This is a genomic window from Brevibacillus sp. LEMMJ03 (assembly GCF_007197875.1).
GTDB classification, from domain to species: Bacteria; Bacillota; Bacilli; order Brevibacillales; family Brevibacillaceae; genus Brevibacillus; species Brevibacillus thermoruber.
Map to the genome: position 1 here is coordinate 111,333 of NZ_VKJN01000006.1, position 115,343 is coordinate 226,675.

A 115,343-nucleotide genomic window follows, 5' to 3' on the forward strand; every position below is an offset into this window, starting at 1 on the left:
CCGTTTGTCGAAGCGAAAACGCTGAACATCGTCTGCAACATCTGCAATCCGGACGGCACTCCCTACGAACGCGACCCGCGCGGCATCGCCCTGAAGGCGGAGGCCTACCTGAAGCAGACCGGCCTGGCCACCGACGCCTACTTCGGCCCGGAATCGGAGTTCTTCCTGTTTGACAGCGTCCGCTACGCTTCCGGACCGTCCGGCTCCTTTTTCCACATCGACTCCGAGGAAGCGTTCTGGAACACCGGCAAGGAAGGGCAGAACCTGGGCTACAAGGTACGCAACAAGGGCGGCTACTTCCCCGTGCAGCCGACCGACACGCAGATGGACATCCGCAATGAGATGTGCACACTGATGACCCAAGCCGGCCTGAAAGTGGAGCGCCATCACCACGAGGTGGCCACCGCCGGCCAAGGGGAAATCAACTTCCGCTTTGACACCCTGACGCGCACGGCCGACAACCTGCTGCTGTTCAAGTACATCGTCCGCAACGTGGCGGCCAAGCACGGCAAAACGGCCACCTTCATGCCGAAGCCGATCGTCGGCGACAACGGCAGCGGCATGCACGTGCACCAAAGCCTGTTTGACGGCGAACGACCGCTCTTCTACGAAAAAGGCGGCTACGCCAATCTGAGCCAAATGGCGCTCTACTACATCGGCGGCATCCTGTATCACGCGCCGGCCCTGATCGCGCTGACCAATCCGAGCACCAACTCGTTCAAACGGCTGGTGCCCGGCTACGAAGCGCCGGTCAACCTGGTCTTCTCCAAAGGGAACCGCTCCGCCGCCATCCGCATTCCGGTGGCTGCCGTGACGCCGAAAGCGGCTCGCATCGAGTTCCGCACCCCGGACTCCACGGCGAATCCGTACCTGGCCTTCGCCGCCATGCTGATGGCCGGCCTGGACGGGATCAAGCGCAGGCTGGACCCGCGCGAACTGGGCTACGGGCCGGTTGACCGCAACATCTACGACCTCTCCGATGCGGAGAAACAGGAGATCAAGAGCGCACCCGGCTCGCTGGAAGAAGCGCTGAACGCGCTGGAACGCGACCACGACTTCCTGCTGGAAGGCGGTGTCTTCACCCGCGACGTGATCGAAAGCTGGATCGCCCTCAAGCGCGGCGAAATCCAACAGGTGGAACGCACCGTCAATCCGAAGGAATACGAACTGTACTATGATCTGTAAGCCGGGGCCCGCACGGCGAACCGGTTCCTCTTCGATCCGGAACCGCGAAAAACCGAATCTGCCGCGAGAAACGAAAAGACCGAGGCACAGTCCCTCGGTCTTTTCGCGTCAAAAAAGCGTCATGCGAACGGCCAACGGTTTCAGCCGCTTCGTTACAGCGAACGCAGCCGCTCCGCCAGTTCGCCCGGCGTCCGGGGCAGGCCGCGGCCGAGCCGTTCTTTCACATGGCCGGGGATGGCTTCCCACAGCTCCAGTACGGCGGGCGGTTTCATCCGCAAGTCGGCCAGGATGTCCCGGCAGGCAAAGACCCGCTCCGGCTCCCCGGCCAGCACAAGCCGCCCCGCGTCCATCACAAACACCCAGTCCGCCCAGGCAAACGCGAAATCCAGGTCATGCGTCGCCATCACAATCGTGGTGCCTGCCGCATGGATGCGCTCCAGCTCGCGGACAAAGGCCTCCGTCTGCCACGGGTCCAGGTAGGACGTCGGCTCATCCAGCAAAAGCAGTTCCGGCTCCATCACCATCACGCCGGCCAGTGCCACCCGCCGCTTCTGGCCGAGACTCAGATGGTGCACCGGGGTGTCGGCCCACTCGCTCATCCCGAACGCCTCCAGTGTCCGCCGCACTTTTTCCTTGATCTCGTCTTCCGGCAGATGGAGGTTGCACAGCCCGTACGACAGGTCCTCGGCGACGGTGGCGGCGATCAACTGCTGTTCCGGGTCCTGAAACACAAGGCCCACGTTTCGTTTGAGCGCCTGCAGTTCCGCCCGGCGAGCGCTGATCGGGACGCCTTTCCACAGGACTTGTCCCTTTTGCGGGCGAAAAATGCCGTTCGCATGCAGAAACAGCGTCGACTTGCCGCAGCCGTTGCGGCCGAGCAGCGCGCATCTCCGGCCGGCGGGCACGGCCAGCGTCACGCCGTTCAGCGCCGGCTGGCGGGCGCCCGGGTAGGTGTAATGCACGTCGGCAAACTCAAGCACATGCGTTGTCACGTCTCATCCTCCGATCCACCATTCCCATGCCGCCAGCAGCACGCATCCGGCCAGCGCCTCCCGCTCGTGCCGTTTGGAGCGGACATGTGCCGACAGGCCGACGACGCGAAAGTCCTCCGTGAAGCCTCTCGCCATCATGCCCAGGTACACCTGCCGATACCGGAGCATCGCTCTTCCGAACAACCGGGTAACCAACCTGCCGGTGTCGCGGAGCGCCGCGCGAACTCCCTGATAACCGCCCCTCGCTATTTGCGCGGTCCGCAGCCAGGCTGCCGTTTCCAGAAACACAAACACGAAGCGGTACATGATCATCACGAGATCGGTCAGCACCGCCGGCAGGCCGATGCGGCGCAGCACCTGGAGCAGCTCGGCAAACGGCACGGTAAAGAGCACGAAATAAAAGCACGACAGTGCCGCGAGGGAGCGGCACAAGAGGGTCGCCGCCCGCGCGACGCCGTCCGTTGTCACATAGGCCACCCAGCCTCCCCACTGCCAGGCGGCCAGGACATTCGCGCCGCTGCCCCACCCCGTTACAGGCGCCACTTCCACCAACAGGGCCGGCATTCCCGCCGCCAAAAACGACAGCGCGAGAACGAGGCCGACCAGGTAGACGCGACAGGGGATGCGGGCGTAGCCGACGATCCAGACGCTGATCCAGACAAAGGCGGCGAGCTGCACGGGCGGATGGCTGGCCAGGACGATCAGCATCAGCGCCAGGGCAAACAGCAGCTTGCGCCCGGGTGACAGGCGGCGCAGCCGGTTGGCGTAGGCGAGCGCATCCAACTGCCCGATCATTGTTCCTTGCTGTTGTTCAACCGGCCTCGGTACAGGCCGATTGCGTATCCGATAAATCCGGCGCCCAGCGCGGCCTGCACGGCGAACAGCAGGCTCTCCGTCTCGCCGCCCGGCGGCTCCAGCAGCGGCTGGAACCACGGCTCATAGCCGGGGGCCACTTCTTTGATCGCTTCTTCCGCCGCGCCGTCCGCCCCGCCAAACTCCGAATCTTTCACCAATACCAGCGGCAGCGCGGCCAGCACCGCCACCAGCAGCAAAAGCACCCAGTTGGACCAGCGTTTCATTTACATCCCCTCCCGTTTGAGCAGCGGCAGCTGCATCAGCTCTTTTGCGTTGTACGACTGCAGCCAGTTCCAGACGAGCACCGTCAGCAGCCCCTCGCTTACGGCCAGCGGAACCTGCGTCAGCGCGAAGATGCCGGCAAATTTGGCGAACGAGGCGGCGACACCGCCGGAAGCGGCCGGAAACGCCAGCGCCAACTGCAGCGACGTCACCACGTACGTGCTCAGGTCGGCCAGGGCCGCCGACAGGAAGACAGCCAGCCGCTGGCCGCCGTTGGCCCGAAGCACCAGCCGATACACTCCGTAGGCGACAAACGGCCCGACCACCGCCATGGAAAACGCGTTGGCGCCCAGCGTGGTCAAGCCTCCGTGGGCGAGCAGCAGGGCCTGGAACAGCAGCACCAGGGTGCCCAGCACCGACATGACCAGCGGGCCGAACAGGATGGCTCCCAGGCCCGTCCCGGTCGGGTGGGAACTGCTCCCGGTCACGGACGGAATTTTCAGCGCAGACAGGACAAAGGTAAACGCCCCCGCCACGCCCAACAACAGCTTCAATTCGGGGTTATCCTGGACCAGCCGCTTGATGGAGCTCAGGCCCAGCAGGAAAAAGGGCAGAAACACGGCCCACCAGAACAGCGACCAGCCCACCGGCAAAAAGCCTTCCATGATGTGCATGGCGTATCCGGTCTCGGGTTCATTCAGCAAAACGTACAGGACAAATCCGGTCACAAGCAATCCGCTCATCAGCGAACGCGAACGGCTCATTCAGCATCCTCTCCCTATCTGGTTCGACATCGAACGTCCAAGAAAAAAACTCATCCGGCCGGATGAGCTTTGCGCAATGTCAATAGACGACTACTCCCGAAACGAAACAGTCGTACTGCCTGGGCTCACCTCTCCTTTCCTCGAAGGCTTTTGGGTGCGGCAGCTAGGTAGGTCTCCTGGCTTCCAGATCATCACGCTCTTTTGCCTTCCCCGTCCGGTGACCGGCGAGTGGCCTGTCAAAAGAGAATTCCCTGGTTACAGTGGCGGGACCGCTCGGGATTTTCACCCGATTCCCTGTTACCCCTTATATGCATAAGGGCACCTAGCTCCGTTGTATTCCGTTTTCCATCATTTTCTTGGACGTTTGCGTCCATTATATACGAACCCCCGCGAAAGCAAAAGGGGAGAATCGCTTTTGCCCTGAGGTGCGCTATCGCGCGTCCACGCCCACCGCGTCGCTGATGCGGGCAAACCCGTCCTGCTTCAATAGCTGCACCAGCCGTTTGTTGATCTGGCGGGCGATGCCCGGCCCGCGGTAGATCATCCCCGTGTACACCTGCACCAGGCTGGCGCCGGCGCGAATCTTGCGGTAGGCGTCGTCGCCGGTGAAAATGCCGCCCACTCCGACGATCGGCACCTTGTCCCCCACTTCCTGGTAAATTTCTCTTACCCAGGCGGTGGACCGCTCCTCCAGCGGCTTTCCGCTCAAGCCGCCCGCCTCCTCGGCGTAGGGATGGCTCTCCACCCCATCGCGGGACAGCGTCGTGTTGGTGGCGATGATGCCGGCCGCCCCCTCGGCCACCGCGGTCCTGACCACGTCACTCATCTGCTCGTCCGCCATGTCGGGCGACACCTTCACCAGGATCGGCTTCGCCTTGACGCCGCGCATCTCCAGTTCGGACGCCTTGGCCTTCACTTCGCGGATGATGGCCCGCAGGCTTTCCGACTCCTGCAAATCGCGCAGGTTGGGCGTGTTGGGGGAGCTGACGTTGATCACAAAGTAATGGCCGTACGGATAGAGCAGGTCCAGGCACTTGCTGTAATCGGCCGCCGCTTCCTCATTGGGCGTCAGCTTGTTCTTGCCGATGTTGATGCCGATCGGGATGTCGGCATAGGCGTAGTCCACCAGGTTTTGCGAGGCGGTGTAGGCGCCGTAGTTGTTGAAACCCATGCGGTTGATCACCGCCTGCTGCTCCGGCAGGCGGAACAGCCGCGGCTGCGGATTGCCCGGCTGTCCCTGCGGCGTGATCGTGCCCACTTCCACGAACCCGAAGCCCAGCGAAGCCAGCGCGTGGTAGACTTCGGCGTTTTTGTCAAATCCGGCGGCCAGTCCGACCGGATTGGGAAAGCGGATGCCCCAGAGCTTTGTCTCCAAACGTTCGTCGCGGAACTGGTACACCATCTTCAGGATGCTTTTGCCCGGTGCGGAGTTTTCCACTGACCGGAGCACGTGTATGGTCTTCTCGTGCGCCTCTTCCGCGTCCATCTGAAACAGGAACTTTTTGACCAGTTGATACATCGCTGCACTCCTCACTCGTTCTACTGCCTAGTAGCATACCATATTTGCAAAAGGGTACGCACTACGAGAGAAGTACCCTTTCCCTCCGGTTACGGAAAACCTTCTGCCAATATCTAGGGAAGACACTGGTCCATCCGCAGCAGGCGGCTATTCCGTCACAACTCCTCCTGCCTGCCGGCAGCCGGCGCCTTTAGCAACTATTATCCTCATTCCCTATGCCTGTATTCTCTCAAACCCGATCTCCCGGCAAAAAAAACTGCCCGCCCCGATCGGCAGGGCAGGCAGTTGGTCACGGTTGTGCTGTGTCGGCTGGGATCGTCCCGGCCCGGTCAGTTTTTCACCAGCAGCACGTCGTCGATGGAGACGTACGGCAGGTTGTGCGCTTCGGCGACGGCCTTGTAGGTCACTTTGCCGTCGATCACGTTGACCCCTTTGGCCAGCGCGCGGTTCTCCAGGATCGCTTGGCGGTAGCCCTTGTTGGCCAACTGAACGGCGTAGGGCACGGTCACGTTGGTCAGGGCCAGCGTGGAAGTGCGCGCCACCGCGCCCGGCATGTTGGCGACCGCGTAGTGGATCACGCCGTGTTTTTCGTAGGTCGGGTTGTCGTGGGTGGTGATGCGGTCGATCGTTTCGATGGATCCGCCCTGGTCGATGGCCACGTCGACGATCACGGAGCCCGGCGCCATCGTTTTGACCATCTCTTCCGTCACCAGGCGAGGCGCACGGGCGCCCGGGATGAGCACGGCGCCGACGAGCAGGTCCGCCTTTTTCACCGCGTTGGCGATGTTGAACGAGTTGGACATCAGCGTTTGCACGCGGCCTTGGAACAGGTCTTCCAGTTGGCGCAGGCGATCGGCGTTCACGTCGATGATGGTGACGTTGGCGCCCAGGCCGACCGCCATTTTGGCCGCGTTGGTGCCGACGATGCCGCCGCCGATGATGACCACTTCACCCTTCTGCACACCAGGCACGCCGCCGAGCAGCACGCCCTTGCCGCCGTACGGCTTCTCCAGGAACTGCGCGCCGATTTGCACGGACATGCGGCCGGCCACTTCGGACATCGGCATCAGGAGAGGCAGTGCGCCGTTGTCCAATTGGATGGTTTCGTACGCGATCGCCACCACTTTTTTCTCCATCAGGGCGCGGGTCAGTTCCGGTTCCGGCGCCAGGTGCAGGTAGGTAAACAGGATCAGGCCTTCGCGGAAGTAGCCGTATTCGGACGGAAGCGGTTCTTTTACTTTCATCACCATATCGGCTGCCCAGGCTTCCGCCGCCGTCGCGACGATCTGCGCCCCAACCGCCGTGTAATCGTCATTGGTAAAGCCGCTGCCCAGGCCGGCACCGTTTTCGATGCGAACCGTGTGGCCGTTTTGCACCAGTGCAGCCACGCCGGCAGGCGTAATGGCTACGCGATTTTCGTTGTTCTTGATCTCTTTGGGAATCCCTACAATCATGGTAGTATGTCCTCCTTCGCAACGCCGATTAACGAGTGTACTACCATTGTACAGCGTTTTCAGGACGCGTTTCCTTGGGGATTCCCTTAATCTTTTCGCCTCTCTGTTTGTGTGTTTTCACAAACGAACTAGCGTTCCCGGTCCAACTTGTCCATTTTCAGTTCCAGATACAACGCGGCGCGCTGGTTCATGTCCTCCAGGTCGACCCGCAGAATCTCCTCGATGCGGCGCAGGCGGTACCCGAGGGTGTTGATGTGGATGTGCAGCCGCTGGGCGGTGACGTTCGCCCGGCCGGCAGCGTCCAGGTACGTCTCCAGCGTCTCCATCAGCGCGGTCTGGTTTTCCCGGTCATACGCCTTGAGCCGGGCCAGCCGGTCGTTTTCGTAGCCCTGCTCCTCGTCCCACTCCTTCAGCTTCAGCAGGTAGCGGTAGATGCCCAGTTCGTGGTACCCGTGGATCCCTTCCGTTTCGCGCGGAAACAGCCGCTTTACCCGGACCGCGTGGAGCGCTTCCCGGTAGCTTTTCACGATGTCGGGGTAGGCCTTGTAGACGCAGCCGTAGCCGGCCGTCACCTGGCCTTCGCGGACGTGGGCCACCAGCTTGCCGAGCGAGTCGGCCAGAAACTGCTCCGTTTTGCGCAGCAGCTCGTCTTTTCCCTCCTTGCCCGAACCGAAAAGGCCGATCAGCAGCACGATCTGTCCGCCATCCACCACCCACAGCAGCTTGTCGCGCATCAGCAGCGGGTAGAGGTACTGCTCCAGCCCCGTTCCGGCCGCCTCGATGACGCAGATGAGGTAGGAGGAAGGCAGCCTCATCTGCAGACTTTCCGCTTTTTGCCGAATCAGCGTGTCGCTGGTGTGATTGCCCAGCAACAGCTCCCAGAGAAACTCCTTGCGCCGCCGCTCCTCCGCCTTCCGCTTTCCCTGCCGCTGCACCAGCCGGGTCACCGCGGCCCGCGCCGCCTGTCGCAAAATTTCGTCGTCTTCCTCGGTCAGGGGGCGGTTTACTTCCTGGGCCCAGATGTATCCCAGCACGTCGCTGCCGCGGCGAATCGCGATCGCCACCCGCTTGCCAAGCCCCACCTCGTCTTTTGCCGGAATGTGCACGGGGTCGTCCTTTGTCAACAGCTCCTGAAACACCCCGTCCTTCCACAACCGGGTCAGCACGTGTTCCGGCACCCGCCGGCCCATGATCGTCGACCAGCGGGCCTGGTCGGTGCTTTCCCCGTGGGAGCTGTAGGCGATCAGCCTGTGGTCGGCATCTTCGATCGTGATCGGATTTTGCAGGAGATCCCCGATGATGTCCGCCAGTTCTTCGATATCCGCATGTTGGTACTGCTGAAAGTAATCAGGTTGAACAGACACGGTTCCACCTCTTTGCCGGCCATGTGTACGTGTTTCTATTATACCGGAAAGGCGGAAGGGGGCGGAACAAAAGAAAGCGGGTCACCGCTTTGCCTGCCTGGCAGCGATGACCTGCTTGACGTCATCCGTGAACAGCCTGGCCGATCCCGCCCCGAACCGCCTCCCAGAGCGTTTCGGACAGCGTCGGATGAGGCGCGATCACGTTCTCCGCCGCCTCGGCTGTCATTTCCGTGTGCAGCAGCAGCGCAGCCTGGCCGATCAATTCGGTTGCCCGCGGCCCCACCAGGGAAATCCCCACGATTTCATGATAGCGGGGTTCGATCATGACCTTTGCCTTGCCGGCTGTCTCCTGCAAGATCTGCGCCCTGCCGTTGGCCGCAAAGGGAAACTCGCCGACCAGGATCTCCCCGTAGGCTTCCCGCGCCTGCCGCTCTGTCAGTCCGACAGAGGCCACTTCCGGCGAGGTGTAGATGCAGCGCGGCACCGCGCGGTAATGGACGGTGCGGTCCCCTCCGCAGATGTTGACGGCGCTCACCTCTCCTTCATGAAACGCCACGTGGGCGAGCTGGATCCCCCCGATCGCATCGCCCGCCGCGAAAATGTGCGGCAGGTTGGTCTGCATCCGCTCGTTCACCTCGATCCCGCGCGAAGTGACGCGCACCCCGATCCGTTCCAATCCCAGACCGGCCACCCGGGGCCTGCGTCCGATGGCCACGAGAACGGCATCTGCGGCGACCTCGATCAGGCCCGCCGGTGTGCGTACCCGCGCAGTTCTCGTCGTGTGATCCAGCGCTTCCACACGGCTGCCCAGATGGACGGTGACCCCCGATTGCTTCAATCCCCGCTCCAGGACGGCGGCAATGTCTGCGTCTTCGCCGGGCAGCAGTTGGTCTGCCATCTCGACGACGATCACTTTGCTCCCCATCCGCCCGTACAGCGAAGCGAATTCACAGCCGATCACGCCGCCGCCCACGATCAGAAGCACGGGCGGGGCCGCGTCAAGCGACATGGCGTGACCGCTGTGCAGGATCCACTCGCCATCGAACGGCGCAAACGGCAGGGCGACGGGCTCCGCGCCGCTGGCGATGAGAAAGCGGTCCGCTTCCAGCCGCTGTTCGCCGTCCGTCCGCTCAATGCGCAGCCGGTGCTCGTCGATGAATGCCGCCTTCCCGCGTATGACCTGCACCTGGTTTTTCTTCATCAAGTGATGAACCCCGCTGGTCAGCCTGCGCACAATGCCCTGCTTGTACGCCTGCACGTTTTTCCAGTTGACGCGGGCCGCTTCCGCCGGCACGTCGATGCCGAAGCGGCCGGCGCGCTGAACATGCTGGTACATCTCTGCCGACTCCAGCAGCGCTTTGGTCGGCATGCAGCCTTCGTTCAGACAGGTGCCGCCCAGTTCCTTTTCCTCGATCAGGAACACCCGTTTCCCCAGGCGTGCGGCGGTGATGGCCGCCACGTACCCTGCCGGGCCTCCGCCAATAATCGCAACGTTTTGCATGTGGGTGTCCTCCCTAGAGCAGCAGGCTGTACGGCTCTTCGAGATAGCGCTTCACCGCCGCCAGGAATGCCGCTGCCGGAGCGCCGTCCAGCACCCGATGATCAAAGGTCAGCGAAAGCGGCAGCATGCTTCGCCGCACAAGTTCGTCGCCGACGAAGACAGGCGTATCCCTCACGGCCCCGACACCGAGAATACCCGTCTCCGGAGGGTTGAGGATCGGGGTAAAGGTTTCCACGCCGTATCCGCCCAGATTGGTGATGGTGAAGGTGGAGCCTTTCATCTCATCCGGCGCGAGCTGGTTTTGGCGGGCGCGAACCCCCAGCGACTTGATCTCCCTGGACAGTTCGGCAAGCGACAGCTTCCCGGCCCGCCTGATGACCGGCACCACCAGTCCTTTTTCCAGGGCGACGGCGATGCCCAGATGAACCTCCTCGTACCGCTCGATGCGATCGCCGAGAAACGCGCTGTTCATCTCCTTGCGGCGTGACAGGGCCAGCACCGCCGCCCTGGCGATCAAATCGGTGACGGTCAGCTTCACCCCGTAGCGGTCCTGCAGTTCGCCCGACACCTGTTCCTTCATCCGCAGCAAGTCCGTCACATCGGCATGCGCCGTCATGGTGAGCTGGGCGCTCTGCATCAGGCTGTTTTGCATCCGCTCGGCAATCACCCTGCGCATTCCCGTCACCGGGATGTGTTCGGCACCCGTTTCACCAATTGGCCCCTCGTCCGCCGCTGCCTGCCCGGCCGGCGCGTTTCCTTCGTTCTCCCTCGCCGCCAGCGCCGCCTCGATATCTTCCTTGGTAATGCGTCCCTGCGGACCCGATCCGGCGATGTTCGTGTAGTCCAGCCCGGCCTCTTCCGCCATTTTGCGGGCCACGGGCGAAATCTTGACGCCCTCCCGCGACCGGGCCGGTGCTCCTGTCGCGGCTGTCGCAGACGTCGTCGGCTCCGCAGCCGCCAGCGACGCGGCCGATTCCACCTGCGCAGCGGCCGACACCGCCGCGGGCACTGCCGCTGCCGTCTCGTTCGGTTGGCCTACCACGCCCAGCACCGTGCCGTAGGGAACGACGCCTCCCTCGGCAACGTCAATGCGCAGCAGGACGCCATCGGCCGGTGCTTCCACTTCCATTTCGATTTTTTCCGAGCTGATCTCGACGATGCCCTCTCCCTTTTTCACGGCATCGCCCGCCCGTTTTTTCCAGGCGATGACGGTTCCCTCCACCATCGCCATGCCCAGTTTGGGCATGATCACTTCATGAGCCAAGCCGATCTCTCCTCTCCCTGCTTCAAAGTCACCCAGAAACGAGCCGGGAGCCCCCGGCGCGGCTGCCGCGCCGAACCGGACGCTCCCGGGCGATCAGTTCCTTGCCGGTCCCGCTCTCTCCGGTGATCAGGACGGCCAGCGGGCTCCGCCACCATTCCGCAGCGATTACGACACTGCCGCGATGGAAGCGTCTCCGATCAGTTCCGAGACGGCCTCCACCACTTTTTGGGGCGAAGGCAGATACAATTCCTCCAGGACCGGCGAGAACGGCACCGGGGTATGCGGCGCGGTGATCCGCTTGATCGGCGCATCCAGTGTATCGAACCCCTTGTCCGCCACCAAGGCCGCGATATCGGTCGCAATGCTGCATCGCGGATTGGCTTCGTCGATCACGATCAGGCGATTGGTCTTGGCGACCGACGCGAGGATGGTGTCTTCGTCCAGCGGCGAGAGCGTGCGCGGGTCCACCACCTCTGCCTCGACGCCTTTTTTGGCCAGTCGCTCGGCCGCCTGCAGCGCCGTCTGGACCTGCTTGCCGATGGCCACGATCGTCACGTCGCTGCCGGCCCGTTTGATGTCCGCCTTGCCGAGCGGGAGGGTGTAATACTCTTCCGGCACGTCACCGGTGGTGTTGTACAACGTCTTGTCTTCAAAGAAAATCACCGGGTCGTTGTCCGCGATGGAAGCGAGCAGCAGCCCTTTGGCGTCGTACGGGGTGGACGGGACGACCACCTTGATGCCCGGAATGTGGGTAAACATCGCGTACAGGCTTTGGGAGTGCTGGGCGGCGGCGCCAAAGCCCGCGCCGTGCATGGTCCGAATCGTGACGGGCACCTGCGCCTTGCCGCCGAACATGTAGCGGAACTTGGCCCCCTGGTTCATCACCATGTCGAGACAGCTGCCGATAAAGTCGTTGAACATCAGTTCCGCGATCGGACGCAGGCCGGTCGCCGCGGCTCCCATGGCCGCTCCGATAAAGCCGGCTTCCGTAATCGGCGTGTCCAGCACCCGCTCACGGCCAAACTCCTGCACCAGTCCCTTGGTCACGCCGAGCACGCCTCCCCAGGCTTCGTCATCCTGCAGATGGTCCACCTGCGCGCCTCCGGCCACGTCTTCACCGAGCAGGATGACGTTTTCGTCAGCCCGCATGGCCAGCTTCATCGCTTCGTTGATGGCGGCAGAAAAGCTGATTTTTCTCGTCATGATTTCATCCTCCTTCCTTAGTAGGACACATACACGTCGGTCAGGAGTTCGCTCGCATCCGGATACGGGCTTTCCTCCGCGAACCGGATCGCCTCCTGCACGGCCGCTTCCACGTCGCGCTCGATGCCGCTGATCTCGTCGGCGGTCAGCGTCTGCGTGGCGAGAAGGTGCCTGCGGAACAGGGCGATGGCATCCCGTTCGTTGAGATGTTCGGCCTTCTCTTCCTCCGTTTTGTACTTTTGGGCGTCTCCTTCGAAATGGCCGTAATTGCGGTAGGTGATGCACTCGATCAGCGTGGGACCTTCGCCTCTGCGGGCGCGGGCAATCGCTTCTCCCGCCGCGCGGTAAACGGCCAGCACGTCCTTGCCGTCGACGACCACGCCGGGCATGTTGTAACCGCTTGCACGATCGGCAATACGGGTACAGCTCGAGGCGTACGTGAATGGGGTTGCCTCCGCATACCCGTTGTTTTCCGCCACGAAGACGACCGGCAGCTTCCAGATGGCGGCCAGGTTCAGGCCTTCATGGAAGGTTCCCTGATTGTTGGCTCCGTCGCCGAAGAAACACACGCTGACCGCGCCGCTCTTTTTCACCTTGGCCGTCAGCGCCGCGCCGCAGGCGAGCGGGAATCCTCCTCCCACGATTCCGTTGGCGCCGAGCATGCCTTTGTCCAGATCGGCGATGTGCATCGACCCGCCTTTCCCTTTGCACAGACCGGTGGCTTTGCCGTACAGCTCCGCCATCATGCCGTTCAGGTCGCATTCCTTGGCGATGCAGTGACCGTGGCCGCGGTGCGTGCTGGTGATGCTGTCCTGCTGGTTCAAGTGGGCGCCAACCCCTACCGCGATCGCTTCCTCTCCCGCGTACAGATGAACGAAGCCCGGCAGTTTGCCCTGCCCGAACAGCAGGTGAACCGCATCTTCGAACTGCCGGATCTCCACCATCTTCCGGTACATCCATCTCGCCTGTTCGCTGGACAATACCTGTTCTTCCGCTTGTGTCGCTTTCATCGCTTACGCCTCCCATCGTGATTTCCTGGCAGCGAAACCGCTCGTGCCTCCTGACTGATTGCAACCCCCGTGCCAGCCGGAAGGTCGCGCAAAAAGCGAGCGGCGGCGCGGATTTTCCTCTGCGCCGCCGCTCCCCGCTTCCGCACCGAGCGGCACCGGATGGGACACGTTCCCAAATCGTCCCGTTTTGTCTCATGCGCGGTGTGCGTGCGGACACAAAAAAACGCCGGTTCATGTCAAACCGACGCTGCCGTTTCGCGCCCTCAGCGCGGCAAGCGACCGCTTCGCGTCTGCTTCCAGCGAGGCGGGGCAGGCGTTCATCTCCTCCAGCGTCCCCAGCCCGGCCAGCACGTCCCGCACCCGACCGGCAAATGCGCCCGCTCCCCCGCTCATGCCCAGCTCGCTCAGGCTGGCCATCCGCTCCGGCACCACGCGGGGAAAGGCACCTGCCGGCGCGCCTTCCCCGGCCATCCGGTAAAAGTCTCGCGCCGCCTCGCCGTATGTGCGGCCGCTCCCTTCCGTCAGGACAAACGCCTGCACGACGACCGCGCGCGTGAGACGCCGCTGGGCAATCCCGCAGAATTTGAAGCCGTCGATGCTGAGATCGTAGGAACCGGGACAGTAGGCTCCCTCCACTTCTCCTGTTTGCACCCGCTTTCCCGTCGTGCCAAGGGCCTCTCGAATCAAGGCCGCCATGCGCTCGAAATGCGGTTCGGGGGTTAAATCATGGGCGGGAGCGGGCATGACCAACGACAGGTTCACGACCCCGCCGTCGAGCGGAACCGCCGCTCCGCCCGAGTGCCTGACGGCCGTCTGGCACCCCCGCTCCCGCAGCAGCCGGACTGCCAGAGCCGCATTCGGCAGCTTCGCGTCCCGCGCTCCCAGCACCATCGCCCGCCGATGCCTCCAGAGATGGACGAGTGGCGGCACCGGTTCTGTTTCCCGCGCCGCCAGCCGGGCGTAGGCTTCGTCTATGCTGAACGGAACCAGAACGTCCCCGGATTGGATGGATGCGGCCGTATTGAGCATGCGGATGACCGGCATTGGATTCATTGGGTTCCTCCTTGCAGCTACAACTGATACTTTTTCAGCTTCCGGTAAAACGTGCTGCGGGGGATACCCAGCATCTCCGCCGCCGCTGAAGCGCTCCCGTTGCTCTTTTCCAGCGCCCGGACGATCACGTTCTTCTCCAACTGCTCCCGAAACGTGAGCGGGGGGCGCGGGGAAGGGGGCGTCGCTGCGGATTGCGGGGGCAGACCCGGTGAACATTCCGGCTGAACCGCCTCCGACAGAAAACGCTTCCATTCTTCACGTGGCGAAACCCTCATCCGTTCCAGCACGTTGAACAGTTCCCGGATATTCCCCGGCCAGTCATAGGCAAGCAGCTCCTCCATCACGTCTACCGGCAGTTCAAGCGCAAAGCCGTTCTGGCCGCAATAGTGACGGATGAGAAACGGGATATCCTCTTTTCGTTCCCGCAGCGGCGGAACCGTGACCGGCAGCACGTGCAGCCGGTAATACAAATCCTCCCGAAACGTTCCTTCCTTCACCAGTTGACGCAGATTGCGGTGGGTGGCGGCGATGACGCGGACGTTCACCGGGATCTCCTCCGCGCTCCCGATCGGGGTGACCTTCCGTTCCTGCAGCACCCGCAACAGCGCCACCTGCATCGCGTGCGGAATCTCGCCGATCTCATCCAAAAACAGCGTGCCGCCGTCCGCCTGAGCCAGCTTCCCTCTGTAGCCGCGGCGCCGGGCTCCGGTAAAAGCGCCCTCTTCGTACCCGAACAATTCGCTTTCCATCAGCTCGCGCGGCACCGCTCCGCAGTTCACCGCCACAAACGGCCCCTCCGCCCGCGGACTGCTGTCGTGAATCGCCCGGGCGATCAATTCCTTCCCCGTTCCGCTTTCTCCATAGATCACGACGTTGCCGTCCGATGGGGCAATCCGTTCGACTTCGCGCAGGGTGAACTGAAAGGTGCGGCTCGTGCCTGCCTCTCCGCGAAACCGAACCCGGGAGACGGCACGGCCGGTCGCATGCGGACGGACCCGGGTCTCGCTGCGGATCAGTTCGATCCGGTATCCGATCAGCCCTCCGTGCCGCAGCGAGAACAGGGGGATCTGAAAGCCTTCCCGAAAGCCGGCTTCCCGCACATGATCGCGGGGCGCTTCCGCCCAGCCTCGCACCGCCTGCCGGACGCCGCGGCTGGCGTACACCACCCGCTGATCCTGATTGCAGACGACCCAGAGGCGCTCCCCTTCGTCCGGCTCCTCCACCGCCAACCGCATCAGTTCCAGTTCATCCCGCTGCCTCTCTTTCATCCACTCCTGCTCGATCAAGCAGGCCAGCGAGGAGACCGTGGCCATCATCTGGGGATGGCTGCGGGCCAACGGAGCGGAGACATCCACCACCCCGATCAAGGTTCCGTTTCCGTCCCGGATCGGTGCCGCCGAACAGCTCCAGGAGTGAGACGCGACCGAATAGTGCTCCGTACCGTTGATCATGATCGGCTCGCCCGCCATGAGCGCCGTGCCGATCGCATTGGTGCCCACCTCGTCCTCCGTCCAGCGAACGCCTTCCCGAAAATTGATCGCGTGCGCCTCCCGAAGCGTTCGCTGTTCTCCCTGCATACTGAGCACGTAGCCTTCCGGATCGATCACCAGGGCAATCATGCCGACATCGCGAATAAACGGAGACAGCCGGCTGATCTGCGGCAAGGTCAGCTCCAGGAGGCGGCGGCCTTTTTCCTTTTGCAGCTCCCAGGCTTCTCCCTCCAGGATCATCCTCCCTTTTCCCTCGTACGGATTGACTTTCCCGTTCTTGCAGCGATGCCACGATTCCGAGATTCGTTTGTTGAGTCGCGCCGAGTCCAATACACCTTCTTGAACAAAACGTTTCCACATGCGCAGCGAAACGCTTTCCTCAATCATGCATCCTCCACCCTCCGCTCCCCGAATCTATCCCGCTGTCCTTAACATTATATTGAATTTTCAGTTTTTTCAAGAAGATATAAAACCAGACATGGGGTGAGAACCGATCGCGGACGCCTCAAAAACGGCCGTCCTTCCCTGCGGAAAAGGCGGCCGTGTCCCCTTACAGCAATCGCGAAATCGCATCCAGCACCTGTTCTTTTTGAAACGGCTTGACGAGAAAGTCCCGCGCGCCCGACTTCATCGCTTCCAGCACTTTTTGACGGTGGCCGATCGCGGAGCAGATCAGCACCCGTGCCTCCCTGTCGTACGCCAGAATCTCGCGCATCGCGTCTATGCCCTGCATCTCGGGCATGCTGATGTCCATGGTGACGATGTCCGGTTTCAGCTCCTTGTACTTGGCGATCGCTTCCATCCCGTTGGCGGCTTCCCCGCACACCTCATGCTCGCCGGCCACCATGTCGGCCAGCATCCGTCTCATAAACGCCGCATCGTCCACAATCAACAAACGGGCCACGCACCTTTTCCCCCTTGAACGGTCTCGCACTTTCTCTTTTAACTTTTACAGAAAACGCAGGACTTGTCCACGAAAGAAATTGGCTGTTTTTGTCGAACGGCCCGTCATGTCCCTTATCGGCCGGTGGTAAAGCCGATCGGCCGCTCCGCATCTCCCGCAGAGGCGAGCGGGCTGCCCGGTTTCGGATGGGGCGTGGTCTCGCCGATCTCCGGCAGCTCCACCTGCGTGACCTCGTCCGGGATGTCCACCTGGGGAATTTCCACAATGTCCTTTTCCATGAGGATCCTCCTTTACCCAACGTATTGCCGGTGTCATCGGCGTTCCCCGTTATCGTTCCCCGAGCGGCCGCGGCCCATTCCCCGCCGCATGTTCCGCGGACGGTTGGACATACTTTGAAAGGCAGGCAGCCTCTTCTTGCCTCGATGCGACGAATCTTACACGAATCTTATCGGAGGAGATGCAACGATGCAGCACAATCAATACTCGCCCTACGCCCGCCCAGAGCAGGCGCCGTTTTTTCCCCTGCCGCAGCCTTCCCCCGAAGGGACACGGCAGGCGTACATCAGCCATCCCGCCTACTCTGAACAGATGACGGCCTACCACAATCAGGTTTCTCCCGCCGCTCTTGCCTTCCACGGGCAAATTCCCCCGCAGGCGATCCAGTCGCTCGGCTCATACCCGAGTACCGCTCCCGCCCAAGGGGGGCAGGCGTACGTCAACGTCAACCCGCTTCCCTACAACGAAAAGACGACGGCCTTCAACAACCAGGTATCCCCTGCCGCTCTCGTCTTCCAGGGGCACATCTCCCCCGAAGCGCTGCAGTCGCTGAACCAGTACCACAACCCTTACGCCGCTCCGTACTCGCCCGTTCCGCTGGCTCCTCACGCCGCACATGCGACGGAAAACCAGAACGCGCTGCACCGGGGCCATCGCTTCTAGCCCATAGGCCGAACGTATCGCCAAGCCCGCGCCATTTTGCGCCGGGCTTTCTTCTTTTTTCCAAAGGAAGGATTTTTGGCCTGTACTGTAGAAGTGTGTTCAATTACGTTTGTTTTTTCAGGAGGAACGAGTCATGCCCAAACTGCAGCCGTTTTCCGCCCTGTTCGTGGGCCTGGTCATCGCCCTGCTCCTCTTGATCACCAGCCAGTTTATGACCAGCATGACACACCTGCAGCAGTTCAACGAAACCGGCAGTTCCAAGAACAAGCTGCGGGTGGCGCTCCTTTTGGAAGGGCCCACGTACGATCAGGGCTGGAACAGCAGCGCGCTGGAGAGCCTGACGGAATTGAAGAAAACGTACGGGTTTTCCCTGGAAGTCGCCAGCAATCTGAAGCCGGACCAGCTTACAGCCGTGACGCAGCAGTACGCCTCCAACGGCTTCGATCTGATCTTCGGTCACGGCGTCATTTTTTCCGAGCCGTTTACCAAGGTCGCTCCCTTCTACCCGGAGACGCGTTTTGTCTCCTTCAACGGGGAAGCGGTCCATCCCAACCAGACGACGATTCGCTACGATATGAAACCGGCCGGCTTTCTCGTCGGGAAACTGGCCGCCACCATGACCAAGACCCGCAAGGTCGGCTATATCATGACGGACAAACCGACCGAGTACGATCAATGGGAAGGCTTCCAGGAGGGGGTCAAGAAAACAAGCCCGCGCACGCAGGTGATCGTCGAGAAAGTGCCTGATTTCAACGACGTGGCGGGTGCCACCCGGGCCGCCCGGAGCATGATTGCCAAAGGCGTGGACGTGATCTACACGACCGGCGACAGCTACAATCTGGCGGTCATCACGGAAGCGCAGCGGGCCGACATCTACGCCATCGGCTACATCGCCGACCAGCGCTACATCGCCCCCAACCACGTGCTCGCCTCGCTGATTCAGGACGTCCGGCAGTGCTACCGAACCATCATGGCCCAGTACACCGCCGGCAAACTTCCCGCCGGAAAGGTCACCTACGGCCTCGCCGAGGGCGTAAACCGTTTCAGCCCGTTTGGCCCGATGGTGCCGCCGGAGATACGCGACGAGATGCAGCAGGAATTTGAACGCCTTACTCATCATCGCCAGCAATAGGTGGAGGATAGTCTACATGTCTCCGTTTCGAAACTTGGGGTTTCAGAAAAAAATGATGCTCAGTTACCTTGTCATGATGCTTCTGATCGGCTGTGTCACCACGCTGTTCAGCTACCAGATGACCAAAGTCACCACGGACGAGACACACCTGACGCAGAACGTGCTGCCGCAGGCGAGCGGCCTGCTTGACGTCAAAAACCAGTTGTACATGAAAACGTACGCGCTGAAAATGTACACCATCACCCGGGAGCCGTCCTATCTGGACGAGTACTACACCAATCTGATCGACACGTCCCGCTTCGAATCCATCCCCAAGACGGACGCCAACAGCGACCTGTTTGCCATCATCGAATCGATCAGCGAACTGGATTTTCTGTTCTTGAACAAAATCAACCCGCTGCTGAAAGCCAACAACGTGGAGGCGGTCAGCTACGTCCTCTCCCAGGAAGTGCAGCCGCGCATCGACAAGCTGGAAAAGCAGCTCACCTTTTCGCTCAACCGGCTGGAATTCCAGACGAACAAGGAGTTTCAGCGGACCAACGAGAGCCTGAAAGTCTCCCTGATCCTCACCTATTCAGTCTCCGTGGCCGCCATCCTGTTCGGACTGTTCTGCACGTTCTACTTCCGCAAAGAGCTGCTCCGGCCGATCCAATCGCTGATCCGGCAGGTGCGCGAAGTGTCCAAAGGCACGTTCGGGCAGCAGATCATCTACAGCACCCGGGATGAGTTTTACGAGCTGGCGCAGGAGTTCAACCGGATGTCGAGCAACATCGCCCGCCTGTTTCAGCAGGATGAAGCCCGCCGCCTGGTCCTGGAAGAGGAGAAAAACGTGCGCGAGCAGATCCTGAACTCGCTGCCGGTCGGGGTGATCACCCGCCACTATCACTCCGCCTGGGTGCACATCAATCAAAAGGCGAACGAGCTGGTTCAACTGGACAAGAACTACTTCCCGCAGACCGACGATCCCACCGTCTGGGAACAATCGCCGGACACGGACGAGGCGCCGTGGTTCGAAAACCGGAAGATCACCCTGTACAAGCAGGACGGCAGTTCGTTCACCGCGCTGGTCTCCTACGTGCCGCTTCGGAACCAGTACAACCGGGAAGCGGGGTGGATGGTCACCTTTACCGACATCACGGAACAGGAAAAGGTGCAGGAGTACCTGCACCAGTCGGAAAAGCTGGCCATGGTCGGCCAGTTGGCGGCCGGCGCCGCCCACGAAATCCGCAACCCGTTGACCGTCATCTACGGCTTTATTCAACTGCTCCAGCAGCGCCTCCCCGACGAGGAGCGCGACCGCCACTACCTGCCGCTCATCCTGCAGGAGATCGAGCGGGTCAACCGGATCGTGACGGAACTGCTGATGCTCTCCAAGCCGTCACAGCCCAACTACCGGGAAGTGGCGCTGGCCCAGGTACTGGATTCGATTCTCCCGCTGATGAAGGCGGAAGCGACGCTGCACGGCATCGAAATTGTCGACCTCTGCGACAAGGAGACCCGCATGCCGGTGGACGTGGAGCAGTTGAAACAGATCTTGCTCAACCTGATGAAAAACAGCATCGAAGCGATGCGGCAGGGCGGCGTCCTCACCGTGGAAAGCAGGGTGGACGAGACCCATGTGAACATCCACATCCGCGACACCGGCGAAGGCATCCCGCCGGAGCATCTGGGCCGGATTTTCGATCCGTTCTTCTCGCTCAAGGAGGACGGCACCGGCCTGGGGCTGCCGATTACCCGGCGCATGGTGGAAAACCACGGAGGCGACATGCGCATTTTCAGCAAAGTGGGAGAAGGGACGGAAATCGTCATCTCCCTCCCGATCCGGCCGCGCGCCCTGCAGGGCAGCGCTTAATCCCGGGCGACGCCGTCCAGCCAGGCAAACATCCGCCGGGTGTACGTCTCCATCCGCTCTCCCTGGAACAGGTGGCTGGCTCCTTCCACCAGCCACAGCTCGCAGGGTTTGCCGTATCGCCGCAGCGCGTCCGCCAGGCGAAGGGCGTGCTCCACCCCCACGTTTTGGTCCTCTGTCCCGTGAATGATCAGCACCGGGCAGGCGATCTCCGCCGCCCGGTAGACGGGCGACCGCCAGCGGTACGCCTCCGGCTGCTTGCGCGGGTGGCCAACGACGCGGCGGAGCATGCGCCGCAGGTCGACCCGCTCCTCGTAGGTGAGAAACAGGTCGCTGACCCCTCCCCACACCACCGCCGAGCGGAGCCCGGGACACTCGATCGCCGCCAGCAGCGCCATGATCCCGCCGCGGGAAAACCCGTAGACGCTGATCCGCTCCCGGTCCACGCCCGGCATCGCGTGCAGCAGCTCGTAGGCGGCGAACACATCGTGCCGGTCCTCCCCGCCGAACTCGTCCCGTCCCTCGCCTCCTTCGCTTCCGCGGTAGTGCGGAGCCAGCACCACGTAGCCGAACGACGCCATCTGGCTGATCCGCTCCGGCCTCACCCTGCCGACGCCCTTGATGCCGCCGCGGCAGTACAGCAGCGCCGGAAGTTCCGCCGCTTCTGCATCGGGAACAGCCAGAAGCGCTTTGACGCGCAATCCCTGGCTGAGATAGGTGACGGTGTACAGCCGGACGCCCGGCTGGACGGACGGTTCGGGCTGCACCTCCAAAAACGGCGCGCACGCCATTTTGTCTCCTGTTTCCACACTGACTCCTCCTCGTCCTGATGACGTTCGTTTTGCATAAGATGCCCCGCTTTGCCTCCCTCGCCTGCCGGGCATGGCGAAAATGCAAAAAGGGAAGAAGGAACGGTGTCCGGTCCTTCTTCCCGATATGTCAAACCCGTATCAACAAGGCTTTAATAGCCGCGTTTGGCGTTCTTTTTGTTGATGGTAGCAAGGTTCTCTTCGCTGTGCTTCAGCCAACGCTTCAGTTTGTCCTCGAAGGAAGCAGAACTGTCCCGTCTTGTGTTTCCTCCGCGGTCTCCTCCGCGATGGCCACCGCCGCGGCGCTCGTCGCGTTCGCTGCGCTCCGGCGCAGGCAGTGCAGCGCGAACCGAAAGCGAGATTTTGCCTGCATCATCAATGGAGAGTACTTTTACCTTCACCTGATCTCCCACGGAAAAGTGATCGTTAATGTCCTTTACAAAACCGTTTGCTACTTGGGAAATGTGGACCAGCCCCTGCTCGGTTTCGCTGACTGCTACGAACATCCCAAACGGTTTAATCGCTGTCACTTTTCCCTCGATGATGCTTCCCACTTGTACTGCCATTCAGTTTGCACTCCTTTTATCATTTCCCAAAAGTGTAAGAGAACCTCTACCAGAAGCCTCATTTCATAAGTATAGCAGAGAAAATCAAATACTGAAAAGCCTATTCTTTGCCGCAGCACACCGGCCGGCAGAGGTGAAAAACGATAGAGTGAAGGGCGCTTGGGCCCGTGTCCGGCTCGTGATTTCCCCCGTAATAGGATGGATGAGCCGCTCATCTTTTATCACGCCGTTTTTGTCCGGGCCGCACCCTCGCGAGAACGATCAGCAGCAGCATCATGCACGCGCCGCTGGCATCCAGCACCACGTCGGCCACCTGCCCCGTCCTGTCCGGCGTAAAGGTTTGATGCCACTCGTCCAGCACCGCAACCGCCAGCGTCAAGAACGCGCTCCACGGCAGGGCGACCGCAAACGGTGCGAAGCGGCGCAGCACGCGGTACCCGATCAGGGCGAGCAGGGCAAAGGTGGCAAAATGCGTTCCTTTGCGGAGGAAAAATTCGATAAACCCGTCGGTGCCGCTCTCCTCCACGCTGATCTTCTGTTTCCCGTAGCGGAACGACACGTCCTTCAGACGTTCGCCCACCGCTTGTTCGTCGATGAAGCGGGAGATGGTTCCGCGCATGTCCTGTTGGTAGTAAGGCTGGGACGACGAAACGTACAAGCCGGCCAATATGGCGACCAGCAGCAGCACGTCCAGCAGCCGTACGAATGTCTTCACGCTCTTCTTCCTTTCGCGGGGAATGTTCCGCTTCCATTGTACCAGAAACCCGCGCGGCGCACGCCGCGGAATGTCACGGATGGGCGTCGCGCGCCGTCACCGGCAGCGGCTGAAAATCCTCCTCGGTCAGCTCGTGCCTGTCCCGTACGGGGACGGCCTCCTCCGCACGCTTCGCCAATCGTTCTTTTTCCTGCCGTTTTTGCTCCCGCGCATCCCGGCGGCGGACCTGTTCATTTTCCCACCAGGCATGCAGCCGGCGGCGCAGTTCCGCAAGCGACACCCCGGCGCGGCCAGCCAGCCTCTGCTCGGCGGCGTGCTGCATCGCCGGCACGAGGACGAGAACGGCGTAGGCGGCCAGGAGCAGGCCCGCCAAGAGAGCGGCGGCAAACGAGGCGTGAAGGCCGGCCCCTTCCGTCCACCCAGCCGCCAGCGGCAGACAGGCGGCGGCCGTCGCCGCCAGAACGCACACCAGCGGACGGAGCGCCCGGCCTGTCCCAGCCCGAATCCCGTCGAGGACGGACGGAGCGCCGCCGCCCGCGCGGAACAGTTCGTCCAGATGGATCAGCGCCTGCTGCGTCATCACGGCGCAGGCGGCAGCGATGCCGTACACGCCCATCAGGTTGAGCGGCCGATCCAGCCAGAGCAGCCCGATCGTCACCCCTCCGGCCAAAACGGGCAGCAAGGCGAGCGCCACCACCCCGTCCCGCAGCCGCCGGTGCAAAAGCAGGCTGAACAGGAGCACCGCGGCCGCCGCCCCGGCGACCGCCAGCACCCGTCCGGCCGTGTCCGTTTCGTCGGCTTCCGCTTCTTCCAGCTTGCGCCATTCATTTGCATTGAGGATGGCGTAGCCCTCCGGAATGGTGATCTTCTCCTCCATGCTGCGCGGAATCCCGAACGACAAGCCCTCGATCCACTCCGGCATGGAGACGGCGCTGCTCAGCTTGAACACGTACATGCCGTCGACGCGGCGGTAGACGGGCGGTTCTTCGGCAATCGTCCACTCCGTCAGGTCGCCCAGACGGACGGCTCCCTGCGTCGTGCGGATCAAGATGTGTTTCACCTGGTCGGGGTGCTCCATCCACTTGTCAGGAAAGCGGGCGGTTACCGGCACCGCCCCGGTGTTTCCATGCAGGGTTCCGGCCTGCTGCTTTCCGAGATAGGCGGCCAACTGCCGCTTGATCTCCTCTTCCGTCACGCGGTAGCGGACGAGCATCTCCGGTTTGGGGCGGATGGCGATATACGTCCCCGTGCCGCCTTCGCCGAGGCGCTCGTCGGTGATGAGCTCCCGCCCGTCATCATCCGTCCACCTCAGCTCCTGCAAGTAGGCGACCATCTGCCCGGCGATCTCCCGGGCGGTGTGCAGGGACGGCCCTTTTACGGTAAACTCCAGTCTCGTCTTCTGGTCCTCCGAGAGCACCAGGGCAAACGGATCGGTGCCGGGGATCTCCCGCAGCCGTTTGTCCAGCTCTTTTTCCAGTTCCGTCCGCGTCCGGGTCCAGCGGCTCTTGTCGGCCAGTTTCAGATGAAAGGTAAGCCGCTCCCGACTGGCTGTCGTGTACAGGTCGCGCACCTCCTCCAGTCCGCGAAGACGCTCTTCCGCCTTCCGGGCGGCCCGAATCGCCTCATCCAGCGTGCTGCCCCTGACCATCTCCAGCGACAGCGTCTTCTCCTGCCCTTCGGTTTTCCCGTACGGTTCCGTCAGGACAAACGCATGCAGCAGCACGACGGCCGACAGCGAGAGCGCCACGGTGATCCCGTACGGCAGAAAGCCCTGGTCGACGGAGCGCTCCCAACGGTTCTTCAGGAAGCGGCCCACTCTGCCGCCCATCAGGCTGCCCGCCGAAAGCCGCCCCTCTGCGGTCCGTCCGCCCGCCGCGCCGTCCGGCAGCCATCGAGCGGCCTGCACCGGCACGATAAACCCGTACACCAGCAGCATGGACAGCGTCCCCAGCAGGAGAACCGGCAGCGCGTCATACAGGAGAGGCAGGTCGGCCGCTTTGAGAAAGTCGGTCACCATCAGCGCGCTCCAGCCGGCGGCACAGACGACGACGGCCAACAGCAGCGGCTTCATCAGGGACCGGGCCTCGCGCAGGCAGAGCAGCGGCGACAGTCGCCCCGCTCCGGCCAGCCGATGGATCAGTGCCGCTCCCGCCCCGATGTACAGCAGGGCGAAGACGGCTGCCGGGCCGAGCGAGGTCAACGTCAGCGGCATACCGCTCAGCCACATGCCGCCCAACAGCGCTCCCACCGCCAGACACGCCGCGTACAGCGTCAGCAGGGCGGCCGCCGCGCTGCGGAGCGAAACGCCGAGCATCAGTGCCGCGCCCAACGCGGCCATGGCCACAAGCCAGCCGATGTCGCGCAGCGCAGCCGTCAGCGCCTGTGACCGGTCTTCCACCGGATCCAGCGTGTACCTGCCCGCTGCCTGTTCGTTCCACTCGGCCACGGCCTGCTCCACTTCGGCCCTGACGGCGGGAACCTGCGCCGCTTCCGTCGCGAACACGCTGATCCCCACCGCCGGTTCGCCGCGATAGACCGTGACCTCCTCCCCTTTGCTCCCCCGCAAATCGCGCACCTCGGCCAGTTCTTTCAGCGGCACGTATCCCTTCTCCGTGGCGATCAGCTTTTGGCCCAGCTCCTGGGGGCCCGACAGTTGGCCTGTCCACTGGAAAGAGGTCCGCTCACCGCCTGTTCCGACCGCGCCCACCTGCTCGTCCGCGCCGACGCCGCGCAGCTGCCCCAGCACATCCCCCGGCGTCAGGCCGTAGGTCAGCAGCATGGAGGGGCGAAACACCAGCTCCACCTCTTCCCGGACGCTTTGGTCCTCCACCTCCACGCGGGCCACGCCAGGGATGGCGGCCAGTTTGTCGTACACCGCGTAGCGGGCCGCGTCGGCCAGCGTCTGCACGTCCGCACCGTGCAGCAGGTAACGGCCGATCTGTCTGTCGGCCAGGTTGGCCTGGCTGAGACGCCAGCCGTTTACCGGCAGCCGTGCTGCCGCCTCCTGCAATTTGCGCTCCAGCCGCTCTTTGTAGCCGCTGTCCGGCAGCCCCGGCGTCTTCACCGTGAGCGTCGCCCCTCCCATCCGGGATTCGGAGCTGATGTGCACCCCGGCGTCCAGTTCGCGGACGGCATCCTCCACGGGCCGGGTCACGGACTCGTCCACCGCTTCCGCCGACAGACCGGGCGCCTCCAGGGTGATGACGTACTCCGGCAGGGGGCGGTCGGGAAGCAGCGCGACGTCCATCCTGGCAAGGGCGCCGACGGCCAGCAGGCAGCAGACGAGCGCCAGCAGCCGGGCCAGCGCCGGCCACGTCGAAGCGAATGTGCGGTTACTCATCGGCCACCTTCACCACCTCACCGTCCGCCACGTAGGAGATCCCGGAGCTGACAATCTGGTCGCCCGGCTCCAGCCCTTCCAGGACTTCGTAATAGGGACCGTACACATTGCCCACCTTGACGGGCGTTTTCTTGACGGTGTTGTCCTTGATCGCCATGACGTAATAGGACTCTTCGGAGATGCCGACACCACTCGCGGGCACCAGCACTCCCCCGTTCGGCTTCACCTGGTAGCGGCAGGTGACGGTCATGCCTCCTTTCCAGACGCGCTCCTGGCCGCTGATCGTCACCTCCACCGGATAGGTCCCTGTCCCGGAATCGATCACCGGCGCCACGAAGCTGACCGTCCCCTCCGTCTCCGTGCCGTCCGGCGCCTGCACCGTCACCGTTTTGCCCACGGCAAAGCTGCCGATCTGCTCGCCGGTCACCTGCAGCTTGACCAGCCAGCGGGAGGTGTCCACCAGGCGCATCACCTCGCTGCCCGGCCCCGTCTGCTCCGACTCCGCCTGCGATATCGACGCCACCACGCCGGCAAACGGCGCTTTCAACACGGCATCCGCCGCCTCCTGCCGGGCCCGCATCAACTGTACACTGGCCTGCTGCACTTCGGCGTTGGCCGCTTCCACGTCCAGCTTGTCCGCTCCCTTCAGCAGATTGTCGTAGCGGATCTGCTGCTCCTCCAGGTCCAGCTTCGCCTGTCGTTCGCGGAGAGCCAGGCTGTCCAGCTCGTCTTTGGAAATGGCGCCGTTGGCGTAGAGCAGCTTTCCGCGCGCGTGCTCCTCCGCCGCCTGGGCAGCCGTCTGCCTGGCCTTTTCGAGCTGTATCTTCTGCGCCTCCACCTCGTGCTGCGCCGGTCCCTGCAAGGCCTTCGCCCGGCGAATGGCGGCGCTGGCCACCTGCCCCTGGGCCGCGTTCACCTCCTGCTGCCACACGGACGTGTCGAGCGCGGCCAGCGTCTCGCCCTGCTTGACCACGCTGCCCTTTTTCACAAAAATGGTGGCAATCCGGCCCGATCGGCCAAACGAAAGCGGCAGTTCCTTGAGCGGCGCCACCACTCCGGCGATCTCCTGGGTCAGGCCGTCCTGCTGTTCGACCGTGTAGGCTTTGACCGTCTTCACCTTGATCACGCCCTCTTCTTCCAGGCGCTTCAGGCTTTCCACGCTTTCCTCCAGTTTTTCGCACCCGGCAATCAGCAGGGCAGCGAGGGAAAGCCCTATCCATTTTTTCATTCCATCAACCCCCACCCCGGACTCGATATGCCGAAACATGAACAGAAAATGGCACATTATATTTTACAGAAAGGCTCTTACTTGCGCCACTTTTCTGTCGATTTTTACGATTTTTACTCTCGTCCGCCGCCGCGCTCTGGTATCATGGTGGAAAAGGCGGAATTCCCCCTGCTTTTCAGCCGATCGCCGCTTCTGGTAAGATGGAGGTAGTCCGCTTTTGTCAGCGCTTTCATGCGTCGCTTTTTCTCAATATTTCGAATGGTGGGAGTGAGCTTCATGGCAAAGATCTACTCGTCCTATGCGGAAATCGTGGAAGACATCCACGACGGCGCCACCCTGCTGGTCGGCGGTTTCGGTCTGGTGGGCATCCCGGAGAACCTGATCATCGCGCTTCGCGACAAGGGCGTGAAGAACCTGACGGTCGTCTCCAACAACTGCGGCGTCGACGACTGGGGGCTTGGTCTTCTGCTCAAGGAGAAGCAGATCAAGAAAATGGTCTCGTCCTACGTGGGGGAAAACAAGGAGTTTGAGCGGCAGTTCCTCTCGGGAGAACTGGAAGTGGAACTGACGCCGCAGGGGACGCTGGCCGAACGCATCCGGGCCGGCGGGGCCGGCATTCCCGCATTCTACACGCCTGCCGGCGTCGGCACCCCGATCGCCGAAGGGAGGGAAACCCGCGTGTTTAACGGCAAGGAGTACCTGCTGGAACACGCCATCACCGGCGACTTCGCCCTGATCAAGGCATGGAAAGCGGATAAGATGGGCAACCTCGTCTACCGCAAAACGGCCCGCAACTTCAATCCGATGATGGCCGCGGCCGGAAAAATCACCATCGCCGAAGTGGAAGAGATCGTCGAAACAGGTGAGCTGGACCCCGATCAGATTCACACCCCCAGCATCTACGTGCAGCGTTTGATCCAGGCCCCGTCGTTTGAAAAACGGATCGAACGGCGCACGGTGCGGCAGTAATTCCACCAAAAGGAGGATGCAGTGATGGCTCTTACGCGTGAACAGATTGCGATGCGCGCCGCCCAGGAAATCCAGGACGGCTTTTATGTGAACCTGGGGATCGGCATGCCCACCCTCGTCGCCAACTACATTCCGGAAGGGAAAACGGTCGTGCTCCAGTCGGAAAACGGCCTGCTCGGCATCGGTCCCTACCCGACGGAAGACGAAATCGACCCCGACCTGATCAACGCTGGCAAGGAAACGGTCACCGCCATCCCCGGCGCCGCCTACTTCTCCAGCGCGGAGTCGTTCGCCATGATCCGCGGCGGCCACATCGACCTGGCCATCCTCGGCGCGATGGAAGTCTCCGCCGCAGGCGACCTGGCCAACTGGATGATCCCCGGCAAAATGGTCAAGGGCATGGGCGGCGCAATGGACCTGGTCCACGGGGCGAAGCGGATCGTCGTCATCATGGAGCACGTCAACAAGCACGGCGAACCGAAAATTTTGAACGAGTGCTCCCTGCCGCTGACCGGCAAACGGGTGGTCAACCGAATCATCACCGACCGCGCCGTGCTGGACGTCACCCCGGAAGGGCTGGTGCTGACAGAGGTGGCGGAAGGCTACACCGCCGACGACATCCAGGCCTGCACGCAGCCGAAGCTGATTGTCTCCCCCGACTTGAAAACGATCACGCCGTGAAGAACACCCATGTGAGAACCAACCGGACCCGTCCCTTCCCGCGGACGGGTCCGATTTTCTGTTCGGAGCGGGTTCGCTGCCCGTCCGGGAAACCGTATATAATACGAGGTGTGAACAATCTTGACGGAGAGGTGATGCGTTATGTCCAATACGCTCGGCTGCCTCGTCCTGCACGGCTTTGCCGGCGACATCCGGGACGTGCTGCCGCTGGCGCAGGCGCTGCGGGAAGCGGGCTACCATGTGGAGTGCCCCACCCTGGAAGGACACGGCGCGGATCGGCGGCGGCTGGCCCAAAGCACCCGGCACGACTGGCTGCGCTCCGCCGAAGAAGCGTACAAACGGCTGGCCATGCGGGCCGACCCGATCGTCGTCATCGGCTTTTCCATGGGCGGCCTGCTCGCCTTTCACGTCGCCAGCCGCCATCCCGTCCGCCTGTTGGTTACGATCAACACCCCGTACCATTACTGGGAGGTGCGGCAGGCCCTTCGCAATCTGCGCGAGGATTTTGCCACCCACTCCCGCCGCTACGTCAACAGCCTGGTGAAAATCCCGCTGCGCAGCATGCTGCAGTTTCGCCGCCTGCTGGCGGAGACCAAGCCGCTTTTGCCGAACATCCGCGTCCCGTACGTGCTGCTGCAGTCCAGGCGGGACGATACCGTGCGGCCGTCAAGCGCGGAGCATCTGGCCAAAAGCGTCGCCGCCGAAGCCGGCGCCCGCATCACCTGGTACGACAACTCCGGCCACATGCTGCTGCACAGTCCGGACCGGGACGACGCGATCGCCCGCATCCTGGACGCCATTCGCGAACACAGTCCGGCGTCAAGGAACAGCGCGGGCGGCGAATCCGAGTAAGCGCCCCTGCTCGAAGGCCGGAAGAAACGTGACGAACAGAATGGCAGTCCAACCGGTTGCGATTCAGTCCAACACCTTGTTATCTCTGGCCGCATGCGCCTGCCCCGCCCGCCCGGACCAGGCGGCCGCCATCGCCAGCAGGAAGCCGGCGGTTCCCGCGTACAGCCCGTTCAGGCCGAACCAGCCGTCTGCCCAAAACGCGAGCAGCGGTCCCGCGGCGGCGCCGAGATCGGTCACCACCGAGTAACACGTCAGCAGCGAAGCGCCGTTGGCCTGCCGGGACGCTTCGTCTGCCGCCAGCGTGTCCATCACCGTGGTCAGAACCGTGCCGGTAAGCTGTATCCCCATGAGCACGCCCAACCAGATCGCAAAGGGCAGCGGCGCGGCTGTGAGGCCGAACAGCACCGCAGCGGCCAGCACCGCCCCGACCAGCATCCGCCGCCGCCCGCAGCGGTCCGACCACCTGCCGAACCACGGCGCCGCCCACGGTTCCCAGACCCAGCGGGCTCCCTGCACCACTCCGGCCACGACGGCCGAGCCCACCACCATCCCTCCGATCACCGTGAACGGCTGCCGAAGGTCGATCAAGCGGCTCAGCGTGGAAGCCAGCATGCCTTGGTAGCACATGGCGACAAACATCCCCGAGGCCATGGTCAGCGCCACGCTCCCCGTCCATCGGAGCGACGGCCGCACGGCTGCGGGGGACGCATCGCCGCTCCGTCTGGTAAAGGATGAGGGGATGAAGACGTAGACGAGGACGAACGCCACCAGCGACACCCCCGCCAGCAAAAAGGACGTCGTCCGCAAGCCCAACCAGGCGACCAGCAGGGGGCCGGCCAGCATGCCGCCCAGGCTGCCCAGCCGGTACAGCCCGTTGTACAGCCCCATGAAATGGCCGCGATTCCCTTCGTCGGAGACGCTGACGATCAACGAATAGGCGCCCAACCGCAAGAAGGTCCAGGCCGCTCCCCAGAGGCAGCGCATCAAAAGCCACAGCCAAAACCCCTGCAGCCCGTACGAGGCCGTCGTCACGAACGCCAGGAGCACGGCGATCGTCAACCCCGACCGGCCGCCGGTGCGCTCATACCATTTGCCGATAAACGGTCCCAGCGGCACCCGCACCAGCCGGTTGACCGAGAGCAGCACCCCCACTTCCCAGAGCGCGTCCAGTCCCGCCTCCCGCCAATAGAGCGGCAGCGCCACGTACAGCATGGAATCGCCGAGCAGGCACATGGCCGTCACGAGAGCCAGTGTGATAACCTGTGTCTTGCCGTTTTTGCCTCTCATCGCAATCTCCTTTGCCGGATCGAATCTATATGCTTTACACTACAAAGGAGATTCCCAAAAATCCAATACATGTTAGCATCAAACTCATAAGCAATGGTTATGAATGGAGGGAGATGATGAACCTTCACTCGCTGCGGATCTTCGTGAAAGTGGCGGCGCGGGGCAGCGTGACCGCCGCGGCCGATGCGCTATCCATCAGCCAGCCGGCCGTGACCGCGCACATCCGCAAACTGGAACGGGACCTGGACATCAAGCTGCTCGCGCCGCAGGGGCGGGGCATTGCGCTCACCCCCGAAGGACGTTTTCTGTATGAGAAAGCCCGGCGGATTTTTGACTGGGAACGGGAGATCGAGTCGCAGTTGGAGGAGATCAAACAGGGCAAGCGGGGAAAGCTGCGGGTGGCGTCCACCTTTCTCCCCTCCCATTACCTCCTGCCCAAATGGCTGGCCGACTACAAACAGCAGTACCCGCAGGCGGACGTGGAAATCCGCGCCGGAAACTCGCAGCAGTCGCTGGAACGTCTGCTCCGCTGTCAGGCCGACCTGGCCGTGGTCACCAACGAGTCGTGGGACGAACACCTGCCCATCCGGCGGCGGCACATAACGGATGTGGCATTCTGGTTTATCGTCCCGGCCGGTCATCCGTTTGCCGGCCGGACGGTTTCGTTGGAGGCGCTGATGCGGGAGCCGTTTTTGCTGCGGGAAAAGGGCAGTTCCACGCGGGAACGGCTGTTTTCCCTCTGCCGGGAGCACGGCGTCTCCCCGCCGAAAGTGGGCCTTGAGTACCACGGCCTGATCGAATCGATCCAATCCGTCAAGGCGGGGTACGGCACGATGCTGGCACCGGAACCGGCCGTCCGCGAACTGGTGGAAAGAGGCGAAGTGGGGCGGGTGTTCGTCGACGGCGTGGCGATCAAACGGCCGGTCTACGTCTGCACCCGCGAGGAGGATGGCGGCCTGCGCCCCTCCGCCGCCCGGTTTCTGGAGATGATCCTGCCGCCCTGCATGCAGGCGTGGAGATGAGAGGCGGGGGCCGCCGCCGTTCCAATCGGCAGACAGGGTTGATGGATTTCCTGTCATTGTTACAATGGAAATAGCAGGAAATGACTCGTCACGACAAACATACCTGCTTGATTGGGGGATTCCGATGGAACATTACGCGTTGTTTGTGCTCATGTCCGTCCTGCTGATCGTCCTGCCCGGTCCCGATACCGGCGTGGTGACGCAAAATACCGTTTTCCACGGGCGAGCAGGCGGGATGAAAACGGTTCTGGGCAGCACGTCGGGACTGCTGATTCACACCCTGGCCGTGGTCTGCGGCATATCCGCGATCCTGGTGAAGTCCGCTTTTCTCTTTTCCGTCATCAAGTACGTCGGGGCCGTCTACCTTCTCTACCTGGGGCTTGTGTCGCTGTGGTCGCTGCGGAATCAGGAAACCGCGGCTGTTGACCGGCCATATGCCAAACATCAAAGCAAATCCCCCTTTCTGCAGGGGTTTTTGACCAATGTGCTCAATCCGAAAGTGGCCGTCTTCTTCCTGACGTTCCTTCCACAGTTTGTAAAGCCCGGCAGCTACGCGTTTCTGCAATTCTTCGCCTTGGGCTTGACCTACACGCTGCTCACGGTCGCGTGGTTTTTCCTGTATGTCCAGTTCATTGACCGGATTCGCGCCTGGATGAAAAAAGCGTCCACGCAGCGGGCGATTCAAGGGATCACCGGCCTTGCGCTGGTGGCGTTCGGCATCACGCTGGCCCTGGAAAAGCGCCCGTAAGACCGCGGGCCGCTCCGCCTTCCTCCATTTCCGGAAATGACCCTGCAAAAGCGAAGAGCCCTTCCCGAACGGAAGGGCTCCACCTTACGGAAACACGATTGTCTTGTTGCCGTAGACCAGCACCCGGTCCTCCAGGTGCCAGTTGACGGCGCGCGCCAGCACGGTCCGCTCCACCTGACGCCCCAACTGTTTCAGCGCCTCCACGTCTTCCTCGTGCGTCACCCGCTGCACATCCTGCTCGATGATCGGGCCGGCGTCCAGCTCCTCGGTGACGTAGTGGGCGGTGGCGCCGATCAGCTTGACGCCGCGGCGGTAGGCCTGCTCGTACGGCTTGGCCCCGACGAAGGCAGGCAGGAACGAGTGGTGGATATTGATGATCCGCATCGGATACTCCTGCAAAAAGCGGGGCGACAGAATCTGCATGTAGCGGGCCAGGACGATCACGTCCACGCCGCCGCCCAGCGCGGCCAACTGCTCCTCTTCCGCCTCCGCCTTGCGCTCCTTCGTCACCGGGATATGGCGGTACGGAATCCCGAACGACTCCACGGTCTCCCGCATGTCGGGATGGTTGCTCACCACGATCTCGATATCGGCGTGCAGAGCGCCCGACTTCCAGAGCCACAGCAGTTCCAACAGGCAGTGGTCCTCTTTGGAGACGAAGATGGCCATTTTCTTCCGCTTCTTCGCCTCCACCAGCGACCAATCCATGCCGAAGCTCTCCGCCACCGGCCGGAACGCGTCCTTGATCGCCTCGTAGCGCTCCTCCAGATTGACCACGTCAAATTCAATCCGCATGAAAAAGCGGCCCGTTTCCGGATCGGTCGTGTACTGGTCGGACTGAACGATGTTGGCCCCCTGTTCAAACAGGAAGCTGGACACGGCCGCCACAATCCCGGCCTGGTCCGGACACGATATCAGCATGCGCGCCCGGTCCTTGTTCTTCTGCCGGTACGCCTGCCATTCTCTCTCTGACAAACGATGCATGGATGTCTCTCCTCCAAAAATGGACGTCAAAATAATCTTGCCATTATATCATCATATCATCCATTTTTGTCGTTTCCATCCCCATCTTTCGCCTGGAGAGGGCGGCCGTGCAATAAAGTTTTTTTGTCCGATCAAACCCGTCGTTTCCGGTTCCGGAAATGAACCGGCTCCGGCGCGTGGTTCCTCCCGACCGGGACGAGAGCATCCTTACAGGGTCAGCACGACACGGCCGTTGATCTGTCCCTTTTCCATCCGTTCAAAGACTTCGTTGATCTTTTCCAGCGGCTGCGTCTCGATGATAGCGCTTACTTTTCCGCGAGCAGCGAAGTCAAGCGCCTCCTGCATGTCCTTGCGGGTCCCGACAATGGAGCCTTTCACCGAAACGCCGTTCAGCACGGTGTCAAAAATCGGGACAGGCAGCTCGTCGTTGGGCAGTCCCACCACGACCAGCGATCCGCCGCGCCGCACCGAACGGTACGCCTGTTCAAACGCCTTGCGGGTGACAGCGACGCTGATGGCCGCGTGCGCTCCTCCGATTTTTTCGGTAATCTCCGCGACCGGATCGGTCTTGGCCCCGTTTACCGTCAGATCGGCCCCCAGTTCTTTGGCCAGCGTCAGCTTCTCATCATTGATGTCGACGGCCGCCACGTTGTACCCCATCGCTTTTGCATACTGGAGCGCCAGATGCCCCAGACCGCCGATGCCGTAGATGGCCACCCATTCCCCCGGCTTGATGTCGGCCACTTTCAGCGCCTTGTACGTCGTCACGCCGGCGCACAGGATCGGGGCGGCCTCCACGTCGCTCAGGCCGTCGGGGATCCGGGCCACATACGCGGCAGGCGCCTTGCAGTATTCCGCATACCCGCCGTCGACGGAGTATCCGCCGTTCAACTGCTTCTTGCACAGCGTCTCCCATCCCGTCAGACAGTACTCGCATTCGCCGCACGCGGAATACAGCCAGGGAATCCCGACGCGGTCTCCCGGCTTCAGCGAGGTTACCCCTTCCCCTACCTTCTCCACGACCCCGACTCCTTCGTGGCCGGGGATCAGCGGCAGCTTCGGTTTGACCGGCCAGTCTCCGTGCGCCGCATGCAGGTCGGTGTGGCACACCCCGCACGCCTTGATCCGGACCAGCACCTCGCCGAACCCGATCTCGGGAATCGGCACTTCCTTTACCTCCAGCTTTTCGTGAAAGTGATTGACAACGGCTGCTTTCATCTGTTCTCCTCCTTTGAAACATGGGTATGTGACTGCACCGATCCATTTCAGCAAAAAGCGTACCAAGCAAAAATGATCAAATGTTCCAACAATTCCATCATATCCATCACCGCCGGGACAATTTTTCGGCCCATCTGCCGAAAAAACGGCCCCCGGGCCGATAATTTGTCCTTGGGAAGCGGGCCGCCCCCGTTTACAATAGAACCTAACAGGAGGTGTTCCCATGCAAATCTCCAAATTCATGACGCCGGAAATTATCTTTGGCAACCAGTCGATCAGTCAAATCGGCGAAAGTCTGATCCGGCTGGGGGCAAAAAACGTGTTTCTCGTCAGCGACCCGGGCGTGGTGAACGCCGGGTGGGCGGAGCAGGCGATCCGCTACCTGAAGCAGAGCAGGCTGGAGTACCACCTCTGGACGAACGTCACCTCCAACCCGAAAGACGAAGAGGTGCACGCCGGCGTGGCCGAATACCTTCGCCACGAGTGCAACGCGATTGCCGGCATCGGCGGCGGAAGCGCCATGGACGCAGCCAAGGCGATTGCCCTGCTCGCGGCGAACGGAGGCAGCATCCTTGAGTACGAAGGCGTAGACAAAATCACGCGTCCCCTGCCGCCGATGGTCATGGTTCCGACGACGGCCGGTTCCGGCTCGGAAGTGTCGCAATTTTCGATCATCGTAGATTCCAAGCGCAAGGTCAAGATGACCATCATCTCCAAATCGCTGATTCCCGACATCGCCATTATCGACCCGCAGACGCTGATGACCATGGACAAGCGGCTGACGGCCAACACGGGAATGGACGCGCTGACGCACGCGATCGAGTCGTACGTCTCGCTGGCCGCCACTCCGCTGACGGAAGTCCTGTCGCTGCAGGCGATGCGGCTGATCGCCCGGTACCTGCGCCCGTCCGCGGCCAGTCAGTGCAATGCCGAGGCGAAGCAGGGCATGGCGATGGCCAGTCTGCAGGCGGGTCTCGCCTTTTCCAACGCGATCCTGGGAGCCGTCCACGCGATGTCCCACCAGTTGGGCGGGCTGCTGGATCTGCCGCACGGGGAGGTCAACGCCGTTTTGCTGCCCTACGTGCTGGAATACAACTTCCTCGCCGCCCCGGAGAAGTACAAAAAGATGGCGGAAGCCCTGGGAGAAAACGTCTCCGGATTAAGCCTGTCCGACGCCTCCCGCCTGGCGATGAAAGCGGTCAAAGAGCTGGCGAGCGATCTCGACATCCCGGACCACCTGTCCACGCTGGGGCTGCAGCCGGAGCACATCCCGGTGTTGAGCCGCAACGCCGTCCGCGACGTCTGCATGGCCACCAACCCCCGCGACATGACGGAAGAAGACGTCCACATGCTGTTTTGCAATGCACTGTAGGAGGACGACATGCATCACAAACAAGAAATCCTGGAGAAATTGACCGGCATCCAATCCTCGCGAAAAAGCTACTACCACGAACTGAACCTCGTCGTGGACGAAATGAAGAAAAAGAACAGTCAGTTGGAAGTCATCAACCGCTTGACGAAAATCAAGATCGATGCGGACTGGAGCGAAGTCAGCGCCTATCTCGCGGAGCAGTTGTCCCGGCTGATCCCGTTTGACCTGTTCGCGCTCACGCTTGTCGAGGGAACGGCCCTCTCCGCCTATCTCGCGGAACGAAACGGGGCGGATTGGCGGTTTCGCACCCTGACCCAACCGTTGAAACGGGGAGAGTCCGTCTCCACGAGCGAGCTGGACCGCCTGTTTCAGACCGAACACCCCGGCTGTCACGTCACCTCCGTCGCGCTGCAAAGCCGGCTGAACAAAACATTCGGCTTTATCACCCTGCTCCATCGGGAACAGCCGCTGGACGACGGAGAGCACCTCCTCCTCTTTCAGCAAATTGCCGAACACGTCGGGGTGTCCGTGGAAAACATCCTCCTGTTTAAAGACGTGAGCGAGAAAGTACAGATCGAAGCCCGGCTGATCCAATCAGCCAAGCTGGCCGCCATCGGCGAAATGGCCGCCGGGGTGGCGCACGAACTGAACAGTCCGCTTACCGCCATTTTGGGGAACGTCCAGCTTTTGCTGAGGGAGACGCACACCGAGCCGCAGCGGCAGATGCTGCAGGACGTGTTCCAGTGCAGCGTCCGCTGCAAGAAGATCATTCAAAACCTGCTGACCTTTTCCCGGCAGGAGGAGTACCAGTTTGAGCGTCTTTTCATCAACGACCTGGTCGACGTCGTGCTCGGCCTGATCGGCTACCAGCTCACCGTGTCGGGCATCTCCATCACGAAGCGGCTGGCGGAGGAGCCGCTGGCGGTCCGGGGAAGCCGGCACCAGATCGAGCAGATCATCATCAATTTGCTGTTGAACGCCCGCGACGCGCTGCACGGCGTATCCACCCCCGAGATCGTCATCGAAACCTTTCGCCAGGAAACGGACGACGGCGTCTACGTCGGCATGTCCGTCCGCGACAACGGCGCCGGCATTGAAGCGGAGCATCTGCCGCAGATCTTCCATCCCTTCTTTACGACCAAGGAACAAACAAAGGGAACCGGACTGGGCCTGTCCGTCAGTCTGGGGATCGCCGAGTCGCACGGCGGAACGCTGACCGCGGAGAGCGTGCGGGGGGAGTACAGCACGTTTACGCTCTTGCTGCCCATTTACACAAGCGAGGAGAGTGCCGATGAATCCCAAACAGGTGCTTGTCGTTGACGACGAAGTGGAGGTTACGTCCTTTTTCTCCTATTTTCTCAAAGCCAAGCAGTGCGACGTGACTGTCGCCCACTCGGGAAAAGCGGTCCGGCATCTGCTGGCCGGTGATTCCTTCCCGTTTCACCTGGCGCTGATCGATTTGAAGCTGCCCGACGCCAACGGATTGGAGCTGCTCTCCGCCATCAAGGCGCGACAGCCCGCCTGCGAGGTCATCATCATGACCGGCTACAGCACGATCAAGTCGGCGGTGACCGCCATCCAATCGGGAGCGCGGGACTATTTGGAAAAGCCGTTTGACGATCTGGACAGCCTGGAACAGGTGATCTTCTCCGTCTGGGACGAGCCCGGCGGCCTTCCCGACGAACTGGCCGAGACGGCTGCCCGCTTCGGCATCATCTATGCGGCCGGCAGCCCGATGGCCAAAGTCCTGTCCGTCGCGGACAAGCTGGCGAAAAAGGCGATCAACGTGCTGATCGAGGGCGAAACGGGCACCGGCAAGGAGCTGATGGCCCGCTTTCTGCACGGGGTCAGCGCCCGTTCGCAGCATCCGTTCGTCGGGATCAACTGCGGCGCGATCCCGGAGTCTCTCTTGGAAAGCGAACTGTTCGGCCATGAAAAAGGGGCGTTCACCGGTGCGGTCAAAGAGCGCAAAGGCATCTTCGAACTGGCGAACAACGGGACGCTGTTTCTCGACGAGATCGGGGAAGCGCCCCCGCTCATCCAGGTGAAGCTGCTGCGGGTTATCGAGACGGGCGAGTACATGCGGGTGGGCGGCGAGCAGACGCTGAAGAGCAACGTCCGGTTTATCGCCGCCACCAACCGGAACCTGGAACGGGAGGCGGCATCGTCCCGGTTTCGCGCCGACCTGCTGTACCGCCTGGAAGGAGTGAAGCTGACCATTCCCCCCCTGCGCGAGAGGCCGAACGACATTCCGGCGATTGTGCACGCCTTCCTGGAAAAGAAGTTTGGCGGCGCCTGCCGGGTCGATCCGGAGGCGATGACGCTCCTGCAGCACTATGAATGGCCGGGCAACGTCCGCCAGCTCATCAACGTGGTCAACCAGGCGGTCGCCATCCACGACTGCGCCGTCCTGAAGCCGGAACACCTGCCGCAGCCGATCGTGTACGGCGCGGGCGGCCCCCGGGAAAAAACGGCCGGACCGCCTGCCGTTCAACATGCCATCGAACAGGAAGCGGTCCGTTTTGTACAGAATGTCGTCGGGCGAATCGGCTCGGTGGACGACATTGACTTTGCCCAATTGCTGGGCAGAATCAGGAGGCTGGAGACGGAAGTAGGCCGCCAGGTGATTGCAAAAGGGCTGGCCGAAACCAACGGAGACCGGGAGCTGTTAAGCAGGAAGCTGGGCATCTCCAAACGAACGCTTCGCTACATCCTGAACGAAAAGGACTAGCGCTGCGCTTCGCCGCCTCCCGCAAAGAGAGGCCTCCCCCGAGGACATCGTCCTCCCGCGTGCCGGTCCGTCTAGCGGTTGGCGATGCCGTACAGGAGCATGTCCACGGTGAGGGCGATCTGTTCCTCGTCGGAGCGCTTGGCGTATTCCTCCGGCTCCGTCACGTGCTTGAACAGAATCAGCCCGACCAGCGAAGAAAGCACCATGCGAAACACCGCCTCCGTCGGCAGCGGGCGCAGTTCGCCTGCTTCCTTGCGCTCCTCGATCAGTTTCGCCGCCAGCCGCTTCACCTCCTGAAATACCGTGGAGAGCATCGCTTCGCGGATTTCCTCGTGGAAAAACGCCTCCTGCAGGAGAATCCGGACGTGCTTTTCATTGGCCCCAATCAATTCCAGCCGGTTCCGGTACAGCTCGGTGAGCACCTCGGCCAGCGGCTTTTTCGCCTGCTCCTGAAAAATGACCCGCACGTCCTTCAAAATGAACGGGGCGGCAAACTTGACCAGCACCGGGGCCACCACGGCCAGCAGGAGGTCTTTTTTGGACTTGTAGTGGCGGAAGATCGTACCCTCCGCCACCCCCGCCTCCTTGGCGATTTCGGCCGTCGAGCTGGCGTGAAACCCTTTGGCGGCAAACAGCTTGAGCGACGCCTGCAGGATGCGGCGCTGCTTCTCCGTCATTTCGCTCTCGTCTTTCAATTCCTCGACAAACTGCATCAGGCTTTCTTCAAACAATGATCGGCTCATATCCTCGCAAACGCTCCTCCATCCGAGCTTCACATGCGCCGTGTCACTCGATCTTCTTGCGGAACCGCAGCATGGCGACCGCCAGGATCAGCAGGAAAAACGCTGCCATTCCCAGCGCGTCCCGCCACAGGGCGGACAGGTCCACCCCTTTTAAAAAGATGCCCCTGAGGATTTCCAAAAAATACGTCAAGGGGACAATCCCGCCTAACCATTGTATCACGAGCGGCATCGTTTCGCGCGGGAACATGAACCCGGACAGCAGCACGCTGGGCAGTATGAAGGCAAACGCGATCTGCATCGCCTGCAGTTGGGTACGGGCCACCGTGGAGATGAAAATGCCGAGCGTCAGCGTGGTGACCAAAAACAGCACCGACAGGGCGATCAGGAGCGGCACGCTGCCTTTCACCGGAACGCCGAACCACCAGCTTCCCAAAAGCAGGACGAGACAGAAGGAGAAGAAGCCGATGCAGACGTAGGGCGTGATTTTGCCGAGCAAAAGCTCCAGCGGCCGGATCGGGGTGACGATCAACTGCTCCATCGTTCCCCGCTCTTTTTCCCGCAACAGCGAAAACGCGGTCAGGATCATCGTCACGTTCTGCATGATCAGGCCGATCAGGCCGGGAATGTTGAACACGATACTCTCCATGTTGGGATTGAACAGCACGCGCGTGTCCAGCTCCACGCTCGGTTCGAAGCGGCCCATCCCCTCTTTTTCCATCCGCTCCTGCACCAGGGTGATGGCCCGGTTCTGCACGATCAACTGCGCGTTGGACAAGGCGGTCCGGGCGATGTTGGGATCGGAGCCGTCGATCAGCATCTGCACCCCTGCCGGTTCGCCGCGGTCGCGCTTGCGGGCGTAGTCGGGCGGGATGACCAAGGCCACGTCCGCGCTGCCGTCGTCCAGCATCGCTTCGATCTGCGCATACCCGCCGACGTGGGCGACCACCTGAAACACCCGCGTGTTTTCAAAGTTGGCCGCCAGTTCCCGGCTGTAGGGCGAGGGGCTTTGATCCCACACGACCGTCTTGATGTCGTTGACGTCCGTATTGACGGCATAGCCGAACAAAAACAGCATCATCAGCGGCATCGCCAGCGCGATGGCGAGGCTGGGCCGATCCCGCTTGATCTGGATCACTTCCTTTTTCACCACCGACCAGTACCGCGCCCAGGAAAACCGCTTCATCGACGTTCCTCCCCTCTGCCCGCGGCCTGCCGGGCTTCCTCCTCCTTGACCAGGGTGACAAAGACGTCCTCCAGGTTGTTTGCGCCCATCCGTTCGATCAGCTCCTGCGGGGTTCCCTGGGCCAGCAGGTTGCCGAAGAAAATGAAGCCGATCCAGTCGCAGGTCTGCGCTTCGTCCATGTAGTGGGTGGTGACCAGCACGGTCATCCCCTGCTTCGCCAGGTCGTGGATCACCTCCCAGAAGATGCGGCGGGAGACCGGATCGACGCCCGCGGTCGGTTCGTCCAGAATCAGCAGCTCCGGCTGGTGCAGCAGGGCGCAGGACAGGGCCAGCCGCTGCTTCCAGCCTCCGGAGAGGGAGCCGGCCAACTGCCGCTCCCGCCCGGTCAGCCCGGCCATTTCAATCAGCTCCGCTTTGCGCCGCCTGCGCTCCTCTCTGCCCAGACGGTACACCCCGGCGTAGAAGTCGAGGTTTTCCTCCACCGTGAGATCTTCGTACAGGCTGAACTTTTGCGACATGTAGCCGATGCGCTGCTTGATCTCCTCGCTCTGCGTCATCACGTCGTAGCCGAGCACCGTTCCCCGTCCGGACGTGGGGCTCAACAGGCCGCAGAGCATCCGGATCGTGGTCGACTTGCCCGAGCCGTTGGGGCCGAGAAAGCCGTAGATGGAGCCGGTGGGAACGGACAGCGTCAGGCTGTTGACGGCGACGCGGTCCTGAAAGCGCTTGGTCAACTGCTCGCATTGGATGGCGTAGTTCATTGCGCCCCCTCCTTGCCGGGCAGCAGCACATCGGCGGGCATGCCCGGTTTCAGCTTGTCGAGCCCTTCGCTGATGCGGATCGTCACGGCAAACACCAGCTTGGTCCGCTCATCCGGGGTCTGCACGTTTTTCGGGGTAAACTCCGCCTTGTCGGCAACTGCGCTGATCACGCCGCGAAACGTCTCGCCCGGATAGGCGTCCACCTGTATGCCCACCGTTTCGCCCGGACGCACGCGGCCCAGCTCCGCTTCCGGGATGTACACCTTCAGCTCCAGATGGTCGGCCTTCCTCATCGTAAACAGCGTCGCTCCCGGTTTTGCCACTTCCCCTTGGGTCACGGAGGAACGCAGCACGACGCCGTCCTCCGGCGCGGTGATCACCGCCTTCTCCAACTGCAGCCGGGCCAGCTCCAGCCGCGCCTGGGCCTGCTCCTTGGCTGCCAGCAGGGCGCGAATCGCGTAATCGGTGCTCCCCTCTTTCAATTGGTCAAGCTCGGCCTGCGCACCCGCCCGCTGCGCCTGCGCCGTGCCGGTCTGGGCGAGGGCGGCGGCGACGTCTTCCCGGGCGGCGGCGTACTGGGACCGGGCCGCCTCCAGTTGAGCGGCCAACTGGTTTACCTGTGTCCGGGCCTGATTGACCTCCTCCTGCTTCGCTTCGTACTCCTGTTTCGCAATGGCTCCCCGCTCGTACAACTGGGCCGCTTCCCGCAAGCGGTTCTCCTGGTAGGCGAGCGTCCGCTTCGCCCCTTCCAGCTGCGAAGCGACCTGGTCCATCTGTTCTTTGGCCCGGTCCAGTCCGGCTTCTGCCTGCTTTCGGCGCGCCTCCGCCAGCCGGATGGCGGCGTCCGCCTGGTCTACGGCGGCGATGCCTCTGCGGATGGTCGAGTCGCGGCTGCCCGCCTGGGCTTCTTCCAGCCGCGCCTGGGCCTGGGCCAGCGCCGCCTCCGCTTCGCGCACGCCTGCCTGATAGCTGCGCTTGTCGATCTCCGCCAGCACCTGCCCCTTTTTCACGACGGCGCCGTCGTCCACCTTGACGGCCGTCACCAATCCCCCCACTTCGGCGACGACGGGCAGTTCCACCGCTTCAATCGTGCCGGAGAGCGGCCATTCGCGCGGCTGAAACCAGGTGCACCCCGGCAGCGCCGCGAGCGATCCGGCCAGACAGATCAACAGGAAACGACGATACATAAGACCACCTCGACTAAATGATTGATGTGAGTACTCACTCATTATTGCTGCCAAAAATACTATCCGGTGCCTGGTGGATGCGTAATCCACTCTGATGATGCGAATGAGTGAGTGATTACTCACTTTCACTTTCTTCGTTCACATTATATGCCTGCTCCCGGCCCCATGTAAAGACGCTCGAAAAAAATCCCCCCGTTCGGAGGAGAGCCGCACACCGCCTGTTCAGCCGTCCTCCAGCCGGCACTCGACCTCCCGCCCCACGTACGTCCCTACCTGTTCGCCCTGACAGATCCGCGTCATCGCGCCGGGGGTGTCGAAGTTGAAAACGTGCAGGGGCAGCCGCTGATCGCGGGCCAAAATCATCGCCGATTGGTCCATGACCCGCAGATTCCGTCTGACGACCTCATCGAAGGAAATCGAGGCGAAGCGGCGGGCGGAGGGGTCCTGGCGCGGATCGCCCGTAAACACGCCGTCCACGCCGTGTTTTGCCACCAGCAGGGCATCGGCGCCCACTTCCAGCGCCCGCTGTACCGCCGGATAGTCGGTTGTGACGTAGGGCTGTCCGTTGCCTGCGGCGAAGATCACCAGATACCCTTTTTCCAAATGGTGAACGGCGCGCAGGCGAATGTACGGTTCGGCCACCGTGTTGATCGGCACGGCGGTCATGACCCGGATCTCCCGGTCTGTCTTGGCTTTGAGCACGCCCCGCAGCATCAGGCTGTTGATCACCGTCGCCAGCGTGCCGATGCTGTCCGCCTCGGCCCGGTCGATGCCCCAGACGTCCGCCATGCTGCCGCGAAAAATATTGCCGCCCCCGATGACGACCGCCACTTCCACGCCCAGCTTCGTCAACGCGAGCAGTTCGTCCGCCATGTACTCCAACTGCCCGTGGCTGAATCCGAATCCGCTTTCTCCTGCGATGGCACCGCCGCTCAGTTTGACCAGCACCCGCTTGTACCGCATGGTTTTCTCCTCCTTTTCCCGTCCCCGTTGGCGCGGACAGATCTTCTTCGGCAGAGCAACCGTCAAAACCGTCAAAAAAGGACGAAAGCGGCAGCGGCTTTCGTCCTTTTGGCAAAAAAGAGGCGGACACGCAACGAGACGCATGTGTTACCATTACCTGCATCCCCCTCTTCTGACAGGTTGCTCCAAAACCCTTCCATATTTTATGCAAAAACATCGGGATAGTCAAACACATTACGCTGGCCGGCGGCGATTTTCGCCAGCAGGTCGTCCGCCGTCTCGCAGGCGAAGCGGTGGTCCTCCGCGCTGATCGCTCCTTCGGCCAGCGCCTCGTCCAGTTCGTCCTGGTCCAGCAGGAAGACCGCTCCATCCGGCAGCACAACAATGTCGAGATAGAGATCGTCGTAGTACAAAAACCCCCGCTCGTCCCTGCCGTGTTCCCTGCAGATGTCGATGTACCACTGCACCGTGTGTCCCCGTTCGTCCAGCATTCTGGTGACGGCGTAGGCTTCGCCGTCGGGAAAGTACTGCAGGTAGCAGTAGCCGTTGTCGCCGACCCGCAGCTCGCGTCCGTCAACGGTCATGAACGCCGGTTCCGTCACTTCATCCAGCGTCAGCCGTACCGCGTAGCCCGTAAAGGCCTCCGACTCCACCCGTTTCTCCGTATACCCCATCTTCTTCACACGCCGCCAGCCGGGGCGGTCCGCCCGTTTTCGCTTCATGGGACATCCTCCTGTTCCACGTCTCCTCCCACTTACTGTAGCACGATTTCCCGTTTTTGTAACCGAAGCGGCACCCCCGATCGCGCAAGAAAACGAGCAGGCCGCCCGCTCCGGCATGCCTGCTCGTCAACGTTTGTTCCCGTATTAACACTCGCTTGCGTCTCGGGCCAGCTTGCTGTGACGTCTGCCGTACGCCAGGTAGACCACGGATCCGGCAACCAGCCAGATCAGGAAACCGATCTTGGTCCCGCCAGGCAGACTGTAGATCAGGTAGCTACAAAACAGGATCGCCAGGATCGGCACCAGCGGCACCAACGGCACGCGGAACGCGCGCCGCAGGCCGGGATTGGTCCTGCGCAGCACCAGCACGCCGGCAGAGACGACGATAAAGGCAAACAGCGTACCGATGTTGGTCAGTTCGGCCAGCTTGTGCAGCGGCAACAGACCGCTGAACAGGGCGACGAGGCCGCCCACGATCAACGTGCTTTGACGGGGAACCTGCCGCTTTTCATTGACGCGGGAAAAGATGGCAGGCAGCAAACCGTCGCGGCTCATGGCAAAAAACAGCCGGGTTTGCCCGTACATCATCACCAGCAGCACGGTGGTAATTCCCGTGATCGCGCCCAGGGAGATGAAGCCGGCCACCCAATCCTGATGCACGAACTCCAAAGCAAAGGAAACCGGGTTCTTCACGTTCAACAGCTCGAACGGCACGATGCCGGTCAGCACCAGCGAGACCGCAATGTACAGAACCGTGCAGATCAGCAGGGAGGTGATGATGCCGATCGGCATGTTGCGCTGGGGATTCCGCACCTCCTCTGCTGCGGTGGAGACGGCATCGAAGCCGATGAAGGCAAAAAAGACCGTCGCCGCTCCCGTGGCCACTCCCGCGAAGCCGTACGGCATGAACGGCGTCCAATTGTCCGGCTTCACGTAACCGATCCCCACGGCCAAAAACAGCAGGATGACCACCACTTTGATAAACACCATCACGTTGTTGAATTTCGCCGACTCGCGTGTGCCCATCATGAGCAGGGCGGTGATGACGGCGGTGATCAGTACGGCGGGCAGGTCGATGATCGTGCCCTTTGCCGGATCGTACGCGCTGGTCAGTGCGGTGGGCAAATGAATGCCGAAACCGGCCAGCAATCCCTGCGCGTATCCGGACCAGCCGCTCGCGACGGCGGCGGACGCTACGCCGTACTCCAATATCAGATCCCATCCGAGAATCCAGGCGACCAGTTCGCCAAAAGCGGCATAGCTGTACGTGTATGCGCTTCCCGAAACGGGCACGGTGGAGGCAAACTCAGCATAACAAAGCGCGGCAAACACGCAGGCCAATCCAGCCAGGACAAAGGAGAGCACCAACGCGGGACCGGCGTATTTCGCGGCGGCCACACCCGTCAGTACAAAGACGCCGGTGCCGATAATGGCCCCGATGCCCAGCATGGTGAGATCAAATGCCCCCAGTGCCTTGCGCAGCGAGCCGTGCTTGCTTTCCGTCTGCTCCAGCATCTGGGAGATCGATTTTTTGCGAAAGAATTGACGCAAGATGTCCATTTCGTATAACCCCCGATGTTTGTGTTCTCATTCACGTATGGTGTGCCTGCCGCCAAAGAACCGGTGAGCCGTACCGGGAACGCCTCTCATTATACATTGTCATATTTATCAGAACAATATTGTAATTAGGATTATATTTTTGTTATCGTTAAAAGATATTTTATCCAAAAACAAAAAACGGTCGCTGACAGACCGATTTTTTCCTTATTATCCAGTTTATTGCGCAACCGGTGTTCTCGTCTGCCCGCAGCGCTGCCCCCTCTTGAATCGGCAACGTTCCGGGCGCCTATTCATAGATTGCAGACGATGCTGCACGTATATACAGGAAATAGTTTCTAGGCAAACAAAACAATCCGGCTTCCCTCTGGAAACCGGATTGTTCTCTTTTCTTTCGATTCTATTGATGTCGGCCGTCGGTTTCGACAGGCACCGCAACCCCGCCCGCCAGCAGATACAGGTAGCTCTCCGCCACCTTGCGCGTCTTGAGAATCTGCTCCACGGCGCGGACGTAGAGGCGGATTTGCTCTTCATACCGCCGTTTCATCTCGTCGATAACCGCAGGGGACGGCTCTGCGGCGATCCGGTCCGTCTTGAAATCGATCAGGACCAACCGGCCGTCCGCCTCCTCCAGCAGGCAGTCGATCACCCCTTGGACGATGACGTGCTCGTCGCCCGCCTCGCCGATCTCCGGGTCCACCTCATGGGCGGGCAGCGCCATCGTAAAGGGCAGTTCGCGATGGACCTTGGCCGCCTGTTTCATGCGCGCTCCCAACGGGGAAGCGAAAAAGCGGGCAAGGTCGCGGGCGTTTACCGCCTCCGCCTGCTCCTCGGTCAGAAAGCGGCGCAGCACCAGCGAAGCGATCTGCTGCCGGATGTCCTGCTCGTCCAGCGGCCGGCCCAGGTCGAGCTGCTGCAGGACCAGGTGGGTTACCGTCCCCAGTTCGGCGCTGGTCAGGCGATGGCGTGCGTCCTCGGCGAGAAAGCGCGGTTTCTCCGCAATCGCTGGCAGCAGATAGGGAAAGCCGCCGCCCGTCTTGGCCCGCCGCTTCAGTTCGCTGACCGTCCACTTGGCGGCCACCCGGGACGCGGCCGAATGGGGATCGCTCCATCCCAGCCGGCGTTCGATGAGCGTGCGCAGCGTTTCGTCGGCCGGGCGCTCGGCGATCGGTTCGCGCCGGGTCAGCCGCTCCCAGACGGACTGGCCCTCCGCCTGACCGTCCGATTCCGCCTGCAGCCGATCCGCCAGGTAAAAATGAAACGACCAGCAGGAATCGTCCGGCACCGTGCGGACCGACACCGGTTCGCCGCCGCGCTCGCGCGGGTAGTCCCTGAGCGGCGAAGCCTGCGGGTGCCTGAGCAGCGCGCGGCCCACCCAGTCGAGGTAGCCCTTGGCCTGAATCAGGTCTTCGTCGTGCAGCCGTTCGCCGTCTCCCTGTCGTCCCCAGGCGGTTACGCTTTTCCCCAAATCCTTGGCGGTGCCCACCAGCACCAGCTTTTCCCGCGCCCGGGTCAGGGCGACGTACAGCACCCGCATCTCTTCGGCCAGCATTTCCCGCCGCATCTGCTGCCGGATGCCCAGCGCCGCCAGGCTGGGGTAGCGGACCTGCAGCTCCGGCTCCACCGCCATCGGACCAAAGCCGAGGTCCTTGTGCAGGAGAAACGGGCTTTTCACATCCATGGTGTTAAACATCTTGCCCATCCCGGCGACAAAGACGACGGGAAACTCCAGTCCCTTGCTCTTGTGGATCGTCATGATTCGCACGACGTCCTCGCTCTCGCCGATGGTTCGGGCCTCGCCCATGTCGCTGCCCGCCTCCCGCAGCCTGTCGACAAAGCGCAGAAAGCGGAACAGTCCCCGGTACGAGCCCGCTTCGTACTGCCGGGCGCGGTCGTACAGCGCGCGCAGGTTGGCCTGCCGCTGCTGGCCGTTTTCCAGGGCGGCGACGTAGTCCAGGTAGCCGGTCTCCCTGTAGAGCGCGGCGATCAGTTCGGCCAGCGGTTCCCGCCGCGCCTGCGTCCGCCACCGCTTCAGGCGGCGAAAAAAGCGGTGCAGTTTTTCTTCCCACCCGCACGTCGCCGGCTGTTCTTCGACGTAGCGGTGCACCGCCTGATAAAACGGCCCCGCCGGATAGCGGATGCGGATGTGGGCCAGCTCCTCCTCGCGCAGCCCGACGAGCGGAGAGCGCAGCACGGCGGCCAGCGGAATATCCTGCAGCGGGTTGTCGATCACGCGCAGAAGCGAGAGCATCACTTCCACTTCGGTCGCGTCAAAGTACCCCTCGCTCTGCTCCGCGTAGACGGGAATGCCGGCGGCCCGCAGCTCTTCCATCATCGCCTCGCCCCAGCCGGAGACAGCCCGCAGCAGGATCACGATGTCCCGGTACGCCAGGGGGCGCAGCCCGCCCTCTTTTTTGTCGTAGACCAACAGCGGCGCCTCCCCCTCGCCCGGCTCCATCCAGCGGCGAATCCGCCTGGCGATCAGCCGCGCTTCCAACTGGGCCGTGCTCGCCTCTTCAGCCGCCTCACCCGCAGGGGGCAGGCCCGTCTCCTCTGCTTCGGCCTGATCCCCCGGATCTTCGGGGGCGGCCCGGTCGATCAGATGAACCTCCGGCCGCAGCCGCTCCGGTTCCGATTCCGGGTAGGCGGCCCGGCAGATGAGTTCGGCGGAACGGTCGTAGTCAATCTCTCCCACCCCCGGCGACATAATCTGCCGGAACAGGAAGTTGACCGCGTCCACCACCTCCCGCCGGCTGCGGAAGTTGGCGGCCAGGTCGATCCGTTCGCCGGGACTTTCGCCGCCCGATCCGTTTTCGTCCGCCTCCGTCGCATACGTCAGGTACTTGTCGAGAAACAGCTTCGGCTCGGCCAGCCGGAAGCGGTAAATGCTCTGCTTCACGTCGCCTACCATAAACCGGTTGGCCGCCCCGTGTGTCTCGGCGTCGCGGGAGACCATCCGCAGGATCGTCTCCTGCACCAGATTGATGTCCTGGTACTCGTCCACCAGCACCTCGGCAAACTGGTCGCGCAGTTGGCGGGAGACCGCGGAAGGAACCGTCCGGCCGTCCTCCGTCCGCTCCGTCAGCACCTGCAGCGCGAGATGTTCCAGGTCGCTGAAATCGACCAGCGAACGGGCCCGCTTTTCCCGCTGAAACGCCGCTTCAAACTCGCAGACGAGCCGGGCGAGCGTCCGCATGTGCGGAGCGAGCCGGCGCACATCCTCCAGATACCGCTCGGCCGGCATGGCAAAATACTGTTCCGTCAGCTCGCCCAGCGCCTTTTTCACCTCGTTGCGCAGATCCTGCACCTGCTCTTTGACCTCGGGAGCCGCCTCCTTGACCGACGGCAGCCTCCCGAACGATACGGCGCGCACCGCCGACTCCGCCGCTTCCCATCCCTGACGGCAGGCGGCGCCGGCCCGGGCGAGCGCGTCCGCCTCCGCCTCCAGCAGCGGCACGTAGGCCTGGGGGCCGTCCGGTGCGGCGGCGAGGACGGCCGCCCTCCGGATTTTGCCCTCCAACGCCCGCAGTTCCAACGCCAGTGACTGCAGGACGCTTTTGGTCCAGGCCAAGCTGTCCAATCCGCCGGGATCGGCCGCTTCAAACATCCCGGCCGCCTCGTCCAGCCAGCGCTTGGGCTCGGGATGGCTGCGGGAAAACTCGTACAGCCTGACCAGGAGCGTCGCGAGCGGCGTGTCGTCCTGGCCGTCCAGGATCAGATCGGCCAGCGCCTGAAACTCCGCGTCCCGCTCGTACCACGCCTCCATCTGCTCGTCCAGCACGTCCTGGCGCAGCAGTTCGGCTTCCATCTGGTCAGCGATGCGGAAATCCGGGTCCAGCTCCACCAGGTAGTAATACTGGCGCAGGAGCGAAAGACAGAAGGAGTGAAGCGTGGTGATCGTCGCCCGCTGCAGCAGCGCCAGTTGACGCCGCAGGTGGGCGGAGTGGGGCTGCGCCTTCAGCGCCTTGCGCAGGGCGTCGCCGATGCGGTGCCGCATCTCTGCGGCGGCCGCGTTGGTAAAGGTGACCACCAGCAGTTGGTCCACCCCGACCGGATCGCTTTCATCCATGATCCGCCGGATGATCCGCTCCACCAGGACAGACGTCTTCCCGGAACCGGCCGCCGCCGCCACCAGCAGATTGCGGCCGCGCCGCGTAATCGCCCGCCACTGCTCCTCCGTCCACTGCTCAGGCTTGGCCTCTTGCTGCTGTGACATCGTCGTTTCCTCCTTCTTCCGTTTGCTGTTGGCCGGCCAGCATGCTCCACACCTGTTTGTTGTTCCATTTGGGCAGTTGGCGCATCTCCCCGGCCGATTCCGCGTCAAACTGGCAGACTGGTTTGTACGCGCAGAACTGGCATGCGGTCACGGTCCCCTGGACATACGGGGCGATCTGGATTTCGCCGTCGGTCATGCGCTGCCCGATCGCTTCCACCGTCTCCCGCACGTACTGCTGCAGCGCCTGAAACTGCTCCGGGGTGGCGACGGACGAACGGGCCGACAGGCTGCCGTCCTTTTTCAGCTCAAACGGCAGCAGTTCGGACGGCCCCTGCTCCACGTAGGCGTCCATCATCCGCGCCAGTTCCGGGTCGGCCAGCATCAGCCCCTTCATGCGCAGCTTTTTCGCCCGCTCCCTGGCGGCCTCGTCCGGTGTCAGCAGCCGCTTGGCGGTGACGAACGGATCGGCCACCTGGTAGTAAAAGACCCCCGCCGGTTCCGCCTTTTTCCCCAGCCAGGCCTCCGCGTTGGTCACCACCACGTCCAGGTAGACCAAGAGCTGCAGATTGAGCCCGTTCCACACGTCGGAGAGCTGGAGCTGCTTGGGGCCGGATTTGTAGTCGATGACGCGGAGATACGGCACTTCTTCGTCCAGCGACTGGTCCACGCGGTCGATGCGTCCGACGAGCAGCATTTCCGCCCCGTTCGCCAGTTTCAGCGCCAGCCCCGGCAGGTCACCGCCCGGGCCGAACGCCACCTCCAGCCCCACCGGAGCAAACCGGCTGCGCTTGGCGTGTTCCCCCAGCACGTAGATCGCCCGGCCCACGGCCCGCTTCAGTTTGCCGGACAGGTAGCGGTACCGGGCCGTCCGGGTCAGGATGCTGCTCCGCGTGGCCGGCACCAGCTCGTCCACCACCGCGCTGGCGAGCTGCATGCTGTCGGCCTCGGTCAGCCGTCCCCACTCCAGGTGTTCTTCGTTCATCTTTTCCACGGCCCGCTTCAGCGAGGCGTGGAACAGCTCGCCCACGTCAAACCGCTCCAGTTTGTACAGCCGCCGCTCGCCCAGGCGCAGCCCGTGCGAGGAAAAGTGGGAAAACGGACAGGCCTGGAAGCGTTCCAGGCGGGAGACGCTCATTCTCAGCCGCTCGCCGTACAGCGCCCGGCTGGTCTTTCTGTCGAGCGGCGCCGCCCGGTTGGTGTAGCGCAGGCCGGAAAGCAGCCAGCCTTCCCGTGCCGCATCGGGAGAGCAGCGGACAAACCAGTCGTACACTTCCCACCAAAAGACCGGAAGGGTGCCGCTCTTTTTCATTCCCCGCAAAAGCGTCAGCAGATGGCGAAACAATCGGCGCGGGCTGCCGAGCAGAAAGGCGTCCGCCTCCGCCTCTCCGGTCGGCTCGTTGTGGAAAAAGCGGTGAGGCGCGTCGGGAAGCACCTCTTTCACGCGCGAAAAGACGGACGACGGCAGAAGCGCCTTGCCCTCCTCGTCAGCCAGGGCGCAGCTCAGCGCCAGGCGCCGGGAGGGGCGCGTCATCGCCTGATACAGCAGGAACGGCTCGGCCATCAGCCGCTGTCTCGCGCTGGGCGCCAGTTCCACCCCCATCTCGGCCAGCCGCTCCCGCTCCGCTTCGTCCAGGATGCCTTCTTCCTTCGGCTTGAGCGGGATGACGCCCTCGTTGACGCCGAGCAGAAACAGCGCCTTGACGTCCGGCTGGCGGGAGCGCTCCATCGACCCGACCAGCACCTGATCCAGCGCCGGCGGAACCAGCCCCAGCTCGATGCTCTCCAGGCCGCTGTCGAGGACGCGGGCATACGTGGCGATTTCCATCTGCTCGTCGCCCATCACCTCCACCACCTGGTCCAAGAGGTTCATCAAGCCGTTCCAGACCTGGCCGTGCACCTGGGCATCCTCCAGGTCGCCCGCCGCTTCCGCCATCCGCTGCCAGCGCTCCAGCTTCTGCGGGACGTCCAGCGCAGCGAGAAAGCGGTACAACGCCGCCGTCATCTCCCGCACGTTCTCTTTTTCCGCCCGCTTCAGTTCCGCCTCAAACCGCAGCAGCGGAGCGGCGTAGCGGCGCCGCAGGCCGTCCGCCTCGGCGTCTTCGTCCGCCCCCGCCGGTCCGCCGAAGCGCCAGGGGGCCTCCTGCGCCCAGTGGGAGCCGTAAACACCGTGCGCCAGCACGTAGTTTTCCAAAACGTCAACCTGGCGCCGCACCGCTTCTTCCGCTTCCGCCCCCTCCGCCGCTTCCGGATCCGGACTGATCAGGTCGGTCTTGAAGCAGCGAAATACCGCCTCGTACCGCCACCTCCCGGCGATTACCTCCAAGGCGGAGCGGACCAGTTCCACCAGCGGGTGGTGCATGACGGTCCGCTTCTGGTCCAGGAAGAACGGGATGCCGTAATCGGTAAAGACGGTCGCCACCTCATCCGCGTACGTCCCGATCTCCCGGAGCAGGATGGCCATGTCCCGCCAGCGGTATCCTTCGTCGCGGGCCAGCGCGAGGATTTGCAGCGCCACCGCTTCCACCTCGGCACGCCGGTTGGCGGCCGAGAGCAGCGCCACTTCGTCCGCGCGGGCAGGGGCGGGCGGCGCTCCCGGATCGCCCCACTCAAAGTAGCGGGCTTCGAGCTGCTTGAGCCACGGACTGTGTGCAAAGCGGACAGGCTCCGTCAGCAGGACGGGCTTCTCCACGGCGACACCCGCTTCTCGCGCCATCGTCTCCAGCGCCCGGTACGTCCGCAGCGTGGGATGAAACAGGCCCAGTTCATCCAGGGACGCGTCCCGCTCGGCCGGATCGAGACAGAGAGCGATTGTCACCCGCTTGGCATGGATCATCAACTGTTCGATCAGCCGCAGCTCCTGATTGGTAAACCCGCTGAAGCCGTCGATGAACACCTCCGCCTGGCGGATGTAGGCCGATTCGCCCACCTTCGCCGCCACGCGGTTGAGAATGTCGTCGGCGTCGCAGTACCCGTCGGCCAGGTAGGCCTCGTACGCGCCCATGATCAGGCGCAGGTCGTGTATCTTCTGGTTGAGCGTGGCGCTCCCCCACTCCAGGTTTTCCGTATGTTCAAAGGTTACCCCGTACGATTTGCACTCGCTGATCAGCCGTCCCAACTGCGCCGCAAATCCGGGCTGCAGGGCGGAGCGGCCAAACACCTGAAGCTGATCCTTGTACCGCTCCAGCAGCAGGCGCAGCACCATGTGCTTGCCCAGGTCGTCCACCTGCATCAGCGTCAGATCGCCCAGCTCCTGCTGCAGGCGGTGGGCCAGCCGGCCAAAGCTGAGAACCTGCGTGCCGATCACGCCGCCCAGCCCGGACAGGGTGGCCAGCGTCTGCTCCGCCTGGAAACTGGCCTGCTCCGGCACCAGCAAAATCATCGGCGAGCCCAGCGGATCCTCCTGCAGGCGCCGGCCGATTCGCTCCAGAATCGTCCGCGTCTTTCCGGTTCCCGCCCGGCCCAGGACAAATTGGACCGCCATCCGTTTCCCTCCTCTTCGCTCTTCCTCGCAACGTGCCATGGCGGACGTACCGGCCTCGCTCCGCTCCCACGGCCGCACCGGTACACGTCCGCCGCCCTTACTCCACTTCCATGCTGATTTTGCTGCCTTCTCCCAGCGGTTCCGCCGGCGTCACGATCAAACGGCGCGGCATGCGCACGCGAATCTCCGGAACGTGGCTGATCACGCCGATCGTAAAGTCGTCCATGCGCAGCCGTTCCAGCGCGTCTATCACCACTTCCAGCAGCTCGGGGTCCAGCGTCCCGAACCCTTCGTCCAGGAAAAAGAACTCCAGGCGGCCGCCGCGCATCTGTATCTCCATGGAAAGCGCCAGCGCCAGCGCGAGCGACGTCAGGAACGTCTCCCCGCCGGACAGCGTGCTGACGGGACGTCGCATGCCCCCGGCCCCTTCATCCCGCAGGACGAATTCGCCTTCGTCGCCGATCTCCAGCGCGTAGCGGTTCTTGGTCATCCGCTTCAGGTGATGGGAGGCGTCGCGTGCGATCGAGGCCAGCTTTTCTTCCGCAATGAACTGGACGAACGCCTTTCCTTCCAACAGCTTTTTCAATTCCTCCAGCCTGCTCAGCTCGTCCGTCTCCGCCTCCAGCAGCTTTTGCAGTTCCTGCCACTTGCCGTGGTTCTCCTCGACGGAGGCGTACACCTGCCGGGCGACGGCCACCTGTTCCTTGGCAGCGTGATACGCCTGTTCCCACTCGTCCCAGGCCCGCTTCGCCGCCAGCCACTCCTCGCTGCCGACCGTCCGGCCGTCCAGCGCCTGCACCAGCCGCTCTTCGTCGTAGCGGAGGCGGGCCCATTCGCTTTCAAAGGCGGCCAGCCGCTCCTGGTACTGGGGCAGCAGTTCCTTTTCCCCGTACAGTTCCCGGACGCGTTCGGGCGTGCCGAGACCGCTCTCCATGAGCGCGCGCTGCAGCGCTTCCGCGGCCTCTGCCCGCTGCCGGGTCAGCACGGCGTACGTCTCCGAGTGCTTGACCAGGTCGTTCTGCACCCGTTCCCTCGCCTCGGCCGTCTGCCTGCGCCGCTCTTCCGCCGACGTGAGCGCCTCGCGCAGCGCCGACAGGGACCGCTCCACGAGAGCGAGGCGCTCGCAGGCCGGCGTGCCGCCGGTTCGCTCCAGCCACTGCGCCTGTTTTTGCTCCCACAGCCGTTTCCGGTCGTCATGCCGTTCACGCAGGGACGCTTCCCGGGCCAGCAGTTCCGCGCGGGCCGCTTTGGCCGCTTCTCGGCGGCTGCGCAGGCGCTGCATCTGCGCTTCCTGTTCGGAGCGAACCTGCTGCAGCCGGGCCGCTTCCCGGTCTTTTCGGCCGATCTCCTCAAACCGCCGCTCGATCTCCTCCATCGGCAGGTCGCCCCGCTTCGCATCGAGCGCCGCTTCCGCCTGGGCGACCCGGAGGGCGGCCGCTTCCAGACGCTCCCGCATCTCCGCCTGCTTTCGGTGAAGCTGCTCCATCAGCACGGCGATCCGTTCGTAGCGGCGGCGCTCTTCCGCCTCCTGTTCACGCAGCGCATCCGCCTGCTGCTGCAGCCGTTCCCGCTCGGCCGCGAGCCGTTCCCGGCGAGCGGCCTGCTCCCGCAGCGCGGCATCTTCCCGCTGATAGGCGTCCAGCAGTTCCTGGATGCTGCCCGCTTTCCACTTGTCACCGTGGCTCGCGCACTCCTGGCGGACGGCGGCGATCCGCTGTTCCAGCGCTTCCCGCTCTTCCCGCAGCGCGGCCTGGCGCTGTTCCCGGGCGCTCCGCTCCGCCTTGGCCGCCTGCAGCGCTTCAAAGGCGGTCCTGAGCTGCCGCTCCGCTTCCCGCAGCGCTTCCTCCGCCGCTTTTACCCGTTCCCGCAGTTCGCGGCCGTCCCGTTCGCCGTCCGCTTTGCCGGCGCCGCCGGGCACCGCCTGGGGATGGTGCGTCGAGCCGCAGACCGGGCAGGGTTCGCCGTCCGACAGACGCTCGCGGAGGAGGCGGGCCATGTTTGCTTCCTGCCACCGCTCCCATTCCGCGCGAAGCCGGTCGCGCTCCGCCTGCAGTCGGGCGAGACGCGCGTCCTCCGCCTGCCACGCCGCCTCCAGATCGCCGCAGCGGGCTTCAGCCTGTTCGCCTTCCCGCACGGCGGCCTGCCACTTTTCCTGCCAGACGGCCATCTGCTGAAGCAGGTCCCGCCATTGGCGTCCCACCTGCTTGATCTGCGCCAGCGTATCCCGGGCGTGCTCCCATTCCGCGTCCGACATCAGCGGCTGTGCGAGCTGTTCTTCCAGCCGTTTGCGCGCCTCTGCCAGCCGGGCCGCGCTCGCTTCCCAACTGGCGCGCAGCTTCTCCGCCTCGGCGGATGCCGCCTGCTGCTCCCGTTCCACGGACGCCAGCTCGGCCTCCAGCTCGCGACGCGCGTTCACTTCCCGTTCCCAGTGCTGTTTGGCCTCCCGCGCCGCCGTCAACAGGTCGCGCCACTCCGGCGTCACGGCGGCCGCGGCCAACTGTTCGGCCAGCCGCTGCCACTCGCGTTCCCCGTTCTCGAGCGCCGCTTCGTCCGCGGCCAACTGCCGTTCCGTCTCGGCCAACTGCTCGCTCACCGCCTGCTGCTCCCGCTCCAGGACGGTCCACTCGTCTCTTAGCGCCGCCAGCTCTGTCTCCCACTCCGCGGCCTGGATCAGCCTGCTCTTCTGTTCGATCAAGAGCGGTTCTTCCCGCATGAGCGCGCTCTGGCAGCGCTGGTACTCGCTCTCGGCGGCTTCGTGCGCCTGCCGGGCCGCTTCCTGTTCGCGCCGGCTCTGCTCCAGCTTCCGCGCCGCTTCCGTCCACTCCGCCTCCAGCCGCTCCCACTGCTGCACCAGCGGCCAGAGGCGCACGCTGGCCTCCCATTCGGCGATCCGGGCCTTCCACTCGTCCGCTTCCGCCTGCCGGGCCATCTGCTTGTCCAGCCGTTCCCGCACGCGCTCAAGCTCCTGCTGCCACTGGTAGAGCTGTTCCATCTCCTTGATTTTCCCAACCAGCTCCTGCTTTTGTTCCGCGTAGACCTGCTCCTGGCGGGCCGCTTCCTCCAGCGCTTCCCTTGCCGCCTGCAGCGCTTCGGGGCCGGCATCGCCCAAGGCCGCCGCCTCCAACTGCAGCTCGTGCAGCCTTGCCCGCGTCTTCTCCAGCGCGGCGCGCACGCGTTCATTCAGCTTTTCGCCGTAGATATGTAGATGAAACATCCGCTGCAGCATCTCGTTTCGCTCGCTGCCTTTCAACGTCAAAAAGCGGGAGAACTGCCCCTGCGGCAGCACCACGGCGCGGGTAAAGTCCTGCAGCGTCAGGCCGATCAGCGCCTCCACGGCCGCCGTGGCCGCGTTCGCTTTGGACTCCAGCACCACGTCCGGTTCGCCCGGCGCTTGGCCGCATTGGATGAGCCGCACCTCCGGGGGACGCCGGTTGCCCTTCTTGTCCAGGCCAAATTCCCGCTCGATCGTGTACCGGCGCCGTTCGCCCGCTTTGCCCAGCTCAAAGGTAAACGAGACGAACACCCGCTGCTCCAGTTGGTTCAACACATCCTTGGGATGGCTTCCCCCGCCCTGCCGGACGACCTGTCCGAACAGGGCCAGCGTGATGGCATCGAGAATCGTCGATTTGCCGCTCCCGGTCGGGCCGAAAATCCCGAACAGCCCGGCCTCGCAGAGCGTCTCAAAATCCACTTCCTGCATCTCCCGATAGCTGTGCAGCCCGGCCAGCTTCAAGCGTATCGGCTTCATCCCGTCTCCTCCTCTCCGGATTCTTCCGCCAGCAGGCGGAGGAACAGATCGACCAGCCGCTCGTCGGGCTGCGCGCCCCGCCTGCGCTCGAAAAAGCGGCGAAACAACTGGTCAGGCTGCAGCTCCGCCAGCTCGGTCCGCGCTTCTTCCCGCTCTTGTTCCCGCTCGCCCTGCACCACCACGCGCCGAATGCTGACAAAATCGTCGCTCAGTTTGCGCAGCCGCTGAAATTCGGCGGGATCGATCACGTCGGACACGTGCAGCTCCAGATCGATCCACGCGCCCGCGTCCCGTCCTTCTTCCAGCCAGCGCTCCACCTGGGCGATGCCCTCCGTCGCCTTCCAGCGGGCCAGCGGCTTGCCGCTTTGCAGGTAGACGATCTCTTCCTGCACCTCCCCGCCGGGAACGATCTCCACCAGCACGACAGCCTTGCTTTGGCCCGCTTCGGAAAAGCTGTACGCGAGCGGCGAACCGCTGTAGCGGATCAGGGGGCGCTCCCCCAGCTTCTGCAGGCGGTGCAGGTGGCCGAGCGCCACGTAGTGCGCCTGCGGCGGGAAGGCATCCGGTGAAACCGTCAGCGCCCCGCCGATCTGAATCGGCCGCTCCGACTCGGTTTCCTTGCCGCCCATGACAAAGAGATGGCTCATCACCAGGTTGACGGTATCCCCGCGAAACCGGCCGGCCAAATCGGCAAACAGCGTCTGGATCCGCTCGGAAAAGGCGAGCTGCATCTGCTCCGGCGTGAACGTCTCGCTCAACAGCTCTTTCAGGCGGGATTCCGACGGATACGGCAGGGCCAGCACGACGGCGTGATGGTCGACGTCCGGCACGGCCAGCTCCAGCCACGACGGTCCCCCGTCCACGATGCGCACGCGCTCCGGCGATGCCTCGGGACCGGACAAGAGCGGCGCTTCCTTGGGCAGGCCGAGCAGGACGATCCCGTGCTTGGAAGCGAGCGGCGCGGCCGCGCGAACGCGCTCCGGCTGGTCGTGGTTCCCGGCAATCACGACCACGCCGCGCCGCCCTCCCGCCGACAACCGCTCCAGCGCTTCGTAAAACAGCTCTTCCGCCCAGGCAGGCGGATTGACCGAATCGTACACGTCGCCGGCGACCAGCACCAGGTGGACCTCCCGCTCGTCCGCGATCCGGCACAGCTCGTCCACAAACGCGGCCTGTTCCGCGCGCCGGTCGCGCCCTTCCAACTGCCGCCCGAAATGCCAGTCGGCCGTATGTAAAATGCGCATGCTTTCACCCTTTCCCGATCATGTGTTTGCTTTTATTGTAACAAAAGCGAAGCCAGGCGCGGCAAGAAAAAAGCTGCAGCGCCCGTTTACCGGACATTTCCGCCGGCCGGTCCGCGCGGCTTAGGAGCGAATTCGTCCGGCAGGCGCCCGAAAGCCCCCCAAGCAAAAAGCCGCACACCCGGCACACGGCCGGATGGCGGCTTCGCTCGTTTTCGCTTGTCAGTGGCGAACAGTGGACTTGTGCGGCTGCTTGAGCGACTGCACGCACATGTAACAGATGACGGCAAACAGACAGGTAATGACCAGCGAGTGGAACAGGGTCGCGTACAGGTGCAGCCGGAACAGCACGACCAACCCGCCGCTCAGGATCTGCACCGCCGTCAGCACGAAGGCCAGGATGCTCGCCCCGTACAGGTCGCGCCGCTTCTCCTTGAAATGGCGGACGGCGTAGATCATGGCGCCCAGGACCAGCACGAACAGCAGGGCGGCAGCCGCCCGGTGCGCGAAGTGAATGCCGGTCTGTCCCGCCAGCTCGGGAATCAGTCTGCCCTGGCAGAGCGGCCAGTCACTGCATCCCATGCTGGAACCGGTATGGCGGACATAGGCGCCCAGGTAGACGACGCCATAGGCGTACGCGGCCACGCCCCAGATGTAATTGCGGAATCCCTTGGAGACGGGCATCTGCACCCATTTCTCCCGCTTGTCTCTCTGCAGCACGAACAGGCTTAACAGAAAGACGCCGGTAAAGGCCAGCAGGGAAAATCCAAAGTGCAGCGCCAGCACCCCGGACGACTGCGGCCAGATCACCGCGGATGCGCCCAGAATGGACTCCACGACGATAAAGAGCAAGCCAAAGATGGCCAGGTTGCGCACTTCCCGGTTGCCCCGGTAGCGGCGCCAGGCCATCACGGAAAACACACCGACCACGATGCCCGCGATCCCCGTGACGAACCGGTGCATGTATTCAATCAGCGATTCCAACGTGTATTCCGGGACCCATCTGCCGTTGCAGAGCGGCCAGTCGTTCCCGCATCCCAATGCCGATTCGGTCTTCGTTACCAGCGAGCCGCCAATCATCACGCCCAACATGACGAGCGTGGCAACGACAGCCAGCGGTTTCAGCCATTTTTCCATCTGCGAACACCTAGCTCGAATAGATTGTTGTTGCCCCTTTTTACAATAGTAAAACATCCCCCGCCATGCAAGGGATGTTCCGTTGCCATTTGTGAGCGTTGCGTGTCAAAAGTTCGCGATCATCGTGCTGACGACGATGGCCGCGCAGAACACGGTCAGGTACAGAATGGAATACCCGAACAGCTTGCGCGCCCACGCCAGGTCATCCTTGGCATGGAAGCCCTGGTACAGGAACACGATGTACAGCAGGCCCATGACCGCCATGACCGCCAGATAGAGATAGCCGACGTTGCCGTGCAGGAACAGGAGCAGCGAGGCCGGCAGCAGCACGGAGCCCCACAGGAACATCTGCCGCTTCGTCTCGGCAAACCCTTTGACCACCGGCAGCATCGGAATGCCGCCTGCACGGTAATCTTCCGTTTTCAGCATGGCCAGCGCCAGGAAATGGGGCGGCTGCCACAGGAACAGGATCAAAAACAGCAGCCACGCGCTCGGGTCCATGTTGTTGGTGACCGCCACCCAGCCGATTACCGGGGGAGCCGCACCGGAAACGCCGCCGATCACCGTATTCAGGCTGGTGACGCGCTTCAGCGGTGTGTAGATCAACACGTAGAAAATATGGCCGATCAAGCCCCAGACCGCCGCCAACGGGTTGGCAAAGACAGCCAGCACGACCAGACCAGCAAGCAGGAGCGCGATTCCGAGCAGAAGCGCATGACGGGGCTGAATGCGCCCGGACGCCAGACCGCGGTCCCTGGTGCGTTTCATTTTTTGATCGAGTTCACGGTCGTAGTAGTTGTTCAGCACCGCACCGGACATGATCACCAAGGCGGTGCCGAGCATGGTGAACAGCGCCAGTTTCCAATCGGGAAAACCGTGGGAAGCCAGCCACAGACCGGTAAATGTTGTCATCAGGTTGGACATGGTGATGCCCGGTTTGGTGAGCTGCACGTAATCGCGCCAAGTGGCCTGCTGCACCGGTTGGGCCTGCATGGCGGAATCGGTATTGAGCGATTCCTGCATCGTCACTTGCTGGTCCACGTTTCGTACCTCCTGTCTCATTCGTGCAAACATCCCTTTACAAGGGCATACCGCTTCAAGCGAGGAAGCGGCGGCCCGAATCTCTCACACGTATTCGTTTCGACGAATAAATCAGCTTACATTGTAGCGAATCAGGTCGAAACTAGTCAACGTGCGGGGTGCGCGAGTGTGCCCGCTCCCCCGCGCTTCGCTGCGGCTACCGTTACTGTATCAGAAGAAGCCGGTCCAAAACGACGTCATTCTTGACAAAATTTCAACATGCGCTTACCAGCCGAAGATGACGTCCAGCACGCCGGCCGTCTCTCCGCCCGGATAAATCAGGTACAGCAGGGTGTATACGGTTACGCCCGTGATCGCCGAGCCAAACCAGATCACCGAAGTCCAGGGGCCGATTTTTTTGTGCTTGGCATACTGCTTTTTGTACCCGTAGTAGAGGGTAACCAGCCCCATCACGCCCCCCACCGTGGCCAGCACGATGTGGAAGAGCAGGAAGATTTGATAGAAGATGCGGATATCGTCCGGGCCGCCAAAATGGGTATTGCCCACAAAGGCCGTGCGGGACACGTAGGTGATAAAGAAGATGGTGGCGCAAATGGCCGCCCACTTCATCAGCTTGATGTGCGTTTCCGTCCGGCGGCGGCGGATGTTATACCAGCCGAACGCGACGAGAATGCCGCTGATGGCGATAAACGACGTGCTGATTGTCGGCAGAATGATCGACATGTCCTACACCTCAAATCGTCCGTTTCTCTCTGTTTGTTACGCATTTCCCTTGTCGGCGCCGGACGCAGCCAGATCGCCCAATTGCGGTCCGGGCGTCTGCTGGTCCATTGGCAAATCGTACTGTTTCTCCTGTTTATACCATCGGAAGAAGATGTACGCCAGCACCGAGCTGTATACCCCTTCCTGCACCAGCTTCATGATGATGCCGCCCAGGCGCTGGTCCTCGAAGGCGGTATGGCCCGGAAACAGCAGAGGCGCATTCATGTAGCTTTGATAAAGCGGCTCGCTCGCGAAAATGATCAAGGCACAGGACGGCGTAATCAAGACGCCATTGAGGAACAGATACGCCATTTTCCGCAGCCCTTCCAACGGTTTCTCCTGCACGGGAAGCGGACTTACGATCGGCCACCACATGCAGAAGGCGGCGAGAAAGATCACCGCGTGAATGGCGTTCATCCAGTCGTGATTCTGGGCCGCATAGTCCAGAATCGCCGGAAAGTGATAAAAGGAAAGCAAGCTGTTGAAGAGAAGCGCCGCTACCACCGGTCGGGTAAAGAAACGAAGGACGGCCCGCACCCCCCGGTTGCGGAAAATGACGGCCCACAGCCAGCCCGGAATGCCCAGCATGATCATCGGCGGCAGCGCAATGAACAGCAGGGCCATCTGCAGCATGTGCATGCTGAACAGGTAATGGTGCCCCAAGTAGTTGATCGGACTTCCTGCTGCCGCGTACAGGACAACCATCGCCAGGACAAAGATGGTCTTTTGTTTCCCGGTCGAAGGCTCTGCATCGGCAAAGCGGCTGCGCAGCGGTCCGGTCACCAGGAAATACAGGATGACCAGCAGCAGCGTGATCAGCATGACTTCCGGATTCCACAGATCGGAAAAAGGGCCGATTCCCGTATCGGACGCGTTGTGATGCTGATGGTGATTATGCATGAATCCCGTCTCCTTTCCTACTAGAAAGGGTGCCCTCCATTCAAACTCCATTATACCGCTGATTTTAGCTTTCTTCCGCTTGTAAAAATGAACAAACTCGGACAAATATTCGACTGATTGCAGCGCGTCAGCCTGTTTGCCACCGCTTGCGCTCCCTTGGTGAACTCGTCATCCCCTTGCGGATGCGCAAAAAAAAGGGCAGACCAAGAAGTCTGCCCTTCTTCCTGTTTCTGCTTTTAGACCCATACCCAGTACACAAATGCGATAACCGTTGCCAGCACGAAGAACAGGCCGGCAAAGATCGAGATGCGGGCAAACTCATGCCCCTTTTGGTCCATGTGCATCCAGAAGAACAACTGGAAGAGCGCCTGGACAAACGCCAGTCCGACGATAAAGGGTACGGTAAATCCGCTCGGCACCACCTCATAAGCGACGGCGACGAAAGCCAGGGCGGTGAGCACGAGGGAAGCGCTGAAGGCCACAATGTGGTTCTTCGCGCTTTCCTTTTTCACTTTGGGCTTGCGTACTTCTTCATTTTGCGTATGTGCTCCCATCGCTTATCCCACCTTTCCACCGATCATGCCCATGAGATAGACCACGGTAAAAATGAACACCCACACAACGTCGATGAAGTGCCAGTACAGGCTGGCGACGTAAAACTTCGGAGCGGTCACCACGGTCAGGCCTTTTTTGACGGCCGCCAACTGCAGGGTGACGATCCAGAGAATCCCGAACAGCACGTGGCCTCCGTGGAAGCCAACCAGCGTATAGAACGCCGAGCCAAATGCGCTGGACGAGATCTTGTGTCCTTCATGGTAATAGTGCATGAACTCGTAAATTTCCAGGACGAGGAACCCGAGACCGAGCAGGACCGTCACGGTCAGCCAGGCTTGCAGTTGTTTCAGGTTTTTCCTGTGCATCGCCAGCACCGCAAACACGCTGGTGAGCGAACTGGTCAACAGCAGCAGCGTTGCAATCGCCACGAGCGGCATGTCAAAGAGCTGTTGCGAAGTAGGTCCGCCGTTGGTCTGGTCGCGCAGAGCGATGAACGTCGCGAACAGCGAACCGAAGAGAACGGTTTCCCCGCCAAGGAAGAGCCAGAAGCCAAGGATCTTGTTCTTCCCTTCCAGGGTGGCTTTTTCCGGTTCGTCAGGCAGAACCGCGTGTACGTGATGAGTATCCATTACGCCTTAACCCCCTTCTCTTCGATTTCGTCCGGTTCAATGTGGTAGCCCGGGTCGTCTTTCAGCGAACGCAGCAGCATGCACGCAAAATTGATCGCCAAGCCAATGACGACGACCACGTAGTTGTGATACATGAACCCGTAACCGGCGATAGTCAGCCCTACAGACATGACGAACGGTAGGTAGGAACCGGACGGCATGTGGATGGAGCCCAGCGGTTCGGCCGGGGTCATGCCTTTGTGTCCCGCCATTTTTTCTACCCACAGTGCGTCCAGACCGCGTACCAGCGGCGTTTGCGCAAAGTTGTACTCCGGCGGCGGAGACGGAATCGCCCACTCCAGCGTGCGGCCATCCCACGGGTCGGCCGGCGCGCGTTTGCCGCTCTTCGCGGTGACGGCGATGTTCACCAGGAACAGAATCGTACCGATGCTCATGCCGAACACGCCGATCGTACTGATGAAGTTGCCCAGTTCCAGACCTTGGCCGGCCAGGTAGGTGAAGACGCGGCGCGGCATTCCCATCAGACCCAGGAAGTGCTGCGGGAAGAAGGTCAGGTGGAACCCGATGAAGAACGTCCAGAAGTTCCACTTCCCGAGCGTTTCGTTCAGCATCTTGCCGAACATCTTCGGCCACCAGTAGTACAGGCCGGCAAACAGACCGAATACGAGACCGCCTACGATTACGTAGTGGAAGTGCGCCACGACGAAATAGCTGTCATGGTATTGGTAGTCAGCAGCCGGAATCGAGAGCATGACCCCTGTCATACCACCGATGGTAAAGGTCGGAATGAAACCGACTGCAAACAGGTTCGCTGTGGTAAATCGAATTTGACCGCCCCACATGGTGAACAGCCAGTTAAAGATTTTGATACCGGTCGGCACCGCAATCAACATGGTCGCCAGACCGAACAGCGTGTTGGCAATCGGCCCCATGCCGGTGGTGAACATGTGGTGCGCCCACACCATGAAGCCGAGGAAACCGATCAGCGTGGTCGCGAATACCATGGAGCTGTAACCAAACAGACGCTTTTTCGAGAATGTACTTACGACTTCAGAGATGATACCAAACGCAGGCAGAATCAGGATGTACACTTCGGGGTGACCGAAGATCCAGAACAGGTGCTGCCAGATCAGAACGTTACCGCCGGCATCCGTGTTGAAGAAGTTGCCCCCGAACAGGCGGTCGAACATCAACAGCACCAGACCGACGGTGATGAACGGAAATGCGAACAGAATCAAACCGGAAGTCACGAAGGACGCCCAGGTGAACATCGGCATGCGCATGAAGGTCATGCCCGGCGCGCGCATGTTGATGATCGTAACCAGGAAGTTGATCCCACCGATCAGGGTACCCAGACCGGCGATCTGCAGACCGAGCACGTAGAAGTCAATGCCGTGGCCGCTGTACTGGTTGAGCGCCAGGGTTGGGTAAGACGTCCAGCCGGCGTCAGGCGCACCGCCCAAAAACCAACTGGTGTTCAGGAGCACGCCCCCGAAGAAAAAGAGCCAGAAACCGAGCGCGTTGAGGAACGGAAACGCAACGTCGCGCGCACCGATTTGCAGCGGAACAACCGCGTTCATCAGGGCGAAAATCACTGGCATGACCGCCAGGAAGATCATCGTGGTGCCGTGCATGGTAATCAGTTCGTTAAACGTCTTGGCCCCGACGACGGAAAGCTCCGGATACATCAATTGCAAACGAATCAGCAGGGCCTCAATACCGCCGGCCAGGAAGAAAAGGCCGCCGGCAATCAGGTACAGGATCGCGATTTTCTTGTGGTCCACTGTCGTGAGCCAATCCCACAGCCCTGACCGTTTTGGTGCATGAGAAGCATGTGCAGACACGGTTTTACCTCCTTTTTAGCGTCACTGCCTCATGACGGTTGCTTACTGTTTCTTTTCGTCCTTCACACTGAGGGTGTACAGGTAATCAACCAGCGCGTTCACTTGGTCGTCGCTCAAGTTCAGGTTTGGCATGTTGTTGCCCGGCTTCATTTTTTGCGGGTCTTTCAGCCATTCCTCGAGGTATTTCGGCTCGTTCGGCTTGATGCCCGCCACGCGCATGCGATCAGCGAAGTTGGTCAGGTTCGGGCCCAGTTTCCCGCCTTTGCCCGCTACAGCGTGGCAGCCCATACAGCTCTTTTCGAAAATGGCTTGGCCTTCTGCGGCAATGGCGGTTGCCTTCACCGGCTCGGCAGACTGCACGGCTTTCATCTTCTGTGCCCACTTGTCGAAGTCGGCCTGCTCCATCACTTCCACTTTGAAGTCCATCAGAGCATGGGACGCCCCGCACAGCTCGGCGCATTTACCGTAGAAGGTGCCGGTTCTGTCGGCCTGCAACCAGATTTTGTTTTCCAGGCCCGGGGTGGTGTCCATTTTACCGCCCAGCGCCGGAATCCAGAAGGAGTGCACGACATCAGCGGACGATACGGTGAATTGAACCTTTTTGCCAACCGGCAAAACCAGGTCTTGCGCGGTGGCCACACCAAGATCCGGATACTCGAACTCCCACCAGAACTGGTGGGCAGTCACCTTAACTTGAAGCGCTTCCTTATTGGAGTATTCGTCAGCCAAGGTAAAGTTGGTCTTGACCGTCGGCACTGCCATGATAATAAGGAGCAAGAACGGGATAACAGTCCAAAGGATTTCCAGTGTGTGACTGCCCTCTACCTGCTTCGGAATACCTTCTTGTCCCCGACGTTTACGATAACGAATAAGTACGTACGTCAAGATCAGCATAACGACGATAAACACGCCGATCATGATAGAGGAGGACAGCATCATCAAGTCATACTGCATTGCAGCAACCGGACCCTGCGGCTTGAGAGCGGAGAGCTCATTTGTGCCACAACCGGTTACTACCAGCGCCAGCAAACCAAATAGAAATAGCTGACGCCAAAACTGTTGCCAACTCTTCATACCATTGAACCCCTCTTTCTTTCGTGTTGGTAACATTCCGCCCGCAACCTGCCGTGCAGTCGAATGTTTATTCGTACTCTTTTGTCTGTCAACGATCACTCCGCCTGCTGCTATCCCCCACTATGATACCCAAAGCTGAAAAGTATTAGCAACCGGAGAGCGCGACAGACAAATAGAGTAAGGGCCGTTCCCTACAGCTACCTCGACTGGTAACCTCTTAAGTATACATAATTTTCTTGGAAGCTCCCATGCCATTTGGAATAAATCTGTTAACAAATTTATGAACAATTTTGTGAAACTATTTTTCAATGGGTTGACAAGCCGATTCTTTTTCGTGAGAGACCCGGCTGTGCAGTGCCATGCCGCCGACGACCAGCAGCATTCCGGCCCACGACCATGCCCCCGGCAGCGGCGCGGACAGCAGGAGCACTTCCAGCAGCACGGCAAACACCACTTCGCCCGCCTGCGTGGCTTCCACCGCGGCCATACGCCCGGGACTGCCCTTGGACAAGTCGGCAGCCTGAAAAAACAGCACCGTCGCCACGATCCCGGACGTCACCGCCACGATCAGGGACTGCACCGTCTGGCTGACGCTGGGCAGTCCCTCCGCCGCCGCTCCCCAGACTGCCAGCAGCAGCCACAGCGGGATGCTGGCCAGCGTCATGCCCAGCACCCGCTGGTAGGCGTCAAGCCGCCCCCGGGTAATCGCCATCATCTTACGGTTGCCGAGCGGATAGGCAAAAGCGGCGACGACAACCGGCACGATCCCGTACAGCGCCTCCTTGAGCCCGAGCGCCTTCGCGTGCTCCATCTGCATCAGGGCCACCCCGGCCAGGATGATCAGGGACACGGCCAGCCCCTTGTACGGAATTTTCTGACCCAAAAACGGAACAAGCAGCGAACCGGCGACGATGGTCACCTGCCACGTGCCGGCGATCAGCCAGCCCGGACCGTACGCGGCAGCAAAACTGAGCGGACCGTAAAACAGCCCGAGCCCGACGAAGCTCCAGACCAGCCACGCCCACGGTCTGGCCCCCATCTCCCGCCACAGCGGGCGCAGATTGCCGCGCAGCCAGACGATCGCCAGCAAAAACGGGACCATGAACAAATAGCGAAGCGAGGAACTCCAGATCCAACTGCCTCCCGCCAGATCCATCGCCCGGTTGAGCACAAACGTAAAGGCAAAAAAGAAGGAAGCCACAACGCCCAGCACGATCGCCCGCACCACCATCCCCCATTTCTCCAGCCATTTCCCTTTTGCCTCTCCAAGTTGTAGCATATCCCGACCGCCGTCTCCTGTCAAAGCGGCCTCGTCCCGTTTTCGCACCTTCTCCATCTCCCGGGGCGGGATGGATCATATAGGCGGCGGTTCACACCGGCTGCCGCGAGCGGCGGCGCTTCCCGTCCGGCAGGAGGTTTCGGGTCCGACCGGCAAAAAAGCCCCTCGGAAAGCCATCGCGGCATTTCCGGGGGCATCGCATGTCACGCCTTTTCCGCGCGTCCGCTCCTGATCAGCCAGAGGTGCTGCAGGTATTCAGCCACGCCGAGCAGGATGGCGGCAAAACCGGCGCCGATGGGGACGATCCGCGCCCCGGGCAGGACAAAGGCGCTCAGGTTGACGATGAGGAAGGCGGCGATAAAATCGACCGCCGTACTCAGCCACAAGGTGCCGGGCCTCAGCAGAAACAATTCCAGCACGTGTCCGGCGATGGCGAAAAACAGTCCCACGCCGATCGACTGATAGAGGGAGGCGTAATTCAGCTCCGGGAACAGGGCATCGGCGAGGACGACCACCGCCGGGCAGACGAACAGCTTTACGAGCAAACCGGCCACCAGCATCCTTCCTCCTTCTGTTGGACTACCTTCAGTATGTCCGCCGCCGCTGCCGCTTAACCCGCCGGCCCGAGCCTCCGACCCGCCCTGCCGCGCGAACGGCCGCCGGGCGGTACGCGCCGCTTCCCGATCGGCACAGCTCGCCTCGCGCGCCGCAGGCTACGCCGCTTCCTGCCGCTCCTGCCGCGGATACGCCAGCGTCACCACCAGGCTGACGACGGTCAGCAGCGCGAGCACGACAAAGATCTGATGCAGCCCGCCGGCCAGCGCTTCCCGCGCCGCCTGCAGCACGTCCGGCGGGAAGTGCCGGGCCGTCTCCGGGGTGAGGATCTTGTTGACGTCGACGCTCTCCGTCCCCTGGATGCCCTGTACGGACCGATTGAGCATCAGACCGAACAGGGCGATGCCAATCGTCTGCCCCAGCGTCCGGATCAAGGTGTTGGTCGCCATCGCGGCTCCGCGCAGGTTCCAGCCGACGGACAGGACGGCGCCGGTAAACGAGGTAAAGGCAAAGCCGAACCCGAAACCGACGACAAAGGTGATCACAAACAGCATCCCGTGCGGCGTTTCCGCCGAAATCAGCGCCAGCCAGAGCGTCGCCCCGATCAGGGCGATCAGCCCGATCAGCGAGGTGGTGCGAATCCCGATCCGGGCCAGCAGTCGGCCGCTCCACGCCGCTCCCAGCGGCCATCCGATCGACATCGGAATCAGCGTCAGGCCGGAGCCGGTCGCTCCTTGACCGTAGACCCCCTGAATCCACATCGGCAGATAAAAGGAGACGGCCACCAGAACGGCCGCCAGCAGAAAGCCCGCCAGATTGGCTACGCTGATGGCGCGGATGGAAAACAACTGCAGCGGCAGCATCGGTTCGGGCGACTTTTTCTCGATGTAGAGAAACAGCGCCAGGCCGCACGCGGCAGCCGCCAGCAGCCCGACGATCAGCGGCGAATCCCAGGGGTGTTCCGTCCCGCCGCTCAACAGCGCGTACAGCAGCGCGGACATGCTGGCGGTAAACGTCGCGACCCCGGCGTAATCAATATGCTTCCGCTTCTTTTCGATCTGCTCGTGCAAATACATCCCGATCAGGGCGATGGACACGATCCCGAACGGCAGATTCATGTAAAAGATCCAGTGCCAGGAGACGTAGTCCACCAAGAGGCCGCCGGTCAGCGGGCCCAGGATGCCGGAGATGCCCCAGATCCCGCTCATCCACCCCTGCACTTTTCCCCGCTCTTCAAACGGGTAGATGTCCCCGATAATCGTATAGGTAATGGTGATGATGGCGCCAGCGCCCATCCCTTGAAAGGCGCGAAACCAGATGAGCTGTTCCATCGTCTGGGACAGCCCCGACAGCACCGACCCGATCAGAAACAGGCTGGCCCCGACGTTGAACACGATTTTCCGTCCGTACAAGTCGGCCAGTTTTCCGTAAATCGGGGTGGTGACCGCCGACGTCAGCAGGTAGATGGACACCACCCAACTGATCAGATGGAGTCCTCCCAGATCGCTGACGATGGTGGGCATCGCCGTGCTGACAATCGTCCCTTCGATGGCGGCCAAAAAGGTGGCGATCATCACGGCAATGGTCACATTGCGCTTGTTTGTAACGGGTTTCATCGACACATCCTCCACTCCTGCCGTTACCGGCGTTCTTTTCCGCTGGCGCCGTCCGGTTCCGGCCGCTGCAGCGCATCCGCCAGCCGGAACATCAGCCCGGAAAGCGGGCGCCGCTCCCCTTCCGCGAATCCGGCAAACGTTTCCCGACTGCTCGCCGCGGCCATTCACCTGCCCGCCGGACAGCGGTGCCGGGCAACGCAATGACGCGGCCACCGACACAAGACGAACGACCTGTGCCGCCGGTAATCATGCGGCCCAGGTCGCCACGTGCACACGCCCTCGCTATTCCTCTTCGCTCGCTTTCTGCTTCGCCAGTACGGGGTCGAGCAGGGTTGGGCCGTACTTTTTCTCCAATCCTTTTATCCACTCGTCTTGGTATTTGGCACGGTTCTTGCCCGCCAGTTTTTCCTTGATTTTCTCCCGCGCCTGTTCCAGGGTGGGCACGGGATTGCCCAGTTTCTCCTTGTTCTTGTCGTAGTACTCCTTGATTTGCTCTTCCGTCACCGGATACGCCTTTTCAAACAGCTTGTCTTTCAGCATCACGATTTTCAGCGCTTCCCGGAACGTCTGCTCGTTGAATCCCTTCTTTTCCAGCGAGCGGCGGAATGCTTCATCCGAGCCCAGCGACTTTTTCAGCGCGTCAACCTGCTTTTCGAGTTCCGCTTCGTCAATCGTGACCCCCTGCTGCTTCGCTTCCTGGGTGATCAGCGCATCCGCGATCAATTGGTCCATGACCCGTATCCCGTACTTGTGTTTCAACGCGTCGCTGAATTGCGACTCGGTGATCGTCACGTCTCCCACCTTGGCGACAGCCGGATCTTCCTTCTCTCCCTCCGAAAGCCCCACCACTGCCAGCGCCAGCAGCAGCACGGCGGCAGCCAGGATGGATACATCAAACTTTTTCATCAGGTCGTCCTCTCTTTCTTCGCACTTCTACGCCATTATGCCATTATAATAGAGAGCGGTTGCGGAAGAAAGATGGAATCACCGTTCCACAACCTTTCCACAATGGTGACAAATTTGTGACAACCCTATAATAAGTACTTGGTAAACAAAGCGGAAATCACGGAGGCAATGACCGGCCCCAAAACCGCCCAAATCTGCAAAAACCGCTCCTGCTTTCTCCCCTTGTCCCCTTCGATCATTTTGGTAAATTGTTCCATATCACTTTTGTCGTGGTCCAACAATTGCAGGATCAAGTCCTTCTCCGTCGTGCCCCGTTTCAGCTCCAGCTCCGTCTGCAATTTGGTGATCGCCTGCAGCAGTTCGGCGCGAACCTCCTCCATCCTCTCCAGGCGGTGTTCGATGCGCTCCAGCCATTTGGTCGCCACGGACATTTTTCCTTCCAGTTGGTCGATCCGTTCCTCGAACTTGTCCAGGCGTTGATAGATACGCTGCACGCTGTCCTGTGTCATCTCGTTTTTCCCCGGTGTCATGGCTCCCACCTCCTCCATCTTTCTCTTTACTCCTTATTTATGAGAAGCGGCCGTGCTTTGCTTGTACCACCGCCCCTTGGGGCACCGGCAGCAGCAAAACAGGCCCCCGACCAATCAGGAGCCTGTTGACGGGAGCCGCAGGGGAAAAAGGCCCGCACATGGCTGCGGGCTTTCCTCACGATTCGATCCAGCGGCAGAGCGGACCCAGCGCCCTGCTCGCATCCTGGTAGCCCAGGTTGTACAAGTCCAGCAGCCGGGCCGGATTGCGTTCCACCCGGCGGATGCGGACCGGTTTGCTCGGCGTAATGACGAAGGCCCGCTTCTCCTCACGCAGCGACCTGATCCGCGCCAGTGTCTCATTGAACCGGCGGTGATGATCGAACAAGACGCGCACCAGATGCTTGTACCGGGGAAACAGCCGCTCTCCCAGCCAGGACAGGTTGACCGGCTGCCGGACGTACTCTTCCGTCCCTGTGCGCACGACAACAATCCGTTCGTTACCGTCCCGAAGCGACTTTTCGATCGGGATCGGGTCGGCCAGCCCGCCGTCCAACAGCGTCACCCCCTGGTACTGCACCACCCCCGACAGCAGCGGAATGCTGCAGGAGGCACGCACCGCCAGCAGGAATTCCTTGTGCTCGTCTTTGGAAAAGTAGACGCTCTCTCCCGTCTCGAAGTTGGTGGCTGCGACCACCAACTGTTCCGTGGCCTGGGAAAAGACGTCGAACGCCAAAGGACGAATCTGCCCGCAGATCTCGTCAAAGAGACTGTCCAAGCCCAGCATGCAGCCGTGGCGAAACAGGTTGCGCCACGAAAAATAACGCATGTCGCACAGGTGTTCAATGTAGATCGACTTGCCCAGTCCTTTTTCCCGCGCCAGATAGGTGAGCGCGTTGCAGGCGCCGGCCGAGACGGCCGCCACGTACGGGGCGATCAGGCCGTGCTCCAGAAAGCAATCCAGTACACCGGCCGTGTAGATGCCTCTCATCCCGCCTCCCTGAAGCACCAGGCCAAACCTGCTCATGCCGTGTCCTCCCTTCCGTCGAGACGGTATCCTTTCGTTAGTATTTCTGGGATGCACACAGACATGCACGGACAAGCGGAGAGCCGGCACCCTGCCGCGGGACGGTGCCTCGCGCCTTCTTCGCCGTCAGCAGGCGGGGCAGCGCGTTCTCGAAGGATGCTCCACGAACTTGTCAAAGAAATCGCGGAAAACGTTCCCCACACCCCCGCCCGTTCCAGTATGATAGGGGTAATGAAGACAAAGGGGGCATTTTTGGTTGAAACAGCGAATTGCTTGGATTACGGACAGCACGGCCTACGTGCCTGATGAACTGCGGGAGAGGCATGACATCCACATCGTGCCGCTGGACGTGATTTTTGAAGACGGAACGTATGAGGATGGGTTCGGGTTGTCCCCCGAGCAGCTCTACGAAAAAATCGACCGCGCCCAAACGGTACCCACAACCTCGCAGCCATCGGTCGGAAAATTCTTGAAACTTTACGAATCATTGGTGGAAACCTACGACTGCGCCATTGCCGTCCACCTCTCCAGCCGGTTGAGCGGCACCTACAACGCCAGTCTCAACGCCGCCGGCATGGTGGACTTCCCGATCGAGGTCGTGGATTCGCAAATCGTTTCCTATCCGATCACGGCGCTGATCCTCAAAGGCATCGCACTGGCCGAGCGGGGCGAGGACTTCCGCGCCATCGCCGCCGCGCTGCGCAAAGAAGCGGCCAAAAACGAAAACTACATCGTCATCGGCAGCCTGTCCCAGCTTCACAAGGGCGGCCGGTTGAGCAGCGCCCAGTTCTTCCTCGGCAACCTGCTGCAGATCAAACCGATCTTTCGCATCCGCGGCGGCGTGGTGGAACTGTTTGAAAAGGTGCGCACGGAAAGCAAGGCCGTCAAGCGCATCCTGGAGCAGTTGGAGGCCGCCCGCAAGAAGCACCGGATCACGGAAGTGCAGATTCTGCACGGCAACGTCCTGGAAAAAGCGCTGGAACTGAAGGAATCGATCACAGCCAGATACCAGGACATCCACGTCCTGATCGGCCCGCTCAGCTCGGTCCTGGGCGTCCACGGAGGGCGCGGCACGCTGGCCCTCACCTGGACCAACGAACCGCGCGAACAGGAGTAACCGGCCAAAACAAAAGCACCGTCCGCATCGACGGTGCTTGTCGTTTTCTCCATGTGTTTCGGCCGGCTGCTCCGGACTTCTGCCCCCAATCAGCGTCCGCAAGACGACGTCGTTACTTCACCGCGACCAGCAGAAACCGGTGCGCGGGGATGTCCACGTATCCGTCCCGCTCGATGACCCGGTGAATCCGCAGCAAACCGTCCGCGCAGCGCTCCACGGAAAAGTCGGGCACCTGCCAGGGGATCGCCTGCAGGTAGTACACGATCGCCCCCACGTCGTAAAACCGTGTAAAGGAGAATACTTCCCTCCGCTCCACCACCGTGAGACCAGCCGCTTCCAATTGGGCGGCCGCGTATGCCAGATTCCAGTGCAGGTACTCCTCCGGCACCGGCGCTTCCAGCATCCGGTTCAATTCCAGGTCGTTGTGGCCGCCCACCTGCTGGGTGATGAAGCAGGCGCCCGGCTTCATGATCCGGCAGACCTCTTCCGGCCGGTACGACTCGTGCCGGTTGATCACCAGCTCAAACACCTCGTCCGCAAACGGCAGGTCAGCTTCGCCGTCCGCCTCCACCACCGTCACGCCCAACGGCTCCAGCCGCGCGCGGGCAACCGGCACATTGGGGGCGTACCCCTCGGTCGCAAAGGTTCGCGGCGGCAGCGGCCGCAGCAGCGACAAGAGCTCGCCGCCGCCCGTTCCCATGTCGAGCAGCGATTCGGCGCCTCGCAGCCTGCGCGATACCAGGTTCGCGTAATTCCAGGGCAGCGGCGCTTCTTTCATCCTTCCCGTTCGGGTCACGTAGGAAAAATCCCATCCCGCAAACGGAACCGCGGTTTCCGCTTGCAGCCAATCGATCCAGGCTTGTTGATCCATCGACAAAACTCCTCCCGTCTCATGTGTGTGGGCATGTCTGGTCCGCTCCGTTACACAGGGCGGGCGGAGCTCGAATGGTCAGGCAGCGTTGTTATCTTTCACGGAACAAACGGTACACCATCGTCACCTCCTAGTGGGAGAATTGAAAGAGAACGAAGCCGACGCAGGCGGCATTCAACAAAAAGGTAATGCCCATACCGAGCATCATGCCCTGAAGAATGCCGGTTCTGCTGCGAACCGCGATCGCGGTCACGACGATCACCGGCAGCATGTAGACGAGCTGGGCCACCCCGATAAACAGAAAGCCTTGCGGATAAAAGAACAACAGCAAATGAAGCAGGGCGGTGATACCGATCCCGATCCCCACATCGGCGGCGTGACTCCCCGGTTTGTCAGACATGGCTTCCCTCCGTTTGCCGTTCGTCTCGAATCGCCTTCAGCACTTCTTCCCTGCCGTCCCGATAGAAGAGGTTGTAGGTGTCAAACGGGATGATCCGCCCGTCGGGATGGACGATGTGGACACACGACTTCTTGACCGAACGGACGTCAAAATTGTACGGGTCCAAAAACTGCATGATGATGACGCGAAACACGTTTTCGTACCCGATCGCGTCGGGCAGGGCCACCTGCGGCAGACAGCAGAGTAGGCTTTTCAGCGACAGCGCCGACGACTGCGGCGAATGGCTGGTGGAAAACAGGTGAAAGATCCGCTCCTTGAGCGACTGGTCCTGCTCAAACACGATCGTATTGCGGCCCCCTTCCAGCAAAATCTGCGGATCGATCAGTCCCGTCAGCGGGGTGACGCTGCCGTTCAGCTTGAGCGCGTACCCCATCGCCAGACAGTCGGGATGACAGGGAACAGGGATGATGTCCTCCGCCGCAAACACGCCGGATTGTTCGACGATCCTCTGCCGCACCTCGCTCAGCGTCAGCCGGTCGCGGGAGGGGTCAAACGCCTCCGTCCGTCCGGCCGCCTGAATCGGCTGAAAGGTGACTCCGCGCACGGCGGGCTGCTCCAGCCCGTACTGGATCACCCGGCCGATTTCCCCGTCGTTCAATCCTTTTTTCAGCGTCACTACCAGCGTGGTGGAGATGTTGAACTCATTCAGATGCTCGACCGCTTTACGGCGAATCTCCCGCAGGTCGGCGCCGCGCAGCTCCATCAGCGCCTCCTTTTCCAGACTGTCAAACTGCAGGTAGATTTCAAACCCCGGCATGTATTCCGCCAGCCGCCGGACGAACTCCCGATCCTGCGCGATCCGGATGCCGTTGGTGTTGACCATCAGGTGGCGGATCGGCCGCGCCTTGGCCATGTCCAGAATCTCGAAAAACTGCGGGTGAAGCGTCGGCTCGCCGCCGCTGATCTGGACGATGTCGGGCTCCCCTTCGTTGCGGACGACCGCATCCAGCATCCGACCGATCTCCGTGAGCGAGCGCCACGAGGTCCGCTTGGGCGACGATTCCGCGTAGCAGATGGGGCATTGCAGGTTGCAGTGGTCGGTCACCTCCACCAGCGTCAGGCAGCTGTGCTGTTCGTGATCCGGGCAGAGCCCACAGTCGTACGGACAGCCGTAGCGGATCGGCGTGTTCCACACCTGCGGCATCTCCGCCGGTTTGAGAAACTCCCGGCAGCGCTTGTAGTAGTCGACGTCGGTGGAGATCAGCACCTTTTCCCGCCCGTGGCGCGGGCAGTGTTTCCAGAGATAGACCCGCCCTTCCTCGATGATCACCTTGGCTTCCGTCTTGCGCAGGCATTGGGAACAAATGCTGTTGGTCAGTTCGTAGAAGAGATACGGCCTGTTTTTCGGCATGGTTTACTCCTTTCCGTGCAGCGGAACGCCCTTCCGGCGCGGCCACTGCCGCATGAGCGACACGTAATAAGCCATTCCCACCAGACACGCCAGTTGGATGTTGTTCAGTCCCAGGTAGACGTGCGGCGTCGGTTTGATGAAATCAACGAGAAACCGGAAACTCAGATAGCCGAACATGAAGCACTGAAACAGCGCCCCCTCGGGCAGTTCCCATCGGCAAAGCATTCGCCCCCGTTTGACTACGAGAAGAAAGACAGCCAACAGCCCGAGAAAAGCCATTTCGTACAATTGGGTCGGATGTCTGGGCACACCGTCGCCGAAGTCCACGCCGGTGATCCAGCCGGTCGGCGTACCGTGGGTGTGATCGTCCAGGCCCGTCAAAAAGCAGCCGATCCGGCCGATCGCCATGCCGGTGATGAGGGGAAACACCATGTCGTCTCCGGTGGATTGGCGCAGACCGATCCAATTTTTTGTCAACTCCACGCCAATCAAACCGCCCAACAGGCCCCCCACAATCGTCTTACCTCCCATGACGTACGCCCATTCGTTCCAATGGGTCAGCGTCCTCGCCGGGTCTTCCAGCAAAAACAGCAGTTTGGAACCGATAGCCGCTCCCAGCGTAGCCCCGACCAGCACCCAAAACGCCTGGTTGACGGGAATCCGCCCTTTGCGCCGGGTCAGCAGATAGAGCCGAAAGCCGATGAAATACGCCAGCGCCTCAAAGACAAAGTGCGGATGCAGCCGCAGCGGACCGATGTCGATAAAGACTGGAAAGGTCATGAAAATCATCCTAAAATTTCGTAATTATCTGCATTATATCAAAGGAAAGCGATCGACGTATAAAAACTTCCGTCCGCTGTCACTCGCTGGAGCCGGTTCTACTTACGGCAGAAAAAAGCCCGCCGTCACCTGAAGAATGCGTGACGACGGGGCAGTGGATGTTCTATGCGGACGTGGTAACGCCTCTCCCCACAGCAACCTTCTCTTTTGGCCTGCCCGAGAACGAAACGTTGGTCCACATGCGAAGCAGCTTTTCAACCGGCCCGCAGCGGAAGCGGCGCATATACCAGTGGCTGCCTGCTACCTGCACGGCAAAAATCGCGACGGCCAGGAGGATTCCGGCGAGAACGCCGATGTTCCCGAACAAGCCGAGCCCGTACCCGTAAAAAATGGTCGTGCAGATGACCGTTTGCATGAGATAGTTGGTCATGGACAGCTTTCCGACGCTCGCAAACCGGCGGAGCCACGGGGACCATGCCGCCTGCGAAAATACGTATGCCAGAGCGAACAGGTAGCCGAACGCCAACAAGCTGTTCCCCAAGACGTCCGCAGTCCCGCTCCACGCCTCGTCTCGCCAGACGTAGCCGGCGCAAGCCAGCACCACGCCCGGGAGCAGACAAAGAATGGCCCCGTTCCGGTAAAAGGGCCTCTCCCTGTCAGGTTCGTGGAACCAGCGCGCCTTGGCCGCATAGATGCCAAACAGGAACATGGGGGCGACAAAAACAGGAGCCATGAACAGCATACCTGCATATTCCACATCCGATAAGCCGAGCGGATCGGCGTTGTTCCGGTGGTCCTTGATGGCTGCGTACGTCCCGCTGCCGTAGACGGTCATCGTCTCCTTCACATAGGCCTCCAACTTCTGCTTGTCATAGGGCGCATCCGCAGGGCTTCCGTAGCTGAGCGCGGCGGAGATGACGAGCAGGATGACCCCCCAGACGAGCACGGTCTTCTGCTTCCGATTCACGAACAGGAGCAAAAAGAACCCGATGGCCCCGTAACAAAACAAAATGTCCCCTTCCCACAAATACGTGGAATGCAGAAAACCCGCCAGCATCAGAAACAGAAACCGGCGCACAAAATACCGGCGGTACGGCAGGCCTTTTTCCTGCAAGCTTTCTTTCATCTTGATCAAACCGAACCCGAACAGGAAGGCAAAAATCGGCAAGAAGCTGCCTTCCACAAAGATTTTCGTCAGGGCGTACGCCCCAACATCCACGGCGGACGGGGCATAGAGATGAAGTTCGTCCTTTCCCCATATCCCGTATTGAAAAATCAGCATGTTGGCCAAGAGGATGCCGAGCAGGCTGCATCCGCGAATGCCGTCCACGACAGCCAGCCGCTGCCTGTTTTCCTTCATGTTTTTCACCTCGCTGTCATGATACCAGCGCAGGATTATCCTCACGTAAACGCCTGCTTACCGTTTCCTTAATCGCAAATCGCAGCCGAAAAGGGGAACTGCCCGGAACAGGAGAAAACCGCCCGGACGGCGGTTTCCCCCTCATTTCTGTCTTCGCTTTTTCGCGGCCAGCAGGCGGTTGACGGTCTCGCCTGTCTTGTCCGCCTGCGCTTTCCCGCTGTCCGCCTGGGCTTTCCCGCCGTCCGTCTGCTCGGCAGCGGCGCTGTCCGTTGCAAAAGCCCCTGCCGCCGGTCGGCTGCCCGCGCCGGAACGGCTCTGCGCTTCCCCTTGCAGACTGCTGCCGGGTACCTGCGCGGAAAGCGGCATCCCGGCGGGCGAAGCGGCTGCAGCCGACGCGCTTTTCCCCGCAGCGGTCCCCGCCTGCCCTGCCCCGTCGGCCGCTTCCGCCTCTCGCCTTGCCGCCCGGCCTCGCCTCCGCTCTTCCTGCTTTTCTCCCAAGCGGGCAAACACCGACGGATGGCCGGCATTCCCGGCGGACCCGCGCCTGCGGAAGCGGGCCGCAAGCCGTGTCCACCATGCTTCCGGGAGCTGCAGACGGCGGCAGGCGACATCCAGGGGCCAGAGCAGGGCGGCCAGCATCAGCAGCCATTCTCCGATCGGCTGCGTATCCCACTTGGCGGGCAGCCTGCCGGCAAACACCTCGTCCGGCCTGGTGATCAGCGCCCCTTCGCCTGCCGCCAGCCATTGGCGCAGTTCGCTGTCCCCGTCCCGGGGCAGACCGTACTCCGGCGAGTACGAGACGGTCAACCCGGCCGTTTCGCTTGCCGTGACATGTCCGCCCGTTTTTTCCGTGATCTGCACCAGGTAGCTGCCCGGTTCGGCGGCGGAAAAACGGCCCTCCAGCGTGCCGGGAGCCACCGGTTTCAGCCGGACAGCCTCCCGCTTCATCTCCTGGTTGACCACCACCGCTTCCAGTTCCTGCGGCAGCTTCTCCCCTTTGGGGACGGTGACCGTCACTACGCCGGTCGTCCCGTCCAACCGGGTCTCTGCCTTCCAGCGGCCCGTTGTGACCTGGGGCAGCGTCCAGGCCACCGCCTCGTTCCACATCCGGCTGTTGCCCGGCCACGCCACCCAGTCCGGGGCCCATTTGCCCTCCAGATCGCTGGTCCAGGCGACCGACCGGCCCAGTCCGTACTGCCAGCGGATCAGGATCGGATCCTCGTCCCGGCTGGTCAAAAGCTGTTCCGCCGTCTGCTTTGGCGTCGTCGCCACATAGGCGTGCAGCGGCGGCAGGGGCTGGCGGAGCGCGGACCAGTCGGCGCCGCCGGTGCGCGTCGGCACCTGCGGCTGTTCCACGATATACGTGCGGCTGGCCAGCGCCGTCTCCTTGCTGAAGATTTTCGGCACCGACGTCGCGTCTTTGGCGAAGTAGTAGCGCCCTTTCCCCCATTGGGCGATTTCCTCCAGCAGCGCGGTGTCGGCGTCGTCACCGACGGCCACCGTGGACACGGTGATGTTTTCGCCCGTCATCTGCTGCAGGAGCCCCTGGTAGTCGTCGTTCCGGCCCGACTGTCCGTCCGTCAGCAGGATGACGTGCTTCCGCTGTGTCTGCATCGTCTTGATCCGTTCGTACGCCATCTGCAGCGCCGGGAAAATATCCGTGCCGCCGTCGGCGAAAATGCCGCCGATCTGCCGGTGGATGTCGTCCAGGTCGGTGACGGGCCGGGGCGGAACCACCTCCCAGGGCGTCCCGTCAAACGCGATCACGCCGACCTGATCCTGCCGGTTCAGCATCGAGGTGGCCCGGATCGCCGCCTCTTTGGCCAGCTCCATCTTGTCCACGCCGTGCGCGTCCGCCGCCATGCTCCCCGACTTGTCGATCACCAGCATCAGTCCCAGCGAGGGCAGGTCTTCCTTGCCGCGCAGATCCATATGGACCGGCAGCGCTTCCTCGATCGGGGTCTGCAGCCATCCGCCCATCCCGAAGCTGTCGGAACCGCCGGTCATGATCAATCCCACGCCGAGGTCGCGGACCGCCGTCCGCATCCGCTCCATGTCGGCGTCACTCAACTGGGTGGCCGCCACGTCGGCGAGGATGATCGACGCGTACCGCTTGTATCCGTCCAGCGCCTTGGGCAAAAGCGACGGGTCCTTCACGTCCGCCTTGATGCTGCCTGCCGCGAGCGCGCTGACCAGGTTTTTCGCCGCGCCGGGATGTCCCTCCAGGACCAGCACGGTCGGGGCGCCTGCCACCTGCGTGTACGCGTGTGCCTGGTTGTTGGTCTGTACCGTGTCACGCTCCGGTTCGATCTCGACCCGGTAGCGCTGAAAGCCCTCCTGCAGCGCTTTTTGCGTAAACAGGAAGCGGTTTTTTCCCTTTTCCACCTGAATGGTCTGCCGGCCCGCTTCCCGGTTCCCCTCGTACAGGCGGAGCGTGGCCCGGGTGGCCGTGGTGCTTTCGACGTCCACCTTGATCGCATACTCCTCGCCCGCGTACAGCCGCTCCGGTACCTGCACGGCCGTGAGAACCACTTCTTCTCCCTGCGGCTGCTGCAGGGAGACCGCTTCGACGGCAATGCCCCGCTCCGCCGCCAGCTTCGCTTCCCGCGCGGCGTCGCCGTGCGTGGCCAATCCGTCCGTCAGGAGCACGATTTTGCCTCGCGCATGGCTGGGGATCATCGCGGCGGCCAGGCGGATGCCTTCGGCCAGATTGGTGGCATGCCGGTTCACTTCCACCCCGACCGGCTGCACCTCCCGCCGGGTCGTCAGCGGCTGGTCCACCGCCGCGTCCGCGCCGACGGCCACCACGCCGAACTGATCCTCGGCCCGCTTCCGCTCCACCGCGTCGCGCATGAACGCGTAGACCCTCGGATCGTCTTTCATCGACGCCGACCGGTCGACGACGAACACCACTGTCTCCGCCCGCACCGGATGGAGAAGCTGCGTCCCGGCGAGCGCCAAAATCAGCAGGAGAAAGACGGCGCCGCGCACGGCGGCGATCACCGTCTTGCGGCTGTTCGGCATCCGGCGCTGGCCGCGCCACCAGGCGGCGATCACCCAGGCGGCGGGAATCAGCAGGAGCAGGAACCACGGCTGCTGCACGTCAATACCCACGTTGATACACCCTCCATTCCGCAAACACCGCCAACAGCGCCAGCGCCGCCAGCCACCCGGTCAGCTCCCGGCTGCCGGCAGCCTGGCCGTCCTGCTGCTTGGCTTCTTCCCCGCCGGCCCCGCCGCTTCCGACCGCCAGCGAACGCGGCGCGATGTCCGACTCCGCCTCGTCCATGTGAACGGCAAAGTAACGAACCTGTACCGTCCCTTCCGCTTCTTCCGTCAACCGGTACAACCCCGTCTGCTCCGGAACCCGGAACAGCCAGGTCGTTCCCTGCGCCTCGACGGCCTGCTCCCGTCCGTCCGGGTAGGTCAGCGTCCGCTTTCCCGCTCCCGGCGTCAGCGGAATCGCCAGCGTCTCTCCCGGAACGGCGGGACCGATCGGAACGGTCTGGGCGGACGACAGCCAGGAGGCCGCGTTTTGCATGAAAATCGGGAACGCCGGCCGCAGCGGAAAGTCGGAGTCGTGCAGGTCGAAGCCGACGATGACGGCCCGCCGTCCCGCCATTGACCCGGCCAGAACCAGGTTCGTGTCTCCCGCCTTCACCAGCGGCCGCATGCCCGGCATCTCGTGCACCACGGACGTCCTGGCCACGTGCACGTCCTGCCAATCCACGTACTTCACGAGCGGATCGTCCGGCCGGAGCGCTTCCGGCCTGGCCTGCACGTCAGCCGCGCCGGCGTACGGCAGCCAGTCCGTTTTCCGGTCGGGAGCGATCACCAGGATGTTTCCCTCCGGCAGCCGGTCGGGCACCACGCCGTCAAACACCCACAAGTCGGCCGCCCCCTCCGTGCCGTCCGGCAGCTCGGAGCGCGTCTCCACTTCCAGACGGCCGACCGTCTGCAGCCCCTGGTGCAAAAACCGGTTTCCCTGCGGACTGACCAGCACCGCCCGCCCCTTTCCGGCGGCAAACGGCACGCTCCACCGCTCGTTGTCCTCTGCCAGCCCATCCTTTTCCGGTTCGATCACCGCCCGGTAGACGGGGGCGGCGGGCAGGCGTTCAAAGGTAACAGTGCGGGACGACCCGGCCTCCACCGCAAACTCGCTTACGTCCAGCACCTGTTGATCGGGGCCGTAGATCGTCACCCTGCCCCGCACGGGCTGGCTGCCGTAGTTGTCGATCCTCAGCAGCCCTTCCGTCCCCGCTTGGCCCGGCTGCGTGACGAAGGCGCCGATCGCCGCGTTTTCCTTTGCCCGCCCCGCTTGCACGAAGCGAAACGGGCCGGATACGGCCAAGCCGCTCTCCTGTTCGGCCGTGCGGGCGGACCCGCCGTCGCCGAACCACATCACCCCGCTGCCTGGCTCCGTCGCCGTGATCGCCGCGGCCAGCGAGAGGGCCGCCCGCTGATCGCTCGTCCCCGGACGGGGCGCCAGCGATTGCAGCGCCTGCAGCAGCACCTGCCTGTCCGTGCCTTTGGACACCAGGACCCGCGGCTCCCGTCCCGCCTCGATCAAGGTAATCGCCTGCCCGCCGCTCAGCCGTTCCACGACGCCGCGAGCGGCGTCGACGGCCTGCTGAAACCGGGTGTGCTCCCCTTCCCTGGTCAGCATGCTGCCGGACGTGTCGACGACGAGCACGGTATGGTCGGCAATCGCTCCCGCCGCAGGCACGGCCGGACGGACCAATGCCAGCACCAGCAGGACGGCGGCCAAAAGTTGGAGCAAAAGCAGCAGGTTGCGCTGCAGCTTTTCCCACGGGCGCACCGCTTCCCAGCTCTGCAGCGTCCGCTGCCACAAAAGCGTGCTGGGCACCTCCAGGTCCTCCACGTTTCGCTTGAGCAGGTAGAGGGCGACAATGGCCGGCACGATCAGCAAAAATCCCAGGTTGCCCAACGCCATCCACTGCATGACTGCCTTCTCCTCCTCTCTACCGAATCATCCCCGCCTGCCGGAACACCCGAAAGACGATTTGCTCCAGCGGCGCTTCCGCCTCCACCGCTGTGCAGGCGATGCCCCGTCGGTAGGCGAAACCGGCCAGCTCCGCCTGATAGTCCCGCACGGTCTGTCTGTACTGGTCGACGAGCGGCCGGGTAAGCGACACCTCTTTGAACTGCCGCGTCTCGCTGTCGATCAGCCGCCGCTCTCCCTCGTACGACGGCTCCAGCTCGTCCCGCGCCAATACCTGGACCAGCGCGACCTCCTGCCGGGCAGCCTGCAGATAGGCGATGCCCGCTTCATAACCCGTTTCAAACAGAAAATCGGACAAGACGATGGAGATGCCCGGTTTGCCCCGCACCGCGCCCGGTGAGCGGAGCGCCCGGTTGATGTCACCGGTCCCGCCCGCCTGCAGCCCGGACAAAAAGGAGAGCAGGTGGGCCGCCTTGTGTTTCCCCTGCAGATTGCACAGCGACGCCGTCACGTCCCGGTCAAAGGCGTACACCGACACGTAGTCGAGGTGGCAGAGCGAGATGTAGCCCAGCGCGGCTGCCAACTGCGCCGCCCGCTCCAGCTTCCGGGGCTCCCCGTAGGCCATCGACCGGCTGCAGTCGATGTACAGCGTCACGTGCAGCTCCTGCTCATCGAGAAATTTTTTCAAAAACAGCTTTCCCGATCGGGCGTAGGCGTTCCAGTCCAACTGCCGCAGATCGTCGCCGGGGGCGTACGGCCGGTAATCGGCAAATTCCAGCGAGCTGCCCGACTGTTTGGAACGCCGTTTGCCCGCGTGGGTGCCGCTCGCCATCCGCCTGCTCAACACCTGCATCCGCTCCAGCCGGCTTAGCCACGCCGGGTCCAACAACTGCCCGCTCATGCCTTTTCCTTCTCCAGCGCGGCCAGGATGTCGCCGATAATCCGGTCGGGGCGGATGCCGTTTGCCTCTCCTTCAAAGTTGAGAAACACGCGGTGCCTGAGCGCCGGCAGCGCGACCGCGTCGATGTCCTCGTAGGCCAGGTTGTAGCGGCCGGCCAGCAGGGCACGCACCTTGGCCAGCGCCACCATCGCCTGCACGCCGCGCGGTCCCGCCCCGGAACGGACGTACCGGTTGACCGACTCCACCGCCCGCTCGCCGGGATGGGTGGCCAGCAGCAGTTTGACCGCGTAGCGCAGCACCGGATCAGCCACCAGGATGTCCCGCGCCGCCTGCTGGATGTCGGCGATCTCCCGGGCGGACGCCACCTTTTCCACCGCCGCCGGCTGTCCCGCCGTCGTCCGCAAGACGATCTCCCTCAGTTCGTCCTCGCTGGGAAACGGCACGTCGATCTTGATCAGGAACCGGTCCATCTGCGCTTCCGGCAGCGGGTAGGTCCCTTCCTGCTCCAGCGGGTTTTGCGTCGCCAGCACGAAAAACGGCTCCGGAAGCGGCCGGGTGATACCGCCCGCCGAGACGGTCCGCTCCTGCATCGCCTCCAGAAGCGCGCTCTGCGTCTTCGGCGTCGCGCGGTTGATCTCGTCCGCCAGCACCACGTGGGCGAAGACGGGACCGGGTTGAAACTGGAACGACTGCCGTCCCGTTTCGTCCACGCGCAGGATGTTGGTCCCCGTGATGTCGGTGGGCATCAGGTCGGGGGTGAACTGAATCCGCTGAAACGACAGTTCGAACGCCTGCGCCAGCGTCTTCACCAAAAGCGTCTTGCCCAGCCCGGGCACGCCCTCCAGCAGCGCGTGGCCGCCGGCAAAAACCGCCCAGAGCAGCTGCTCCACCACGTCTTTTTGCCCCACCAGCACTTTTCCGATCTCCTGCCTCACCCGTTCCACCCGGCTGAGGCACTCTTCCACTGCATGTTGTGTCATCGCCACGTCTCCTTGCTTCACGTTATCCGTTACGGTTCGATACTGCTGAAATACGCTTTGACCGCGTCCTGGTAATCGCCCGGAATTTTCCCTTTTTCCAGGCTCTCGCGGGCAAACGCCGCGTACTGGCCGTATACCTCTTCATACGGCCGGGCTCCCCCCGACGACACCTGTGTCGTGGTGCTTGCCCGGGATTGGGAGGGACCGGCTCCGAGCGGCCCGCCCACGGTATCGGTCGGCCCTTCTGCGCCGATGCGGGGCGATGGGACGGTCACCAGTTCATGGCTGCCTGCGCCTAGACCCGCACCCGGGCCCTGGACGCCGCCCTGGCCGGAACCTGCCCCCGCTCCGGCACCGCTGCCGGAGCCCGCCCCGTTCCCGGAGCCATTGCCCGCTCCGGAACCGTTTCCCGCTCCGGAACCGTTTCCCGCCCCTGCTTGGCTGTTTCCGCCTGCGCTGCCTGCTCCTCCGTCTGCGGGTGTCCCTTGGCCCTGCCGGGAGCCTGCTCCCGAGGAAGCTGTCCCCGCGGCCCCGGAGGCGGGAACTGCCGGTCCCGCGCCGGCCATTCCCGCTGTTCCCGTACCGGAGCCCATCCCCGCCTGGCCGCCGCTGCCTGACGAGGAACCGGCCGCCGCAACCATCATCTGCGACTGCTGCAGCGCGGCCATCGCCTGCGCCGCCAGCAGCGCTCCCTGCTGGGCCTGTGCCCCCTGCTGCATGGCCTGCAGCAGGCCGGATTGCAGCAATGCCATGGCCGGCTGCACACTGCCCTGGGCCAACTGCTCAGCCACCTGCTTCAACTGCTCCGCCGTCCGGGCCGCGTCTTCCGCCCCGGCAGCATCGGCGGCCTGGGCCAACTGTTCCGCCGCTGTTTGCAGCTTTTCGGCGAGATCTTCCCGCTCTTTGGCGGACATCGCCTCCACGGCTTTGGCCGACTGGCGCAGCGCCTCCACCAGCGCCTGCCGGTCGTCGCTGCTCAGTGACGCCGCCGCCTGCCGCAGCCCCGGATGCTGCTCCAGCGACTGCCGCAGACGCTGCAGCGCCGCCTGTTTCGCCTGTTCGGCCTGTTTCCATCGATCCAACCGCTTTTCCGCCGTCTTCAGCGCCTGGAGCCGTTCGGTCTGACTGTCCGCCTCCGCCAGCGCCTTTTTGGCCTGCGCCAGTATCTCTTCCAGCTGCTTTTTCTGCGCGTCGCTCAAGCCCTCGGCGGCTTTGGCCTCCTGTTCCAGCTTCGCCACCGCCTCCTGTGCCGCTGCCTGCGCCTCCCGCTCCTGGGCCAGCCGAGCCAGCCTTTCATCCTGCGGGTTGGGCCAGAAGAGCAGCAGGAGACAAAGGGAAAGCAGGCATCCTGCCGCGTACGCGGGCCGTTTTGCATCAGGCAGGACGCGGATGCTCTCCAGCACCCGCGGCAGCGCCTCGCGCAGGCGGCGAACGGCGTCCTCCCGCTGCGCGGCTGCAAGCGGCGACGTGTTTTCGCGGTGTTCCAGCGCCGTCACGACCCGCTCCGCCAGCCCCTGACGGTCGGCCAGCAGCGCGCACTCTCTCTCGTCCGGACGGCGAACGAAGGCGACGGCCGCTCCCGCCGCCACTGCGAGCAGGCAGACGGCGGCCGCGATCGCCTTGTAGGACGGGATTGGCACAAGGCGGGCGATGAGGAGAACCAGCAGGCTTCCCCCCAGCCCCCACAGGACGCCCGCCGCGAGCCTTAGCACCAGCTCCCGGACGGTCAGCCGCCTGCGGATCGGCCGGAGCAGCGCGAGCAGCTCATCTTTCTGTTGCCGGGTGGACACGACCCATCACTCCTCACCAGCCGCTTTTCGCAAACGGGGTCGCACCGGCTTGATCAGGTAAACGGCCAGCGCCAGGCAGACCACGGTGACGAACGCCAGAAACAGGACGTACAGCCAGAACGGGTCCACGCTCACGAGCGAGAACCGGTTGCTGATCACCCTGCGCAGATCCTGAACCGGCCCCTCGTTAAAGATGCCCAGCATCCCGAACAGCGGATTGATGCTGTGCAGCAGGTCAGGCCACAGCGGCATCGGCGCACCGGTCGAATAGTACACCCGCCGCTGGTAGCGGATGAACTCGCGGATCACCTCGGCCAGGATGCTGGTGCCCGCGGCGTACCCGAAGACGACCGCGTAGCTCAGCACCGTGGCGATTCCCGTCCGTTTGATCAGCGTCGAGATCAGCACCCCGACGCTTCCCAATCCCAGCATGGTGATCAGGTAAAAGCCGAACACCTTCAGCAGTTGGGCGGGAGAGATGCCGCCGTACAAAAAGACGATCGCGTACAGCGGGATGGTGGCGAACACGAGAAACGTCATGAAGCTGAGCGACGCCAGCCATTTGCCCACAATCAGCTTGGTCGCGCTGATGTTGGTCGTCAGCAAAATGCTCAGCGTCTGCCGCTCCCGCTCGCCGGAAATCACCCCTGCCGTCAGCCCCGGCACGACAAAACAAATCATCGCCAGCTGCAGGATCGAGAGCACCATGAACAGCTCCCGCGAGCGGTTCGGGTTATAGTGGCCGCCGCCCCCCGTCATCAGGTAGATAAACGTCAGCGTCACCCCGCCCAGCACCAGCAGGTAAAATGTGATGATCCACGGGGAACGGCGCGTCCGCATCCGCAGTTTCCACTCGTTTACAAGCACGGGGTTGCGCAGTCGCTGCAAGAGGTTCATGAGCCCACCCCCTTCGTGATTTCCAAAAAGATTTCTTCCAGATTTCCCTGCGCCTCGTTGAACGCGGCCACCGGCAGGCCCGCCGCCGCCAATTCGCGCAGCAGCTCCACCTGCTGCTCGTCGTTTCCCGTAAAACCGGCCACCACCCAGTTGCCTTCCCGGGTGACGCCCGACACGGTCGGCACTTCACGCAGCCGGGTCATCGCTTCCTCCACGCGGTCCAGCAGGCGGATGCGCAGCACCCGCTTTTCCTGCATCTTCGCGTAAATCTCGTCCACTCTGCCAAACGCGACCAGGCTGCCTTCCTCGATGATGCCGATCACGTCGCACATCTCGGCCAGCTCCGGCAGGATGTGCGAGCTGATGATGATCGTCTTGCCCATGTCGCGCAGTTCCTTCAAAATTTCGCGCAGCTCGATCCGGGCCCTGGGGTCCAAACCGGAAGCCGGTTCGTCGAGGATCAGCACTTCCGGGTTGTGCACGAGGCAGCGGGCCAACCCCAGGCGCTGCTTCATCCCCCGCGACAGCGAGTCGACGTACGCGTCCCGCTTGTGGCTCAGATTGACCAGCTCCAGCAATTGCGGAATGATCTGCCGGCGCTCCTGGGCGGGGATGTCGTAGTTGGCCCCGTAGAAGTCCAGGTATTCCTCCGCCGTCAAATTGTCGTACACCCCGAAAAAGTCGGGCATGTAGCCGATCAGCCTGCGCACTTCACGCGGCTGCTTCGTCACTTCGTATCCGCCGACGTACGCCTGGCCGCTGGTCGGCTCCAGCAGGGTGGCCAGGATGGACATCGTCGTCGACTTGCCGGCTCCGTTCGGGCCGACGAAGCCGAACACGGTGCCCTTCTCAATCTCCAGCGTCAGTCCTTTCAACGCCTCCGTTTTTCCGTATCGCTTGACCAGCCGATTGATCTGGATCATGGACGCATCACCTTTCCTTCCACGCTGATCACCGGGATGCCGAGGTGGCGGTAATCGTTATACCCGTGCGAAAACCTGATCCGGAGCGTGCCATCGGGCGAGAGGTACACCGGCGTCTTGTCCCCGGTCATCGTGTTGTTGGCAAACGCCTTGTCGAACGGGTCAAACGAATGGGTCTTCCAGTTGTACACCTGCTTGTCAAACCGCGTATTGTCGTTCGACCAGGTGTAGAGGTAAATGTTCGTGATCTTCAGCCGTTTTTCCCCGGGTTCGATCGGGAAGTCAAGCGTGATGTCGCCCGCCTGCATCATGTACCCGTCGTCTTGGTCTTCCACCTTCACCGAACTGCCCGTTTTTACCGGCACAATCGTTCCGGCCGGGTAAACGACATAGCCGTCCGGGGAGGGCTTCAGCGACAGCGGCTGCGTCACCAACGTCAGGCTGTCCGCCTGAAACCGCCTGTTCTTCACGTCCGTCTCCACTGCGGGGGTCCGCGTCCAGCCGACAAGCATGAGCGATGCGGGCTGGAAGCCTTTTCCCTGCTCCAGATCGTTGATCATCACGCCCTCCCGGCTGGTTTCATACGGGTTGTGCGCGTCCACGTGCGAAGGGAGAAACACGCGGTTGTTTCTGTACGGGCGGACGGTACTGCCTGTTTGTGCCGGATTGAACGGCAGGTTGACCTGAACGCTCGATCCGGGCGCCAGTTCGGGAACCTTTTGCACCTGGCCGCCCGAGACGATGACGACGTCCCGCAGCGCATACCTTGTCTTGTTGGTCACCGTCCCTTTCAGGGCGCCGTCGGCGTAGACGAGATCGGACACAAACGAACCGGCGTCGGTGACGACCTGCTCCGTCCCCACTTTGCGCATGGACCAAAACTCGACGTCGCGGAACTGCACGAGCGTCCGGTCCGACTGCATCGAGACCCACGCCTGGGGCGACGCTTCATCGCCGTAGCGGTACAGAATCGGCCACACCTTGCCGCCGCCCTTCACTTCCAGCTCATAGTCGCCGCTCGTCGGTACAAACAGCGCCGTGATCGCCCTGATCCGCGCCTGTCCGTCCCCCTGCAGCTGGACGAATCCGGTCTGATGCACCAGCGCGCCTGTCCCACGCTGCAGCGCGCCGTACGAAAAAATGCCGGCGCCGGTGATGACGGCAAACACCGGGACGGCCACCCACATGTAGCCCTGCTTTCGCTTGCGGCGCAGCAGGTAAAAGAAGACCGGCCCCGCCAGCAGCGCGTAGCAGCCAAAAAACAGCGCCATCCACTTCACGTCCGGCAGTTTCAGGGAGGGAATCCGGTCGGCGGCTTCGTTCAACCCCCAGATGCCGTTCATGGGATCGCTGTCTGTCCGCTGCAGCGCTGCGCCAAACGCCTTGGTCAGCGCCTCCGCCCAGAAGCGGCCGTTGCCGCTCCAGCTTGCCACCGGCTCTTCCGCCAGGTCGTAGGCCACGTACAGCACTTTGCCCTCACCCAGCGAGCGGACCGCCATCAGCGGAACGCCGCCCTCCGCATAGACTACGCTGCCTGTTTTCAGATTTGCCGTGCTGACCGTAAACGGCTTCTCCAGCACAAGCGGCTTGTTTTTCTCCACGGCCAGGCTGGACAAGGTCGCAAGGCTGGTAACGCCGGTTACCTCCACCGGCGAAAGATCGGCGAGCGCCCCCGCCGTCTTGTTGTAGTGGGCACCGCCGGCCAGCACGAGCATGCCGCCCGACGCCGTCCAGTCGCGTATGGCCTGCACCTGCTGTCCGTTTAACCCGTCCAGGGCGAAATTGTTCAGCACCAGGATGTCGATCATCTCCAACTGCACCTTTGCCGCCGGGAACTGCTCCGCCTTCATCGGCACGACCCGCACCGGATTGGGAAAGGCCGTTTGGGGCATCGCCCCGAGGAAGTTGGCCGTGTCCGGGTCGGCCGCCAGCACGCCCACGAACAGCGTGTCCGGACTGTGCCGTCTCCCGCCGATCGACGTTTTGGCCACGATGTCATCGCCTTGCATCAGGGCCACGTATGTGTGGGGGCCGATCTCGTCTCCCCGTACGGTGATCGTTACCTGCTTGGTCGCTCCTTTGGCCACGGAGACGGGCTGGTAGTACCCCACGGAAAAATCGTCGCCGTTTCCGCCGTTGGCGGCTACGACCAGATTGCCTTCCACATCCGCTCCGCCGTTGCTGACCGTCACCTGAACCGGGACCATGCCCGCTTCCTTGTAGTCACCGCCGATGCCGGCCGTGACGCTCAGTTGGACAGCCGATTCCGCCTGCGCCGTTGCCGCCCGGCTGTCGGGCAGTCCGGCCAACAGCAGCAGGCAGACGCACATGTGCAGCAGCCAGTGCTTGGACTTCGCCGTATTCATTCCTGCATAACCTCCACGAACAAATTCTTGTCGTTTACCTGTAATGACGTATGAAATCGACAAAAGGCTACAAGTTCTTTTGCAATTGCCTGTTGTCAAAAAATTCACGCTTTGTCAGCCTGTCAACGCACAATAGGCCACCCGGGGGTGACCCAAATAACCGTATTGCTGATCGATGCTGCCGCAGTGTCCCCTGGCTCGGTCAGCTTTGGTACGGATCGCGCTGCAGCCGGGCTGGATCTGCCATGTCGGCCAAAGCGGTATACAGGTTGGGCAGATGTTCGGCCAGACGGTGGCACAGATACAGGTACCATTCCCTGCCGTACGTGACGTACAGGCGTGTGGCGGCTCCCCACTGTCTGGCCGCTTTCGCCAATTCGGGGCGAATGCCGTAGAGCATCTCCGCCTCCACATGCGGCAGGGCGAAATAGCCCCTCTCCTGCGCGATGCGGATGATCGCTTCATCGTGGGTGGCGAGGGAGCAGGGGTGTCCGGCCTCTACGCACGCTTCTGCCATTTGCACGTACCGCTCGTTCAGCTCGCGGCCGCGGGGCAGAGCGATCGACTGCGGTTCCTTGAACGCCCCTTTGACGAGCCGGATCTTTCCCGTCAGCTCCAGCAGCCGGGGCAAATCGGCGAGGGAGCGGTGCAGGTGGGCCTGCACGGTAATGCCGACGTTTCCGTGCCGGACGGCCAGCCGTTCGTACAGCTTCCAAATCGCTTCCGTCTTGTCCGATTCCTCCATGCTCACCATCAGGGATTGACCGCTTTGGCCCGCCAGAAAGGCCAGCTCGTCGGCGTGGGCAAACGCCATCTCCGCGTCGGCCGTCAAGCCGATGTGCGACAGATCGAAGCAGATGTCCGCCGTCAGTCCCTGCCGGCCCGCCTCGCCAATCAGCGCAGCAAACTCTTCTTTGGCGCGCATGCACTCCTCCCGTTCTCGGGTGTTTTCGCCGATGTATTCGAGCGAAATCCGGTACCCCCGGCCGCTCAGCCTACGAGCCACGGCCACCGCCTCATCCCTCGTTTCTCCCACCACGTAGCGCTTCGCCGCAGCCGACAGCATCCGGTAAAACGGGGGAGAATCGAGCACATGCGCCTTCAACCGTTCATCGCGGGCAAACGTCCGAAGCGCGTCCGCCGCCAATTGCTGCTCTGCAGTCATGATGGACCACTCCTTTTGCCGTACTTTCCACTGCCACCATAACATGCTATGCTGACTTCGGTTAGGTCCACTTCCCCGCGATGCGGACAGGACCACTTTCGATATGGCAAAGCTGATTGTTCTATCGCGGAACGCAATCCCGCTGGATCAGGAGGTCAGCGGGCGTTTTGCGTTCGGATCCCGTCGAAAAAAGGAGGTGTCTTCTCTTGCTGTGGATTTCTCTCGACCGTTCCAAACCGGTCCCGTTGTTTCAGCAGGTGTACACGGACATCCGGGCCAAAATCCTGCGGGGAGAACTTTCTGCCGGCGACAAGCTGCCGTCCACCCGCAAGCTGTCAGAAGAGTTGCGCATTTCCCGCAACGTCGTCCTGGAGGCGTACGACCTGCTGTTGGCGGAAGGCTATCTGGAAAGCAGGCGCGGCTCCGGCCATTTTGTGGCCCCCGGCATCCGCCTCGACGCCCCCGCCGCGGATGCCGCGGGGAGCGAACGTGCATGGACGGCGATTGACCGCGACAGCGATGATGGCGTGATCGACTTTCGTTCCGGCGTCCCGGCGCTGGACCACTTTCCGCGCGACGTTTGGGCCAAAGTCGTCCAGCGCGCCTGTCGGGAAGCGCCGCTCTCCGCCCTGGGTTACGGCCGGCCCGAGGGACGGGCGGAACTGCGCCGCATTCTCAGCCGTTACCTGTACCGCACACGCGGCGTCCAGTGCCGGCCGGAACAGATCGTCATCACGTCGGGAGCGACCCAGGCGCTGTCCCTGATTGCCAAGGTGCTTCTCTCTCCCGGCTGCTCCGTCCTGCTGGAGGACCCGATCACCCTCGACATCCAGACGATTTTTTCCTCGGCGGGGGCTGTCCTGCACCCGATCCCCGTGGACGAACAGGGCATGATGACCGACTGCCTTCCCTCCGGCAAATTTCCCCGCTTCGTGCTGGTGACGCCCTCCCATCAGTTTCCGCTGGGCGGCACCCTGCCGATTCAGAGGCGGATTCAGTTGATCCGTTACGCGCGGGACAACGACTGCTACATCGTGGAGGACGATTACGACAGCGAGTTCCGCTACGACAGCCCGCCGATCAACGCCCTGCAGGGGCTGGCCGAGGAGCGGGTGATCTACGTCGGTTCGTTCAGCAAAATCCTCTCGCCCGCCCTGCGGATGGGCTACCTGGTGCTTCCTCCCGCACTGGTGGAGCGGTATCAGGAGGCCAAATGGTACACCGATCTGCACACGCCGTCGCTCGATCAGTTGGCGCTCGGACTGTTTGTGGAAGAAGGCCACCTGGAGAAAACGATCAACCGCGTCAAAAAGGTGTACAAAAAACGCCGCCAGGCCCTGTGCGACGCCCTTTATGCCCACTTTCCCGAACAGGTGAGCACCCTGGGCTCGTCCACCGGCCTGCACATCGTGGCCGCCTTTCGAGGCACATCGTTTACGCCGGAACTGCTGACCTCCCTCCAAACCGCCGGGGTCCGGGTCTACCCGGTGGAAGCGCACGCCATCGTCAAGGGCAGGCACCACGACAAGATCATTCTGGGATACGGCAATCTGACGGAAGCGGACATCGCGGAAGGCGTCCGGCGGATGAAGAAGGTGCTGGGCTAGCGAACGGCAGCAAAAAAGACACCGCCTTGCAGCGGTGCCGGAGGCTCAAAAAGACCGTTTGGGGGAAAAGCCGGGGCAGTCGACTCGCTTACGCTGCCGTCACGGGGTATGGTCAGACTTGGCCGCAGCCGATACGACTGTCTCCTCCCGAAGAAAACGGGGCAGAAAGCACAACGGATAGATCAGCAAGTACAGGTTGGGAATCCACCAGATTGGGTCGAAATCCCCTTTCAACAGCCAAAAGGTGATCGCCTGCAGACCGGAGCAGAAGGTCAGCACCAGCGAGATCAGCGCCAACGGCCGCCAGCAGCCGTTTTTCCTGTGGTACGCGTACAGACTGGCAAATCCGGTGATCGAGATGAGCAGATCGAGCGGGAAAAACGAGAGATTCCACGCCACCAGATTGGCGTCGGTGTAGTCCTGGTACCGATACTCGATCGGGATACGTCCGAGAAAGCTGACGATCCAGTAGAGAAGAAAGCCGAGATCAGTCGCCCAAAAAAACCCTTTCAGCCGCTTCATCTGGCCTCGTTCTCCACCGCGACGCCGCTTTCCGGCCCGGCCGAAGCGCTTCCCCCGTGCGCATCGCCGCTCAGGTTCAGCATCACGCAGCCGACGATGATGAGCACGATGGCGATGATTTTTTGCACGGTGAGCACGTCCTTGAAAAACAGAAAGCCGATGACGGCAATCGCCGCCGTCCCCACTCCCGACCAGATCGCGTATGCCGTGCCCACCTCGAGCTGTTTGAGCGCCATGCTTAAAGACGAAAAGCTGATGACGTAAAACACGAACATCAACACGGTGAAAACAGGCCGGCTGAGCCCGTTCGACAGCTTCATGAACGTGGTTCCCGCCACCTCGAAACAGATGGCCAAACTTAGATACAGCCAGCTCATACGCTCTCCTCCTGACGTTTCCGGGCGCTGACCACTCCGTCCAGCAAAATGTCGATCACCGCGTCCAGCGCCTCGTGAATGGTCATCCTGTCTCGGGACGAGGCCTGCCGGTTGATCATCTGCTCCCAGGCGCCCACATACATCTGAATCAGGATGTCTGCGTTCACCCTGCGAAACACGCCTTGGCGCATCCCTTCTTCCAACACGGCCCGGACCTGGTCCCACTCTTCCTGAAAGCACTTGTCGACGAGTGCCCACTGGGCGGGATAATACCGCTTCAACTCGTACCACAACCGCAGGTCGGTGCCGCCAAACCCGCTCGGCACGTAGGCCAGCAGCCGGCGCAGCTTCTCCGTCACATCCAGATCCTGCCGGTTCACGATGGCCTCCATGCCGTCCCGCACGTCCCGGTTTCCCTGTTCGATCAGGTGACGAATCAGTTCTTCCTTGGACGGAAAATGGCCGTACAGCGTCTTCGTGCTGATACCCGCACGGCGCGCGAGATCCGCCATCGTAAATTTGAGGCCTTTGGACTGGATTTCCTCGATCGCCGCCTGAACAATGCGTTCCTGCATGGGCATCCCACTCCTTTTACGTAGAAACGAAGGAAAATAATTTGTTTTTTATATTTTCCTCACATCTGCAGTATAGAGGAATGCGAGCGGCGTGTCAATCCTTTCCAAAACCACACATTTTCAAACATGCACAATTTTGCTATTGTTAGGAGAAAAACAGGAGGATTCCCATGCACAATCAGGACAACCCCGCTGCACCCGTGCGGTTTCTCGAGGGAGACCGGGTGTACTTGCGTCCCATCGGCCTTGACGACACCGATCTCTATTTCCGGATGCTGTTTCACCCCGAGGTGAGGAGACTGACCGGCACGCAGAAAAGCTTTACCCGTGAACAGATTTCCCGATACATCGAAGGAAAGACGCAGGACCCGTCGTCTCTTTTGCTGTTGATCGCCTTGCGGGAAACGGACGAGGTGATCGGCGACATCGCCCTGCAGAACATCGACGGCATGAACCGCAATGCCAATATCCGCATCGCCATCACCTCACAGGAACACCAGGGCCGGGGGCTTGGCACGGAAGCCATGCGCCTTCTGCTCGACTACGGATTCGGGATTTTGAACCTGCACCGGATTGAGCTGAACGTCTTCTCCTACAACGCGCGGGCCATTCGCGCCTATGAAAAGCTCGGCTTTCAGCGGGAGGGCGTGCAGCGCGAGGCCCTGTACTACAACCACCAGTATCACGACTCGATCATCATGAGCATCCTGGAAGACGAGTACCGGGCGAAGCACGTAAAGAAACACGTCTAGCCGACGCAAAACGAGGTTGGGCATCCCCAACCTCGTTTCCGTCAATTCGTTTGCAGGTGGTCGCAGTAGAGATGGATCGCTTCCCGCAAAAAGGCGGCCAGCCCTTCCCGGTACTTGTCGAACGTGGCCGTAAAGCGTTCGTCGGCCACGTACAGCTCGCCCAGCCCCCTGAAAATCTCCGGCGTACACTCGTAGTAGTAGCGGGTGATGTGCTGCCTTAGCTCCGCGACGCCTTCCTGAACGTGCGGATCGGCGGGGCCGTTTTCCATGGCGCCGACGATCTTGCGGGTAATGGCTTCCCATTCCCCCATGATGCGCGCCCAGTCGCTCTCGGTGTAGGCGTTCGTCCGTTTTTCCGTCTCGTCGACGATCGCTTTGCCGTACTTCTCTCTGGCCTCCGCCGCGTATTTCTCCTGGTGTTCCTTGATCGCTGTCATGTCAAAACCGCCAAACATGTCCTGTTTGTCCATTTCGATTCCTCCTTCAATGGAAGAGAGGGTTTTGTCCACGGTGCGGATGATCTCTTCCAGCCGTTTCTTTTTTTCCAGCAGCAACTGCTTGTGGGCTCTCAACGCCTGCGCACGGTCAAATCCGGGACTGTCCAAAATCTGCTTGATGTCCTGCAGGGGAAAGCCTATCTCTTTGAAAAACAAAATCTGCTGCAATCTCTCCAGATCCTTGTCGGTGTACAGCCGATATCCGGCCGGGGTAATCGACGCCGGTTTCAGCAGCCCGATCTGGTCGTAGTAATGGAGTGTCCGTACGCTCACGCCCACCAGTTCGGCCACTTCCTTCACCTTGTACGGCACGTCATCACCTCCACCTCGATCATAATGGCTGACGCAGCGTGAGGGTCAACAAAAAAGGGAACAGGAATGATCTGGTCCTGTCCCCTCATTGTTTCCGTTACGCATGCTGTTCCAACCGCTGCTCCAGCCGTTCGATCCGCTTGCGGTAGGCCGCTTCCTCCGCCTTGGACTTGCGGCGCAGCAGGCCGCTTTTTTTCTTCCACAGGTCAAACGCCCGCAGCGTGCAGTGAAGCGCCTGTTCATAGTCTTTGACGTGATGCTCGTAGATTTTGGCCAGCTCGACATACACTTCTTCCGGCACGTAGGTGCCCGACCGGACGACTTCTTCCCACAGCCGCATTGCCTGTTTCCAGTCTTTCTGCCGCTTGTAGCAGTGGCCCATCGCGATGGCCGCCTTCACGCCCAGCGGATGACCGCTTTCCGTGACCGATCGGTAGGCGCGGAGGGCGCTCTCGCCGTCGCCCAACGCTTCATACCAGCGGGCGATGTTGAACCGCTCCTCGGCGGAGACGTCTTCCCTGTCCCAGGCGAGCAGCAGGGAGGAGAGGCGGATGTACAGCGTGATCAGGGAGAGCACGTCCGTCTCGTTGTGGGCGAGCACGCCCTTGATCGTATCCGGGTCCTTGTCCGTGAGGTAGTCAAAGTACCGGATCGGCGCCAGATAGCCGGGAATGTCGTTCTCCCGCTGGACGCCCAGCTTCTCCCGCTCGATCAGCGACAGCCGGCAGGACTCCAGGTCCTCCCGCCACAGCCTCCTCGCCCCGTGCAGCAGGTCGTAGTGGCCGAACGACGGCAGCCGGGGAACCAGGTCGCGCAGCAGCGTATGCCGCGTCTTGACCTGCGGCCAGTCAAACGACTTGCCGTTGTACGTGACCAGATCGGTCGCCGTCCGCGCCGCTTCCAGAAACGAGTGGTAGAGGGCCGCCTCCGCGTGAGGGGCGGTCAAAAAGTGCTGGCGGACGACGACGCAGTCTCCCTCGAAGCGGCTGTGCCCCAGCAAAAAGACGGCATTGCCCGCCCCGCCGTGCAGACCGGTTGTCTCCGTGTCAAAAAACAGCAGGTCCTCCGCCGTTTTGCCCGCCGCCGACAGCGGATGGCGGATGCCCGCCTGCTCCCAGGCGTCGATCGTCTCGTACAGTTGGGCAAACGTGTAGGCCCCATGCCGCGCGGTGACCGGGTAGCGGACCTCCCGCACCATCACGTACTCGCCGTCGAGCACGTACGGTTTGGCCTGCAGGCCGACCCACTTTTCCCGGTACGGGATGTCCGGAAGCGGCGCCGTGTCGGAGGCCGCCGGCGAACCCGCAGCCCCGCCGGGTGCCCCGTCCCCGTCCGGCTGCTTGGGCGCTTCCCGGGTGAGATGCGGTTTGAGGCGGTTCAGCTTCGCTTTAAGAGACATGCAGGCTTCCCCCCTGGGCGACCCGCAGCAAGGAGAGCGCCAGTTCCTTGCCGCCTCCTTCTTCCGCCGCGCCGACGCAGGACGGGCAGCCAGACTCGCACGGGCAGGAGCAGATCAGCTCCTCCGCCCGGGCCAGGATCGTCTCCATCTGCTCGTACACCTGCTCGCTCAATCCGATGCCGCCCGGATAGCGGTCGTACAGGAAGATGGTGGGCTGGCCGGAGTGTACGGCCTTGCGCTGCGGAATCACGTGCAGATCGAGCGGATCGCACATCACGAACAGGGGCGCGACGTGCTGCAGCACGTGAGCCACCCCCACCAATCCGCGCTCCACCTCGCTTGTCCCCACCTCCTCCAGCAGCGCTTCCGAAAATCCGATCCAGGCCGCGTTGGTGTGCAGTTCTTCCTCGGGCAGGTGGATCGGACCGGAGCCGATGTTTTCATGGGTCTCAAACTTGATTTTCTTGAAAATGGTCGCCATGGCGTGGACCGACACTTCCCCGTAGGCGTATTCGATCCGCGGCCCGCGGCGGGACTGGTCCTGCTCCAGCACCTTGAGCTGGACGGCCAGGTTGGCGTCCGTGTAGTAATCCACCTGCACTTCCCGCACGTACGCTTTCTTCTCTTCGTAGTCCAGCTTCTCCACCTGATACTGAACTCCCTGGTGCAGGTAAATCGCTTCGTCGTGCAGGAGCGTCAGCGAGCTGAAGCGGTCCATCTCCCCGATCACCTTTTCGTTGCCCCGCTCGCTGATGTCGATGATCACCACGTTTTCCTGGGAAGCCGAACGCAGGCTGATGTTGTGCGCCGGAAACGAGTCGTTCATCCAGAACCACTTGCCTTTGGCGTGGTGCAGAATCTGCTCTTCCGTCAGAAACTCCAGGATTTCCGTGATCTCCGCCCGGCCGAAGCGGTCCCCTGCGGAAAAGGGCAGCTCGTAGGCGGCGCATTTGATGTGGTCGACGAGGATGATCAGGTTGTCCGGGTTGATCCGGGCCGACTCCGGGCTGCGTTCAAAAAAGTACTCGGGATGCTGAATCACGTACTGGTCCAGCGGCGTGGAGCTGCCGACCAGGACGACGACCGACTCCCCCTGCCGCCTCCCGGCCCGGCCCGCCTGCTGCCAGGTACTGGCGACCGAACCGGGATAGCCGGTGATCACGCACGCCTGGAGCTGGCCGATGTCGACGCCCAACTCCAGCGCGTTGGTGCTGACCACGCCCATGATCTCTCCCTGGCGCAGCCCCTTTTCGATCGCCCGCCGCTGGCTGGGCAGATAGCCGCCGCGATAGCCCTGGATCGTCTTGGGCCCCAGCTTCCGTTTGACCAGCTCCTGCAGATACTTGAGCAGAATCTCCACCCGCACCCGGCTGCGCGCGAACAAAATCGTCTGAATCCCGTTGGACAGAAACAGTTCCGTGATGTCCCGGGCTTCCAGCGTGGCGCTGCGCCGGATGTTCAACTGCCGGTTGACGACGGGCGGATTGTAGAACAGGAAATGTTTTTTTCCGGTGGGCGCGCCGTTGTTGTCCACCAGCACCATCGGCTCTTCCGTCAACTGCTCCGCCAGTTCCCGCGGGTTGGCGATGGTGGCCGACGTGCAGATGAACTGCGGACGGCTGCCGTAAAACGCGCAGATCCGCTTCAGCCGGCGGATGACGTTGGCCACGTGGCTGCCGAACACGCCCCTGTATGTATGCAGTTCGTCGATGACGACGTATCGCAGGTGTTCAAAAAAGGAGACCCATTTGGTGTGATGGGGCAGGATGGCCGCATGCAGCATGTCCGGGTTGGTGATCACGATGTTGCCGGCCTTGCGGATCGTCTGTCGGATTTGGGCGGGCGTATCCCCGTCGTAGGTTTCCGACTTGATCGGCAGGCCCGATTCGTTGATCAGCTCGTGCAGCTCGCTTTTCTGGTCCTGGGCCAGCGCCTTCGTGGGAAACAGGTACAGCGCCCGCGCCTCTGGGTCTTCCGCAAGCGCCTGCATCACCGGCAGGTGGTAGCACATGCTCTTGCCGGAAGCGGTGGGCGTCACCGCCACGATGTGCTTCCCGTCCCGCACGTGGCGAAAAGCCGTCGCCTGATGGGTGTACAGCGAGGAAATCCCCCGTTTGGCCAGCGTTTCCCGAATCCGCCCGTCCAGGTCAGGGGGAAAGGGAACCGTTTGCGCCTCGCGGGGTTCGATGGTTTTCCAATGCACGATGTTTCGCGCAAAGCGCTCGTCCTGGCGTAACCGTTCCAGCACGTGCGCCATGTCCAGCTTGATTTTCACGTCGAACACCACCTTCTTCCCCTATTCTACGAATGTACGTTCGACAAGTAAATGGCTCGCGGGAAATTCACTCCATGCGATGGACGCGGGAGGGGAATCCGCCGACAAATACGGACCGGCTTCCGTTACTATCGGCTTGCTTTTCAAACCAAATCTTTCGCGTTCACCCCTGTACCGATCATGTCAAAGCGTTACATTGCAGGCCAATCATATAGACGTTTTGGAACAGCCGAGCTGTATGTTCATGCTGTTGTCAGTAAGGGAGTTTTAAAAAATATTTACCTCTTGTAAATTTTTATTGATCATCAATCCCACTAATGTTAATATATGTATATCTTTTGGGAAAAATTAGATAAGGAGTGAATTTCGTGAAATTTTTAAAGAAAATCCTTTCCAGTCTGTTCGCACTAGTGTTATTGTTTGGATCTATATTGCCAAGCGCATCGGCAAAAACTGTTGAGAAACAGACAGAAAGCTATATCGACAGCCAAAAGAAACACAATCGTGTAGAGCTGAAAATGAAAGGCGACGGCGATGATGCTTATGAGCTTGCTTTGTTTATTAAACTTGGTTTGTTAAACAATGATGACGTGTATAAGTGGCATGAGGGTGGCTTTGATTCTATAATTGAATCGATTAATTACCACTACGAAAAACATGCGAAAGAAGTTGGGGCAACAGATGCTGCACAGTATCTGCGGAAAGCAATAGCATTTGCTCAAACTGCAAAAAAAGGTGTAAAACCAACACCTGTATCTGGACCGGTAGATGGTGTAAAGAGGTATCGAAAAAATGGCAGATACATTGACCTGGCTCCAGATGGTCGAATAGTCTCTTTTGGAACAACGTAATTTGGAGGGATACTTTTGTCAGACTGGAAAAATATCAAAATAGATGGTGTAGCGAAGATACAAAAGTGTGTAGGTGAGTTTCTGGTTTATGAAATTGGCCGAATCCCTTCGACCAATTTCAGAGTAAGGGTGTATGAGGATCAAAATGGTCGATTTACAGGGGTAACAAATCTTGGACTAAAGAGCCCACTAGATGGAGCCCCTGAGTTTGCTGCGGGTTCTGGAAAAAGCGTAGAAGAAGCTCTAGAAGATACCGTCAACTATTTTATGAGTGAGCTGAATAAAAGAACTGATCTAACCGAAGAAGACTTTGAGTGGGCTGATCCTGACGATTTCTAATATGACATTCACTGAAACATAAGCCTTAGACTAAGAGAAGACCAATAGGTAACTCTCCCTACATAACAATCCCCCTCCACATGTAGCTGTGCGGGGGATTGTTATATTAGACAAGACTAACTTAGGAGCAGCCCAAGAAAAACCCTAACGCTCCATCTCTTTCCGCTTTTTCTTCACCTGCCGCTGACAGGCCATATCATCACGCTTCAGCTGGTGCCCCGTCGCCGAATGTGCGGAAATTCTGCGCGGCAGTTACTGGGCCAAGGACAGCTCGCTCGCCGCTGTTCGGGAACTGGCCGAAGCCACCGCAGCAGGCAAGGAGCAGCTCGAATTCGTCCGGCTGCTCAAAGACGCCGCCGCAATCCGGGGCAACTAATCCCCTTCCCCACGACAAAGGCACCGCTTTTCCCAGCGGTGCCTCTGTTTCAGCCATCGTGAACCGGTGCCGTTACAGTGCCGGCGGCGCTTGCCCCGGCGGGGTCTGTTCCTTGGGCGCTTCTTCCGCGTCCGGCTGTTCCGCGGCCGGTTGATCAACCGGCCCGCTCTCTGGCGCTGCCGTTTTCCGTCCAAACCGCTTTTTGAAAAACGCGGCAATCGCGCCGAACAGAACCATAATCAGCACCCATCCTTTTTTCAGGAGTCCCGCCAGCAGGAGCAGGAAGCCCGTTTTTTTCGCCACGGCGAGACCCAGACCGCCCAGGACCAGGCCGGTCAAACCGTATTCCGCCACGTTGTCCGTCGCCTCGTTGAAGTCCTCGTAACGGTTGCCTTCTTTTATTTTGAAGTTGGCGAGAATTTTTTCATGCAGGATGTTCTTGTCCTGCGGCAGGTTGGCCTGGTCCGTAATCAGGACGAACGAGACGTAGCCCTTTCTCGTCAGAAGCTGCACGTTGTAGTTGATCAGCGGATGTTTTTGCGCGTCTTCCCCGAGCATGGACCATTCCAGCTTGTGGGTCTTTTCGTCGTAAAACGGCTTCACGTCCCAGCCGACAACGTGAATCTGCTCTTCCGGTTTCCGGTCCTTGTTGGCCTCTTCCGTTCCCTCCTTGTAGCTGTTCAGGATTTCGTCCGCGTCGATGTCGTTCTTTTCTTCGTCCTTGATGTACCCCACTTCCTCGTATTCCACGATGACCATCCAGTCCTCGTTTTCGTTCGTCGGAAAAATGCTGCCGATCTCCCGGGGGGACGGGGCGGCACCGGCTTGCTCCTTCAGTTTGGCCGTGTCTTCCTTGTTCAGGTACACGTGATCTTCGGCCAGATCCAGCGTTGCCAATCCGTCGCCGATCTCGACGGACCTGCCGCCTTCAATCCAGTTGACCTGCGGCTGCTGCTCTTCCGCTCCTGCCGTCGGGATGACGCCAAACATCATGATCAGGACGAGAAACAAATGAAGTCCACTACCCGTTTTCATACAATTCTCCCTTTTCTATTCTGTAAAACGAACCACACCATTTTACCACAATGAACCATAATATGTAATAAAATTCCATAAAACAAGACTTTTTGACCAGAAAAAATTGCTTTCCCTCAAAAATGGTTCTTTTTGCCCGGTTGTTTTGCACAAAAAAACGCCCGCAGGGGGCGTCGGCATGTGTGAACAGGCGGCGGCCGGGAGAGCGGCATGTCCCGCCGTCTCCTCCATAACGATACTCCTCCGGGCTGCTTCTACACAGCCCGATGTGACCGCCGCTGCCGCGGTCAAAGACCTCGTCCGCTCCAGCGGTCCGGCTGGAGGCTGCCTCCGCTCACCGATGGAGCGCCCACAACACGATCCGCTCGTACCATTTCCAGGGCAGCAGGCTCCTGAGCAGGCTCATCGCCGCCGTTCCCCGTCCCAGGGGATAACGCAGACGGGGCGCGGGAGCGAGCGCCGCTTTCACCACCGCCGCCGCCACTTCCTGGGGAGGCGGGGCCGTTTCCGCCGTCCTTCTGGACATGCGCAGAACGGCTTCCAGCATGGGCTGATAGGGGGAGTTCTCCCGCATGCGGATGGTCGCAAACCCTTTGCGCCAAATCTCCGTCTTGTACGCCCCCGGTTCGATCAGGACGGCGTGGATGCCAAACGGCAGGACCTCAAGCCGCAGCGCTTCGGTAAACCCCTCGACGGCAAACTTGGAGGCGGCGTAGGGGGCGTACCCCGGGAACGCTGTCCTCCCGCTGACGCTGCTCATGTTGATGATTTTTCCCCGCCGCTGTCTCCTCATGTGCGGCAGGACGGCCCGGGTGACGGCGACTGTCCCGAAGAAGTTGGTCTCCATCTGCGCACGCCACGTGTCTCCTTCCACTTCCTCGACGACTCCCCCGGCGGCAAATCCGGCATTGTTGACCAGCACGTCGATCCGGCCGTACGCCGCGGCGATCTCCTCGACGGTTTGGACAATGCCCGCATGGTCGGTGACATCCATCCGCCGCACGTCGATTCTCTCCCGCACTCCGGCGGTCTCGGCCGTCTGCAGCAGGTCATGCCGCTTCTCAGGGCTGCGCATCGCGGCGACGACACGAAACCCCGCCTGCGCCAAGGCCACACTCGTGTGCAGCCCAAACCCGCTGGAGGCTCCCGTGACCAGGGCGACCGCTCGTGTTTCCCGCTCTACCGTCATGATCGTTCCTCCTTTGCGGCGAGTGCCGTCCGACTGGCCAGCCAAGCAATCGAACGGTTTCTCTCATCATATCCCACTCGCCGAGCGCAAACCAGGGCAAAAACAAGGACGCCGCGCAATCGCGGCGTCCCGACTCTTTCTTACTTCTTCAGGTCTTCGATCGATGTGATGTCCATGTAGCTCGGCACCACCAGGCCGATCTTCGTGCCGTTCAGATTGGGGCCGAGGTCTTCGATGTCCTTGCCCAGTTTCTCGTAGTAATCCGCATGCGTCGTCGGCAGCCAGGCTGCCACCATGCCGTCCACGTCGCCGTTGGCCACGCCGGCCCACATCGGCCCCGCCTCCACCTGGTTCAGCTCTACCTTGTAGTTCAGCTTCTCTTCCAGCACCTTTTTCACCACGTGGGTGCTGGCGATCTCGGAATCCCAGGCGACGTAGGCCAGGGTAATGGTTTCGCCGCTGCCCGGCTTGATGCCCTGCACCCATTTATTGACGATCTCCTGGTTGTTGTTCACCCATTCCGCCGCTGCTTCCTCCGGCTTTTTGCCGTCGGCGATGGCCAGCATCACTTTTTCCATATCGCTCGGCGTCCAGGTGAAGTTGTCCAGGAACGCATACGCGCTCGGGTGCTCTTCCTTCAGTCCCTTGCGGACGATCGTGTGAATCTGCTCCTCTTTCCCGTATACCCCTTTGGGGTCTTCCAGATACTTCAGGTCAAATTTGGAAAACATCCAGTGCGGTGTCCAGCCGGTCACGATAATCGGCTTTTTGTTTTTGACCGCCTCGCTGAGCGCCGCCGTCATCGCGGCGCTGGAGCCTTCCACCAGCTCCCAGTCCTTCAGCTCGTACTCCTCGATTGCCTTTTCCGTCGCTTTCATCAGGCCGGCGCCGGGGTCGATCCCGATGATCTTGTAATCCACCTGCTTGCCGACACTCTCGCCGCCGGCGTTCTGCGACGGCTGCTCCGTCGACGGCGAGACGCCGGAACAACCGGCCATCAGCATGCTGATTCCGAGGAGAACCGCCCATCCTTTGCCCCATCGTTTTTTCATGATTACCCCTCCTGCACGTTCTTCTTTTTCCCCATGTTTTGGGTGATGCGATCCAGCAAAATGGCCATGATCACGATTGCCAGCCCCGCTTCGAAACCGGCGCCGATATTGATCTGCGTGACCGCCCGGTAGACGTCGGCTCCCAGCCCTTTGGCACCGATCATGGACGCGATCACGACCATGGACAGCGCCAGCATGATGCTCTGGTTGACGCCCGCCATGATCGTCGTCTTGGCGAGCGGAAGCTGCACCTTGAACAGCTTTTGCCAGGAGGTGGAGCCAAACGCGTCCGAGGCTTCGATCAATTCCTTCGGCACCTGGCGAATGCCCAGATTGGTCAGACGAATCGTCGGCGGCATCGCGAAGATAACGGACGCGATCACGCCCGGCACCTTGCCCAGTCCGAAGAAAAAGATTGCCGGAATCAAGTAGACAAAGGCCGGCATGGTCTGCATGAAGTCGAGCAGTGGCGTGACCACGTTGCGCACCGAATCGTTGCGGGCGCACCAGATGCCGGCGGGCACGCCGATCACGATTGAAATCAACCCGGCGGTAAGCACCAGCGCCAGCGTTTCCATCGAATGTTCCCAATACCCCAGATTGGCGATCAGCAGCAGGCCGACCAGCGTAAACAGGGCGACGCGCAGCCGTCCGACCTTGTAGGCCAGAAGCGTGAAGCCGATGATCAAAAGCCAGTCGGGCAGACTGGTAAAGATCAGCGAAAACAGATCCACCGTGCTGCCGATGCCGGCCGAAATCACGTCAAACACCAGGCCGAAATGCTCATCCAGATACTGGACCAGCCGCTCCACCCAGCGGTCGAGCGGCAGTTTCGGAAACAGCTCACTCACCCGCCATCACCTGCCTTTCTTCTTCAGCATCGGACGGCGTTTTCCGGTTGACCTTGCCGGCCAATCCGCCCAATACCGCCCCTTTCACGACGACACCCAGCAGGCGGTTCTGCTCGCCGGTGACGGCCACGGGGATGTCGGAAAACGCCACCAGGTCGAACATTTCGTTCAACAGCGTATTGGCCGAGACGGTCGGCACCTCGCGATCCATCACGTCTTCCAGCGTCTTCGCTTCCCGCGAGGCGGCATTGACCGCGTCCGCCTTGACCACGCCGATCAGCCGTTTCTTTTTGTCCACCACGTACAGGCTGGAGACGCCTCTGTCTTTCATCAACTGCAGGGCGACCCGCGGCCCCTTGTCGAGGGTGATCGTTTCCGCCCGCTTCATCACGTGTTCCGCCGCCAGCACTTTGGAGCGGTCCACGTCTTCCACGAACTTCTCCACGTACTCATTGGCCGGATTGGTCAGAATCTCTTCCGGCGTGCCGATCTGGACGATCGCCCCGTCTTTCATCAACGCGATCCGATCCCCGATTTTCAAGGCTTCGTCCAGATCGTGGGTAATAAACAGGATCGTTTTCTGCATGGTCGTTTGCAGTTCCAGCAATTCATCCTGCATGTCTTTGCGGATCAGCGGGTCCAGGGCGCTGAAGGCTTCGTCCATCAGGAGGACGTCCGGATCGTTGGCCAGCGCTCTCGCCAGCCCGACCCGCTGCTGCATCCCGCCGCTCAACTGATCGGGCATGCTGTTCTCCCAGCCGCTGAGGCCGACCAGCGCCAAGGCGTTTTTGGCCTTCTCTTCCCGCTCTTTTTTTGGAATATTCTGCACTTCCAGTCCAAACTCCACGTTCTCCAGCACCGTTCGGTGGGGAAACAGGGCGAATTTCTGAAAAACCATGCCCAGCTTTTTCCGCCGGACCTGCTGAAGCTGTTCGGCGTTCATCCCGACGATGTCTTCCCCGTCGATCAGGATGCGGCCGGCCGTCGGTTCGATCAGCCGGTTGATCAGGCGCACCAGGGTCGACTTGCCGCTGCCGGACAGACCCATGATGACAAAAATCTCTCCCGCCTCCACCTCAAAGCTGACCTGATTGACCCCCACGGTCAGGCCCGTTTCCTTGAAGATGTCCTGCTTGGACCGTCCCTGCTTCAGGTAGTCAAACGCGCGATGAGGCTGACGTCCAAAGATTTTCGTGAGATTTTCCACCTTGATTTTCGGCATAACGTCACCTCCAACGTTTTGTACGGACGCAATCGCTCCCTCTCATTGTATCGAAGGAGGATGGTTCCCACAAATTTGGTAATCAGCGATATTTACGAATATTTGGCGTTCAGAAAAAACTTTACGTACTTTTTTAACTTCATGCTAAGAATATCTCGTATATACTGTATGATATGATCATTTACTTCTGATGGTTTCCTTAGTACAATTCGAATCAGGTAAAACGGATAGAGGAGCTGCTTGGTTTGCTATGGATGCCAAACATGAAGAAATCCTTCAACGGGCTCAGGAACGGGTGATCGAAGCTCTCGCCAAGAACATGGATCTGTACGGAATCACCATGTCCACGGGGTTGCTGTACGGAACCCTGCTGTTTCAAGACAAGCCGATGACCCTCGATGAAATGGGCGAAGCGCTGGGCATGAGCAAGACGAGCATGAGCACCGGCGTGCGAACCCTGATGGAATTGAAAATGGTGGAAAAAATCTGGAAAAAAGGAGCACGAAAGGACCACTACGAGGTAAACCTCGACTGGTACCAGAATTTCATTGACTTGTTCTCGCTCCGTTGGAGAAGCGCCGCCGAGTACAACGTGCACGCGATGAAAAAATCGCTGCAGGAGCTGCGCGCCCTTCTCCAAAGCGAAGAGCTGTCGGATGAGCTGAGAGAACGCGTGCAAACAAGCATTCACCGCATCGAAAACGGCTTGGAATACTACGACTGGCTCTCCCGCTTGATCGACTCGTTCGAAACACACGAAATCTTTCAATTTGTGCCGAAGAAGCCGATGAGCTAGGCACGTCCCCATCCGCTTTTCGCACAAAAGCACCCGTGATGCTGCCATACGGCAGAACCGCGGGTGCTTTTTTCGTGCCCGTCCGGCCGCTTTCCATGCTCACCGCCGCTTCTCCCCGCCTCGCCGCCCCATTCTTTTCGCGTGCCCCTCAAGGACATGTGGACAGCCTGGTGAACATAGTAAAAAGAAGAAAAAAAATACGAAAACGGGATGGAGGCATCCGGCCATGAAACTGATCACCGACGTAGCCAGACAGGCGGGCATTGCAGAAGAAGATCTGGAGCTGTACGGAAAATACAAGGCAAAGCTGTCCCGCGACCTGTGGGAAAAGGTTGCGGAACGTCCGGACGGCAAGCTGGTGCTGGTCACCGCCATGAATCCCAATCCGGCGGGGGCGGGCAAGACCTTGACGACCATCGGGCTGTCCCAGGCGCTGAACCGCATCGGGAAAAAGACGTTTGCCGCGCTGCGGGAGCCTTCCCTGGGACCGTGCCTGGGCATGAAGGGAGGCGCGACCGGCAGCGGAAAAGCGGAAATCCTCCCAGCCGACGAGATCAACCTGCACTTTACGGGCGATCTGCACGCGATTACGGCGGCCCACAACCTGCTGGCCGCGATGATTGACAATCACCTCTACCACGGCAATGCCCGGCGGATCGATCCGAAGAAAATCGTGTGGAAACGAGCGATGGACATGAACGACCGGGCGCTCCGCCAGATCGTGGTCGGCCTGGGCGACGGAAACGGACCGCTGCGGGAAGACGGCTTCCTGATCACGCCCGCGTCGGAAATCATGGCCATCCTGTGCCTGAGCGAACAGATGGACGACCTGCGGGAGCGGCTGGGGCGGATCATCATCGGCTACGACCAGGACGGCCAGCCGGTCACGCCGCGCGACATCCACGCGGTGGACGCGATGTGCGTGCTGCTGAAGGACGCCCTCAAGCCCAACCTGGTGCAGACGACGGAAGGCACGCCGGTCATTGTCCACGGCGGTCCCTTCGCCAACATCGCCCACGGCTGCAGCAGCGTGATCGGCACCAAGCTCGCGCTGAAGCTGGCCGATTACGTGGTGACGGAGGCGGGCTTCGGCGCCGATCTGGGGGCCGAAAAGTTCTTTGACATCACGTGCAGATCAGCCGGGCTGACGCCGTCCGCAGCCGTCCTGGTGATAACGGTCAAAGCCCTGAAGTACAACGGGGGCATCGGCGCCGCCGACCTGCACCGGGAGAATCTGGCGGCGCTGAAAAACGGATTTGCCAACGTGCAGCGGCACGTGGAAAACCTGCGCCGTTTCGGCGTTCCGACGGTTGTCGCCGTCAACCGCTTCGCCACCGACACGCCCGCCGAGCTGGACGCCGTTTTGGCGATGTGCCGGGAACTCGGGGTGGACGCGGCCCTTTCCACCGTCTGGGAAGAGGGAGGCAAAGGCGGAATCGAACTGGCCGAAGCGGTCGTTCGCGCGGCGGAACAGCCCTCCTCCTTTGCCTTCCTGTACGAGGATCGACTCTCCCCGCGGGAGAAAATCGAGACCATCGTCAAAAAGCTGTACCGCGGCTCCGCCGTCACCTTTTCCGGAGCAGCGCTCAAGACGCTGGAGAAGGCGGACGGGATGGGACTCTCCCGCCTGCCCGTCTGCATGGCCAAAACGCCGTACTCCTTCACCGACCAGCCGGACCGGTTGGGCGCTCCGACCGATTTTACCATCCATGTGAGCGAGATCCGCATTTCCGCTGGCGCCGGGTTTCTCGTCGTGCTGACCGGCAGCCTGCTGACCATGCCCGGCCTGCCGAAAAAGCCGGCCGCGGAGGCTCTGCGCGTCGATGAGCACGGGCGGGTGACCGGCCTCGCGTGAACGCGCACCCAACCATCGGCCCCATGGACAAAAACGAACACCGCCAGCAAACGGTGTTCGTTTTTGCCCGGTTTGTTCCTTGGTGGGTATCTTCTGTCCCCTGCCCTCCTGTCCCGTCCGTCAGGCGAACCTGAATGCCATGCGTGCGGCAGCGTGACAGGCTGGGACTCCTTTACGAAACGGCCTGTTCATAGGCATGCCCGATCTGATACAGCCGTGCCTCGTCACCGTGTTTGCCGATCAGTTGAAAGCCGATCGGCAGGCCGCTGTCGGAGAAGCCGCAGGGGACGGACAAACACGGATTTCCGGTAAAGTTGGTCGGCGCGGTCAGCCGGAGCAGCGCCTGCCGTACGCCTTCCGTGTACGCGCCGATCGCCACTTCCCGCTGATTGATATCCGTCTGCAAAATGGGAATGGTCGGCGTCAGCAGGGCATCCACGTCGTCAAACACCTCGTTGAATTGGCGGGTAAGCTGCTTTCTGCGGTGCTGCACCTGCACATACCGGTATCCGGGAACCTCCCTGCTCGCCAGCAGGCGCTCAAGGACTTCCGGGTCCAGGTCAGCCCCGTGCTCGGCTACGGTCCGTTCATGCACCGCGTACGCTTCCGCCTGGATGGTAATGCGCTGCGCTTCGGACAGCGCTGCGAATCCGCGGACCTCCACCTCCCGCACTTCCGCGCCCAGGCTGCGGTAGACGTCGATCGCCCGCCGGACCGCCGCCTCCACCTCTTTGTCCACATGCCGGTAATACACCTCGGGAACCCCGATCACGATGCCGCGCACGCCCTCCCCGATAAAGCGCGTGTAGTCTTCCCGGACCTGCGGGAGGGAATGCGGGTCGGCTTCATCGTATCCCGCCAGCACGTTCAACAGCACCGCGTTGTCCTTGACCGTCTTCGTCATCGGCCCGACGTGATCCAGCGTATAGGCCAGGTCAAACACCCCCGCCTTGCTGACCAGGCCAAACGTCGGTTTCATCCCGACAATTCCGCAGGCAGCCGAGGGAATCCGGATGGAGCCGCCCGTGTCGGTTCCCAGTGCGGCAGCAGCCAGGTGGGCGGCGACGGCCGCCGCGGAACCGCCGCTGGAGCCCCCCGTGATCTTCTCCGGGTTGTAGGGATTGCGCGTAGGGCCGAAGTGGGAGCGGTCGCCGATCGGCCCATAGGCAAACTCATGGGTATTGGTCTTGCCGATGACGATCGCGCCGGCCTGCTTCAATTTCCGCACGACGGTCGCGTCCCTGTCGGGGACGAAACGTTCGTATACCTTGGAGCCCATGGTGGTGCGGATGCCTTTGGTAAAGATGAGATCCTTGACGGCAACCGGCACGCCGTGCAGAGGGCCCCGATTGTTCCCCGCCATGATTTCCTGTTCCGCCTGGACGGCCGCGGCCATCGCCTCCTCGGCGCAGACGGTGATATACGCATTGCAGACCGGATTCTCCTTCTCGATCCTTTGCAAGGTCTGCTGCACCGCTTCCACGGGAGACATCTTCTTTTCCCGGATGGAACGGGATAACGTGAGCAGATTCATTTCCTTTACCTCCACAGATTTTTTCACCCGGCGTCCCGGTTTGCCAGCGACCATCGCCGGGATGCCGCCGAACGCCGCCACCGTCGGCGCCACGAACATGGCGGAATACCCGTATCCGTTCACGAGGACGCCGGTCAGGGTCGGTGCCACAAGCGTCGCGATGGTGGTGAAGAAATGGGGGACGCCGCCAAACGTGCCCGCTTCGGACGGTTCGGTGTCAGATGACACAGCGGTCTCCGCTCCCCCTCCGTTACTCATGCTTCATCAACTGCTTCACTCTCTCCAGATGCTCGATCACAGCCGCTTCCGCTGTGCCGTTTCGGAGTCCGTCGAGAATCTTCCGGTGTTCGCGAATGATTTCCTCCCGGCGGGCAATCGGCCGCCTGAGGACCCTCATGCCGATGCGGCGCATCACGTCGTAAATCTGTTCCGTCATCGCCAGCAGGCGCCTGTTGTCGGCCATGTTGTTCAAGGTCCGGTGAAAGGCAAAATCCAGCGAGGTGAAGTCGTAATCGTTTTGCGCGGCGGAATCGGTCTGCATCGACTCGACCATCCTTTCCAACACGGCGAAGCCCTTCTCGTCCAGCCGGCTCGCCACCTTTTGCACGATTGCGGTCTCCAGAATGAGGCGCAGTTCGAACACTTCCTCGAAATCCTTCAGGTTGACAGGACTGACATAGATGCCTTTGTACGGCAGGGAATAGACCCAGCCTTCCGCTTCCAGGATTTGAACCGCCTCGCGAAAAGGGGTGCGGCTGATGCCGAACAGTTCCATCGCTGTGCGTTCCGTCAGCATCTGATGGTCCGTCAGGGTTCCGCTGATGATCGCCTCCTTCAAAACGTGGTACGCCTGCATTTTTAACGACTTGTACGAAATGAACGAGGATCGCACGCCATGCACCTCAATCGCTGCGACATTGCATATATGATATATGATACAGAATATTTTGTCTATTATAACGAATCGAATGATCTTACGGCTTCACACCGCGGCTTTATGCGCCTGCCGCCAAACCTCCGGCCGGACGCCGGCGCTGGTGCTGGTGCAGAGCGGAATGGGCCGCCACGTTTTCCCCAAAAAACACGCGCGCCCCGCTGCTCCCGCATGGAACCTGGACCATCGGGCGTGCCGCATGCTCATGGGACGCGCGTGAAACGGGCCGCCTCGCGACCGTCCGTTTCCCTGTTTGATTCATTGGGCGTCTACCGGCCCGACAAGCCGAATGCCTCCGCCAGCAGCCGGAACGACTTCCGCTTCGCTTCGAAATCGTGCGTAATGGTGACCACCATAAACTCCGTCGTGTTGTACCGCTCGCTCATCTGCAGGATTCGCTCCTTCACCTGTTCCTTGGTGCCCACAATCATTCGCTTGCGGTTTTCCTGAATCCGGTAGCGGTCATAATCGGTATAGGGATACCGCAGCGCCGCTTCGACGGAGGGGGTACCCTGACTGCCGTCCCCTTTTTCCAGCAGCAAGAGGGACAGGTCGAGACTGGAAGCGATTCGGTTCGCTTCTTCCTCGGTCTCGGCACAGACGACAAAGATCGCCACCATCGACTGCGGCCGATCGCTTACGAGGGACGGCTGAAAATGTTCCTGGTACCACCGCATGGCCTCTTCGCCGCCTTCCCCGTTGATAAAATGGGCAAAGGCGAACGATGCTCCTCGCTGGGCGGCCAGTCTGGCGCTCTCCCCACTGGAGCCGAGCAGCCACAACTGGGGCGCGGTGGGCACGATGGGCGTTGCCCGCAGCCCTGGAAACTTGTGGTTCTCGTCAATCGTGTCGTACAAATAGCCGATCAGATCATCCAACTGCTCGGGATACCGGTCGATGCCCGTTACTTTTCCCTCCTGCAGCGCTCTCGTGGCGAGCGGCATGCCGCCGGGTGCCCGGCCTACCCCCAGGTCGATCCGGTTGGGGTGCAGTCCTTCCAGCACGCGAAACGTTTCCGCCACCTTGTACGCGCTGTAGTGGGGCAGCATGACACCGCCCGTCCCTATTCGCATGTTCGTGGTGACCGCTGCCAGATGGGCCACCAGAATTTCCGGGCTGGACCCGGCCAACCCCAACGTATGGTGATGTTCCGATACCCAAAAACGATGATACCCCAGTTGGTCCAGTTCACGGGCCAGGCGGACGGTCTGGGACAGCGCCTCCGGGGCCGTGCTGCCCTGGGCAATCGGGGATTGGTCCAGTACGCTCAAGCGAATCATCTTGCTTCTCACCTCCCCCTTATGATTTCACGTTTTCCCTCCAAAAAGCAATGAACCAACTGCACCCGCTTGCAGTTTCAGGGCGCAAAGCAGAAGGCAGGCGCCACCCCCCGCCCGCTGCGGCAGGGCTTGAAAAAAACAGCCCTGCCCGTCTCCGCGCATACCGCGAAAACAAGCAGGGTATCGGTCAGCACAAACGGCGAACGCTAGGCGTGCAGGCTCCCCTCCAGACGGGAGGCGGGGCGGTAGGGACCTACCGGGAGCTGGATCAGGCAGGTTTGGCCGCGTGAGGCAATCCCATAGATCTCGTCGCACATATTCGCGTCGTATCCCAGAAGCGGATGCCCCGCCATCCCGAGGGCCGATGCCGCCAGCAGCACATGCTGCACGAGCATGCCGGCCTCCATTTGTTGAATGCGGTATCCCCTGTACCCCAGTGCCGTTTGGAGGTGATCCCGTCCCCCCGCCGGATGCAGGCAGAGCGGGGTTTGAAGCAGATTGACATTGTCGAGCGTCATGGCCTGCTGGAGCGACAGCCGATGATCTCCGGGACGTTCCATCTGCAGGGCATGCGCGCCGCTGTCATAGCGGTAGGCGCCGTCCGGGATGCCTTCCACATGATGCAGACAGAGATACAGCGAGACGCGAGGTTCGGGATTCGCTCGCACCCCGTCCAAATCATTCCGGTAGGCGAAGGAAGCGGTCGCTTCCCGCAGCAGCGCGGCGAGCTGCTCCTGGCTTACCCGGCCCAACACGAAGTCGATCCCCGGCGAATGCCGCTTCTTGCAGGCCGCTGCCAGGTCATACGACAACCGGTTCACCGGGGGCAGGGGCACCGCCCGACCCTTTACGTTTTCGTGCGTCTCTCCCTCCACCTGCCGAAACGACCAAGTCGATTCCAGCAGGGAGGCTT

The 115,343-nt window shown here is 61.8% G+C and carries 98 protein-coding genes and 1 riboswitch (2 of these 99 cut by a window edge); of the genes, 19 read left to right on the forward strand and 79 right to left on the reverse strand.

Annotated features, from left to right (window positions below; translation table 11 throughout):
* A protein-coding gene (gene glnA, locus FOI68_RS09955) for a type I glutamate--ammonia ligase (protein WP_029098282.1) crosses the window boundary here: on the forward strand, nt 1–1,185 show its 3' portion. It extends 234 nt beyond the left edge of the window; the window shows 1,185 of its 1,419 coding nt (coding positions 235–1,419); its start codon lies beyond the left edge, outside the window; its stop codon occupies nt 1,183–1,185.
* 152 nt (nt 1,186–1,337) lie between these two features.
* Here the strand turns inward: glnA and FOI68_RS09960 are convergent, their stop codons facing one another.
* The 16 genes from FOI68_RS09960 to FOI68_RS23410 all read right to left on the reverse strand — a co-directional run bounded on the left by FOI68_RS09960 (nt 1,338) and on the right by FOI68_RS23410 (nt 17,058).
* A complete protein-coding gene (locus FOI68_RS09960) occupies nt 1,338–2,177 on the reverse strand; it encodes an energy-coupling factor ABC transporter ATP-binding protein (RefSeq protein WP_143863017.1) in 840 nt (279 codons plus the stop codon).
* A 3-nt stretch (nt 2,178–2,180) separates the two neighbouring features.
* Nucleotides 2,181–2,972, reverse strand: coding sequence for a cobalt ECF transporter T component CbiQ (gene cbiQ, locus FOI68_RS09965; RefSeq protein ID WP_029098280.1), 792 nt, complete (start codon nt 2,970–2,972; stop codon nt 2,181–2,183).
* Nucleotides 2,969–3,256: an energy-coupling factor ABC transporter substrate-binding protein gene (locus FOI68_RS09970; protein WP_029098279.1), complete on the reverse strand. Its 288-nt coding sequence runs from the start codon at nt 3,254–3,256 to the stop codon at nt 2,969–2,971. Before FOI68_RS09970 ends, cbiQ begins: the two co-directional genes overlap by 4 nt.
* Nucleotides 3,257–4,018 (reverse strand): energy-coupling factor ABC transporter permease, encoded by a 762-nt coding sequence (locus FOI68_RS09975; RefSeq protein ID WP_143863019.1) that lies wholly within the window; start codon nt 4,016–4,018, stop codon nt 3,257–3,259. It lies immediately after the preceding gene.
* 149 nt (nt 4,019–4,167) lie between these two features.
* Nucleotides 4,168–4,359: riboswitch (cobalamin riboswitch) on the reverse strand.
* Between the two features lie 89 nt (nt 4,360–4,448).
* Nucleotides 4,449–5,537, reverse strand: coding sequence for a quinone-dependent dihydroorotate dehydrogenase (locus FOI68_RS09980; RefSeq protein ID WP_029098277.1), 1,089 nt, complete (start codon nt 5,535–5,537; stop codon nt 4,449–4,451).
* A 329-nt stretch (nt 5,538–5,866) separates the two neighbouring features.
* Entirely contained in the window at nt 5,867–6,991 is a 1,125-nt protein-coding gene (gene ald, locus FOI68_RS09985) for an alanine dehydrogenase (protein WP_143863020.1), read from the reverse strand.
* 128 nt (nt 6,992–7,119) lie between these two features.
* Nucleotides 7,120–8,355 carry a PucR family transcriptional regulator gene (locus FOI68_RS09990; RefSeq protein ID WP_029098275.1) on the reverse strand — a complete coding sequence of 412 codons (1,236 nt, stop codon included), beginning with the start codon at nt 8,353–8,355 and terminating at the stop codon, nt 7,120–7,122.
* Nucleotides 8,356–8,476: 121 nt separating this feature from the next.
* Nucleotides 8,477–9,856: a dihydrolipoyl dehydrogenase gene (lpdA, locus tag FOI68_RS09995; RefSeq protein WP_065067258.1), complete on the reverse strand. Its 1,380-nt coding sequence runs from the start codon at nt 9,854–9,856 to the stop codon at nt 8,477–8,479.
* Between the two features lie 13 nt (nt 9,857–9,869).
* Complete coding sequence (locus FOI68_RS10000) at nt 9,870–11,120, reverse strand: dihydrolipoamide acetyltransferase family protein (protein ID WP_143863022.1); 1,251 nt, start codon at nt 11,118–11,120, stop codon at nt 9,870–9,872.
* A gap of 28 nt (nt 11,121–11,148) precedes the next feature.
* Nucleotides 11,149–11,367: a sigma 54-interacting transcriptional regulator gene (locus tag FOI68_RS24230; RefSeq protein ID WP_370512118.1), complete on the reverse strand. Its 219-nt coding sequence runs from the start codon at nt 11,365–11,367 to the stop codon at nt 11,149–11,151.
* Entirely contained in the window at nt 11,286–12,323 is a 1,038-nt protein-coding gene (locus tag FOI68_RS10010; RefSeq protein WP_029098272.1) for an alpha-ketoacid dehydrogenase subunit beta, read from the reverse strand. Before FOI68_RS10010 ends, FOI68_RS24230 begins: the two co-directional genes overlap by 82 nt.
* Nucleotides 12,324–12,340: 17 nt before the next feature.
* Nucleotides 12,341–13,333, reverse strand: coding sequence for a thiamine pyrophosphate-dependent dehydrogenase E1 component subunit alpha (locus FOI68_RS10015; protein WP_029098271.1), 993 nt, complete (start codon nt 13,331–13,333; stop codon nt 12,341–12,343).
* Between the two features lie 231 nt (nt 13,334–13,564).
* Nucleotides 13,565–14,386 carry a lipoate--protein ligase family protein gene (locus FOI68_RS10020; RefSeq protein WP_143863025.1) on the reverse strand — a complete coding sequence of 274 codons (822 nt, stop codon included), beginning with the start codon at nt 14,384–14,386 and terminating at the stop codon, nt 13,565–13,567.
* Nucleotides 14,387–14,403: 17 nt separating this feature from the next.
* A complete protein-coding gene (locus FOI68_RS10025; RefSeq protein WP_143863026.1) occupies nt 14,404–16,263 on the reverse strand; it encodes a sigma-54-dependent Fis family transcriptional regulator in 1,860 nt (619 codons plus the stop codon).
* A gap of 163 nt (nt 16,264–16,426) precedes the next feature.
* Nucleotides 16,427–16,780 carry a response regulator gene (locus FOI68_RS10030; protein WP_029098268.1) on the reverse strand — a complete coding sequence of 118 codons (354 nt, stop codon included), beginning with the start codon at nt 16,778–16,780 and terminating at the stop codon, nt 16,427–16,429.
* A gap of 113 nt (nt 16,781–16,893) precedes the next feature.
* The gene (locus FOI68_RS23410) at nt 16,894–17,058 is read right to left on the reverse strand and encodes a hypothetical protein (RefSeq protein WP_185973918.1); all 165 of its coding nucleotides are present in this window, start codon (nt 17,056–17,058) and stop codon (nt 16,894–16,896) included.
* 187 nt (nt 17,059–17,245) lie between these two features.
* Here FOI68_RS23410 and FOI68_RS10035 point away from each other — a divergent pair, with 187 nt between their 5' ends.
* The 3 genes from FOI68_RS10035 to FOI68_RS10045 all read left to right on the forward strand — a co-directional run bounded on the left by FOI68_RS10035 (nt 17,246) and on the right by FOI68_RS10045 (nt 20,703).
* On the forward strand, nt 17,246–17,719 hold the full coding sequence (locus FOI68_RS10035; RefSeq protein ID WP_143863027.1) for a hypothetical protein: 474 nt from the start codon (nt 17,246–17,248) through the stop codon (nt 17,717–17,719).
* Between the two features lie 133 nt (nt 17,720–17,852).
* Nucleotides 17,853–18,851 carry a BMP family ABC transporter substrate-binding protein gene (locus FOI68_RS10040; protein WP_029098266.1) on the forward strand — a complete coding sequence of 333 codons (999 nt, stop codon included), beginning with the start codon at nt 17,853–17,855 and terminating at the stop codon, nt 18,849–18,851.
* Between the two features lie 16 nt (nt 18,852–18,867).
* Nucleotides 18,868–20,703 (forward strand): sensor histidine kinase, encoded by a 1,836-nt coding sequence (locus FOI68_RS10045; protein ID WP_044899933.1) that lies wholly within the window; start codon nt 18,868–18,870, stop codon nt 20,701–20,703.
* On the opposite strand, the gene FOI68_RS10050 is transcribed toward FOI68_RS10045, so the two are convergent.
* The 5 genes from FOI68_RS10050 to FOI68_RS10070 all read right to left on the reverse strand — a co-directional run bounded on the left by FOI68_RS10050 (nt 20,700) and on the right by FOI68_RS10070 (nt 27,358).
* Complete coding sequence (locus FOI68_RS10050) at nt 20,700–21,491, reverse strand: alpha/beta hydrolase family protein (RefSeq protein WP_029098264.1); 792 nt, start codon at nt 21,489–21,491, stop codon at nt 20,700–20,702. The genes FOI68_RS10045 and FOI68_RS10050 overlap by 4 nt on opposite strands.
* Nucleotides 21,492–21,661: 170 nt before the next feature.
* A complete protein-coding gene (locus FOI68_RS10055) occupies nt 21,662–22,075 on the reverse strand; it encodes a S1 RNA-binding domain-containing protein (protein ID WP_143863029.1) in 414 nt (137 codons plus the stop codon).
* A 211-nt stretch (nt 22,076–22,286) separates the two neighbouring features.
* Nucleotides 22,287–22,790 carry a VanZ family protein gene (locus tag FOI68_RS10060; RefSeq protein ID WP_143863030.1) on the reverse strand — a complete coding sequence of 168 codons (504 nt, stop codon included), beginning with the start codon at nt 22,788–22,790 and terminating at the stop codon, nt 22,287–22,289.
* A gap of 73 nt (nt 22,791–22,863) precedes the next feature.
* Entirely contained in the window at nt 22,864–26,130 is a 3,267-nt protein-coding gene (locus FOI68_RS10065) for an efflux RND transporter permease subunit (RefSeq protein ID WP_143863032.1), read from the reverse strand.
* A complete protein-coding gene (locus FOI68_RS10070) occupies nt 26,123–27,358 on the reverse strand; it encodes an efflux RND transporter periplasmic adaptor subunit (RefSeq protein WP_143863033.1) in 1,236 nt (411 codons plus the stop codon). The genes FOI68_RS10065 and FOI68_RS10070 overlap by 8 nt, the downstream gene beginning before the upstream one ends.
* Before the next feature lie 276 nt (nt 27,359–27,634).
* On the opposite strand from FOI68_RS10070, the gene FOI68_RS10075 reads away from it, so the two are divergent.
* From FOI68_RS10075 to FOI68_RS10085, 3 genes are all read left to right on the forward strand, one after another.
* Nucleotides 27,635–28,327, forward strand: coding sequence for a CoA transferase subunit A (locus tag FOI68_RS10075; RefSeq protein ID WP_029098260.1), 693 nt, complete (start codon nt 27,635–27,637; stop codon nt 28,325–28,327).
* 24 nt (nt 28,328–28,351) lie between these two features.
* Entirely contained in the window at nt 28,352–29,008 is a 657-nt protein-coding gene (locus FOI68_RS10080; RefSeq protein WP_029098259.1) for a CoA transferase subunit B, read from the forward strand.
* 141 nt (nt 29,009–29,149) lie between these two features.
* The gene (locus tag FOI68_RS10085; RefSeq protein WP_029098258.1) at nt 29,150–29,860 is read left to right on the forward strand and encodes an alpha/beta hydrolase; all 711 of its coding nucleotides are present in this window, start codon (nt 29,150–29,152) and stop codon (nt 29,858–29,860) included.
* Between the two features lie 63 nt (nt 29,861–29,923).
* Here the strand turns inward: FOI68_RS10085 and FOI68_RS10090 are convergent, their stop codons facing one another.
* Nucleotides 29,924–31,147: an MFS transporter gene (locus FOI68_RS10090; RefSeq protein ID WP_143863035.1), complete on the reverse strand. Its 1,224-nt coding sequence runs from the start codon at nt 31,145–31,147 to the stop codon at nt 29,924–29,926.
* 116 nt (nt 31,148–31,263) lie between these two features.
* On the opposite strand from FOI68_RS10090, the gene FOI68_RS10095 reads away from it, so the two are divergent.
* Together FOI68_RS10095 and FOI68_RS10100 are read left to right on the forward strand one after the other, a co-directional pair.
* Nucleotides 31,264–32,169: a LysR family transcriptional regulator gene (locus tag FOI68_RS10095; RefSeq protein WP_143863037.1), complete on the forward strand. Its 906-nt coding sequence runs from the start codon at nt 31,264–31,266 to the stop codon at nt 32,167–32,169.
* Nucleotides 32,170–32,293: 124 nt separating this feature from the next.
* Nucleotides 32,294–32,917, forward strand: a complete 624-nt coding sequence (locus FOI68_RS10100) for a LysE family translocator (protein WP_143863039.1) — start codon at nt 32,294–32,296, stop codon at nt 32,915–32,917.
* Between the two features lie 84 nt (nt 32,918–33,001).
* Here the strand turns inward: FOI68_RS10100 and purU are convergent, their stop codons facing one another.
* Both purU and adhP read right to left on the reverse strand, forming a co-directional pair.
* The gene (purU, locus tag FOI68_RS10105) at nt 33,002–33,901 is read right to left on the reverse strand and encodes a formyltetrahydrofolate deformylase (protein WP_143863041.1); all 900 of its coding nucleotides are present in this window, start codon (nt 33,899–33,901) and stop codon (nt 33,002–33,004) included.
* A gap of 207 nt (nt 33,902–34,108) precedes the next feature.
* Entirely contained in the window at nt 34,109–35,119 is a 1,011-nt protein-coding gene (adhP, locus tag FOI68_RS10110) for an alcohol dehydrogenase AdhP (protein WP_035299433.1), read from the reverse strand.
* 223 nt (nt 35,120–35,342) lie between these two features.
* Here adhP and FOI68_RS10115 point away from each other — a divergent pair, with 223 nt between their 5' ends.
* From FOI68_RS10115 to FOI68_RS10125, 3 genes are read left to right on the forward strand one after another with little or no spacing between them, the layout of a single operon-like run.
* A complete protein-coding gene (locus tag FOI68_RS10115; protein WP_035299431.1) occupies nt 35,343–36,491 on the forward strand; it encodes an iron-containing alcohol dehydrogenase in 1,149 nt (382 codons plus the stop codon).
* 9 nt (nt 36,492–36,500) lie between these two features.
* A complete protein-coding gene (locus FOI68_RS10120) occupies nt 36,501–37,811 on the forward strand; it encodes a sensor histidine kinase (protein ID WP_029098251.1) in 1,311 nt (436 codons plus the stop codon).
* A complete protein-coding gene (locus tag FOI68_RS10125) occupies nt 37,783–39,222 on the forward strand; it encodes a sigma-54-dependent transcriptional regulator (RefSeq protein WP_143863042.1) in 1,440 nt (479 codons plus the stop codon). Before FOI68_RS10120 ends, FOI68_RS10125 begins: the two co-directional genes overlap by 29 nt.
* 71 nt (nt 39,223–39,293) lie before the next feature.
* Here FOI68_RS10125 and FOI68_RS10130 read toward each other — a convergent pair whose 3' ends face one another.
* From FOI68_RS10130 to FOI68_RS10250, 26 genes are all read right to left on the reverse strand, one after another.
* Nucleotides 39,294–39,965: a TetR/AcrR family transcriptional regulator gene (locus FOI68_RS10130; protein WP_143863043.1), complete on the reverse strand. Its 672-nt coding sequence runs from the start codon at nt 39,963–39,965 to the stop codon at nt 39,294–39,296.
* 43 nt (nt 39,966–40,008) lie between these two features.
* Nucleotides 40,009–41,148, reverse strand: coding sequence for an ABC transporter permease (locus FOI68_RS10135; protein ID WP_143863044.1), 1,140 nt, complete (start codon nt 41,146–41,148; stop codon nt 40,009–40,011).
* Nucleotides 41,145–41,909: an ABC transporter ATP-binding protein gene (locus FOI68_RS10140; protein ID WP_035299425.1), complete on the reverse strand. Its 765-nt coding sequence runs from the start codon at nt 41,907–41,909 to the stop codon at nt 41,145–41,147. Before FOI68_RS10140 ends, FOI68_RS10135 begins: the two co-directional genes overlap by 4 nt.
* Complete coding sequence (locus tag FOI68_RS10145; protein WP_143863046.1) at nt 41,906–43,096, reverse strand: HlyD family secretion protein; 1,191 nt, start codon at nt 43,094–43,096, stop codon at nt 41,906–41,908. Before FOI68_RS10145 ends, FOI68_RS10140 begins: the two co-directional genes overlap by 4 nt.
* Nucleotides 43,097–43,318: 222 nt before the next feature.
* On the reverse strand, nt 43,319–44,059 hold the full coding sequence (gene pyrH, locus FOI68_RS10150) for a UMP kinase (RefSeq protein WP_143863047.1): 741 nt from the start codon (nt 44,057–44,059) through the stop codon (nt 43,319–43,321).
* A gap of 203 nt (nt 44,060–44,262) precedes the next feature.
* Entirely contained in the window at nt 44,263–44,781 is a 519-nt protein-coding gene (locus FOI68_RS10155; protein ID WP_029098244.1) for a ribonuclease FAU-1 family protein, read from the reverse strand.
* Nucleotides 44,782–44,925: 144 nt separating this feature from the next.
* Entirely contained in the window at nt 44,926–46,341 is a 1,416-nt protein-coding gene (gene bcaP, locus FOI68_RS10160; protein ID WP_143863049.1) for a branched-chain amino acid transporter BcaP, read from the reverse strand.
* 397 nt (nt 46,342–46,738) lie between these two features.
* Entirely contained in the window at nt 46,739–50,554 is a 3,816-nt protein-coding gene (gene addA, locus FOI68_RS10165) for a helicase-exonuclease AddAB subunit AddA (protein ID WP_143863050.1), read from the reverse strand.
* Nucleotides 50,526–54,035, reverse strand: coding sequence for a helicase-exonuclease AddAB subunit AddB (addB, locus tag FOI68_RS10170; protein WP_143863052.1), 3,510 nt, complete (start codon nt 54,033–54,035; stop codon nt 50,526–50,528). Before addB ends, addA begins: the two co-directional genes overlap by 29 nt.
* A gap of 97 nt (nt 54,036–54,132) precedes the next feature.
* The gene (locus FOI68_RS10175) at nt 54,133–57,783 is read right to left on the reverse strand and encodes an AAA family ATPase (protein WP_143863054.1); all 3,651 of its coding nucleotides are present in this window, start codon (nt 57,781–57,783) and stop codon (nt 54,133–54,135) included.
* Nucleotides 57,780–59,027, reverse strand: a complete 1,248-nt coding sequence (locus FOI68_RS10180) for a metallophosphoesterase family protein (protein ID WP_029098239.1) — start codon at nt 59,025–59,027, stop codon at nt 57,780–57,782. Before FOI68_RS10180 ends, FOI68_RS10175 begins: the two co-directional genes overlap by 4 nt.
* Nucleotides 59,028–59,246: 219 nt before the next feature.
* Complete coding sequence (locus FOI68_RS10185) at nt 59,247–60,161, reverse strand: COX15/CtaA family protein (protein ID WP_143863060.1); 915 nt, start codon at nt 60,159–60,161, stop codon at nt 59,247–59,249.
* Between the two features lie 105 nt (nt 60,162–60,266).
* The gene (gene cyoE / locus FOI68_RS10190) at nt 60,267–61,202 is read right to left on the reverse strand and encodes a heme o synthase (RefSeq protein ID WP_029098237.1); all 936 of its coding nucleotides are present in this window, start codon (nt 61,200–61,202) and stop codon (nt 60,267–60,269) included.
* A gap of 264 nt (nt 61,203–61,466) precedes the next feature.
* On the reverse strand, nt 61,467–61,925 hold the full coding sequence (locus tag FOI68_RS10195) for a DUF420 domain-containing protein (protein WP_044899949.1): 459 nt from the start codon (nt 61,923–61,925) through the stop codon (nt 61,467–61,469).
* Between the two features lie 36 nt (nt 61,926–61,961).
* Nucleotides 61,962–62,864: a cytochrome c oxidase assembly protein gene (locus tag FOI68_RS10200; protein WP_143863062.1), complete on the reverse strand. Its 903-nt coding sequence runs from the start codon at nt 62,862–62,864 to the stop codon at nt 61,962–61,964.
* A 236-nt stretch (nt 62,865–63,100) separates the two neighbouring features.
* Nucleotides 63,101–63,418 carry a cytochrome C oxidase subunit IV family protein gene (locus FOI68_RS10205; RefSeq protein WP_143863063.1) on the reverse strand — a complete coding sequence of 106 codons (318 nt, stop codon included), beginning with the start codon at nt 63,416–63,418 and terminating at the stop codon, nt 63,101–63,103.
* Nucleotides 63,419–63,421: 3 nt separating this feature from the next.
* Complete coding sequence (locus FOI68_RS10210; protein ID WP_044899952.1) at nt 63,422–64,048, reverse strand: cytochrome c oxidase subunit 3; 627 nt, start codon at nt 64,046–64,048, stop codon at nt 63,422–63,424.
* The gene (ctaD, locus tag FOI68_RS10215; protein ID WP_143863065.1) at nt 64,048–65,892 is read right to left on the reverse strand and encodes a cytochrome c oxidase subunit I; all 1,845 of its coding nucleotides are present in this window, start codon (nt 65,890–65,892) and stop codon (nt 64,048–64,050) included. The genes FOI68_RS10210 and ctaD overlap by 1 nt, the downstream gene beginning before the upstream one ends.
* A gap of 42 nt (nt 65,893–65,934) precedes the next feature.
* A complete protein-coding gene (gene coxB / locus FOI68_RS10220; RefSeq protein ID WP_143863066.1) occupies nt 65,935–66,966 on the reverse strand; it encodes a cytochrome c oxidase subunit II in 1,032 nt (343 codons plus the stop codon).
* 298 nt (nt 66,967–67,264) lie between these two features.
* Entirely contained in the window at nt 67,265–68,191 is a 927-nt protein-coding gene (locus FOI68_RS10225) for a DMT family transporter (protein ID WP_143863125.1), read from the reverse strand.
* Between the two features lie 257 nt (nt 68,192–68,448).
* Complete coding sequence (locus FOI68_RS10230; protein WP_029098229.1) at nt 68,449–68,799, reverse strand: hypothetical protein; 351 nt, start codon at nt 68,797–68,799, stop codon at nt 68,449–68,451.
* A gap of 159 nt (nt 68,800–68,958) precedes the next feature.
* Nucleotides 68,959–70,416 (reverse strand): MDR family MFS transporter, encoded by a 1,458-nt coding sequence (locus FOI68_RS10235; protein ID WP_143863067.1) that lies wholly within the window; start codon nt 70,414–70,416, stop codon nt 68,959–68,961.
* A gap of 23 nt (nt 70,417–70,439) precedes the next feature.
* Nucleotides 70,440–70,580 carry a hypothetical protein gene (locus tag FOI68_RS23415; protein ID WP_185973919.1) on the reverse strand — a complete coding sequence of 47 codons (141 nt, stop codon included), beginning with the start codon at nt 70,578–70,580 and terminating at the stop codon, nt 70,440–70,442.
* A 118-nt stretch (nt 70,581–70,698) separates the two neighbouring features.
* On the reverse strand, nt 70,699–71,322 hold the full coding sequence (locus FOI68_RS10240) for a SurA N-terminal domain-containing protein (protein ID WP_029098227.1): 624 nt from the start codon (nt 71,320–71,322) through the stop codon (nt 70,699–70,701).
* A 125-nt stretch (nt 71,323–71,447) separates the two neighbouring features.
* Nucleotides 71,448–71,852 (reverse strand): hypothetical protein, encoded by a 405-nt coding sequence (locus FOI68_RS10245; RefSeq protein WP_035299407.1) that lies wholly within the window; start codon nt 71,850–71,852, stop codon nt 71,448–71,450.
* A 175-nt stretch (nt 71,853–72,027) separates the two neighbouring features.
* Entirely contained in the window at nt 72,028–72,876 is an 849-nt protein-coding gene (locus FOI68_RS10250) for a patatin-like phospholipase family protein (RefSeq protein WP_143863069.1), read from the reverse strand.
* A 256-nt stretch (nt 72,877–73,132) separates the two neighbouring features.
* Between FOI68_RS10250 and FOI68_RS10255 the strand changes: the two genes are divergently transcribed.
* Nucleotides 73,133–73,993, forward strand: coding sequence for a DegV family protein (locus FOI68_RS10255; RefSeq protein WP_143863070.1), 861 nt, complete (start codon nt 73,133–73,135; stop codon nt 73,991–73,993).
* Between the two features lie 112 nt (nt 73,994–74,105).
* Here the strand turns inward: FOI68_RS10255 and FOI68_RS10260 are convergent, their stop codons facing one another.
* The 14 genes from FOI68_RS10260 to FOI68_RS10325 form a co-directional block, all read right to left on the reverse strand.
* Nucleotides 74,106–74,864: a class I SAM-dependent methyltransferase gene (locus FOI68_RS10260; RefSeq protein ID WP_143863072.1), complete on the reverse strand. Its 759-nt coding sequence runs from the start codon at nt 74,862–74,864 to the stop codon at nt 74,106–74,108.
* Nucleotides 74,865–74,994: 130 nt separating this feature from the next.
* Nucleotides 74,995–75,264 (reverse strand): hypothetical protein, encoded by a 270-nt coding sequence (locus FOI68_RS10265; RefSeq protein ID WP_052660366.1) that lies wholly within the window; start codon nt 75,262–75,264, stop codon nt 74,995–74,997.
* Nucleotides 75,257–76,675, reverse strand: coding sequence for a radical SAM protein (locus tag FOI68_RS10270; protein WP_143863074.1), 1,419 nt, complete (start codon nt 76,673–76,675; stop codon nt 75,257–75,259). Before FOI68_RS10270 ends, FOI68_RS10265 begins: the two co-directional genes overlap by 8 nt.
* A 3-nt stretch (nt 76,676–76,678) precedes the next feature.
* The gene (locus FOI68_RS10275; RefSeq protein WP_143863076.1) at nt 76,679–77,455 is read right to left on the reverse strand and encodes a prolipoprotein diacylglyceryl transferase; all 777 of its coding nucleotides are present in this window, start codon (nt 77,453–77,455) and stop codon (nt 76,679–76,681) included.
* Nucleotides 77,456–77,618: 163 nt separating this feature from the next.
* Entirely contained in the window at nt 77,619–78,815 is a 1,197-nt protein-coding gene (locus tag FOI68_RS10280; RefSeq protein WP_143863126.1) for a DUF418 domain-containing protein, read from the reverse strand.
* A gap of 141 nt (nt 78,816–78,956) precedes the next feature.
* Complete coding sequence (locus tag FOI68_RS10285) at nt 78,957–81,929, reverse strand: VWA domain-containing protein (protein ID WP_143863078.1); 2,973 nt, start codon at nt 81,927–81,929, stop codon at nt 78,957–78,959.
* On the reverse strand, nt 81,919–83,778 hold the full coding sequence (locus tag FOI68_RS10290; protein ID WP_143863080.1) for a vWA domain-containing protein: 1,860 nt from the start codon (nt 83,776–83,778) through the stop codon (nt 81,919–81,921). The genes FOI68_RS10285 and FOI68_RS10290 overlap by 11 nt, the downstream gene beginning before the upstream one ends.
* Nucleotides 83,779–83,797: 19 nt before the next feature.
* Nucleotides 83,798–84,679 carry a DUF58 domain-containing protein gene (locus tag FOI68_RS10295; protein ID WP_044899890.1) on the reverse strand — a complete coding sequence of 294 codons (882 nt, stop codon included), beginning with the start codon at nt 84,677–84,679 and terminating at the stop codon, nt 83,798–83,800.
* Entirely contained in the window at nt 84,676–85,659 is a 984-nt protein-coding gene (locus tag FOI68_RS10300) for an AAA family ATPase (RefSeq protein WP_143863082.1), read from the reverse strand. The genes FOI68_RS10295 and FOI68_RS10300 overlap by 4 nt, the downstream gene beginning before the upstream one ends.
* 29 nt (nt 85,660–85,688) lie before the next feature.
* Nucleotides 85,689–87,449 carry a hypothetical protein gene (locus tag FOI68_RS10305; protein ID WP_143863084.1) on the reverse strand — a complete coding sequence of 587 codons (1,761 nt, stop codon included), beginning with the start codon at nt 87,447–87,449 and terminating at the stop codon, nt 85,689–85,691.
* A 6-nt stretch (nt 87,450–87,455) separates the two neighbouring features.
* Complete coding sequence (locus FOI68_RS10310; RefSeq protein WP_029098216.1) at nt 87,456–88,346, reverse strand: ABC transporter permease; 891 nt, start codon at nt 88,344–88,346, stop codon at nt 87,456–87,458.
* On the reverse strand, nt 88,343–89,269 hold the full coding sequence (locus FOI68_RS10315) for an ABC transporter ATP-binding protein (RefSeq protein ID WP_143863086.1): 927 nt from the start codon (nt 89,267–89,269) through the stop codon (nt 88,343–88,345). Before FOI68_RS10315 ends, FOI68_RS10310 begins: the two co-directional genes overlap by 4 nt.
* The gene (locus FOI68_RS10320; RefSeq protein WP_143863088.1) at nt 89,266–91,635 is read right to left on the reverse strand and encodes a DUF7408 domain-containing protein; all 2,370 of its coding nucleotides are present in this window, start codon (nt 91,633–91,635) and stop codon (nt 89,266–89,268) included. The genes FOI68_RS10315 and FOI68_RS10320 overlap by 4 nt, the downstream gene beginning before the upstream one ends.
* A 202-nt stretch (nt 91,636–91,837) precedes the next feature.
* The gene (locus FOI68_RS10325) at nt 91,838–92,800 is read right to left on the reverse strand and encodes a proline dehydrogenase family protein (protein ID WP_143863089.1); all 963 of its coding nucleotides are present in this window, start codon (nt 92,798–92,800) and stop codon (nt 91,838–91,840) included.
* 206 nt (nt 92,801–93,006) lie between these two features.
* On the opposite strand from FOI68_RS10325, the gene pdxR reads away from it, so the two are divergent.
* Nucleotides 93,007–94,407, forward strand: a complete 1,401-nt coding sequence (gene pdxR / locus FOI68_RS10330; RefSeq protein ID WP_143863090.1) for a MocR-like pyridoxine biosynthesis transcription factor PdxR — start codon at nt 93,007–93,009, stop codon at nt 94,405–94,407.
* A 99-nt stretch (nt 94,408–94,506) separates the two neighbouring features.
* Here pdxR and FOI68_RS10335 read toward each other — a convergent pair whose 3' ends face one another.
* The 3 genes from FOI68_RS10335 to FOI68_RS10345 are packed head-to-tail and all read right to left on the reverse strand — an operon-like array spanning nt 94,507 to nt 95,881.
* Nucleotides 94,507–94,929, reverse strand: a complete 423-nt coding sequence (locus FOI68_RS10335) for a YvaD family protein (protein WP_143863092.1) — start codon at nt 94,927–94,929, stop codon at nt 94,507–94,509.
* Nucleotides 94,926–95,306, reverse strand: a complete 381-nt coding sequence (locus tag FOI68_RS10340; RefSeq protein WP_029098211.1) for a DMT family transporter — start codon at nt 95,304–95,306, stop codon at nt 94,926–94,928. Before FOI68_RS10340 ends, FOI68_RS10335 begins: the two co-directional genes overlap by 4 nt.
* Nucleotides 95,303–95,881, reverse strand: a complete 579-nt coding sequence (locus FOI68_RS10345; RefSeq protein ID WP_143863094.1) for a TetR/AcrR family transcriptional regulator — start codon at nt 95,879–95,881, stop codon at nt 95,303–95,305. Before FOI68_RS10345 ends, FOI68_RS10340 begins: the two co-directional genes overlap by 4 nt.
* A 170-nt stretch (nt 95,882–96,051) precedes the next feature.
* Here FOI68_RS10345 and FOI68_RS10350 point away from each other — a divergent pair, with 170 nt between their 5' ends.
* On the forward strand, nt 96,052–96,633 hold the full coding sequence (locus FOI68_RS10350) for a GNAT family N-acetyltransferase (RefSeq protein ID WP_143863096.1): 582 nt from the start codon (nt 96,052–96,054) through the stop codon (nt 96,631–96,633).
* 41 nt (nt 96,634–96,674) lie between these two features.
* Here the strand turns inward: FOI68_RS10350 and FOI68_RS10355 are convergent, their stop codons facing one another.
* From FOI68_RS10355 to FOI68_RS10365, 3 genes are all read right to left on the reverse strand, one after another.
* Nucleotides 96,675–97,442 carry a MerR family transcriptional regulator gene (locus FOI68_RS10355; RefSeq protein ID WP_143863097.1) on the reverse strand — a complete coding sequence of 256 codons (768 nt, stop codon included), beginning with the start codon at nt 97,440–97,442 and terminating at the stop codon, nt 96,675–96,677.
* Between the two features lie 97 nt (nt 97,443–97,539).
* A complete protein-coding gene (locus FOI68_RS10360) occupies nt 97,540–98,841 on the reverse strand; it encodes a ribonuclease H-like domain-containing protein (RefSeq protein WP_143863099.1) in 1,302 nt (433 codons plus the stop codon).
* Nucleotides 98,831–101,098 (reverse strand): DEAD/DEAH box helicase, encoded by a 2,268-nt coding sequence (locus tag FOI68_RS10365; RefSeq protein ID WP_200891539.1) that lies wholly within the window; start codon nt 101,096–101,098, stop codon nt 98,831–98,833. Before FOI68_RS10365 ends, FOI68_RS10360 begins: the two co-directional genes overlap by 11 nt.
* Before the next feature lie 386 nt (nt 101,099–101,484).
* Here FOI68_RS10365 and FOI68_RS10370 point away from each other — a divergent pair, with 386 nt between their 5' ends.
* Nucleotides 101,485–101,967: a hypothetical protein gene (locus tag FOI68_RS10370; RefSeq protein ID WP_143863100.1), complete on the forward strand. Its 483-nt coding sequence runs from the start codon at nt 101,485–101,487 to the stop codon at nt 101,965–101,967.
* A 15-nt stretch (nt 101,968–101,982) separates the two neighbouring features.
* Nucleotides 101,983–102,306 carry a hypothetical protein gene (locus tag FOI68_RS10375; RefSeq protein WP_143863102.1) on the forward strand — a complete coding sequence of 108 codons (324 nt, stop codon included), beginning with the start codon at nt 101,983–101,985 and terminating at the stop codon, nt 102,304–102,306.
* 448 nt (nt 102,307–102,754) lie between these two features.
* On the opposite strand, the gene FOI68_RS10380 is transcribed toward FOI68_RS10375, so the two are convergent.
* The 5 genes from FOI68_RS10380 to FOI68_RS10400 form a co-directional block, all read right to left on the reverse strand.
* The gene (locus tag FOI68_RS10380; RefSeq protein ID WP_143863103.1) at nt 102,755–103,717 is read right to left on the reverse strand and encodes a DUF2167 domain-containing protein; all 963 of its coding nucleotides are present in this window, start codon (nt 103,715–103,717) and stop codon (nt 102,755–102,757) included.
* Nucleotides 103,718–104,051: 334 nt separating this feature from the next.
* Nucleotides 104,052–104,906: an SDR family oxidoreductase gene (locus FOI68_RS10385; protein WP_143863104.1), complete on the reverse strand. Its 855-nt coding sequence runs from the start codon at nt 104,904–104,906 to the stop codon at nt 104,052–104,054.
* 140 nt (nt 104,907–105,046) lie between these two features.
* Nucleotides 105,047–105,958, reverse strand: coding sequence for a glycine betaine ABC transporter substrate-binding protein (locus FOI68_RS10390; RefSeq protein WP_029098204.1), 912 nt, complete (start codon nt 105,956–105,958; stop codon nt 105,047–105,049).
* A 2-nt stretch (nt 105,959–105,960) separates the two neighbouring features.
* Entirely contained in the window at nt 105,961–106,809 is an 849-nt protein-coding gene (locus FOI68_RS10395) for an ABC transporter permease (protein ID WP_044899907.1), read from the reverse strand.
* The gene (locus tag FOI68_RS10400; RefSeq protein WP_029098202.1) at nt 106,802–108,031 is read right to left on the reverse strand and encodes a quaternary amine ABC transporter ATP-binding protein; all 1,230 of its coding nucleotides are present in this window, start codon (nt 108,029–108,031) and stop codon (nt 106,802–106,804) included. The genes FOI68_RS10395 and FOI68_RS10400 overlap by 8 nt, the downstream gene beginning before the upstream one ends.
* A gap of 250 nt (nt 108,032–108,281) precedes the next feature.
* Between FOI68_RS10400 and FOI68_RS10405 the strand changes: the two genes are divergently transcribed.
* Both FOI68_RS10405 and FOI68_RS10410 read left to right on the forward strand, forming a co-directional pair.
* Entirely contained in the window at nt 108,282–108,827 is a 546-nt protein-coding gene (locus FOI68_RS10405) for a GbsR/MarR family transcriptional regulator (protein WP_029098201.1), read from the forward strand.
* Between the two features lie 226 nt (nt 108,828–109,053).
* Nucleotides 109,054–110,682, forward strand: a complete 1,629-nt coding sequence (locus FOI68_RS10410) for a formate--tetrahydrofolate ligase (protein ID WP_143863105.1) — start codon at nt 109,054–109,056, stop codon at nt 110,680–110,682.
* 172 nt (nt 110,683–110,854) lie between these two features.
* On the opposite strand, the gene FOI68_RS10415 is transcribed toward FOI68_RS10410, so the two are convergent.
* The 4 genes from FOI68_RS10415 to FOI68_RS10430 all read right to left on the reverse strand — a co-directional run.
* Entirely contained in the window at nt 110,855–112,444 is a 1,590-nt protein-coding gene (locus tag FOI68_RS10415; protein ID WP_255433426.1) for an amidase, read from the reverse strand.
* A gap of 22 nt (nt 112,445–112,466) precedes the next feature.
* Nucleotides 112,467–113,108 (reverse strand): GntR family transcriptional regulator, encoded by a 642-nt coding sequence (locus tag FOI68_RS10420; RefSeq protein WP_143863107.1) that lies wholly within the window; start codon nt 113,106–113,108, stop codon nt 112,467–112,469.
* A gap of 311 nt (nt 113,109–113,419) precedes the next feature.
* Nucleotides 113,420–114,430, reverse strand: a complete 1,011-nt coding sequence (locus tag FOI68_RS10425) for an LLM class flavin-dependent oxidoreductase (RefSeq protein ID WP_143863109.1) — start codon at nt 114,428–114,430, stop codon at nt 113,420–113,422.
* 206 nt (nt 114,431–114,636) lie between these two features.
* A protein-coding gene (locus FOI68_RS10430) for a SagB family peptide dehydrogenase (protein ID WP_143863111.1) crosses the window boundary here: on the reverse strand, nt 114,637–115,343 show its 3' end. Its footprint extends 871 nt past the window's final position; 707 of the gene's 1,578 nt are visible here — the last part of the coding sequence; the start codon falls outside the window, past its right edge — the gene reads right to left on this strand; its stop codon occupies nt 114,637–114,639.

What these genes read in the sequence shown, in the direction of transcription:
- cbiQ (WP_029098280.1), bottom strand. Translation starts at nt 2,972, where the DNA reads ATGATCGGGCAGTTGGATGCGCTCGCCTACGCCAACCGGCTGCGCCGC.
- FOI68_RS09970 (WP_029098279.1), bottom strand. Translation starts at nt 3,256, where the DNA reads ATGAAACGCTGGTCCAACTGGGTGCTTTTGCTGCTGGTGGCGGTGCTG.
- FOI68_RS09975 (WP_143863019.1), bottom strand. Translation starts at nt 4,018, where the DNA reads ATGAGCCGTTCGCGTTCGCTGATGAGCGGATTGCTTGTGACCGGATTT.
- FOI68_RS09980 (WP_029098277.1), bottom strand. Translation starts at nt 5,537, where the DNA reads ATGTATCAACTGGTCAAAAAGTTCCTGTTTCAGATGGACGCGGAAGAG.
- ald (WP_143863020.1), bottom strand. Translation starts at nt 6,991, where the DNA reads ATGATTGTAGGGATTCCCAAAGAGATCAAGAACAACGAAAATCGCGTA.
- lpdA (WP_065067258.1), bottom strand. Translation starts at nt 9,856, where the DNA reads ATGCAAAACGTTGCGATTATTGGCGGAGGCCCGGCAGGGTACGTGGCG.
- FOI68_RS10010 (WP_029098272.1), bottom strand. Translation starts at nt 12,323, where the DNA reads ATGACGAGAAAAATCAGCTTTTCTGCCGCCATCAACGAAGCGATGAAG.
- FOI68_RS10015 (WP_029098271.1), bottom strand. Translation starts at nt 13,333, where the DNA reads ATGAAAGCGACACAAGCGGAAGAACAGGTATTGTCCAGCGAACAGGCG.
- FOI68_RS10020 (WP_143863025.1), bottom strand. Translation starts at nt 14,386, where the DNA reads ATGAATCCAATGCCGGTCATCCGCATGCTCAATACGGCCGCATCCATC.
- FOI68_RS10025 (WP_143863026.1), bottom strand. Translation starts at nt 16,263, where the DNA reads ATGATTGAGGAAAGCGTTTCGCTGCGCATGTGGAAACGTTTTGTTCAA.
- FOI68_RS23410 (WP_185973918.1), bottom strand. Translation starts at nt 17,058, where the DNA reads ATGGAAAAGGACATTGTGGAAATTCCCCAGGTGGACATCCCGGACGAG.
- FOI68_RS10035 (WP_143863027.1), top strand. Translation starts at nt 17,246, where the DNA reads ATGCAGCACAATCAATACTCGCCCTACGCCCGCCCAGAGCAGGCGCCG.
- FOI68_RS10040 (WP_029098266.1), top strand. Translation starts at nt 17,853, where the DNA reads ATGCCCAAACTGCAGCCGTTTTCCGCCCTGTTCGTGGGCCTGGTCATC.
- FOI68_RS10045 (WP_044899933.1), top strand. Translation starts at nt 18,868, where the DNA reads ATGTCTCCGTTTCGAAACTTGGGGTTTCAGAAAAAAATGATGCTCAGT.
- FOI68_RS10050 (WP_029098264.1), bottom strand. Translation starts at nt 21,491, where the DNA reads ATGGCGTGCGCGCCGTTTTTGGAGGTGCAGCCCGAACCGTCCGTCCAG.
- FOI68_RS10055 (WP_143863029.1), bottom strand. Translation starts at nt 22,075, where the DNA reads ATGGCAGTACAAGTGGGAAGCATCATCGAGGGAAAAGTGACAGCGATT.
- FOI68_RS10065 (WP_143863032.1), bottom strand. Translation starts at nt 26,130, where the DNA reads ATGAGTAACCGCACATTCGCTTCGACGTGGCCGGCGCTGGCCCGGCTG.
- FOI68_RS10070 (WP_143863033.1), bottom strand. Translation starts at nt 27,358, where the DNA reads ATGAAAAAATGGATAGGGCTTTCCCTCGCTGCCCTGCTGATTGCCGGG.
- FOI68_RS10075 (WP_029098260.1), top strand. Translation starts at nt 27,635, where the DNA reads ATGGCAAAGATCTACTCGTCCTATGCGGAAATCGTGGAAGACATCCAC.
- FOI68_RS10080 (WP_029098259.1), top strand. Translation starts at nt 28,352, where the DNA reads ATGGCTCTTACGCGTGAACAGATTGCGATGCGCGCCGCCCAGGAAATC.
- FOI68_RS10085 (WP_029098258.1), top strand. Translation starts at nt 29,150, where the DNA reads ATGTCCAATACGCTCGGCTGCCTCGTCCTGCACGGCTTTGCCGGCGAC.
- FOI68_RS10090 (WP_143863035.1), bottom strand. Translation starts at nt 31,147, where the DNA reads ATGAGAGGCAAAAACGGCAAGACACAGGTTATCACACTGGCTCTCGTG.
- FOI68_RS10095 (WP_143863037.1), top strand. Translation starts at nt 31,264, where the DNA reads ATGAACCTTCACTCGCTGCGGATCTTCGTGAAAGTGGCGGCGCGGGGC.
- FOI68_RS10100 (WP_143863039.1), top strand. Translation starts at nt 32,294, where the DNA reads ATGGAACATTACGCGTTGTTTGTGCTCATGTCCGTCCTGCTGATCGTC.
- purU (WP_143863041.1), bottom strand. Translation starts at nt 33,901, where the DNA reads ATGCATCGTTTGTCAGAGAGAGAATGGCAGGCGTACCGGCAGAAGAAC.
- adhP (WP_035299433.1), bottom strand. Translation starts at nt 35,119, where the DNA reads ATGAAAGCAGCCGTTGTCAATCACTTTCACGAAAAGCTGGAGGTAAAG.
- FOI68_RS10115 (WP_035299431.1), top strand. Translation starts at nt 35,343, where the DNA reads ATGCAAATCTCCAAATTCATGACGCCGGAAATTATCTTTGGCAACCAG.
- FOI68_RS10120 (WP_029098251.1), top strand. Translation starts at nt 36,501, where the DNA reads ATGCATCACAAACAAGAAATCCTGGAGAAATTGACCGGCATCCAATCC.
- FOI68_RS10125 (WP_143863042.1), top strand. Translation starts at nt 37,783, where the DNA reads ATGAATCCCAAACAGGTGCTTGTCGTTGACGACGAAGTGGAGGTTACG.
- FOI68_RS10130 (WP_143863043.1), bottom strand. Translation starts at nt 39,965, where the DNA reads ATGAGCCGATCATTGTTTGAAGAAAGCCTGATGCAGTTTGTCGAGGAA.
- FOI68_RS10135 (WP_143863044.1), bottom strand. Translation starts at nt 41,148, where the DNA reads ATGAAGCGGTTTTCCTGGGCGCGGTACTGGTCGGTGGTGAAAAAGGAA.
- FOI68_RS10140 (WP_035299425.1), bottom strand. Translation starts at nt 41,909, where the DNA reads ATGAACTACGCCATCCAATGCGAGCAGTTGACCAAGCGCTTTCAGGAC.
- FOI68_RS10145 (WP_143863046.1), bottom strand. Translation starts at nt 43,096, where the DNA reads ATGTATCGTCGTTTCCTGTTGATCTGTCTGGCCGGATCGCTCGCGGCG.
- pyrH (WP_143863047.1), bottom strand. Translation starts at nt 44,059, where the DNA reads ATGCGGTACAAGCGGGTGCTGGTCAAACTGAGCGGCGGTGCCATCGCA.
- FOI68_RS10155 (WP_029098244.1), bottom strand. Translation starts at nt 44,781, where the DNA reads ATGAAGCGAAAACGGGCGGACCGCCCCGGCTGGCGGCGTGTGAAGAAG.
- bcaP (WP_143863049.1), bottom strand. Translation starts at nt 46,341, where the DNA reads ATGGACATCTTGCGTCAATTCTTTCGCAAAAAATCGATCTCCCAGATG.
- addA (WP_143863050.1), bottom strand. Translation starts at nt 50,554, where the DNA reads ATGTCACAGCAGCAAGAGGCCAAGCCTGAGCAGTGGACGGAGGAGCAG.
- addB (WP_143863052.1), bottom strand. Translation starts at nt 54,035, where the DNA reads ATGGCGGTCCAATTTGTCCTGGGCCGGGCGGGAACCGGAAAGACGCGG.
- FOI68_RS10175 (WP_143863054.1), bottom strand. Translation starts at nt 57,783, where the DNA reads ATGAAGCCGATACGCTTGAAGCTGGCCGGGCTGCACAGCTATCGGGAG.
- FOI68_RS10180 (WP_029098239.1), bottom strand. Translation starts at nt 59,027, where the DNA reads ATGCGCATTTTACATACGGCCGACTGGCATTTCGGGCGGCAGTTGGAA.
- FOI68_RS10185 (WP_143863060.1), bottom strand. Translation starts at nt 60,161, where the DNA reads ATGGAAAAATGGCTGAAACCGCTGGCTGTCGTTGCCACGCTCGTCATG.
- FOI68_RS10195 (WP_044899949.1), bottom strand. Translation starts at nt 61,925, where the DNA reads ATGTCGATCATTCTGCCGACAATCAGCACGTCGTTTATCGCCATCAGC.
- FOI68_RS10200 (WP_143863062.1), bottom strand. Translation starts at nt 62,864, where the DNA reads ATGCATAATCACCATCAGCATCACAACGCGTCCGATACGGGAATCGGC.
- FOI68_RS10205 (WP_143863063.1), bottom strand. Translation starts at nt 63,418, where the DNA reads ATGGGAGCACATACGCAAAATGAAGAAGTACGCAAGCCCAAAGTGAAA.
- FOI68_RS10210 (WP_044899952.1), bottom strand. Translation starts at nt 64,048, where the DNA reads ATGGATACTCATCACGTACACGCGGTTCTGCCTGACGAACCGGAAAAA.
- coxB (WP_143863066.1), bottom strand. Translation starts at nt 66,966, where the DNA reads ATGAAGAGTTGGCAACAGTTTTGGCGTCAGCTATTTCTATTTGGTTTG.
- FOI68_RS10235 (WP_143863067.1), bottom strand. Translation starts at nt 70,416, where the DNA reads ATGAAACCCGTTACAAACAAGCGCAATGTGACCATTGCCGTGATGATC.
- FOI68_RS23415 (WP_185973919.1), bottom strand. Translation starts at nt 70,580, where the DNA reads ATGGCCGCGGCGAGCAGTCGGGAAACGTTTGCCGGATTCGCGGAAGGG.
- FOI68_RS10240 (WP_029098227.1), bottom strand. Translation starts at nt 71,322, where the DNA reads ATGAAAAAGTTTGATGTATCCATCCTGGCTGCCGCCGTGCTGCTGCTG.
- FOI68_RS10245 (WP_035299407.1), bottom strand. Translation starts at nt 71,852, where the DNA reads ATGACACCGGGGAAAAACGAGATGACACAGGACAGCGTGCAGCGTATC.
- FOI68_RS10250 (WP_143863069.1), bottom strand. Translation starts at nt 72,876, where the DNA reads ATGAGCAGGTTTGGCCTGGTGCTTCAGGGAGGCGGGATGAGAGGCATC.
- FOI68_RS10260 (WP_143863072.1), bottom strand. Translation starts at nt 74,864, where the DNA reads ATGGATCAACAAGCCTGGATCGATTGGCTGCAAGCGGAAACCGCGGTT.
- FOI68_RS10265 (WP_052660366.1), bottom strand. Translation starts at nt 75,264, where the DNA reads ATGTCTGACAAACCGGGGAGTCACGCCGCCGATGTGGGGATCGGGATC.
- FOI68_RS10270 (WP_143863074.1), bottom strand. Translation starts at nt 76,675, where the DNA reads ATGCCGAAAAACAGGCCGTATCTCTTCTACGAACTGACCAACAGCATT.
- FOI68_RS10275 (WP_143863076.1), bottom strand. Translation starts at nt 77,455, where the DNA reads ATGACCTTTCCAGTCTTTATCGACATCGGTCCGCTGCGGCTGCATCCG.
- FOI68_RS10280 (WP_143863126.1), bottom strand. Translation starts at nt 78,815, where the DNA reads ATGAAGGAAAACAGGCAGCGGCTGGCTGTCGTGGACGGCATTCGCGGA.
- FOI68_RS10290 (WP_143863080.1), bottom strand. Translation starts at nt 83,778, where the DNA reads ATGCAGTGGATGGCGTTGGGCAACCTGGGATTTTTGCTGATCGTGCCG.
- FOI68_RS10295 (WP_044899890.1), bottom strand. Translation starts at nt 84,679, where the DNA reads ATGAGCGGGCAGTTGTTGGACCCGGCGTGGCTAAGCCGGCTGGAGCGG.
- FOI68_RS10300 (WP_143863082.1), bottom strand. Translation starts at nt 85,659, where the DNA reads ATGACACAACATGCAGTGGAAGAGTGCCTCAGCCGGGTGGAACGGGTG.
- FOI68_RS10310 (WP_029098216.1), bottom strand. Translation starts at nt 88,346, where the DNA reads ATGAACCTCTTGCAGCGACTGCGCAACCCCGTGCTTGTAAACGAGTGG.
- FOI68_RS10315 (WP_143863086.1), bottom strand. Translation starts at nt 89,269, where the DNA reads ATGATCCAGATCAATCGGCTGGTCAAGCGATACGGAAAAACGGAGGCG.
- FOI68_RS10320 (WP_143863088.1), bottom strand. Translation starts at nt 91,635, where the DNA reads ATGAATACGGCGAAGTCCAAGCACTGGCTGCTGCACATGTGCGTCTGC.
- FOI68_RS10325 (WP_143863089.1), bottom strand. Translation starts at nt 92,800, where the DNA reads ATGACTGCAGAGCAGCAATTGGCGGCGGACGCGCTTCGGACGTTTGCC.
- FOI68_RS10335 (WP_143863092.1), bottom strand. Translation starts at nt 94,929, where the DNA reads ATGAAGCGGCTGAAAGGGTTTTTTTGGGCGACTGATCTCGGCTTTCTT.
- FOI68_RS10340 (WP_029098211.1), bottom strand. Translation starts at nt 95,306, where the DNA reads ATGAGCTGGCTGTATCTAAGTTTGGCCATCTGTTTCGAGGTGGCGGGA.
- FOI68_RS10345 (WP_143863094.1), bottom strand. Translation starts at nt 95,881, where the DNA reads ATGCAGGAACGCATTGTTCAGGCGGCGATCGAGGAAATCCAGTCCAAA.
- FOI68_RS10350 (WP_143863096.1), top strand. Translation starts at nt 96,052, where the DNA reads ATGCACAATCAGGACAACCCCGCTGCACCCGTGCGGTTTCTCGAGGGA.
- FOI68_RS10360 (WP_143863099.1), bottom strand. Translation starts at nt 98,841, where the DNA reads ATGTCTCTTAAAGCGAAGCTGAACCGCCTCAAACCGCATCTCACCCGG.
- FOI68_RS10365 (WP_200891539.1), bottom strand. Translation starts at nt 101,098, where the DNA reads ATGGCGCACGTGCTGGAACGGTTACGCCAGGACGAGCGCTTTGCGCGA.
- FOI68_RS10380 (WP_143863103.1), bottom strand. Translation starts at nt 103,717, where the DNA reads ATGAAAACGGGTAGTGGACTTCATTTGTTTCTCGTCCTGATCATGATG.
- FOI68_RS10385 (WP_143863104.1), bottom strand. Translation starts at nt 104,906, where the DNA reads ATGACGGTAGAGCGGGAAACACGAGCGGTCGCCCTGGTCACGGGAGCC.
- FOI68_RS10390 (WP_029098204.1), bottom strand. Translation starts at nt 105,958, where the DNA reads ATGAAAAAACGATGGGGCAAAGGATGGGCGGTTCTCCTCGGAATCAGC.
- FOI68_RS10400 (WP_029098202.1), bottom strand. Translation starts at nt 108,031, where the DNA reads ATGCCGAAAATCAAGGTGGAAAATCTCACGAAAATCTTTGGACGTCAG.
- FOI68_RS10405 (WP_029098201.1), top strand. Translation starts at nt 108,282, where the DNA reads ATGGATGCCAAACATGAAGAAATCCTTCAACGGGCTCAGGAACGGGTG.
- FOI68_RS10410 (WP_143863105.1), top strand. Translation starts at nt 109,054, where the DNA reads ATGAAACTGATCACCGACGTAGCCAGACAGGCGGGCATTGCAGAAGAA.
- FOI68_RS10425 (WP_143863109.1), bottom strand. Translation starts at nt 114,430, where the DNA reads ATGATTCGCTTGAGCGTACTGGACCAATCCCCGATTGCCCAGGGCAGC.